The organism is Stenotrophomonas maltophilia (assembly GCF_002799245.1).
Classification (GTDB): domain Bacteria; phylum Pseudomonadota; class Gammaproteobacteria; order Xanthomonadales; family Xanthomonadaceae; genus Stenotrophomonas; species Stenotrophomonas maltophilia_S.
In genome coordinates this window covers 163,071-278,413 of the sequence record NZ_NEQV01000005.1, presented here as the reverse complement: position 1 = coordinate 278,413, position 115,343 = coordinate 163,071, and the positions used below count along the sequence as shown (strand labels likewise).

The following is a 115,343-nucleotide window of genomic DNA, read 5'->3' as shown; positions in this document are numbered from 1 at the left end:
TTTTGGGTGGCCAGAATTGGAATTCCGCGCGACACAGTGTCGCACCCGCTCACCTGTAGAGCCGAGCCCATGCTCGGCTGCTTTCCGCCAGACCGCGGTGAGCCGAGCATGGGCTCGGCTCTACAGGAGGTCCAAGGCACGGCTACCGCTTTGGTAGGTGCCAACCTTGGTTGGCACAAACAGGGAGAGGCCTTCACCCCATCTGGGGTCCAGGCGCCGGACGGATCGTGCCCACCAAGGTGGGCACCTACCAGGAGCGGGTCATCGGCCTGCCCCGGCTGTGCCGACCAACGGCCGGCACCCACCCAAAAGGTCAGCTCAGCGCTTCCGCCGCTTCCAGGGTGTTCTGCATCAGCGTGGCCACGGTCATCGGGCCCACGCCACCCGGCACCGGGGTGATCCAGCTCGCCCGCTGGGCAGCGGCCTCGAACCCGACGTCGCCCACCAGGCGGCCGTCGTCCAAGCGGTTGATGCCCACATCGATCACCACCGCGCCCGGCTTCACCCACTCGCCCGGCACGATGCCCGGGCGGCCCACCGCCACCACCAGGATGTCGGCGTTGCGCACCGCCTGTTCCAGCACGTCCTTGGGGGTGAACTTGTGGCAGCTGGTCACCGTGCAGCCGGCAATCAGCAGCTCCAGGCCCATCGGGCGGCCGACGTGGTTGCTCACGCCGACGATGGTGGCGTTGCGGCCACGCACCGGCTGATCGGTATGGCCCAGCAGGGTGGTGATGCCGCGCGGCGTGCACGGGCGCAGGCCGAACTCGCGCAGGGCCAGATGGCCGACGTTTTCCGGGTGGAAGCCGTCCACGTCCTTGCGCGGGTCGATGCGCTGGATCAGGCGGCGCGCGTCGGGGATGCCCGGCAGCGGCAGCTGGATCAGGATGCCGTTGATCTTCGGGTCGGCATTCAGCTGGTCGATCAGGTCGAGCAGCTCGGCCTCGGTGGTCCCGGCCGGCAGGTCGTAGTCATGTGCTTCGATGCCGACCTTCTCGGCGGCACGGCGCTTGTTGCGCACGTACACGGTCGAGGCCGGGTCGCCACCGACCAGCACCACGGCCAGGCCCGGGCGGCTGCCACCGGCGGCCACGCGGGCGTCGACGCGCACCTTCAGGCTGTCGAGCAGGTCCTCGGCGATGCGGCGGCCATCGAGGATGCGGGCAGGAAGCTGGGGGGCGGAATCGGTCATCGGAGGCAGGCGTGGGGCGGCGGGGACGCTATTGTCCCCGATTCAGGCCCCCTCGCCCACCGCGGGATCGAATCCTGACGGGGTCGGATCCCTTTGCCGGAGGCAAAGGGCTCTGACCCCCAACACGACCCCCAGCACGGCGTAGCGGGTCAGAGCCCTTTCCGCTGGAAAGGGATCCGGCCCGCAAACATCATTCTTCCTCTTCCGGCACATCCTGCGGATTGAGCGTCTTGCTCTCGCGCTTCGGCGCGGTGAACGGCGTCGGCGTCGGCACGCCCTGCGGGCTGTTGCCGTAGATCATCCGCGCGCCGGCATTCAGACCACCACCGGCAATCTCCAGCTCGAAGCGCTCGGCATCGCGGCGGCGGATCTCGGCGGCAATCTCCACCGCGTCGTCCTCATCCGCGCCCAGCTCCACCAGCGCGGCCTGGCCGAACAGCACCGCCGATTCAAAGGTCTCGCGGATCTGGAAATCGACACCGGCATGGATCAGCCGCAGCGAATGCTCGCGGTCGAACGAGCGCACCATCAGCTTGGCCTGCGGGAACTCGTGCGCCACCAGTTCGACGATGCGGTCAGCCGCTTCGGCCTTGTCCACGCACACCGCGATCGCACGTGCGGTGGCCGCGCCCGAGGCATGCAGCACGTCCAGGCGGGTGCCATCACCGTAGTAGATCTTGAAGCCGAAGCGCGCCGCGCTCTGGATCATCTCCACATCGTTGTCGATGATGGTCACGTCCACGTCGCGCGCCAGCAACGACTGGCTGGCGACCTGGCCGAAGCGGCCGAAGCCGATCAGCAGCACGCTGCCGGACAGGCCATCGGCCTCGTCCACGCCGTCCATGTTCACCGTCGGCTTCGGGGCGATGCGCTTGTAGACCAGCACCACCAGCGGGGTCAGCGCCATCGACAGCACCACCACGGCGGTGAAGTTGGCATTGATCTCCAGGTTGATCACACCGGCCGACGCGGCAGCAGAGAACAGCACGAAGGCGAACTCGCCGCCCTGCGCCATCAGCACGCCACGGTCCAGCGCCTGTGCGTGGTCGCTGCCCATGATGCGCGCCACCACGTAGATGCACAGCGCCTTGGCCGCCATCAACGCCAGCACCAGGCCGAGGATCAGCTGCCAGTTGCCGGCCACCACGCCCAGGTCCAGCGCCATGCCCACGCTGAGGAAGAACAGGCCCAGCAGGATGCCGCGGAACGGCTCGATGTCCGCCTCGATCTGGTGGCGGAAGGTCGACTCGCTCAGCAGCACGCCGGCCAGGAACGCGCCCATCGCCATCGACAGGCCGGACAACTGCATCAGCAGCGCCGCACCCAGCACCACCAGCAATGCGGCGGCGGTCATCACCTCGCGCGCCTTCGATTCGGCCAGCACCCGGAACAGCGGATTGAGCAGGAAGCGGCCGACCAGCACCAGGCCGACGATGGCGCCCACGCCGATCGCCACCGACAGCCAGCGCGAACCCTCGCCATCGGCGCTGCCCGCGCTCGGGCCCATCCACGCCACCAGCGCCAGCAACGGCACGATCAGCAGGTCTTCGAACAGCAGGATCGAGACGATCTTCTGCCCCGACGGCAGCGCGATGTCGCCACGCTCGGCCAGCAGCTGCATCACCACCGCGGTGGAGGTGAGCACGAAGCCGGTGGCGCCGATGAAGGCGACCTGCCACGGCAGGCCGAACAGTTTGGCGATGCTGGTCAGCACCAGCGCGCAGGTGACGATCTGCAGCGTGCCCAGCCCGAAGATTTCCTTGCGCAGGCTCCACAGGTGCGAGGGCCGCATTTCCAGGCCGATCACGAACAGGAACATCACCACGCCCAGCTCGGCGGTATGCAGGATCGCCTGCGGATCCGAGAACCAGCCCAGCCCGAACGGTCCGATCGCCAGGCCGGCGGCGAAGTAGCCCAGCACCGAGCCCAGGCCGGCCCGGCGGAACAAAGGCACCATCACCACCGCCGCGCCCAACAGGGCCACGACCTTGACCAGCTCGCTGGTCGCTGCTTCTACCGCCATGCGGTGTTTTCCCCAAGATCCAGAATCGGGTTCAACAATAGAGCAATGCCGATGACGGCAATAGCACGCATGTTGCGTCGGATTGTCTTGGAGGTGGAACGATGTCGGGAATGACCCCCGGCCTCATCCCGAAACCCGATACATCCATCCACGCATGGCGTGGATCTACTGATGCTTCGGTAGATCCACGCCATGCGTGGATGAATCCCCGGGTCGGACTTACCCACCCCGGCAGAACGCGGCGTAATCGATATACCCCGGGAACGGCACACCCGGCGCGCACACCGGGCAATGCGGGTCGGGCCGGATGCCGGTCTCGCGGAAGCGCATGCCCAGCGCATCGAAGCGCAGCAGGCGCCCCACCAGCGGCTCACCGATGCCCAGCAGCAGCTTCAGTACCTCGGTGGCCTGCAGCACCCCCGCCAGCCCCGGCAGCACCCCCAGCACGCCGGCCTCGGAACAGTTCGGCGCGAACTCCGGCGGCGGCGGCTCCGGGAACAGGCAGCGGTAGCACGGCGCCACGCCGCGCTGGCGGCCGGCGTCAAACACGCTTACCTGGCCATCAAAGCGCTCGATGGCGGCATACACCAGCGGCTTGGCGTGCTTGATGCAGGCGTCGTTGAGCAGGTAGCGCAGCGGGAAGTTGTCCGAGCCGTCCAGCACCACGTCCACGCCCTCCAGCAGCGCATCCACGTTCCCGGACGTCACCCGCTCGGGCACTGCCTCGACCTCGATCGACGGGTTCAACGCCAGCAGGCGCTCACGCGCCGAATCGACCTTGAGCTGGCCGACGCTGGCCTCGGTATGCACGATCTGCCGGTGCAGGTTGCTGCGCTCCACCCGGTCGTGGTCGGCAAAACGCAGATGCCCTACCCCGGCCGCGGCCAGGTAGAAGCCGGCCGGCGCACCCAGCCCGCCCGCGCCCAGCACCAGCACGCGCGACTGCTGCAGCCGGCGCTGGCCGGCTTCGCCCACCTGCGGCAGCAGCAGGTGCCGCGAGTAGCGATCAAAGAAATCGCGGTCGGCGGCGCTGGCCAGCGGCTGCACCAGCGGCAGCGACTGCTCGCGCCAGGCTACGGTACCGCCCGTCACGGAAGCGACGTGGGTGTAGCCGGCCTCCAGCAGGAACTGCGCGGCATCGGCCGAGCGCTTGCCGCTCTGGCAGATCAGCAGGATCTCCTGGTCGTGCCGCGGCAGATGCGCGGCCGGGTCGGCCTGCAGCTCGCCCTTGGCCACGCCGCGCGCGCCCTCGGCCATGCCGCCAGCCCGTTCGTGCGCCTCGCGCACGTCAATCAGCACGGCGCCGTGGGCAAGACGCTCGTGGGCCTGTGCGGGGGAAAGCTCTCGGATGCTCATGGCGGCATTATCGCGCACGTGGCGTCGGCCCGCCTTGACCAGAATCTGTAGAGCCGAGCCCATGCTCGGCTGACGCGCGCAACGCGTCGGTGGCAATACGCGAACAGCAGCCGAGCATGGGCTCGGCTCTACAGGTATGCGCCCGGCAACAAAAAAGGCGGCCCTCAGGCCGCCTTTTTCTGCATCACTTGCCCTTGACGTGCTTCATCAAGCGCCGCTTGGCCTTGACCTGCCGCTCGGTGAGGACATTCTTCTTGCCCTCGTACGGGTTGGTGCCCTCGCGGAAGATGAAGCTCACCGGCGTGCCGATCAGCTTGAAGCGCTTGCGGAAGAAGTTCTCCAGGTAGCGCTTGTACGACTCCTGCAGTTCCTTCAGGCGCGTGCCGTGCACGATGAAGGTCGGCGGGTTGGCGCCGGCCGGGTGCACGTAGCGCAGCTTGGAGACATGGCCGCGGATGGTCGGCGGCGGGTTGGTCTCGTAGGCCACTTCCAGCGCCTTGTTCACTTCGCTGGTGGTGAAGGTCTTGTTCGCCGATTCGTGCGCACGGTGCACCGCACGGAACAGCTCGCGCAGGCCCGAGCCATGCTTGGCCGAGATGCGCACCGATTCAGCCCACGGCACGAAGCCCAGCTTCAGCGACAGCATGGTTTCGGCCTGCTCACGCTGGTACTCGGTCAGGCCATCCCACTTGTTGATGGCGATCACCAGCGCGCGGCCGGCGTCGAGCACGGCACCGAGCACGGTGGCGTCCTGGTCGGTCACGCCTTCGGTGGCGTCGAGCATCAGCACGGCCACCTGGCACTGCTCGATCGACTGCATGGTCTTGACCACCGAGAACTTCTCGACGACCTCGTCCACGCGCGAACGACGGCGCAGGCCGGCGGTGTCGATCAGGCGGTATTCGCGGCCATCACGCTCCAGGTCCACCGCGATCGAGTCGCGGGTGGTGCCCGGCACGTCGGAGGCGATCATGCGCTCCTCGCCGAGGATGCGGTTGACCAGGGTCGACTTGCCCACGTTGGGGCGGCCGACGAAGGCGATGCGGATGCGGTTCGGATCGTTGTCCAGCTCTTCGCCGCTGCCTTCTTCCGGCAAGCGCTGGATCACTTCGTCCAGCAGGTCGTCCAGGCCCTGGCGATGCGCAGCCGAGACGGTCAGCATTTCGCCGAAGCCGTATCGGGCGAACTCCGAACGCACGGTGTCCTCGTCGGTGCCGTCGATCTTGTTGATCAGCAGCAGCGTCGGGCGCGACAGCTTGCGCAGCCAGGCCAGGATCTCGTCATCCATTGCCGACGTCCCCTCACGGGCGTCGACCACGAACAGGATCAGGTCGGCTTCGGCCGCAGCGGCGCGGGCCTGGCGGGTGGTAGCCCCTGCCAGACCCTCTTCCTCTTCCGCGATGCCGCCGGTGTCGACGACGAGGAAATGATTGTCCTCGTCCAGACGACAGACGCCGTAGTTGCGGTCGCGGGTGACGCCGGGCTGGTCATGGACCAGGGCGTCACGGGTGCGCGTAAGCGCATTGAAAATAGTCGACTTGCCGACATTCGGCCGTCCAACCAGGGCGACCAAAGGCAGCATCGCGATTACTCCAATTTTTAATTTGCCAACCGGAAGGCGGTCAGCTTGCCATCAACGTTCTGCACCAGCAGCACCCCGTCTACGACGACCGGTTGGGCCAGCAGGGCGTCACCGCCACTTTTTGCCCGTGCCGCCATCGCACCATCGGACGCCTGCAGCCAGTGCACGTATCCCTTGTAGTCGCCGACCACCACGTAGTCGCCATGCAGCGCCGGGCCGGTCAGCAGACGACGGGCCAGCGCGGTCTGCGACCACATCGCGGCGCCGCTGGCCTTGTCCAGGCCGAACACGCCGCCCTTGTTGTCGGTGACGAACACATTGCCCGACGACACCGCCACGCCACCGGCACCGCCATGGTCGCGCGCCCACAGCGGGCGACCGGTCGGGCCTTCGATGGCCATGGTCTGGTTCTTGAAGCTGCTCACGTAGAGGGTGTTGCCCTCCAGCACCGGGGCGCCGTCGACGTCAGCCATGCGCTCCAGCTCGGTGCGGCCTTCGCCGTTGCCGAGGTTCTGTTCCCACAGCGTGCGGCCATCCTGCTGGGCCAGGGCCGCAACCGCGCCCTCGTCCTTGCCGATGAACAGCACGCCCGGACCGGTCACCACCGGCGCGTTGCCACGCACGGTCAGTGCCGGCAGTTCGCTCGGGTTGAACCACTTCTGGGTGCCGTTGCCGGCATCGAAAGCGGTCACACGGCCGTCGTTGCTGCGCACGTAGACCATGCCCTGGGCAACGGCCGGCGCGGCGATGACTTCACCCGGAACCCGGGCGCGCCACTTCTCGCTGCCATCGTTGATGTCCAGGGCGATGACCTGGCCATCCAGCGTGCCGATCACCACCAGGTTCTCACCGACACCCGGGCCGCCGGACAGGCGCAGCTTGGCCTTCTTCTTTTCCTTCTTCGGCTCCCAGGTCCAGACCTTCTTGCCGGTCTGCAGGTCGATGGCGTGCACGCCACCGGTGATCGCCGCAGCGAACACATGGCCGTTGGCCACCGCCGGGCCCTGGCGCACGCCGATGCGGCGCTCGCCCTTGCCGAGGTTGACCGACCAGGCCTTGCTGACCTTCAGGGTCGGCTCGAACTTGACCAGCTCAGCCGGTTCCTGTGCCTTCTTCGCGGCCGCGTCCTTGCCAGCGAACCAGCCCTTCATGGTGCTGCAGCCGGTCAGGGCCATGCCCATCAGGAGCACGGTGGCGACGCGGGTGATCATGACCTTCTGACTCATCAAACCGACTCCGCAGGGGCGGCGACGGTGCCGCCGGCGTCCATAACCTTGGTTTCCAGCAGGCGCCGCTGCGGCGCTGCCACGTCCAGCGACTTCAGCGCCTTCTCGTACTGTGCACGGGCGTCGTCACGCTTGCCCTGCGCCATCAGCGCATCGCCCTGGATTTCCAGGCTGCTGCTGTCGGTGGCGCTGCCCAGCAGCTTGATCGCCTCGTCGCTCTTGCCGGTGGCCACCAGCAGGCGGGCCACACGCTGGTCGACCACGCGCTGCAGGTCGCCTTCGACCTTCACATTGCGCAGGGTCGCCAGTGCCTCTTCGTTCTTGCCGGCGTCGACCTGGGCCTTGGCCAGCTGCAGCGCCGCGAGGTCGCCGTAGATGCTGGACGGGCCGGCTTCGAGCGCCTTGACCGCCTTGGCGGCGTCGTCAAGCTTGTTCTGCTGCAGGCCCTGCAGGGCCTTCTGGTACTCGACATTGGCCGAGGCCAGCTTGCCGCCCTGATCCTTCTGGTACCACTGCCAGCCGGCAATGGCACCGATGGCGATGACTACGCCACCGAGGATGCTGGCGCCATTCTTCCGCAGCCAGCTGCGGACGCGTTCACTTTGTTCGTGCTCGTCGAGCAGATCGTCGATCGCCATGCGTACTCTCGCCCCGCCCATCGGGAGGGACCATTGGGATTATCGAAGGTGGTGAAACCGCGCCTCAGTGCGAAACCGGGACTACGGAGCCTTCAGAGGATACCTGAAAGCGTGCCACGTTGGCTCGCTGGTAGGGGGTCAGATCGACGATAGCGCCGTTCTGCTGAACCTGGACCGCCGAGGCGTTGCCCAGGGTCACCCGGGTCACCTGGCCCGGCGTGAAGCTGCGGGTCTCGCCGGACTTGATCAGCGCCTTTTCGACGGTGCTGCCGTCCGGGCCGCCAATATCGACCCAGCTGTCGCCGCTGAACTGCATTTCCAGCGCATTGCCGACAACCGCCGGGGCCGGCGACGGGCGCGGCACCGGGGCCAGCGAGGCCACGTACGGGGTAGCTGCCGGCTTGCTGGCCGGGGCCGGGGCCGTTTCGGCCGGCGCGACCGTCTCGCTACCGGACGCGGACGGGGTGACCGGCACGGCGGCCGGGACCACGTCCAGCGAGGCGGTGCTCGGCGACGGGGTGGCGCTGCCGTCGAAGTGGCCACGGGTGGCGAACCACACCGGCACCGCCAGCGCTGCGGTGATGCCGACGTACAGCACGCGCCGGCCAAGGTTCTCGGCAATGCGGCGCGCACGCGGGGTATGGGTATGGCTGACCAGGGTGGGCGGAACCACCGGGCCGACCTGGGCCTGTTCCAGCAGCTGGCCCACGTCCACGTCGAGCAGGCGTGCATAGCTGCGCAGCTGGCCGCGCACGAACACCGGCGCCCCCAGCTTCTGCCATTGTTCCTCTTCCAGCGACTTGACCACCTGGACCGGCATGCGCAGGCGCGAGCCGACATCTTCGAGGGTCAGTCCGGCCGCTTCACGGGCCTGGCGCAGGCGGGTGCCGCAGCCGGCCGCAGTCTCGAGAGCGCTCACAGTCTGGTCATCAATCACAATGCATCAACCCTGGAGTTAGGAGCCCGCTTCCTGCGGAAATTCCTGTCGAATCCGCTGCAGATAACGATCAGATGCCGCCCGATCGCCCAGCCTCGCTTCGATTTGAGACGCAAGTTGTAACACGGAACGCGTTGCGGGTGCAGCCGCAATCCTACGTTCGGCGAAGGCCCGGGCCTCCATGTAGCGGCCCTGGCGGAAGCTCAGCTGGGCCATCGACTCCAGCGCGACCGGGTTGGCCGGAGCCGCGACGAGCGCCGCACGCAGGTCGCGTTCGGCACGTTCGAGCTGTCCGGCGTCCAGTGCACAGCTGCCGGCATTGGCCTGCGCTTCGCCCGGGGTGGCATAGCCCGGGGCCTGCAACGCCCGGTCGAACCATACCAGCGATTCGGCCGGCTGGCCCTGCTGGCACAGCCAGGCGCCGTAGTTGTTGAGCACGTCTCCGCGCTGCGGCGCCAGCTCGGCGGCCTTGCGGAAATTCTCGCCCGCCTGGCGGGTACGGCCACGACGGTCATCGATGCCGGCCTGCAGCACCAGCGCGTCGGGCGCCTCGGGCGCCAGTTTCAGCGCTTCGCGCACCTTGCGCTCGGCGGCGTCGAGATTGCCGACCTGCATGTCGCGGGTCGCCAGGGTCAACAGGTCACGCCAGCGCACTTCGCGCCGGACGCTTTCCGGGTCACCCACCGAATAGACCGGCGCCTGGCTCGGCCCGAGCTTGGCCTTGGGATGGGATTTGCAGCCGCCGACCGCGAGAGCCAGCGTGCCTGCGAGCAGAACCAGCCAGAGGCGGTCAGGCCGCGGCATCGCTCCCCTTCCCCGCCTGCAGCGTCTTGTTGAACTCGGCCTGGCGGCGGGTACGGTCCATCACCTGCCCCTTGAGCTGGCCACAGGCGGCGTCGATGTCGTCGCCACGGGTGCGGCGGACCATGGTCAGCACGTTGCTGTCGAGCAGGATCTTCTGGAAGGCGCGGATATGCGCCTCTTCGGAGCGCTCGTAGCGGGTGCCCGGGAACGGGTTGAAGGGGATCAGGTTGACCTTGCCCGAGTCCCTGGCCTGCACCGCGTTGTCGAACTGGTGCATCAGGCGGGCCAGTTCGCGGGCATGCTCGGGCTTGTCGTTGATGCCCTTCATCAGGGTGTACTCGAAGGTGACCGATTCGCGGCGCTTGTTGGCGCGCAGGTAGCGTGCGCACGAGGCCATCAGCTCGGCGATCGGGTACTTCTTGTTCAACGGCACCAGCGTTTCGCGCAGTGCGTCATTCGGCGCATGCAGGGAAACGGCCAGCGACACGTCGCTTTCGGCGGACAGGCGATCGATCTGCGGCACCAGGCCGGAGGTCGACAGGGTCACGCGCTTGTTGGCCAGGCCATAGCCCAGGTCGTCGCGCATCACGCTCATGGCGCGCACGACGTTGTCGAAATTCATCAGCGGCTCGCCCATGCCCATCATCACCACGTTGGTGAGGCGGCGCATCTGGTGCGGCACGTTGCCCAGGTGGCGTGCGGCAACCCACACCTGGCCGATGATCTCGGCGGTGGTCAGGTTGCGGTTGAAGCCCTGGGTGGCAGTGGAGCAGAACGTGCAGTTCAGGCCGCACCCGACCTGCGAGGACACGCACAGCGTGCCACGGGTCTTGTCCGGGATGTACACGGTCTCGATGGCGTTCTTGCCATCCACGCCCATCGCCAGCAGCCACTTGTGGGTGCCGTCGGCGGAGGGCTTGTCGAACACGATGTTGGGGACAACGACCTCGGCATGGGACTGCAGCTTGGCGCGCAGGACCTTGCCGAGGTCGGTCATTTCATCGAAGTCGGTGACGTAGCGATGGTGGATCCACTTCATCACCTGATGGGCACGGAATTTCTTTTCGCCAAGAACCTCGACGAAAAACTTCTCCAGGCCCGCGCGATCGAGGTCGAGCAGGTTCTGCTTGCCAGCCGTGGGTGCCGACTTCGGCAGCGGCTGGATGGCGGGGGACTGTACGACCTCGTTCACGGCATTACTCTCAGCGCGAAACGACTTCGGTGGCGGCGAAGAAGTAGGCGATTTCAATCGCGGCATTCTCGACCGAGTCCGAGCCGTGGGCGGCGTTGGCATCGATGGATTCGGCGAAGTCGGCGCGGATGGTGCCCGCAGCGGCTTCCTTCGGGTTGGTGGCGCCCAGCAGGTCGCGGTGGGCCAGGACGGCGTTCTCGCCTTCCAGGGCCTGGATCATCACCGGGCCGGAGATCATGAACTCGACCAGCGCGTTGAAGAACGGACGCTCGCGGTGCACGGCGTAGAAGCCTTCGGCTTCACGGCGCGACAGCTGCTTGTACTTGGCGGCCACGACCTTCAGGCCGGCCTTCTCGAAGCGGGCGTAGATTTCGCCGATGACGTTCTTGGCAACGGCGTCCGGCTTGATGATCGAAAGGGTGCGCTCCAGCGCCATGGGATGTCTCCAATGGAATCGGGCCGCTGATGGCCCGAAGGGTAACATGAAAAAAACCCGCGTCGGGACGCGGGCTTAGCCTGATAAACGTAGGCGAATTGTAAAAGATAAAGATCGCGCGCGGTAGAGGGCCCAGGGTCGCCGCCCGTGGGGGGCTCTGCCCCCCGCTTCACCCGTAGAGCCGAGCCCATGCTCGGCTGCTCCTGTCCGGCCGGAAGCAGCCGAGCACGGGCTCGGCTCTACAGGGGAGAGCCCATTCACCCACCTGAGCGGATTCTGACCGGTCCGGGCGTTTTTGCTGCACTGCAAAATGCCATACGCTACCGTCTGGTCCTAGTATCAAACAATCGTTTGATTAAGGTCCGCCCGCCGATGGCCAAACCCGCCCACTTCTCGACCAAGGACCGGATCCTCGGCGCGGCCGAGGAGCTGTTCGCTCAGCACGGCTTCGCCGGTACCTCGCTGCGCCAGGTGACCAGCCAGGCCGACGTCAACATCGCCGCGGTCAACTACCACTTCGGCTCCAAGGAAAACCTGGTCAACGAAGTGTTCCGCCGCCGCATGGACGAGATGACCGGTGCGCGCCTGTCGCAGCTCGAACGCGCCCGCAGCGAACACCCCGGGCAGCTGCGCCCGGTACTGGCCGCCTTCGTCGAGCCGGCCCTGGCACTGGCCCAGGACCGCCAGAACGGCGGCGCCTTCGTGCGCGTGATCGCCCGCGCCTACGCCGAGAAGAACGACAACCTGCGCAAGTTCCTGTCCGATCACTACGGCCATGTGCTGCGTGCGTTCGGCAAGGCCATCGGCGAGTGCGTGCCCGACCTGAGCAAGGAAGAGCTGTACTGGCGCCTGGACTTCCTTGCCGGCTCGCTCACCTATGCCATGGCCGACTTCGGGCTGATCAAGCGTCCCGCCGGTGTCACCGAAGCGGCGCATCGTGCCCATGCCGCCCACGAACTGATCCATTTCGCCGAAGCCGGGTTCCGCGCCGCCGCACGCGCCAGCGCCCTGCCCGCTTCCCTTTGATTCCACCCAGTAACTGCTGACCAACAAAGGCCCTACACCATGTCCAATTCCCTGCTAGTCCGCCGCGCCGCCGTGCTGGGTGCCGGCGTCATGGGTGCCCAGATCGCCGCCCACCTCACCAACGCTGGCGTCGACACCGTGCTGTTCGACCTGCCCGCCAAGGAAGGCCCGGCCGATGGCATCGTGCTGAAGGCGATCGCCAACCTGGGCAAGCTGAGCCCGGCGCCGCTGGCCAGCAAGTCGCTGGCCGAAGCCATCACCCCGGCCAACTACGAGTCCGGCCTGGAGCAGCTGAAGGACTGCGACCTGATCATCGAGGCCATCGCCGAGCGCATGGACTGGAAGCAGGACCTGTACAAGAAGATCGCGCCGTTCGTGGCCGACCACGCGGTGCTGGCATCGAACACCTCGGGCCTGGGCATCAACAAGCTGGCCGACGTGCTGCCCGAGCAGCTGCGCCACCGCTTCTGCGGCGTGCACTTCTTCAACCCGCCGCGCTACATGCACCTGGCCGAGCTGATCCCGGCCACCACCACCGACGCTGCCGTGCTGGAAGGCCTGGAAGAGTTCCTGGTCACCACCCTGGGCAAGGGCGTGGTGTACGCCAAGGACACCCCGAACTTCATCGGCAACCGCATCGGCGTGTTCTCGATCCTGTCCACCATCCACCACACCCAGCAGTTCGGCCTGGGCTTCGATGAAGTGGACGGCCTGACCGGCCCGCTGGTCGGCCGCCCGAAGTCGGCCACCTACCGCACCTCCGACGTGGTCGGCCTGGACACCATGGCCCACGTCATCAAGACCATGGGCGACACCCTGCCGAGCGATCCGTGGCATGCGTTCTTCAAGTCGCCGAAGTGGCTGGACGCGCTGATCGCCAAGGGCGCGCTGGGCCAGAAGACCGGCGCCGGCATCTTCCGCAAGGTCGGCAAGGACATCGTGGTGCTGGACCTGGAGAAGCAGGACTATCGCCCGGCTGACCGCACCGCCGCTCCGGAAGTGGTCGAGATCCTGAAGATCAGGAACCCGGCCGAGAAGTTCGCCAAGCTGCGCGAGAGCCAGCACCCGCAGGCGCAGTTCCTGTGGGCGACGTTCCGCGATCTGTTCCACTACAGCGCCTACCACCTGGCCGACATCGCCGAGACCGCGCGCGACGTCGACCTGGCCATCCGCTGGGGCTACGGCTGGTCGCTGGGCCCGTTCGAAACCTGGCAGGCCGCCGGCTGGAAGCAGGTCGCGCAGTGGATCGCCGATGACATCGTCGCCGGCAAGAGCATGAGCAACGCCCCGCTGCCGGACTGGGTGTTCGATGGCCGCGACGGCGTGCATGCCGCCGAAGGCAGCTACAGCCCGTCGCGCAACGCCAAGCTGCCGCGCTCGTCGCTGCCGGTGTACCAGCGCCAGCGTTTCCCGGACCCGCTGCTGGGCGAGACCTTCGCGCCGGGCGAGACCGTGTTCGAGAACGACGGCCTGCGCATGTGGCACGACGGTGATGGCATCGCCGTGGTCAGCTTCAAGACCAAGATGAACACCGTGTCCGACCAGGTGCTGGACGGCCTGCAGGAATGCGTCAGCCGCGCCGAAAAGGACTTCCAGGGCCTGGTGATCTGGCAGCAGAAGGAACCCTTCTCCGCGGGTGCCGATCTGGCCGGCGCGCTGGGCCTGCTGCAGGCCGGCAAGGTCGACCAGTTCGAAGACATGGTGGCCAACTTCCAGCGCACCAGCCAGCGCATCAAGTACTCGCTGGTGCCGGTGGTGGCGGCGGTGCGCGGCCTGGCCCTGGGGGGTGGCTGCGAATTCCAGATGCACAGCGCCAAGACCGTGGCCTTCCTGGAAAGCTACATCGGCCTGGTCGAGGCCGGCGTCGGCCTGCTGCCGGCCGGTGGTGGCCTGAAGGAACTGGCGGTGCGCGCCTCGCAGGCCGCAGGCCCGGGCGGCGACGTGTTCGCCGAACTGAAGAAGACCTTCGAGACCGTGGCGATGGCCAAGGTGTCCAACTCCGCGGTCAACGCCAAGGAGCTGGGCCTGCTGCGCAGCACCGACAAGGTCGTGTTCAACAGCTACGAGGCCCTGCACATCGCCAAGGCCGAAGCACGCGCCCTGGCCGAAGCGGGCTACCGTCCGCCGCTGCCGGCACGCCGCATCCAGGTCGCCGGCGACGTGGGCATCGCCACCTTCAAGATGATGCTGGTCAACATGCTGGAAGGCCGCTTCATCAGCCCGTACGACTACGAGATCGCCGAGCGCATCGCCACCGTGCTGTGCGGTGGCAAGGTCGACCGCGGCACCCTGGTGGACGAAGAGTGGCTGCTGACCCTGGAGCGCAAGCACTTCGTCGAACTGGCCCAGCAGGAAAAGACCCAGGCCCGCATCGCGCACATGCTGAAGACCGGCAAGCCGCTGCGGAACTGATTGATGGTGGGTGCCGGCGCAGGCCGGCGCTTCCTGCTGTGGCAGCCGAGCATGGCTCGGCTCTACAAAACCTATTCGAGAGATCACTGCAATGACCAAGCAAATCCAGGACGCCTACATCGTCGCCGCCACCCGCACTCCGGTTGGCAAGGCGCCCAAGGGCATGTTCCGCAACACCCGCCCCGACGACATGCTTGCGCACGTGCTGCGCAGCGTCGTGGCCCAGGCTCCGGGCGTGGACGTCAACCGCATCGATGACGCGATCATCGGCTGCGCCATGCCGGAAGCCGAGCAGGGCATGAACGTGGCGCGCATTGGCGTGCTGCTGGCCGGCCTGCCGAACACCATCGCCGCACAGACCGTGAACCGCTTCTGCTCTTCCGGCCTGCAGGCCGTGGCGCAGGCCGCCGACGCGATCCGCCTGGGCAACGCCGACCTGATGCTGGCCGGTGGCACCGAATCGATGTCGATGGTGCCGATGATGGGCAACAAGATCGCCATGGCGCCGAGCGTGTTCGATAACGACCACGTGGCCATCGCCTACGGCATGGGCATCACCGCGGAGAAGGTCGCTGAAGAGTGGAAGGTCTCGCGCGAAGACCAGGATGCCTTCGCCCTGGCCTCGCACCAGAAGGCCATGGCCGCGATCCAGAACGGCGAGTTCAAGGACGAGATCAGCCCGTACGAAATCGTCTCGCACCTGCCGGACCTGGCCGATGGCCAGCGCATCATCACCCGCAACAGGATCGCCGACACCGACGAAGGCCCGCGCCCGGACTCGTCCGCTGAAGGCCTGGCCAAGCTGCGCCCGGTGTTCCGCAACGGCCAGTTCGGCGGCACCGTCACCGCCGGCAATTCGTCGCAGATGAGCGATGGCGCTGGCGCCGTGCTGCTGGCCTCGGAGCAGGCGATCAAGGACTACGGCCTGACCCCGCTGGCCCGCTTCGTCAGCTTCTCGGTGGCCGGCGTGCGCCCGGAAGTGATGGGCATCGGCCCGATCGCCGCGATCCCGAAGGCCCTGAAGCAGGCCGGCCTGACCCAGGACCAGCTGGACTGGATTGAACTGAACGAAGCGTTCGCTGCGCAGTCGCTGGCGGTGATCCGCGATTGCGGCCTGGACCCGAGCAAGGTCAACCCGCTGGGTGGCGCCATCGCCCTGGGCCATCCGCTGGGCGCGACCGGCGCGATCCGTACCGCCACCCTGCTGCACGGCCTGCGTCGTCGCCAGCAGAAGTACGGCATGGTGACGATGTGCATCGGCACCGGCATGGGCGCAGCGGGTATTTTCGAGGCGCTGTAAGGTTCAAGGCGTTGCCTCGTTGGGCTTCGTGGCGTGGGCCGGGTTGGCAGGGCTGCCCGGGACACGCCGTGAACCCATCCATGGGGGCTCGATGGCGCCATCCATGGCGCCAACGGTCCCAGGCAGCCCTGCCAACCCGGCCCTTCCAGCCTCCCCGCGGCGGAAGGGTGAGCAAAGACAAGGCAAGAGCCGGGGTCAGATCCCTTTGCTGCGCAAAGGGATCTGACCCCAACGCAAAAAGGCAGCCATAGGCTGCCTTTTTTGCTTTTGCCCTTGCCCTTGATTCCGCCCTTCCCGTCCGCGCCAGCGGGAAACCCGACAGGCGGGACGGGTGGGCCTTTGCAGGACCGTTGGCGCCATGGATGGCGCCATCGAGCCCCCATGGACGGGTTTACGGCGTGTCCTGCAAAGGCCCACCCGTCCCGCCCATCACGTATCAATCAAAGCGCCGCGAACGGAACGCTCGAAAAACCCTTACTCCGCCAACATCGCCGCCAGCTTCTCCCGCGCCGGCCCTGCCAGCTTCGGGTTGTCCAGCGCAAAGCGGATCGTCGCCTCCACCAGACCCAGATGCGTGCCGCAGTCGAACCGGGTGCCTTCGAAACGATAGGCATCCACTTCTTCGGTCTTCAGCAGCTGCGCGATCGCATCGGTCAGCTGGATCTCGCCACCGGCACCGCTGCCGGTCTGTTCCAGCAGGTCGAAGATCTTCGGGCTCAACACGTAGCGGCCCACCACGGCCAGGTCGCTCGGCGCGTCCTCCGGCTTCGGCTTCTCGACGATCTGCGAAATACGGCCCTTGCGGCCATCGAATGCCTCGGTGGCGACGATGCCGTAGCTGGCGGTCTTCTCGTGCGGCACGTCTTCGACCGCGATCACGCTGGCGCCACTGGCCTCGTTGAGGTCGGCCATCTGCTTCAGCGCGCCGGCACCCCGGTTCCAGATCAGGTCGTCGGGCAGCAGCACGGCAAACGGCTCGTCACCGATCACCGCCTTGGCACACAACACCGCGTGCCCGAGGCCCAGGGCCTCTGCCTGGGTCACGAAGATCGCGCGCACGCCGTTGGGCAGCACGTGGCGGATCAGCTCCAGCTGTTCCTGCTTGCCAGCGCGCTCGAGCTTCTGCTCCAGCTCGTAGGCCTTGTCGAAATAGTCGGCGACCGCGTGCTTGTAGCGGTTGGTGATGAACACCAGCGTGTCGCAGCCGGCTTCAATGGCTTCATCCACGGCGTACTGGATCAGCGGCCGATCAATGATCGGCAGCATCTCCTTCGGCACAGTCTTGGTTGCCGGCAAAAAACGCGTCCCCAAGCCTGCCACCGGAAAAACTGCTTTGCGAATTCGCTTGCTCATTGGTGCCTGTTGGCCTCACGTGCCGGAAAAGGCACGACTTTAGCGGATGAAATGTAAGCATCCTGTTCGATTGGCGAGAACTCCGGCATCGTCGCAAACAGGATTTCCTGGATGCTGGCGGTGTCGTAATCGGCAATCGCCTCACGCAGGCGCGGCACGTTGCCCAGCACCAGGTCCCGCGAGAACGTACGTACGCCGGCCTCGAGAATCTTCGGATGCGCCGTCGACCGATAGTCTTCGTCCGAATAGAACAGCGTCTCGTGCAGCTTCTCGCCCGGACGCAGGCCGGTATAGATGATCTGGATGTCCTTGTACGGCTGCTTGCCGGTCAGGCGGATCATCTGTTCGGCCAACACGCGGATCGGCACCGGCTCGCCCATGTCCAGGGTGTAGATCGCACCATGCGACGCCGATGCGGCCGCCTGCAGGATCAGCTGGCAGGCCTCGGGGATGGTCATGAAGTAGCGGCTGACTTCCGGGTCAGTGACCGTGACCGGGCCGCCGCGCAGGATCTGCTCGCGGAACAGCGGCACCACGCTGCCGGCCGACGCCAGCACATTGCCGAAGCGCACGGTGACGAAACGGGTATGCGTGGACTTCTGGTCCAGGCTCTGGCAGATCATCTCGGCGTAGCGCTTGCTCGCACCCAGCGCATTGACCGGGTCGACCGCCTTGTCGGTGGAGATGAACACGAAATGCTCCACGCGCGCTTCCAGGCATGCGCGGGCGACGTTCTCGGTCGCCAGGATGTTGTTGCGCACCGCTTCGCGCAGCTGGCGTTCCAGCACCGGTACATGCTTGTAGGCGGCCGCATGGAAAGCGGTATCGACCGGGTGCAGCGACAGCGCGTGGCGGATCACCGCCGGGTCGCCACAATCGCCCAGTACCGCCTCGATCTCGACATCGGGGAAGCTGCGCCGCAGCTCGCCTTCGATGGTCAGCAACAGCAGTTCACTGATCTCCAGCAGGATGATGCGACCAGCACCATGCCGTGCGCACTGCCGGCACAGCTCCGAGCCGATCGAACCACCGGCGCCGGTGACCATCACGGTGCGGCCACCCAGCCAGCCACGGATCAGGTTCCAGTCCGGCATGATCGGCTTGCGGCCCAGCAGGTCCTCGATCGCCACTTCCTTCAGCTGGCCCGGCAGTGACTGGCCCTGGAGGATGTCACTGAGCTTGGGCACGGTACGGAACGGCACGCCGGTGCTTTCGCAGATCGCAACGACGCGCTGCATGCCCGCCGCGTCCAGCGAGGGCATGGCGATGACCAGCAGCTTGGCGGCGGTCTCCCGGACCACCGTCGGCGCGTCATCCAGGGTGCCGAGGATCGGCAGGCCCTGCAGCTTGGCACCACGCAGGTGCGGTGCATCGTCGAGCAGGCCGACCGGCTCGAAGTCGCCGGAACGGCGCAGGTCGCGCACCAGGGTTTCGGCAGCCTGGCCGGCGCCGAGGATCAGCACGCGGCGGGCGCTGGAATCGGACTGCAGTGCCTGGTAGTCCTTCCAGGCCCGGTACAGCAGGCGCGGCGCGCCCAGCAGTGCCGACAGCGCGAACGGATAGATCACCAGCACCGACATCGGTACGCCGTCGAAGCGCTTCCACATCAGCACCAGGACGATGGCCACCATGCCGATGAAGCTGGCCTTGAAGATGTTCAGCAGGTCACTGACGCTGGCGAACCGCCACAGCCCGCGATACAGGCCCACGCGCCAGAACACCAGGCCCTGCAGCAGCAGCACCAGCGTGGTATCGACGTTCCACAGGGGTAGCGCCGGGGCGTTGGGCAGGATCGAGTAACGCCCTGCATGGAGCAACTGCCAGCATGCCCAGACCATGAAGAGGTCGTGGCAGACGATGGCTGAACGCGGCATCAGGCCGAGGATTCTGTCCCGCCAGGGTGAAGCCATAAGTCAGGTAGTTCCTTGTCGGTGGCGCATTCCATTGCGCAGGAGGAGCCAGAGGACGCTCAACGCGATGAACCACGCGATCGCCACGACAGCCTCCCACCTCGGCTGCAGATTGGAGCAGACATTGAACACTGTAATACTGAACAGGCCCAAAGCAAAGTACATCCCTGTCACCTGGGGGTGACTGGCTCCTGCCTGCACCGCGCGCTGGTAGACATGCTGGGTATGGGGTTCCATCCAGCGTTGCCCCGAAATGATGCGCGCCAGCAGTGTGAAGCCCGCGTCCACGAGGAACGGCGAAACCGGTACCAGCAGCAGGATCCAGTTGATATCGGTACGCACGCTGGCGAGCGCCAGTACCGCTGCGACCGCATACCCCAGCGCGCCACTGCCGACATCGCCCATGAAGATCCTGGCGCGGGGGAAGTTGAACGGCAGAAATCCCAGGCAGGCCAGGCCCAGGGCCACGGCAGCCAGCGAATACGGCCAGGGCAGCACCGGCGCCAGTCCCAGCATCGCCACGACGGCCTGGCTGGCGGCAATGCCATTGATGCCGTCCATGAAGTTCCAGATGTTGATCAGCGAGGCGGTGAACACCAGCACCAACGCGGCCAACAGCCAACTGCCACCATTCACCTTGACCAGGCCGGCCAGCAGCGCGGCGGCGATGAAATGCACCAGCAGGCGACGCATCGCCGGCAGGGGCTTGTGATCGTCCCACCAGCCGATGCCGGCCACCAGCACCAGCCCAAGGCTGGCCACCAGCACACTGGGCGTGCTTTCCGGCCAGGCCCACATGGCCACGCCGGCAGTCACCAGCAGGCTGATGACGATGGCGATGCCGCCACCGCGCGGAGTGGCGACGCTATGGCTGCGGCGCTCGCCGGGCTGGTCCATCAACTGCTGGCGCAGTGCATAGCCCCGCGCTGCCCAGGTCAGCAACGCACTCAGCAGGGCGAGCCCCAGCAGCGCGCCCATCACAAGCCAGGGCATGGATCAGAGCACCGCGTAGTTCAGCAGCGGCTTGACCGTTCCCCACTCCTTGCAGCTCGGGCACTGCCAGTGGTGGGTACGTGCACCGAAGCCGCAGCGGGTGCAGCGATAGGCCGGGTTGCGCACCAGCAGCTGGTCGGTGATGTGCTTGAGGTCATGCAGGGTGGCGGTGGAATCAGCGCCCTCGGCGAGGGTCAGGTCGATCAGCGCGGACTCGCCACGCACCGACGGGCGATCCTTGAGCTGGCGACCGAGGTAGGCACGGGCCGGAGCCACGCCCTCCTGCTCTTCCATCAGCCGGGTCAGCGCCAGCACCGGGGCGATGCCGCGGTAATGCTCGGTCATCTCCGACAGGAACGCGCGCGCGCCTGCCAGATCGCCGACCTTGCGATAGTTCTGCATCAGCGCCGGCAGCAGTTCCGGCAGGTATTCGGGGTCGTTGCGCGCGGCGCGCTCGAAGGCGCGCACGGCGGCCTCCGGGTTGCCCGCGTCGGTTTCCAGCCGGCCCTCGATGATGCCGGCGCGCACCGACATCGCATCGGCCTGGTAGGCGCGGGCGATCGCTGCCCTCGCCTCTTCCAGCTTGCCGGCGCCACGGAACCGCTCGGCCAGTTCGCATTCGAACTGCCCGATCAGCTTGCCCATCGGCTCGCCGGTGACGTCCTCGAAACGGGTGGCGTTGTCGATCGCCTTTTCCCAGTCGCGCTCGGCCTGGTAGATGCCGATCAGGTGCTTGAGCGCCTGCGGGGCGCGCTGATCCAGCTGCGCCAGCTCGGTGAACACGGTCTCGGCACGGTCCAGCAGGCCGGATTTCATGTAGTCCTCGCCCAGGGCCAGCAGGGCCTGCACGCGCTGCGCGTCACTCAGGTCATGGCGATTGACCAGACCCTGGTGCAAGCGGATGGCGCGGTCCACTTCGCCACGGCGGCGGAACAGATGACCCAGCGCGACCTGGGTCTCGAAGGTTTCCTTGTCCAGCTCGGCGATGTGCAGGAACAGCTCGATGGCCTTGTCCGGCTGCTCGTTGAGCAGGTAGTTCAGGCCACGGAAATAGGTGCTCGACAGGCGGCTGACCTGGCTGTCACCGTGGCGTTGACCACCACGCCGTCCGATCACCCACCCGGCCAGTGCGGCCAGCGGAACGAACAGGAAGAACCAGAACCACTCGGTGACGAAATCCATCTTCGATCAACGTCCATCAAAAGATTGGGGGGAAGCAACCGGTGCCGGCGAAGCGACAGCGGACTTGTTGGCACGGCGCAGCTGGCCGTAGAGCGGAATGACCACGCTCACCAGCACCAGCCCGGCACCGACCACGACACCGACCAGCAGCGCGGCGATCAGGGCCACGCCCACCGAGGTGTGCAGCTGGGTAAACAGCAGGTTGATCGACATCGCGGTCATGTTGACCGCACCGATGATCAATCCAAGGATCAGCACCGCCAGCAGGACCAGCAGACGAAAAACCTTCATGCGACAGCTCCAGTGGCAGGAGTCCGTAGCTTATCCGACTCGCGGCTGGATTCGCACGCGGTGGCGCGACGGAAGGCTCAGGCCGGATCGGCGTCCAGCGGCAGCACACTGCTGACCCGCTCGCGCAGTTCCTTGCCCGGCTTGAAATGGGGGACATGCTTGCCCGGCAGGGCAACCGATTCGCCGGTCTTCGGGTTGCGACCCAGGCGCGGCGGACGATAGTGCAGCGAGAAGCTGCCAAAACCACGGATTTCGATGCGATCCCCGGCGGACAGCGATCCGCCCATCATTTCCAGCAACGACTTCACCGCCAGATCGACATCATCGGCCTTCAGGTGCGCCTGGCGGCGCGCAAGGATTTCGATCAGTTCGGATTTGGTCATTACCGGCTCACATCAGGGGCATCTCAGTCTGAAACGGCCCGGGCAGAAGCCCGGGCCGTCCAGGAAACAACGAACAGCGTAAGGCCGATTACTCGGACTTGTTGCCGTTCAGCTGTGCACGCAGCAGCGCGCCCAGCTGGGTGGTGCCGCTGGAAGCCGAAGAGGACTGGTATTCCTCCAGCACTTCGCGCATTTCCGCGTCGTCCTTGGCCTTGATCGACAGCTGCAGGGTACGGCCCTTGCGGTCCATGCCCACGAACTTGGCTTCGACCTTGTCGCCGACCTTCAGGTGCTGGGTGGCGTCGTCAACGCGCTCGTTGGCGATGTCGCGTGCCGAGACGTAACCTTCGATGCCGTCAGCCAGCTCGATGATCGCGCCCTTGGCGTCGACTTCCTTCACCACGCCTTCGACCTTGGAGCCCTTCGGATTGGCAGCCATGTACTGGCCGAACGGATCCTGCTCCAGCTGCTTCACGCCCAGGGAGATGCGCTCGCGCTCCGGATCGACAGCCAGGACGACGGCGTCCAGGGTATCGCCCTTCTTGAAGTTGCGAACGACGTCTTCGCCGGTGGTGTTCCAGCTGATGTCGGACAGGTGGACCAGGCCGTCGATGCCGCCGTCCAGGCCGATGAAGATGCCGAAGTCGGTGATCGACTTGATCTGGCCCGACACCTTGTCACCCTTCTTGTGGGTGGCAGCGAAGGTTTCCCACGGATTGGCGGCAACCTGCTTCATGCCCAGCGAGATACGGCGACGCTCTTCATCGACGTCCAGCACCATCACTTCGACTTCATCACCAACCTGGACAACCTTGGACGGGTTGACGTTCTTGTTGGTCCAATCCATCTCGGAGACGTGCACCAGGCCTTCGACGCCCGGCTCGATCTCAACGAACGCACCGTAATCGGTGACGTTGGAGACCTTGCCGAAGACGCGGCTGTTGGCCGGGTAACGACGGCCGATGTTGTCCCACGGATCCTCGCCCAGCTGCTTCAGGCCCAGCGAAACGCGGTTGCGCTCGCGGTCGAACTTCAGCACGCGGACGTCCAGCTCGTCGCCGACGTTCACGACTTCCGACGGGTGACGCACGCGCTTCCACGCCATGTCGGTGATGTGCAGCAGGCCGTCGATACCGCCCAGGTCCACGAATGCGCCGTAGTCGGTCAGGTTCTTGACGACACCCTTCAGGATCGCGCCTTCCTGCAGCTTGTCCATCAGCTGCTCGCGCTCTTCCGAGTGCTCGCTTTCGACGACAGCGCGGCGCGAGACCACGACGTTGTTACGCTTGCGGTCCAGCTTGATGAGCTTGAACTCGAGCTCCTTGCCTTCCAGGTAGGCCGGATCGCGCACCGGGCGCACATCGACCAGGGAACCCGGCAGGAAGGCGCGGACATCCTTGATGTCCACGGTGAAACCACCCTTGACCTTGCCGCTGATGCGGCCGGTGATGGTTTCGTTCTTTTCCAACGCTTCTTCCAGCTCGTCCCACACCATCGCGCGCTTGGCCTTCTCGCGCGACAGGACGGTTTCGCCGAAGCCGTTCTCGATCGAGTCGAGGGCGACCTTGACGATGTCGCCTTCGGCGACGTCGATTTCGCCAGCGTCGTTACGGAACTGTTCGATCGGCACGATGCCTTCGGACTTCAGGCCAGCGTTGATCACCACGACGTCGCCGCGGACTTCAACAACGGTACCGCTGACGATGGCGCCCGGCTTCAGCTTGGCCAGGTTGGCCTGGCTGGCTTCAAACAGTTCGGCAAATGATTCGGTCATTAGATTTACTCTGTTGGACACATGGGTCGGTGGCGTCCCCTTCAGGGGAATGGCGACCGCCCGCCTGTTGGTCGACCCCGGAAACGCAGGTCGTGTGTAGTAGGAAAACCGCCACGCATCATTGCGCGACGGAGCTGGTACAGCACTGCTATGCGCGACCACCGCCGATGCTGCTGGCAGTGCTCCCGCGCGAACGGATCAGGCAGCCGGAACCGGAAGCAGATCCATCACTCGGGCAACGACATCATCGATGCCGATGCCTGTGGTGTCGATGAGGACAGCATCGTCTGCCGGCTTCAGGGGCGCCACGGTACGCTGAGCATCACGGGCGTCGCGGGCCATGATCTCGCGCAGGAGGTCATCAAAGTTAACAGAAACCCCCTTGTCTTTCAACTGCTTATGCCGGCGCTCGGCGCGCTCCTCGGCACTGGCGGTCAGGAAGACCTTGTAGGAGGCGTCCGGGAAGATCACCGTACCCATGTCGCGACCGTCGGCGACCAGGCCTGGCAGCTCCCTGAATGCGCGCTGGCGCTCCTTCAGGGCGGCCCGGACCTCGGGAATGGCGGCAATGGCCGAGGCCAGCGCACCGGTGGTCTCCAGGCGCAGCTCGTCGGTGGCATCGGTGCCATTGACCATGACCCGCATGGCATCGCCCTGCTCGACAAACTGAACGTGGGTGTCGAACGTACAACGGACCAGCGCCGAGGCGTCGGAGGTGTCGATGTCGGCCCAGCTTGCGGCCACGCCCACCGCCCGGTACAGCGCGCCCGAATCCAGGTAATGCCAGCCCATCCTGCGCGCGATGATGCGGCTGATGGTACCCTTGCCGGCCCCGGATGGGCCGTCGATGGTCAGGACGGGAGCGAGTGGATTCATGGGGGTCCCAGAGCGTGTGAAGAGGCCATTCTAGCCCCTGCCAGACGCCCCCAGCGGGATCTTTTGTGCAACCACTTGAAACCACGAGGAAAAGCCCGGTAGAATGGCGGGCTTGAACGAGCGTCAACTGCCGATTGTCTTTCGCATATCGCGGCCACGCTCCACCCGAACAACTACTGTTTACGCCGAGGTATGCCATGAAAGTCCTGTCCTCCCTGAAGTCGGCGAAGGCCCGTCACCGTGACTGCAAGGTCGTGCGTCGTCGTGGCAAGATCTTCGTCATCTGCAAGTCGAACCCGCGTTTCAAGGCGCGTCAGCGCTAAGCCTCACAGCCTCCCGGCTGCGGCTGGCCCTACGCGGGGCCGACCCGATGCAAGAAACCGCCTTCGGGCGGTTTTTTGTTTATGCGGCTTTTTCCCGCCGTTTTTGCTGTAATCGCCTTTCTTGACCACTGGGGAGTAGATCGAGATGAAGCGTTACCTGTCCGCCCTGGCCGTGATGGCCACCCTGGCCGCCGCCACGCCGGCACTCGCCGATACCCTGCTTGTCGACCGCGCCCGCGAGAAGCCGGCCGGTGCCCTGCCCGTGCGCGGCCAGAGCATGCAGCAGGTGCAGGCGCAGTTCGGCGCGCCCAACGAGCAGCTGCAGCCACGGGGCGGGCAGAAGCGGCAGTGGCCGACCATCAACCGCTGGGTGTACCCGCAGTTCACCGTCTACTTCGAGAAGCAGAAGGTGATCAACGTGGTGGCCAACCAGGCGGACCCGAACGAAATCGGCCCGAAACCGCCGATCCGTTGATCCCATCACCCGCCGTGGGCGGGCCTGTGTAGCGAGACCATGAACCAGACCCTTCGTTTTCCTGCCGAGTGGGAAGCCCAGAGCGGCGTCCTGATTGCCTGGCCCACCGCCGACACCGACTGGGCTGACCGCCTGGGCCAGGTGGAAGAGACCTACATCGCCCTGGTCGCGGCCATCACCCGCTTCCAGCCGGTGCTGATCTGCGTGGCCGACGATGATGTGGAGACCTATGCCGAGATGCGGCTGCGCTCCAACCGCATCGACATGGACAAGGTCCACTTCACCACGGCGGCCTACGACGATACCTGGCTGCGCGACTCCGGCCCGATCACCCTGCGCCGTGCCGACGGCGGCTTCCAGCTGCTGGATTTCCGCTTCACCGGGTGGGGCGGCAAGTTCGACGCCACCCTGGATGACCAGCTGGTGGGCGTGCTCGACCAGGCCGGCGTGTTCAACGATGCGCCGGTGCGCAGCATTCCGTTCGCGCTGGAAGGCGGCGGCATCGAGACCGACGGCGAAGGCACCCTGCTGACCACCTGGAAGTGCCTGCACGAGCGCCATCCGGATCGCGACCGCGCCAGCCTGAGCGCCGACCTGGCCGACTGGCTGCAGCAGGACCGCGTGCTGTGGCTGGACCACGGCTACCTGGAAGGCGACGACACCGACGCCCATATCGATACCCTCGCCCGCTTCGCCTCGGCTGACAGCATCGTCTACCAGGCCTGCGACGACGAGAGCGACTCGCACTACGCCGAACTGCAGGCGATGGGCAATGAGCTGGCCGCGCTGCGCACCCGGGATGGCCAGCCGTACCGCCTGTTCCCGCTGCCATGGGCACAGCCGGTGATCGACGAAGGCCGCCGCCTGGCCGCCTCGTACGCCAATTACCTGATCGTCAACGGCGCGGTGCTGATGCCGGCCTATGGCGATCCGGCCGATGACCTGGCCCGCGACGTGCTGGCACAGGCGCACCCGGGTCGCGAGATCGTGCAGGTGCCCTGCCGCTCGCTGATCTGGCAGAACGGCAGCCTGCACTGCATCACCATGCAGCTGCCGGCAGGGTTGTTGAAGGCGTAATGGATGACGCCGGGCCCTGCCCGGCGGCTCCTGTAGAGCCGAGCCCACGCTCGGCTGGCCGTTCGCACGTCCGGAGCAGAACGCAGCCGAGCATGGGTTCGGCTCTACAACACCGGCCATTCAGCACACGACACGCCGTCGCCGCCCATCCGCGCTAACATGCAGGTTTTCCCCCGCAGGAACGCCCCGCATGAACTCGCGCAGCCCCCTTACCGTCGCCCTGATCCAGGAGCGCAACCACGGTGATGCCGCCGCCAACCTGGCGGTGATCGAAGCACGCGTGGCCGAGGCGGCTGCACAGGGTGCCAAGCTGGTACTGCTGCAGGAACTGCATAACGGTCCGTACTTCTGCCAGCACGAATCGGTGGACGAGTTCGACCTGGCCGAGCCGATTCCGGGCCCGAGCACCGAGCGTCTTGGCGCGCTGGCGAAGAAGCATGGCGTGGTGCTGGTCGGCTCGCTGTTCGAGCGCCGCGCTGCCGGCCTGTACCACAACACCGCCGTGGTGTTCGAGAAGGACGGCACGCTGCTCGGCAAGTACCGCAAGATGCATATCCCGGATGACCCGGGCTTCTACGAGAAGTTCTACTTCACCCCGGGCGACATCGGCTTCACGCCGATCGATACCTCGGTGGGCCGCCTGGGCGTGCTGGTGTGCTGGGACCAGTGGTACCCGGAAGCGGCGCGCCTGATGGCGCTGGCCGGCGCCGAGCTGCTGCTGTACCCGACCGCGATCGGCTGGGACCCGGACGACGTGCAGGACGAGAAGACCCGCCAGCGCGATGCCTGGGTACTGAGCCACCGCGGCCATGCCGTGGCCAACGGCCTGCCGGTGCTGAGCTGCAACCGCGTCGGCCACGAGGCCTCGCCGCTGGGCGCGTCGGGCATCCAGTTCTGGGGCAACAGCCACGTGCTCGGCCCGCAGGGCGAGTTCCTGGCCGAAGCCGGCACCGAGGCCACCGTGCTGCTGTGCGACGTCGACCTGCAGCGCAGCGAGCATGTGCGCCGCATCTGGCCGTTCCTGCGTGATCGCCGCATCGATGCCTACGGCGACCTGCTCAAGCGCTACATCGACTGAGCCGGAGCCCGCGCATGGCCGTCCTCATCCGTGATGCCGGCCCTGCCGACATCGATGCGATCACCGCGATCTACGCGGTGGAAGTGACCGACTTCGTCAACACCTACGAGTACGACATCCCCGACACGTCGGAGATGCTGCGCCGCATGCGTGACATCATCGACCGTGGCTTCCCCTACCTGGTCGCCGAGATCGACGGCCAGGTGGCGGGCTATGCCTACGCCAACACCTACCGCACCCGCGTCGCTTACCAGTGGACCGTGGAGAACTCGGTCTACGTCGATGCCGCGTTCCAAGGCAAAGGCGTCGGCACCGGCCTCCTGCAGGCCCTGATCGATGCCTGCGTGGCACGCGGCTACCGGCAGATGGTGGCGGTGATCGGCGAACCGACCAACACCGCGTCGATCAAGCTGCACGAACGCTTCGGCTTCGAGCTGGTCGGCGTGTTCCGTGGCCTCGGCCGCAAGCATGGCCGCTGGCTGGATACCGTGCAGATGCAGCGCGCGCTCGGCGACGGCGCCGACACCGCACCTTCCAATGAATGAATCCATGACCGAAACCCTTCCCGATACCGGTGACGACCTGTTCGCCGGTCAGCCGGTGCGCGTCGTTGAACGCGACGGCGTGCGTTACACCCTGCTGGGCACCGCCCACGTCTCACGCGCCAGCGTCGAGGCCGTGGAAAAGGCCATCGACAGCGGCCGCTTCGATGCGGTGGCCGTCGAGCTGGACCCGCAGCGCCTGCAGGCGCTGAGCGACCCGGACACGCTGGCCAAGCTCGACCTGGTCGAGGTGATCCGCAAGGGCCGCGTCGCCCTGTTCGCCGCCAACCTGGCCCTGTCCGCCTACCAGCGCCGCCTGGCCGAACAGCTCGACATCGAGCCCGGTGCCGAGCTGAAGCGTGCGGTGGAGCTGGCGCGCGAACGCGACCTGCCCGTGCACCTGATCGACCGCGAGGTTGGCCTGACCTTCCGCCGTGCGTCGCAGCGGCTGGGTTTCTTCGGCAAGCTGAAACTGGTCGCCGGGCTTGGCGCCGGCCTGTTCTCGTCCGAGGAAGTGGGCGAGAACGAGATCGAGAAGCTCAAGCAGGGCGACATGCTGGAATCGAGCTTCGGTGAGTTCGCCAGCGAGAGCCCGGCGCTGTACGAGACCATCATCGGTGAGCGCGACCGTTACATGGCCACGCGCCTGCGCGAAGCGCACGACCCGCACCAGCGCGAAGTGCTGGCAGTGGTCGGTGCCGGTCACCTGGCCGGGCTGGCGCGCTACCTGGAAACCGACACCGAGGCGCCGGCGCCGCTGCGCGCAGAGCTGGAGGCTGTGCCGAAGAAGCGCAACATTCCGTGGTTCACGCTCGGCATCCTGGCGATCGTGGCGACCGGCATCGGCGTGGGCTTCTACCGCGGCGGCCTGGGCGTGGGCACCGAGCTGCTGGCGACCTGGGCGATGTATACCGGTGGCCTGGCGGGCCTGGGCTGCCTGCTGGCCGGCGGCCACCCGCTGAGCATCCTCACCGCAATCGCGGTGGCCCCGTTCAAGCCATTCCGCCTGAGCATCCCGACCGGTGCGTTCTCGGCGCTGGTGGAAGCGCGCCTGCGCAAGCCCGCCTACGAAGACTTCCTGAAGCTGCGTGACGATGCGCAGAGCCTGAAGGGCTGGTACCGCAATCGCGTTACCCGCGTGGTGCTGACCTTCATGCTGACCAATCTCGGCAGCATGCTCGGCCTGTGGCTGACCACCTTCAAGGTATGGGGCAAGGTGGCGGGCTGAGTCGCCACCTTGCAGCCGCTACACTGATTCTTTTCAGACGGAACTGGGAAATGGATGCATTCGACGCACTAATGCGGGATGGCTTCGTGGTGGTCCGCCAGGCCATCGCGCCAGGCCTGGTGGAGGACATCAACCAGCGCATCGGGCGCTTCAAGCAGCGGAACCCCAAGGCCGTTGCACGCAACCTCGACGAACACCAGCGCCTGTACCGGGTTGTCAACCTGCATCTGGTGGTCGACGCGATCACCCGCCTGCTTACTGACAACGCGGCCATCGACGTCTGTGATCGGTTCCTGGGTGAATCGACAACGCTCTATACCAGCTTGTACTACGAGCGTGGATCCGAGCAGCCCCTGCATCGCGACACGCCCGTGTTCTGCACCTCGCCGGGTGAACGCTACATGGGCGTATGGACGGCGCTGGATGCCGTCGACGACAGCAACGGTCCGCTACGGGTGGTGCCCGGCAGCCACCTGCTTCCTCCCATCGACCTTCAGGCAATGCGCCGTGAGGTATTCGGGGACGGGCCGGTAAGCCCGATGTCCGGCGAAGGCTGGGCCGCTTACCAGAACGCAGTGGCGCGCCAGTGCGAAGAAGCTGGACTGCAGGCGCAACCGGTGCATGTGGAGCCGGGTGATGTGATCGTGTGGCATCCACAACTGTTCCACGGCGGTGCCCCGCACCCCTCTGCCGGAACCCGTCGCAGCGTGGTCATGCACGTGACCCCGAAGTCGATGCCCGTGGGCCACATGGATGTTTTCTATGGGCAGACCCCGCCGTCCGCCAAAGCATCCTGGCGCTATTACCGTCGGGGCGAGCGCGAGATCGCCCGCTTTGGCCAGGTCGACTTCGGCCACGAGTACACCCGCCGCACCTGGTTCCTGCGCCGCGCCTGAAAAAAAAAGGGGGAGGCCGCCCCACTACGACCGGCCTCCCCCACACCACAACACGTTGGCGCCGCTTACGGTCGAGCAGGCTCGACCACTACAACCGGGCAGCGCCCGGCTCTCCCATCTCCAGGCCGCGCGCACGGCGGATCAACCGCGTCACGGCATTGCGCAGGTCGTCGAGCACCGCATAGATCGTCGGCAGGAACAGCAGGCTGACCACGGTCGAGAACGCCAGGCCGCCGGCAATCGCGCGCGCCATCGGCGAATACTCCGGCCCATTGCCGAACATCTGCGTATCGGTCAGCGAGATCGGCACCATCGCCAGGATCGCCGTGCCCATGGTCATCATGATCGGGCGCAGGCGTTCGCGTGAGCCTTCCACCAGCGCCTGGGTGCGGCCCATGCCACTGCGCCGCAGGTTGTTGATGTGCTCGATCATCACGATGCCGTTGTTCACCACCACGCCCATCAGCACCAGGATGCCAATGAAGGACATGATCCCGAACGAGGTGCCGGTGATCCAGAACAGCCAGAACACGCCGAAGATCGAGAACAGCACGCCGCTCATGATCGCCGCCGGGAACAGCAGCGACTCGAACACCGCCGCCATCACCACGTAGATCATCACCAGCGCGATCAGCAGGTTGAACACCATCTGCTGCATGGCCTCATCATCGTTGCCATAGTCGCCGCCGTCGAAGGTGAAGCCATAGCCGGCCGGGAAGTTCATCGGCTTGAGCACGGCTTCAATCGCCTTGCGCCCGTCCGGTGCAGTTATCTTCCCGGCCAGATTGGCCTTGATGGTCAACGTGGTCTGGCGGTTGGTGCGGCCGATCTGGGTCGCAGACGATCCCACGTCCACGGTGACCAGGCTCAGCAACGGGACGCTACGGCCATCGCCGGTACGCACGCTGAAACCAGCCAGGTCTTCCGGGCTGCTCTGCTCGGCGCCGGCAAAGCGCACCCACACCGGCACTTCATTGTCGCCACGCCGGAACTCGCGCATCGGCGCGCCGCGCAGGGCCAGCCCGACGAAGCTGGCCACCTGCTCGGCATTGAAGCCGAATGCCGCAGCACGCTCGCGGTCGACACGCACCTTCAGCTCACCGCCCTTCTCGCCGTTGTCAATGCGCACGTCACGCAGTTCGGCACGCTGCGCCAGCAACGGCACCACTTCCTGGCCGATCTCCTGCAGCATCGAGCTGGAGTCGCCCACCAGCTGCACCTGCACGCCCTGGTTGCTGCCACCACCGCCATCGCCGCCCTGGTTGCCGACGAAGTAGTCGGTGCGGGCCGACTTCGGCAGGCCCTTGCGCAGTTCCTCCTGCAGCGCCTTGATGTCCTTGGCGTACTTTTCATCCAGGGTGACCACCGTGGAGCTGCCTTCCTGCTCGCTGTACCAGGAGTACACCTGCTTCACGTGCAGGCGCTCGCGGTTCTGGTCGATCCAGTTCTCCACCCGCGCCACTTCCTCGGACATCTGCCGGTAGGTGTAGGCGCCCTTCCACATGTAGCCGATGAAGATGTCCTTGCCGCCCTCGCCACCGAACATGTCGATCTTGGTCAGCTTCATCGGCACCAGGCTGACCAGCACCACCAGCAGGATGCCGAGCAGGCTCCAGCCGCGGTGATGCAGCGACCAGTCCAGCAGCTGCGCGTAGCGCCGCTGCAGGCGCGCGATCAGGCCGGTCTGCGAGTGCACCAGCTTGGGCGTGGCCATGCGTGCGGACAACATCGGGATCAGGCTGACCGCGACCAGCCACGAGGCCAGCAGAGAGACCGAGATGGTGATCGCGATCTGCGCCATGAAGATGCTGATGTTGTTGGTCTCGCCGAACAGGTTCGGCACGAACACGATGCAATGGCACAGCGTACCCGCGCTGAGCGCGATGGCCACGTTGCGGGTGCCGATGATCGAGGCCAGCCGTGGCTGCCCCGGCATGCGCTCGCGCTCCTGGTAGATGCTTTCCACCACCACCACGGCATTGTCGACCAGCATGCCCACGGCGAGCAGCAGGCCCATCATGGTCAGGATGTTCAGCGTCACCCCGACGAAGTACATGAAGCCCAGGGTGATGGTGAAGCAGATCGGAATGGCCAGGGTCACCATCAGCGTTGACGGCCAATGGCGCAGGAAGAAGAACAGTACCGTCACCGACAGGATCAGGCCGACCGCACCGGCCTCGGCCAGCTCCAGAAGCGAGGACGTCACCGCCTTGCCCTGGTTGTCGATCACCTTGATCTGCACGTCACGCATCGACGGCTGCGCGCGGATCGCCTCGACTTCGGCCAGCGCAGCACGCGAGACGTCCACCAGATTGGCACTGCGCTCCTTGAAGATATCCAGGCCCACCGCCGGGTTCCCGTCCAGGCGGCGCCCGTAGTTCATCCGCGCCGGCTTCAGGCGGACATCGGCGATGTCGCCCAGACGCAGGCCCTTGGCGTTGATCACCAGGTCGCGCATTTCCTGCAGGTCGGTGATCTCGCCCACCGGCTGCACGCGCACGCGCTGGCCGTTGTCGTCGATCTGCCCGGCCGAAATCGAGAAGTTCAGCGTGCGCAGGCGCTCGCTCAGCTCGTTGATGCTCAGTCCGTGCGCGTTGAGCCGGTTCGGATCGATGGCGATCTCCACCTCGTTCGGCGGCGCGCCGGTGATGTCGACCCGGGCCACGCCGGGGATACGCTCGATGCGCCGCTTGAACTCGCGGTCAAGCATGTCATAGGCAGTGGTCAGATCGGTGGTGCTGGCCAGTCGCACCTTCAACACGGGCTGGTCACTGCTGGACCACTTGAACACGTTGTAGCGCTGCAGGTCGTCGGGCAGATCGCTGCGGATCGCGTCGATACGCTCGCGCGCGTCTGACGCGGCAATCGCAATGTCGCGGTCCCAGTCGCTGAACTCGATGTAGATCAGCGCCGCCTCGGAGGTTGCCGACGAGCGCATGCGCTTGATGCCGGTCATCGTCGCCAGCGATTCCTCGACCGGACGGATGATGGTCCGCTCCACTTCCTCCGGGGTCGAGCCGGTGTACGGAATCTGCACGAACAGGAACGGCGCGGAGATGTCCGGCAGCGCCTCCAGCGGCAGCCGGAACGAAGCGATCAGGCCGATCACCACCAGCGACACGAAGCACATGATGGTGGTGACCGGGCGGCGGATGGAGAACTCGGCAACGCTCATGCCGGTTCCTCCACGCCCGCCGTGTTGCCTTCATCGCCGCGCAGGCCTTCACCGGCATGCTTGCGGCCGCGCTCGCGGTAGTAGGCGTCGCCACGACGATCCATCAGGTCGTACACCACCGGGATCACCAGCAGGGTCAGCAGGGTCGACACCAGCAGGCCACCGATCACGGTGATCGCCATCGGCGCGCGCACTTCGGCGCCCTCGCCCATCGCCACCGCCAGCGGCAGGAAGCCGAACAGCGTGCACAGCGTGGTCATGATGATCGGCCGCAGGCGTGAGCGCGCACCTTCCACCAGTGCCTCATGCTTGGCCACGCCGGCCTCGCGCAGCTGGTTGACCTTGTCGATCAGGATGATCGCGTTCTTGGTGACCAGGCCGACCAGCAGGATCAGGCCGATGAACACCACCACGGAGATGGGCTTGCCGGTCAGCATCAGCGCCAGGATCGCACCGACCAGCGCCAGCGGGATGGTGAACAGGATCACGAACGGGTGCAGCAGCGATTCGAACTGCGAGGCCATCACCAGGTAGACCAGGAAGATCGCCAGGCCGAAGGCGAAGATCAGCGACTTCGCCGCCTGCGCCAGCTCCTCGCCCTGGCCGCCGATGTGCAGGCCCACGCCTGCGCCCAGCGGCTGCTCGGCGACCATCTGCTGAACCTCGCGCATGGCCGCGCCGAGATCGATGTCGCGCAGATTGGCCGACACCACGGCGACCCGGGTCTGGTCGGCACGATGGATCTCGCTGGGGCCGGTGGTGGCGACCACCTCGGCCACCGAGTCCAGCGTCACCGGGCGGGTGCTGCCCGGGTTGACGATCAGGCGGCGGATGCTCTCCACGCTGGCGCGGTCGCCCTCCTGGGCCCGCACCAGCACGTCGATCTTGCGATCACGGAAGCTGTAGCGGGTGGCCACGTCGCCACGCACCTTCTTCACCACGACGTCGGCGATCTGGCGGGTGGTCAGGCCCAGCGCACCGGCGCGCTCCTGGTCGAAGCGGATCTGGATTTCCGGGAACCCCTCTTCCACCGTCGACTTCACATCGGCGTAGTGCGCATTGCCGCGCAGCATCGCCGCCAGGCGCTGGCCGGCCACTTCCAGAGTGGCCATGTCCTGCCCGCGCAGTTCGATTTCCAGCGGCGTGGAGAAGCTGAACAACGCCGGCCGCGCGAAGTCGACCTGGGCCCCCGGATGCTGGCTCATGGTGCCGCGCAGGCGCTCGGTGATCGCCGCTTCCGTGCGCGCGTTGCCACCGCCTTCCATCACCACGGTCAGCTTGCCGATGTTCTCGCCGCTTTCGGTCGGGCTGGCATCCAGCCGGGTGCCGCTGCCACTGACGCCATACAGCGAGGCCACGCCCTCGCCCTTGCCGTGCGCCAGCTGCAGCTCGCGCACCAGCGCATCGGTCTGCTTCAGCGGCGTACCGGCCGGCAGCTTCACCGTCATCTCAAAGCGGTCCTGCGCCAGCTGCGGGATCAGGTCAGCGCCGAGCATCGGTACCAGCGCCATGGTCGCCACGAAGATGATGGCCGCCACGCCCAGCACCTTGCCGGGATGCGCCAGCGCGCTCGGCAGCAGCCGCAGGTAGCCACGCTCGGCACCGGCATAGGGCTTCATCGCCAGGTCGCTGGCCTTGCGCATGACCGGGCCGATCACCGCCACCACCCCACGCCACAGGCGCACCACAAGCCAGGCCAGCGCATAGAAGCTCCAGCGCACGCTGGCGACCACGCCACGGCGGCCCAGCGCAACCGGCTTCTGCCAGCGCTTCTGCGGCTGCCACGCTTCGTTCGGTGCCTCTTCCGGGAACGCCAGCGGCGGCCGCCCCTTCAGCGAGCTCAACATCGGGATCAGGGTCATCGACACCAGCAACGAGATTGCGATGGCGATCGCCACGGTCAGCGCCTGGTCGCGGAACAGCTGCCCGGCGATGCCGTCGACGAACACCAGCGGCAGGAACACGGCGATGGTGGTCAGGGTCGAGGCGACCACGGCCATGCTCACTTCGCGGGTGCCGGCAATTGCCGCCTGCAGGATGCCCAGGCCGCGCTCACGGGCCTTGGCGATGCTCTCCAGCACCACGATCGAATCATCCACCACCAGGCCGGTGGCCAATGCCAGGCCGCCCAGCGACATCACGTTCAAGCTCAGGCCGAGCTGGCCCATGAAGAAGAACGTGGCGATGATCGAGACCGGCAGCGACAGGCTGATCACGAACGTGCTCCAGCCATCGCGCAGGAACAGGAAGATGATCAGGATCGCCAGCAGGCCACCGATCACGGCATCCTTCTTGACGTCGGCGATGGCGTGCTCGATGAAGCGCGACTGGTCCTCGATGGTGGTCAGCTCGACGTCCGACGGGAACGTGCCCTTGATCTGCTCCAGGCGCTTGCGCAGCGCTTCGGCGGTGGACACGGTGTTGGCGTCGCCTTCCTTGTAGATGGCCAGCTCGACCGATTCCTTGCCGCCCAGGCGGATGATCGCTTCACGCTCCTTGTAGCCCTGGCGCACGGTGGCCACGTCCTTCAGGCGTACCGGCACGCCGTTGGCGACGACGCTGGAACCACCACCGGACGATGCGCTCTGTGCCGCCGACGCCGCCGCGATGGCCGCCGCCGAACCGGTCGACGCCGCGATGTTGAACATCTGCTGCAGCGCCGAATCGGCCGCGCTGCCATTGGCAGCCTGGGTGGTAACCAGCAGGTTGCGGATTTCCTCCAGGTCGGCGAACTGGTTGACGGTACGCACCAGGAAGCGCTGCGAGCCCTCCTCCAGGCGGCCGCCGGAAATGTTGATGTTCTCGTCCTTCAGGCGCTTGATGACGGTGTCGATCGGCAGGTTCAGCTGCGCCAGCTTCTGCTGGTCGATGTCGACCTGGATCTCGTCCTCCAGGCCACCGCCGACCTTGACTGCGGCCACGCCGGTGACCGGCTCCAGCTTCTTCTTGAGGTCTTCATCGGCATAGCGGCGCAGGCCGGTCAGCTCGCGCACCGCATCGGCATCGCTGGTCGGCGCCGCCTTGTTCGACAGCACCAGGCGCATGATCGGCTCGGTGGACGGATTGAAGCGCAGCAGCACCGGGGCCTTGGCCTCCAGCGGCAGGTTCAGCGCTTCCATCTTGTCGCGCACCTCCAGGCTGGCCTGGTCCATGTTGGTGCCCCAGGCGAACTCCAGCACCACATCGCTCTGGCCGGTACGCGAAACCGACTTCAGCTTGCGCAGGTTCTTGACCACGCCGACCGCTTCTTCGACCGGCTGGGTGATCAGGGTTTCGATTTCGGTCGGCGCCGCACCGGTGTATTCGGTGCGCACGGTCAGCGTCGGGTAGCTCAGGTCGGGCAGCAGGTTGACCTTGAGGTTGCCCAGCGCGATCAGGCCGAACAGCAGCAGCGTGACCGTGCACATGGCGATGGTCACGCGGCGGCGGGTGGCGAATTCCACCAGGCCGCCGCGCATGCCGGCGGCGGCGCCGTCGCTCGCCGGCGAGGCACCGTGGTCGTGGCCCGGGGCGGTCATTGCTTGCTCCCGGCCTTGTCTGCCGGCTTGGCGGCCGCTGCGACCGTCTTCGCCTTCGGGTCGGCAATCACCTGCACCGTGGTGCCGTCGCGCAGGGCGACCTTGCCGGCGGTGACCACCTGATCACCGGCCGCCAGGCCATCACGGATCTCCACCCACGGGCCCTCGGCGTAACCCAGCTTGACCGGAACGCGTGCGACCTTGCCTTCGCGCACGCGGAACACCGCCGGCTCACCGTCGTCGAGCAGCGCCAGGCGCGGCACCACCAGCGCATCGGCACGCTGGTCGTAATCGATGCGGATGCGCCCGAACATGCCGGGCTGCAGCGCGTGCGCGGCGCCATCGAAGGCGCTGACGACGCGAAACGTGCCACTGCCCGAGTCCACCACCGGCGCGATGCGGTCGACGGTGCCGCTGAAGCTCTGGCCCGGCAGCGCATCGGCGGCCAGCGTCACGGGCTGGCCGGCACGCAGGGTGGCCAGCTCACGCTCGGGTACGTTGAGGGTGGCTTCCAGCCGCGAATTGTCGACGATGCGGAAGATCGGCGTGTTGATCTGCACGAAGTTGCCGGTCTTGATCGAACGCGAGGCGATCACACCGGAGATCGGCGCCACCACCGTGGTGTAGGACAGCTCGAGCGTGGCCAGGCGGTACTGCGCGCGGATGTTTTCCAGGTCGTAGCGCAGCTGGTCGACATCGGCGGCGCTGACCATCTGCTGGCCGACCAGCTTCTGTGCGCGCTGGTAGTTGTTTTCCAGCTTGCGCATTTGCGCTTCGCTCTGTGCCACGGCCAGGCGAGCGCGGTCCGGGTCCAGCCGCACCAGCGGCTGGCCGGCCGTAACCCGCTGCCCTTCCTCGACCAGCACCGCCAGTGCTACGCCGGAGGTCTTGGCGACCACCTGCGATTCGGCGCGCGGCTCCAGTGCGGCGGTGCCGGTATAGCTGGCCGCGACGGCACGATGGCTGGCCACCGCCACTTCGACCGGGACCGCGTCGACCTTCTTCTCCTCCTTGGTCTCGGCAGCCTTGGCTTCGGAATTGGGCCCTGCGGCGCAACCGCCCAGCAGCAGGGAGGTGGAGATCAGCAGTGCGGCAGCGCAGATTCCGCTGCGACGGCCGGACAGGAGGATTGGGTGCGACATCGTCAGGTCCCTGGAGGATGCGTGGACAGGTGTGGTAGCAAAGTAATGCACCACTTCACGGCAACACCATATCCCAAAGGTCATGGTGTCTTCACGCCGCTGGTCGGCCCACCCCCATTTCAGCTAGATGAAACCTGAGGCTATACTCGGGTCGTTCCGTACCCCACGCCGGAACGACCAGACCCGAATCCCCGGAAACGACACCATGCGCCCGCAGCCGCTCGCCGCTTGTCTCGCTCTGGCCGTCCTCCTGCCCCTTGGGGCCGCCGCACAGCCCGCTCCTGCTCCTGCCACACCCGCCCCGGCCCCGGCTCCCGCCGCTGCGCCCGCGCCTGCCGCACCCACTGGCAACTTCGACAATGGCCGCGTCCTGGCCTACACCTGCCAGGGCTGCCACGGCATCACCGGTTACAAGAACGCCTACCCCAGTTACCGGGTGCCGAAGATCGGCGGCCAGACCCAGCAATACCTGGCCCAGGCCCTGACCGAGTACCGCCAGGGCAAGCGCCGGCATCCGACGATGCAGGCGCAGTCGATGAGTTTCAGCGAACAGGAGATCGCCGATCTCGCTGTTTACCTGTCCACCGTCAAGTAAGGCCCGCCCATGTCGAAAGCCGCGCATCCGATGCGTCACGCCATCGCCCTGTCCGTTGCCCTGCTGCTGGCGGCCTGTTCACAGTCGCAGGTGGAAAACAGCGAGAAATCCGCCGCCGACCCGGGCCATGCCAGCGGCGAACACGGTTCTTCGTCCTCCGCCGGCCTGCCGGCGGGCCGCGAGGCCGCCGGTGAAGCCCGCGCCAAGGTGAAGGGCAAGGCCACCAACCAGAGCTGCATCGACTGCCACGGGGCTGACGGCAATGCGCCGATCGACCCGACCTATCCGAAGCTGGGTGGGCAGTACGGCGACTACCTGGCGCATGCACTGCAGGCCTACCGCGCCGGCGACCGCCAGCACATGCTGATGACGCCGCAGGCCAAGGACCTGAGTGATCAGGACATCGCCGACCTGGCAGCGTATTTCGGCAGCCGGCCGAGCCAGCTGCGGGATCTGCACGGGGTCAAGTGACCACCGCGCCGTTGCTGGCGCGGAATTCGCTTGGGTGGGTGCTGATCCGCTTGGGTGGGTGCGGACCGCTGGTCCGCATGGATCCGCTTGGGTGGGTGCGGACCGTTGGTCCGCACGGATCCGCTTGGCGTGGGTGCGGACCGTTGGTCCGCACGGATCCGGATATCCACGCATGGCGTGGATCTACTACCGAGCCGAGCATGGGCTCGGCTCTACAGCAATCGGCGCACCCGGGCGCCGATCAACCTCAGCCTTCCAGCTCTTCCCAGCGCCGGCCGTTCTTCTGTAGAGCCGAGCCTGCGCTCGGCTGCTCTGGCTTCCAGGAGCCGAGCATGGGCCCGGCTCTACAGCAATCGGCGCACCCGGGCGCCGATCAACCCTCAGCCTTCCAACTCTTCCCAGCGCCGGCCGTTCTTCTGTAGAGCCGAGCCTGCGCTCGGCTGCTCTGGCTTCCAGGAGCCGAGCATGGGCTCGGCTCTACAGCAATCGGCGCACCCGGGCGCCGATCAACCTCAGCCTTCCAGCTCTTCCCAGCGCGCGTAAGCGGCATCCAGTTCGGCCTGCACCTTGGCCAGCTGCTGCGTGTGCGCGGTCACTTCGGCACTGCTGCGGGTGTAGAACGACGGGTCGTTCATCGCCGAGGTCAGCCCTTCGACGTCGCCTTCCAGCTTCTCGATGGTCTTCGGCAGCTGCTCCAGCTCACGCGCTTCCTTGTAGGCCAGCTTGCGCTTGGGTGCAGCCGGAGCAGCGGCCGTGGCAGCCGGTGCAGCGGCCGCCGGCTTGACCGCCGGGGCCGCAGCAGGCGTCGCCACACTGGCCGCATAACGCTGCCAGTCGCTGTAGCCACCGACGTACTCACCGATCACGCCATCGCCCTCCATCACCAGCGTGGAGGTCACCACGTTGTCGATGAAGTCACGATCGTGGCTGACCAGCAGCAGGGTCCCGGTGTACTCGCCCAGCAGCTCTTCCAGCAGCTCCAGGGTTTCCACATCCAGGTCGTTGGTGGGTTCGTCCATCACCAGCAGGTTGGACGGCTGCGCGAACAGCTTGGCCAGCAGCAGGCGGTTGCGCTCGCCACCGGACAGGCGGGTGATCGGCGCACGCGCACGTTCCGGGGTGAACATGAAGTCCTGCAGGTAGGCATGCACATGCTTGCGCTTGCCGTTGAACTCGAGGAAATCGCGGCCTTCGGCCACGTTTTCGATCGCGCTCCAGTCTTCGCGCAGCACCGCACGGTACTGGTCGAAATACGCGATCTGCAGGTTGGTGCCCGCATTGACCTCACCCTTGGCCGGCTGCAGTTCGCCCAGCAGCAGCTTCAGCAGCGTGGTCTTGCCACTGCCGTTGGGGCCGATCAGGCCGATGCGGTCGCCACGCAGGATGGTGGTGGTGAAGTCGCGGACCATGGTGCGCTCGCCGAAGGCGAACGAAATGTCCTTGACGTCGATGACCTTCTTGCCGGAGCTGACACCCTGCGCGGCTTCCATCTTGACGTTGCCGCTGAGATCGCGGCGCTGCGAACGTTCGGTGCGCATTGCCTTCAGGCGGCGCACGCGGCCTTCGTCGCGGGTACGCCGGGCCTTGATGCCCTGGCGGATCCAGACTTCTTCCTGTGCCAGCAGCTTGTCGAAACGGGCGTTTTCCTGCGCCTGAGCGTTGAGGCGTTCCTCGCGGCGGCGCTCGTAGTTGGCCCAGTCGCCCGGCCAGCTGGTGACCTGGCCGCGGTCGATCTCGACGATACGGGTGGCCAGCGCACGCAGGAAGCGGCGGTCGTGGGTGACGAACACCACGCTGCCGCTCCAGCCCTTCAGGAACGCTTCGAGCCAGTCGATGGCTTCGATGTCCAGGTGGTTGGTCGGTTCGTCCAGCAGCAGCACGTCCGGACTGGACACCAGCGCGCGGGCGAGCAGCACGCGGCGCTTCATGCCGCCGGACAGGCGGCCGAACTCGGCGTCGCCGTCCAGGTCGAGCTTGGTCAGGGTTTCGCTGACGCGCTGGTCCAGGCCCCAGCCGTTGGCGGCGTCGATCTTGGCCTGCACGTTGCCGAGGGCTTCGCCATCGAATACCTCGGCATGGCTGAGGTGGTGGAATTCGGCCAGCCACTGGCCCAGTTCGCCGAGGCCATCGGCGACGACGTCGAACACCGAGCCGGCCGCGCCGTGTGGCACTTCCTGCTCCAGGCGGGTGACGCGCACGCCCTGCTGCACGCGGACTTCGCCGTCATCGGGCTTGTGGTCGCCGGACAGCAGCTTGAGCAGGGTGGATTTGCCGGCGCCGTTGCGACCGATCAGGGCGATGCGTTCGCCCGGCTCGATCGACAGTTCGGCCTTTTCCAGCAACAACGGGCCGCCGACGCTGAAGTCGACGTTCTGCAGAGTAATCAGAGGCATCCGGATATTGTACGGGTTGGGCGCGTCGGCCGGGTTGCACCCGGCACCCGCAGAGGCAACGGCCGCAGCGACAGCCAAAGCGGCTTACGGTGGCAGTCGGGCCGGTATGGATGAACGCTATAGGGCCAGTCGATCTGTCGGGGTCGGATCCCGTTGCTGCGCAACGGGCTCTGACCCCTTCATGGAATCCGCGTCGTGGGGGGATGGACCCCGGTTACTGCACTTCCCCCAACAAGGCCTGCAACCCCGGCAGCCAGTGCTTGCCCGGGTGGCGTACCAGCCACAGGGTGCGCTCCAGGGAGGGGAGCGGGGTCGCAAGCACACGCAGGCGGCCCAGGGCCAGCGGCTCCTCCAGCGCATGGCGCGAAAGACAGGCCAGGCCGAGGCCGGCGATGGCGGCTTGCTTGATCGCTTCGGTGTTGCCCAGCTGCAGGGTCTGCGCGAAGCCGCGCAGGTGCGGCAGCAGCGCCTGTTCCACGGCTTCGCGGGTGCCGGAGCCGGGCTCGCGCAGCAGCCAGCGTGCGCGACGCAGTTCGTCCAGCGACCAGCGTGCGGGGGCATCGGCGGCAGCCACGATCACCAGCGGGTCCTGCTGCCAGGCGGTCACCTGCAGGCCGCGCTCGTGGCATGGGCCTTCGATCAGGCCGGCATCCACATCCAGGCGCTGCACGGCGGCGACCACGCCGGCACTGTTGTCGATGCGCAGGTCGACTTCGGCCTGTGGCGCCTGCCGCAGCAGTTCGGCGATGCGCGGCGGCAGCAGGTAGTTGCCGATGGTGGTACTGGCTGCCAGCACCAACCGCAGCGGTGCGCCCTGCGACGGGTCGCCGCCGGCGGCCAGCTGCCGCTCCAGATCAGCGGCGTTGACCAGCAGGGTGCGGGCCGGCTCGAGCAGCGCGCGGCCATGCCCGTTCAGGGCCAGGCGGCGGCCAATGCGGTCGAACAGCGGGGTACCGAAGTGCGCTTCCAGCTCCTGCAGGGCGGCGCTGCTGGCCGATTGCGAGAGCGCGATGGCCTGCCCGGCGGCGGTGGTGCTGCCGTGATCGGCGATGGCGACGAAGACCTGCAGCTGGCGCAGGGTGAGGCGCATGACCATTACCCACTGTATAGGTAGATTTCACCCATATTATTCGTTTTACGGGTCAGCAACAAAGGCGCACGCTTGCCCCATCTCTCCCGTCCCACTCCTGCCATGAACGCCCCCGCTCTCTCCTCCTGGTCCCTGCCCGCCCTGCGCCAGCGCTGGCAGCCACGCCTGCCCGGCCTGCTGCTGGTGGGCCTGATCGCGGCGGCGTCGCTGTACCTGGCCGAGCTTCCCTGGCTTCAGGCGCACGGCTTGAGCGCGCTGACCGTGGCCATCGTCGCCGGCATCGTGGTCGGCAACACCCTCTACCCGCGTCTGGCGCCGAGCAGCGCGGCCGGTGTCGGCTTCTCCAAGCACTGGCTGCTGCGCGCCGGCATCGTGCTGTACGGCCTGCGCCTGACCTTCCAGGACATCGGCCATGTCGGCGTCAGCGGCGTACTGATGGACGTGCTGGTGGTGGCCAGCACCTTCGGCCTGGCCTGCTGGCTGGGTGTGCGCGTGTTCAGGATGGAACGCGAAGCGGCAATGCTGATCGGTGCCGGCAGCGCGATCTGCGGCGCGGCGGCGGTGATGGCCGCCGAACCGGTGGTGCGTGGCCGCGCGGCACAGGTCACGGTGGCTGTGTCGACGGTGGTGGTGTTCGGCACGCTGGCGATGTTCCTGTACCCGGCGCTGTATGCGCTGGTGCAGTCGCACGGCTGGCTGGCGATGGACGCGCGGCAGTACGGCCTGTTCACCGGCGCGACGGTGCATGAAGTGGCGCAGGTGGTGGCGGCCGGCCGCGCGGTCAACCAAGCGGCAGCTGACACCGCCGTGATCACCAAGATGGTGCGGGTGATGCTGCTGGCGCCGTTCCTGGTCGCGCTGTCGCTGTGGCTGGCGCGCGGCGGCAAGGCCAGCGCCGACGGCAGCAAGGCACGCATCGTGGTGCCGTGGTTCGCTTTCGGGTTCGTAGCGGTGGCCGGTTTCAACTCGCTGCATCTGCTGCCGGCCGGCCTGCAGGCGGGGCTGGTGCAGCTGGATACCGTGCTGCTGGCGATGGCGATGGCCGCACTGGGCCTGACCACCCACGTCTCGGCGCTGCGCCAGGCGGGCCTGAAGCCACTGCTGCTGGCGCTGATCCTGTTCGCCTGGCTGCTGTTCGGTGGCCTGGCGATTCATCAGGGCGTGCTGGCGGTGATGGGCTGAGCAAGAGCGTGCCGACCAACGGTCGGCACCCACCATCCAATTGGGGGTCGGATCCCTTTCCTGCGGAAAGGGATCCGACCCCACCCCATTGGACGGGAGCTGCCGCGCAGACAGGTACAATGCGCCATGACTGACTTCTCGACCCTGCCGCTGAGCCCGGCCCTGCAGCCCGGCCTGGATGCCCTCGGCTACACCACCCTCACTCCCGTGCAGGCACAGAGCCTGCCGGCCATCCTGGATGGCCGCGATGTGATCGCACAGGCGCCGACCGGCAGCGGCAAGACCGCCGCCTTCGGCCTGGGCCTGCTGCAGGCCATCGACCCCAGCCTGATCCGCGTACAGGCGCTGGTGCTGTGCCCGACCCGCGAACTGGCCGATCAGGTCGGCAAGCAGATCCGCAAGCTGGCCACCGGCATTCCCAACCTGAAGCTGTTGCTGCTGGTTGGCGGCGTGCCGCTGGGCCCGCAGCTGGCTTCGCTGGAAGGCCACGACCCGCACGTGGTGGTCGGTACGCCCGGCCGCGTGCAGGAACTGGCACGCAAGCGCGCGCTGAATCTTGGCGCGGTGCGCACGCTGGTGCTGGACGAGGCCGACCGCATGCTCGACATGGGCTTCGAGGAGCCGATCCGCGAGATCGCCGGCCGCACCCACAAGGATCGCCAGAGCCTGCTGTTCTCCGCCACCTTCCCCGACAGCATCCGCGCGATGGCGCGTGATCTGCTGCGCGACGCCGTGGAAGTGACCGTGGAAGGCGCCGACCAGGCACCGGCCATCCGTCATGTGTTCTGCGAGGTGGAACCGGCACATCGCCAGAAGGCGCTGGCCGGCCTGCTGCTGAAGTACACGCCGGAATCGGCGGTGGTGTTCTGCAACACCCGCAAGGACGTGGACGAAGTGGCCAACTCGCTGCAGCAGTTCGGCTTCTCCGCACTCGCCCTGCATGGCGACATGGAGCAGCGCGACCGCGAGGAAGTGCTGCTGTTGCTGGCCAACCGCAGCTGCAACGTGCTGGTGGCCAGCGACGTGGCTGCTCGCGGCCTGGACGTGGAAGAGCTGGCGGCGGTGATCAACTACGAGCTGCCGACCGACGTGGAAAGCTATCAGCACCGCGTCGGCCGTACCGGCCGCGCCGGTGCCAGCGGCCTGGCGATCAGCCTGGTGGCCGGCCGCGAGAAGACCCGCGCCGAAGCCATCGAAGCACAGCGCGGCGAACCGCTGGACTGGCAGAAGACGCCGCTGGCGACCTCGCGCCCGGCCGAACTGCCGCAGGCCGCGATGCGCACCCTGCGGATCGACGGCGGCAAGACCGACAAGCTGCGCGCAGGCGACATCCTTGGCGCACTGACCGGTGATGCCGGCCTGTCTGCCAAGTTCATCGGCAAGATCGCGATCTTCCCGACCCGCTCCTACGTAGCGATTGCGCGTGAGCAGGCCAACAAGGCCGTGGCCAAACTGGAAGCCGGCAAGATCAAGGGCCGTCGTTTCCGCGTGCGGATGATGTGATTGAAACAGCGTTGCCAGCCGAAGGCTGGCAACGACCTGACCTGGTAGCGGCCGGCCTTGGCTGGCCCGTCCGCGGCGCCAGTCGCGAAAAGCGGTGCCAACCAAGGTTGGCAACTACCAATGCGCGGCGACTCGAGCTGGCCGGTGCCAACCAAGGTTGGCAACTACCGGTGCGCGGCGATTCGATCTGGTAGATGCCAACCTTGGTTGGCACCCACCGATGCGCTCGCACACTGGATCAGAACACCAGTTCGGTGTGCAGCGGCAGGTCCGCTTCCCATCGGGCGCGGCCGCCAAGGCCGTCAAGCTCGACCAGCACGCCGGCACCAACCACTTCAACGCCCAGGCGGCGCACCAGCGACAACGCAGCCACCAGCGTGCCGCCGGTGGCCAGCACGTCATCGATGATCGCTACGCGGGCACCGGCCGGCAGCGCATCGGCATGCACTTCGATGCAGTCGCTGCGGTATTCCAGCGTGTATTCCTCGCGCAGCACCTGGCCCGGCAGCTTGCCCGGCTTGCGCACCGGCACGAAGCCGACGCCCAGCTCCAGTGCCATCGCGGCGCCGAGGATGAAACCACGCGATTCGATGCCAACCACCGCGTCCAGCTTCTGGTCGCGCCAGCGGTCGGCCATCGCGGTGATCGCGCCGCGGAAGTCCTCGCCATGGGCGAGCAGCGGCATGATGTCCTTGAACAGGATGCCGGGCTTGGGGAAGTCGGCGATGTCGCGCAGGCGGGAGGCCCACTGCGGAGCGACGATGGCGTCGGTCATGTCACGTTGGCTATCTGATGGCGGCATAGGGTACCTGTTCCGGGCGCCGCCTGCCTGTTGGGGGTGTTGGGCCGGGCTGCGCCCGGCACCTGCAGAGGCTTCAAGCAACGGCAACGGCAGAAGCGGGTTTCCTGTGGGATGGCGGGGTGGGTCCGGTGGCGGGAGACGCCGTAAACCCCGCTCCGCGGTCCGGCCCAGCCGCTGGCGGCTGTGCGTTCGGGCGCTTGCGAAGCAGTACTTCGCAAGCAAAGCGCCCTCACCCATGGGGGCTTGGCCGCGGCATCCATGCCGCGGACACTCCCGCCATCGGACCCACCCCGCCTTCGACAGTTTCCTGCGATCTGTCGGGCATTGCTTTCTGTAGATCCACGCCATGCGTGGATGAATCTTCATCGAAATCGACTATTCCGAAAGTTGAACGGAGAGCATCCACGCATGGCGTGGATCCACCGTGTCGACCAAGGTCGACACCTACCCACAGCAGTGGGGATCTGTCGGAGGCGGGGCGCAGCCCTGCAGAAGCCCGCCCTCAGGAACTGCAGGACAGCATCGAGCAGCCGGCGCGGTCGTCGGCCCAGGCCGGGCGCTTGCCGGCAAAGTGCTCGAGCCCCGGGCGTTCGGTGTACGGGTCGCGCAGCACCTCCTGCAGTGCATGAACACCGCCCGGATCACCCTGCTCCGCGCGGTCGATCGCCTCCTGGGCCAGCCAGTTGCGCAGCACGTACAGCGGGTTGGCCGCTGTCATCTTCGCCAGGCGTTCGCTGGCCGACAACGGATCGCTGCGCAGGCGTGCAGCGTACTCCTGCAGCCACTGCCGCAACGGCGCCTGCACCGCCTGCCTGCGCGCCTCGTCGTAGTACACCGCGTCCAGCAGCGCTGCATCCGCTGCCGCCGGATCGATCCGCATCAGTGCGCGCCAGGCCAGGGTCATGTCCATGGCCCCTTCCTGCATCAGCTGCTGCCAGCGCTGGTAGAGCTGCAGGTCGTCATCGTCGGCCGCGGCCAGCCCCAGCTTGGCGGCGGCATCGCGGCGCGTGCAGGCCACGAAGGTGGACTGGTAGGCCGCCAGTCCCGCCTGCAGCGGTGCAACATCGCCGAACAACGGCGACAACGCCTGGGCCAACCGGCTCAGATTCCAGTACGCCACCTGCGGCTGGGTACCGAAGCGGTAGCGACGACCCTGCGCGTCGGTGGTGTTCGGCGTCCAGTCCGGATCGAAATCCTCGACCCAGCCATAGGGACCGTAATCCAGCGTCAGCCCCAGCACGGACAGGTTGTCGGTGTTCATCACACCGTGCACGAAGCCGACACGCATCCAGTGCGCGATCATCTCGGCAGTGCGCACCGCGATCTGCGCGAACCAGTCGCCGTACAGTGCCTCACCCTGCCCCTCCAACCCAGGGAAATCACGGGCGATGCAGGCATCCACCAGCTGCTGCAACAGGACGGTTTCACCCCGCGAGGCCGGCAGCTCGAACGAACCGAAGCGCAGGAACGACGGCGAGACCCGGCACACGATGGCGCCAGGCTCGGCACGCGGGTGGCCGTCATAGAACATGTCGCGCACCACGTCTTCACCGGTGCCGACCAATGACAACGCGCGCGTGGTCGGTACGCCAAGATGATGCATCGCCTCGCTGCACAGGAATTCGCGGATCGACGACCGCAGCACGGCCCGTCCATCGGCACCACGCGAGTACGGCGTCGGCCCGGCCCCCTTCAGCTGCAGCTCCCAGTGCTGGCCATCCGGCGCAACCAGCTCGCCCAGCGAAATCGCACGACCGTCGCCGAGCTGGCCGGCCCAGTGACCAAACTGGTGGCCACCGTAGTTGGCTGCCCAGGGTTGCATGCCGGCGTACAGCGCATTGCCGCCGAACACCTGCGCGAAGCCCTCGCTCCCGACCTCGGCAGCATCGAAGCCGAGCATCGTGGCAACCTCGGGCGACCAGGCCAGCAAGGTGGGCGCCACCACCGGCGTCGGCATCACCGGCGACCAGGCCGCACCCAGCACTTCGCGGCGACGTGGGCCGGATTCGGGGTCGCCGGGCAGGATGTTCAGCAGGCGGTTGTCGAAACGGGGGGTGTTGGTATCCATGCTGCTGAAGATGGGGGCGACGGCCGCCCTCCTCAATTGCCGCTGAGTGCCTGCAGGTGGCCGCCATGGGCCTCGGCACGCTGATAGGCCGGGCGTTCACCGATACGCTTGAGGAAGCCACGCAGTGCCGGCTTGTCGTCGAGGCCACCACCGCGGGCGGCAGCGGCCTGGATCGGGAAGCTCATCTGGATGTCGGCCGCGCTGAAACGCTCGCCGGCAAACCACGGGCTTTCGGCCAGGCGGCGCTCCATCCAGTCCAGGTGCAGGCGCCGTTGCGGCCCAACGAAGCCCCGCTCGGCCTTGTCGGCAATGCTGCGCGCAATCGGGCGTGCAAAGAACGGCATCGGCGCATTGCGGATTCGGCCCATCACCAGGGTCAGCAGCAGCGGCGGCATCGCCGAACCCTCGGCATAGTGCAGCCAGTAGCGGTAAGCGATGCGTTCGGCCCCGTCGGCCGGCATCGGTGACGGCGACAGCTGGCGCTGCGTGTCGTAACGATCAGCGAGGTAGTCGAGGATCGCGCCGGACTCGGCCAGTACCAGCTCACCATCCTGCAGCACCGGCGACTTGCCGAGCGGATGCACCTTGCGCAGTTCCGGCGGTGCCAGCAGCGTCTTCGGATCGCGCGGATAGCGGCGCAGTTCGTAGTCCAGCCCCAGCTCCTCCAGCATCCACAGCACGCGCAGCGAACGGGAGTTTTCCAGGTGGTGAACGATGCGCATGGGTGGGCTCCTGTAGGAACGCGCATCCTACCGCGCCATTCCGCACAGGGGTGTCTGCTACGCTTCCTGCTCTCTGCGAGGTCCTCCAGATTGCCCGCGCCACTTGCCCAACTGCCTCCACTGGAGTTCATGCTGCACTTCCTGGAACCCGCTGAGGACGGGCCCTGGAACGAGTACATCTGTGAACTGATCGCAATGCGCGCGGTCAGCGCGTTCGGCCCGGCCGACTGGCTGCGGTTGCGGCACATGGCCCCGCAGATGCCGCTCTACTGGCAGCTGCGCTGCACCGAGGTATTGAGCATGTGCGGGCTCGCCCAGGCCGAACCCTTGCTGCTGGATCAACTGGATTCAGCGGATGACGAAACACGCATCCAGGCCGCGTGCGCGCTTCAGAACATGAGCGTGCGGGTGGGTTCACAGCACACCCCGGCCCTGCGCGAGACACTGGCCCGCACGCCGGTATCCCGTCCCTGTGAGCGTGCCGACATCACCCTGCTGCTCGAGAACGCACGGGCCGCGGCCGAGTGACACCCCGATCAGGTTGCCGCCGATCTCCCTCGACCAGGCAATAAAAAACGCCGGAAGCTTTCGCTTCCGGCGTTCTGGCTACCCAAAGGTAGCAGACGGATTAGACCGCCTGCACCTGGTCAGCCTGCATACCCTTCTGACCCTGGACGGCGATGAAGGTAACCTTCTGGCCTTCCTGCAGGGTCTTGAAGCCGGTGCCCTGGATCGCGCGGAAGTGCACGAACAGGTCCGGGCCGCTTTCCGGGGTGATGAAGCCGAAGCCCTTGGCGTCGTTGAACCACTTGACGGTGCCGGTCTGACGTTCAGACATTTTACTAACTCCTGAAACACATGTTGAAAAAAATCGCAGCCACCGGGTATCGGGGCCGAGACTGAGTTGCAGGCGTTGGTAAAGCGGATCGATGAGTGGATCGTGAGATCAACTGCACCAGGCCACGATTCACGGTGACCCTAGCAAACACAGTGGGTCGCACGATACGCGGGTTTTCCGCAAAAAGCGATAGTCCCGACGTTCATGGGAACTGGTCACCCGCTAGGCGTGACAAGGGTTGGCAGCCTTTCGCGGCTAACTCCGAGTCCCCATTCAGGTTTTTCCTACCCTACACTGGGCAAATGACTGAAGCTGAAACCCGCGCTGAACACGCCTCCCCCCGTATATGGGTGGACGCTGACGCCTGTCCCACCGTCATTCGCGACATCCTGTTCCGCGCAGCTGAACGGGTCGGGATCGAACTGACCCTGGTCGCCAACCAGTGGATCCGCACCCCGCCCTCGCGCTGGCTGCGCTCGATCCAGGTGCCGCAGGGGCTGGACGTGGCCGACAGCGCCATCGTCGAGCGGGTCGCCGCCGGTGACCTGGTGGTCACCCAGGACATCCCGCTAGCCGCGCTGGTGCTGGACAAGAAGGCCGTCGCGCTGAACCCGCGCGGCCAGCTGTACACGCCGAACAACATGGCCGAGCGGCTGTCGATGCGCAATTTCATGGAGGAGCTCCGCGGCGCCGGGGTGCAGACCGGCGGACCGCCGCCCCTGGGACCCCGCGACCGGCAGCTGTTCGCTGCCGAGCTGGACCGCTGGCTGGCGCGATGCCCGGCCCGCTGACCGCCTAGCCGCCCTCGGCCGGGAGGCTCAGGCTGCGGCCGCTGCTGAACGTCCGTCGCTCGCCGCTCAACGGGTCGTCGAAGGCCAGGGTCCGCGCCAGCAGCTGCAGCGGCGCCTCGGCTGCGTTCGACGGACGTTGCCGGAGCTGCGGGTACAGGTCGTCACCCACGATCGGCGCCCCCAGCATGGCCATGTGTACACGCAGCTGGTGCTTGCGGCCGGTTTCCGGCAGCAGCCGGTAGCGCCAGATCGGCCCTTCGGCCTCGATCAGCTCGATCCGGCTGCGCGCATTGGGCTCGCCGGGCACTTCGGCCACACGGAAGAACGGCTCGCCCGGCACCAACCGGCTGTCCCGCTGCAATGGAAATGCCAGCCCGGGCAGCGCCGGTGCCAGGGCTTCATAGGTCTTCCCGATAAGCCGCTCACGGAACAGGCGCTGGTACGCATCACGCGACGCGCGTTGGGCCGAGAACAGCACCAGCCCGGCGGTCAGCCGATCCAGCCGATGCAGCGGCACCAGATCGGCATTGCCGGTGCGGGCAATCAGCCGCGCCAGCAGCGTCTCGCGTACATGCCCGCCCGCCGGTGTCACCGGCAGGAAGTGCGGCTTGTCGACCACCAGCAGGTGCGCATCCCGATGGACGATGGTCTCGGCGAAGGGAATCACCGCTTCGTCGGCCACCTCGCGGAAGTACTGGATTTCCAGCCCGACCCGCCAGGGCATCTCCGGCGCAAGCGCCCTGCCCTGCGCATCCAGCACGCGGCCACGCGCGAAGCGATCCTGCCATTGCGCGCGGGCGATGCGCGGGAAACGTGCGCACAGGCCATCCAGCAGGGTGGCCCAGGGGCCGGGCGGCAGCTGCAGCCGGCTGGGCAGGGTCATGGCGTTCACTCCGGCCACGGGAAAGACCGCAAGAGTGCCACCGTTGACGGAATGCAGACAGCCCGGCCACGGACACCCCCGGAGCAAACCTCTATCATGGTCCTCTTTAGTCCACGGACCCCCCATGGCTCTTACCGCCACCATCCGCAAGGCCGAACTGCAGATCAGCGACATGGATCGCGGCTACTACGCGACCCACAACCTGACCCTGGCCCAGCATCCGTCCGAGACCGACGAGCGCCTGATGGTGCGCCTGCTCGCCTTCGCGCTCAACGCTGGCGACCGCCTGGAGTTCGGCCGCGGCCTGAGCACCGATGACGAGCCCGATCTTTGGGAACACGACTACACCGGCGACATCCTGCAGTGGATCGACCTGGGCCATCCTGACGAATCGCGCGTCCGCAAGGCCTGCAATCGCAGCCGCCAGGTGCAGGTGGTCAACTACGGCGGCAACGCCTCGGAGATCTGGTGGAGCAAGCAGGGCAAGGGCCTGGCGCGCTTCGACAATCTCTCGGTGGTCGACCTCGACGGTGCCTTCGTTGAACAGTGGGGCCAGCAGATCCAGCGTGCCATGCGCTGGAGCGTGCTGATCCAGGACGGCGAAGTGCAGCTGCTCAACGACCAGATCCAGCTCGACGTGATCCCGAACTGGCGCAAGCGCGCCAAGGCATGAGCACGATCCGCTGCGACGTGGTGGTCATCGGTGCCGGCGCGGCCGGGTTGATGACCGCGATCACGGCCGGCCAGCGCGGCCGCCAGGTGCAGGTGATCGACCATGCCAACAAGGTCGGCAAGAAGATCCTGATGTCCGGCGGCGGCCGCTGCAACTTCACCAACACCGGCACCACGCCGGCCAACTTCCTGTCGGCCAACCCGCACTTCTGCAAGTCGGCACTGGCCCGCTACACGCCCTGGCACTTCATCGAGCTGGTGCACAAGCACGGCATCGCCTATCACGAAAAGGAACTGGGGCAGCTGTTCTGCGATGTCTCGTCCAAGCAGATCGTGAAACTGCTGGTGGACGAATGCCAGGCGGCGGGGGTGCAGATCCGTACCGACTGCAGCGTGCAGCGCATCGAGCACGGCAGCGATGGCTTCCGCGTGCACACCACGCAGGGCCTGTTCCATTGCGCCTCGCTGGTGGTCGCCACTGGCGGCCTGTCGATTCCCAGCATGGGTGCTACCGGCTTCGGTTATGAAGTGGCCCGCCAGTTCGGCCACCAGGTACTGCCGACCCGCGCAGGCCTGGTGCCGCTGACCCTCAGCGGCAAGCACCAGGAGCGGTTGGCCGACCTCAGCGGCGTGGCGCTGCCGATCGAGGCGCGCTGCAACGGCAGGAGCTTCCAGAACTTCATGCTGCTGACCCACCGTGGCGTGAGCGGCCCGGCCATCCTGCAGATCTCTTCGTTCTGGCAGCCCGGCGACGCGCTGGAGCTGGACCTGCTGCCCGGCCAGGACGCCGGCGAGTGGCTGCGCCAGATGAAACGTGAGCGGCCCGCCGCCGAGCTGCGCACCGTGCTGGGCGAGGTGCTGCCAAAGCGGCTGGCACAGCGCCTGTGCGAACACTGGCTGCCCGACCGCCCCGTGCGCCAGCTGGACGAGCCGGTGCTGCGCCAGGCCGCGCAGCTGCTGGGCGCGTTCCCGCTGGTGGCCAGCGGCACCGAAGGCTACCGTACTGCCGAGGTCACCCTGGGCGGCGTGGATACCGCCGAGGTCTCCTCTTCGACGATGGAATCCAAGCGCGTACCCGGCCTGCATTTCGTCGGCGAGGTGCTGGATGTGACCGGCTGGCTTGGCGGCTACAACTTCCAATGGGCCTGGGCCAGCGGCCACGCGGCGGGCGGCGTGGTGTGAACCACTTCGCCGTTCGATGCGCGCAAGGGGTGCGCACATGGACGGTTCGCCGCGCATCGTGTATCTAGATTCGCAGATTGGGGAGCAGTGCATGCAGAACGCGAACGACATCACCATCCGCCTGCTGATCGTCGATGACAGCGGCGAGAATGCCGAAGCCATCGTCAGCACCCTGCGCAACAGCGGCATCGCGGTACGCCCGTGGCGCCCGCAGGACGCAGCCGAGCTGGCCCAGGTCCTGACCAGCCAGGCCATCGACCTGGTGCTGGCCTCGCCTTCGCAGGGCATTCCGCTGCAGCTGGCGGCCCAGCACATCGCCGCCAGCGGCAAGGACATCCCGCTGGTGCTGCTGGCCGAGCGCATCGACGAGGACGAACTGGTGCAGGCCAGCAGCCATGGCATCCGCGCCCTCGCCCTGCGCCAGCGCCCCGAGCATCTGCTCGCCGTGGTCCGCGACCAGTGGGTGGACCTGCAGGCGCGTCGCGGCCTGCGACGCATCGAGGCGCAGATGCGCGAGACCGAGCGCCGTTGCGACGCGCTGATCGCCTCCTCGCGCGACCCCATCGCCTACGTGCATGAAGGCATGCACATCCGCGCCAACGACGCCTACCTGGAGATGTTCGGCTACGAGCACTTCGACGACATCGAAGGCATTTCGCTGCTGGACATGGTCGCCGCCCAGCACGTGGAGGGCTTCAAGCAGCTGCTGAAGGGCCTCAGCCGTGGCGAGGCACCGCCGCCGCAGTACCAGCTGGACGCGCGCCACGAGGACGGCAGTGCGTTCCCGGCGACGATGGAATTTGCTGCGGCCACCTACGAGGGCGAGTCCTGCCTGCAGGTGGTGCTCCGCCGCCGCATGGAATTCGACCCGGAGCTGGCGCGCGAGGTCGAGGACCTTCGCCAGCGCGACCAGGTCACCGGCCTGCTCAATCGCCCGACCTTCATGCTGCAGCTGGAAAGCGCGGTGGCCCAGGCCGGGCGCAGCGAGGGCCAGTTCGGCCTGCTGCTGATCGAACCGGACCACTACGCGCGCCTGCTGCCGGACATCGGCCTGGCCTCGGCCGACACCCTGATCGGCGCCCTCGCGGGCCTGCTGGCCGAGGTGGTCGGCGAGGACGCACAACTGGCCCGCTTCGGTGAACACAATTTCGCCGTGCTGCAGGCCGGGCCCTACGCGCAGACCGTGGCGCTGGCCGAGCGCATCCGCGAAGCCTACGCCGCACACGTCTTCAGCATCGGCGCACGCTCGGCCACGGTGACGGTCAGCGTCGGTGGCGTGCAGGTCGGCGAGAAGATCGCCAGCATCGGCCAGGTGCTGGCGCGCGCCAGCGAATGCACCCAGGCTGCGGCCGAGCTGGGCAACACCTGCCGCATCTTCGACCCGGCCGCCGCCGACCGCGTCGAAGAAGAGCGCGTGCTGCGCTGGGTTGCCCGCATCCGCGAGGCGCTGGCCGGCGACGGCTTCCAGCTGCACTACCAGCCGGTACTGAACCTGCAGGGCGAGCCGCTGGAACTGTACGAGGCCTACCTGCGCCTGGAGAACAATGGCGAGCTGCTGAGCCCGACTGCGTTCCTGGGTATCGCCGAGGAACACGGCCTGCTGGCCGACATCAACCGCTGGGTGGTCTCGCAGGCCATTGCGGTGCTCGGCCAGCGCGCACGCGAAGGCAACGCCACCCAGGTGCTGGTGAAGGTGACGCCGGAATCGTTCGACGACCCGCAGATGATTGCCACCCTGCGCCGCGAACTGCAGGCGCAGGGCGTGCCCGGCGAACGGCTGTGGCTGCATGCGCCGGAAGCGAAGGTGTTCACCCACCTGCGCAGTGCGCAGCAGTTCCTTGCCGAAGTGGCGCCACTGGGCTGCCGCATCGGCCTGGAGCAGTTCGGTTCGGGGCTGGATTCGTTCCAGCTGCTGGCCCACTTCCAGCCGCAGTTCCTCAAGCTGGACCGGGGCTTCACCAGCGACCTGGCAGCCACCCGCGAGAACATCGACCGCATCAGCCAGATCACCGCGCGTGCACAGGAAGCGGGCATCCGCACCATTGCCGAGTTCGTCAGCGATGCCAACTCGATGACGCTGCTGTTCAGTGCCGGCGTGGATTACGTGCAGGGCGACTTCGTCGGCCCTGCTCAGCCGGAAATGAGCTTCGAGTTCGGCTGATGCCTACCTGTAGAGCCGAGCCATGCTCGGCTACGGCACCCAAGCGAAGAACAGCCGAGCATGGCTCGGCTCTACAGGAACAAGAAGGCCGGCTTTCGCCGGCCTTTTCGTTGATCAGGTCATGTCGACCAGAGGGTCGATCTTCACGTCCGGATTGACGTCGGCCTCATAGTCGACGCCCTCCACGCCGAAGCCGAACAGGCGCAGGAAGTCGGCCTTGTAGCCAGCCAGGTCGCTGATCTCGTACAGGTTTTCGTTGGTGACCTGCGGCCACAGCGCGACCACCTTGCCCTGCACGTCCGCGGCCATTTCCTTGTAGTCGGCCCGCAGGCGGCCTTCCTCATCGACCAGCGCGACGGTATGTCCATCGCCATCGACCAGATCGTGGCGCAGGCGATCGACCGCCACGCCATCGGCCTTGCCGCCGTAGAGGATGTCGTACAGCACGTCGAGCTGTTCGATGCAGCCTTCGTGGGTACCCTTTTCCTTCATCACCTTGAACAGCAGCGACAGGTACAGCGGCATGGTCGGAATGGCCGAGCTGGCCTGGGTCACCACCGCCTTCAGCACCGACACGCGTGCATCGCCGCCGATTTTTGCCAGCTTCTCGCGCAGGCCCAGCACCTTGGTGTCCAGGTCCTTCTTGGCGGCGCCGATCGAACCGTTCCAGTAGATCGCCTGGGTGATCTCTTCACCCACGTAGGTGAAGGCAGTGGTGGTGCAGCCATTGGCCAGCACGCCGGCATCGGCCAGCGCATCGATCCACATCTGCCAGTCCTCGCCGCCCATCACCGCGACGGTGCCGGCGATTTCTTCCGGGGTGGCCGGCTGCAGATGGGTCTCGGTCAGCACTTCCTTGTCGGTATCCAGGCCACGCAGCGTGATCGGCTCGCCGATCGGCTTCAGCGTGGAGCTGATGATCTCGCCCGTCTTCGGGTGCTTGCGGCGCGGCGCAGCCAGGCTGTAAACGACCTGGTCGACCTGGCCGAGATCGGCCTTGATCATTTCGATGGTCTTTGCCTTCACTTCATCGGAGAAGGCATCGCCGTTGATGCTCTTGGCGTACAGGCCGGCTTGGTCGGCGTACTTGTGGAACGCGGCCGAGTTGTACCAGCCCGCGGTACCCGGCTTGGTTTCGCTGCCCGGGCGTTCGAAGAAGATGCCGAGGGTGGCAGCGCCACTGCCAAAGGCAGCGGTGATGCGTGCGGCCAGGCCGTAGCCGGTGGAGGCACCGATCACCAGCACGCGCTTGGGGCCGTTCTGGATTGGCGGACGCGCACGGATGTAGTCGATCTGCTGCTTGACCGCGGCCTCGCAGCCGGTCGGGTGGGTGGTGACGCAGATGAAGCCGCGGACGCGCGGTTTGATGACCATGGATACCTCGGGTTGGCAGATGCGGCGCACGGGGCGCTCAGCAGGAATACGGGCGCGCGCCTGCGCGCGCGAACCGCAGGATCGTAGTGCGCGGGGGCCGATTGCACAACCGACGCTGCCGTAGGGTGGTGTTTGTTCTGCAGGGTTGCACCCTGCACCTGCCGAATCAACGTCAACGTAAAAAGCGGGCTTCCTGAGGATTGGCGGGGTGGGTCCGGTTGCGGGGGACGCCGTGAATCCCGCTCCGCGGTCCGGCCCAGCCGCTGGCGGCTGTGCGTTCGGGCGCTTGCGAAGCCGTGCTTCGCAAGCAAAGCGCTCTCACCCCCGGAGGCTCGGTCGCGCCATCCATGGCGCTCACGCCCCCGCAACCGGACCCACCCCGCCTTCGACAGATTTCCGCGATCTGTCGGAATGACGCTTGGGGCGGATCCGTTCTCCTTCGGAAAACGGATCCGCCCCCTTTTTTGTGTATCGATATCTGACAGATTTCATCCACGCATGGCGTGGATCTACTGGCCGCCGGCCAACTGTCGAGGGCGGGGCTACAAGCCCTGCCAACAAAAAACCCCGCTTGCGCGGGGTTCTCTGTGTGCTGCATACAGCGGGCGATTACGGGCGACGGGCCAGCGCCTCGACGTCCTTCGCCTTCGGCAGCAGGTCCTGCTTGCTGACGCGCAGGAAGCCGATCGTCAGCATCGGCACCGCCACCAGGATCGAGGACAACACCACGATCACCGCACCGATCATGTGCGTCTCGGCCAGGCCTTCCATCGAGCTGCCGCCGTACAGGTACAGGGCAAGTGCCGACAGGAAGAACATCACCGCAGTGATCACCGTACGCGACAGCGTCTGGTTGATCGAACGGTTCAGCACTTCCATCGAGTCCACGCGCAGGCTGCGGAAGTTCTCGCGGACGCGGTCGAACACCACGATGATGTCGTTGATCGCAAAGCCCATCACCGACAGCAGGCCGGCCAGCACGGTCAGGTCGAACTCACGGCCCAGCAGGGACACGTAAGCCACCGTCACGATCAGGTCGAACATGGCCACGATGCTGGCGGTGACGGCGAACTTCCATTCGAAGCGCACCGCGATGTAGATCAGGAAGCCGGCCAGCATGAAGATGGTGGCATACAGGCCGTTCATCGCCAGGTCCTTGCCGATCTGCGGGCCTACGAACTCGTTGCGGAGCACGGTGGCCTGGTTGTCGGCTGTGGACAACGCCTTCACCACGGCAGCAGCCGTGGCCTTGTCCTCATGGGCGGCGTCGCCGGTACCCGGAGCGTGCTCGCCATGCGGAGCCAGGCGGATCAGCAGGTCGGTGTTGCCACCGACGCTCTGCACCTGCGCGCCCTCGAAGCCACTCTGCTCGAGCTTGGTGCGGACCTGCTCGACGTCCACTGCCTTGTCGAAGCGGGCTTCGATCAGGGTGCCGCCGGTGAAGTCCAGGGCGTAGTTGAAGCCCTTGAAACCGATGATGGCGACAGACGCCAGGAACACGATGATCGTGACCACCATGGCGACATGGCGCCAGCGCATGAAGTCGATCTTGGTGTCGTTCGGGAGGATGTGCAGCGGAAACAGTTTCATGTGCGTGTCGTCCCGTCAGATGGCCACGTTCTGGAGCTTCTTGCGACGGCCGTAGATCAGCGTCGCCAGCGCACGCGATACGGTGATCGCGGTGAACATGGAGGCGAAAATACCGATGATCATGGTCAGTGCGAAGCCCTTCAGCGGACCGGTACCGAATGCGAACAGCGCCACACCGACGATCAGGCCGGTCAGGTTGGCGTCGAGGATGGTGCCCGAGGCACGCTCGTAACCGGTCACGATCGCGGTCTTGCCCGGCACGCCGGCACGCAGTTCTTCACGGATACGCTCGTTGATCAGCACGTTGGCGTCCACCGACAGGCCGACCGACAACGCCAGGCCGGCGAAGCCCGGCAGGGTCATGGTCGCGCCGAACAGCGACATCACCGCCACCACGATCAGCAGGTTGAACAGCATTGCCGCCGAGGTGATCACACCAAACATGCGGTAGTAGACGCTGAAGAACACCAGGGTGAACAGGAACGCGAACACCACCGCGCGCATGCCGTTCTTGACGTTCTCGGCGCCCAGGCTCGGGCCGACCACGCGCTCTTCGACGAAGTCCATCGGCGCAGCCAGCGAGCCGGATTTCAGCAGCTTGGCCAGGTCCTCGGCTTCCTTCTTCTGCAGGCCGGTGGTCTGGAAGTTCTTGCCGAACACGCCGTTGATGTTGGCCACCGAGATCACTTCCTCGTTGACCTTGAAGCCACGCACTTCCTGGCCGTCGACGACGGTCACGGTCGGCACGCGCTCGGTGTAGACCACCGCCATCGGCTTGTTCACGTTGGCGCTGGTGAAGTCGAACATGCGCTGGCCACCGACGTTGTTCAGCGTCACGCTGACCGCCGGGGAGCCACTGTTGGAATCGGTCACCGCCTGCGCGCCGACCATCTGGTCACCGGTGACGATCACGCGCTTGTTCAGCAGGATCGGACCACCACCGTCACGGCGCTGGTAGACCTTCGCTTCCGGCGGGATGCGGCCGGAATTGATGGCGTCCTGCGCATTGCCTTCGACCACCGCGCGGTATTCCAGGGTGGCGGTGGCGCCGATCATGCGCTTGGCTTCGGCGGTGTCCTGCACGCCCGGCAGCTGCACGACCACGCGGTCGGCACCCTGGCGCTGGATGATCGGCTCGGCCACGCCGAGCTGGTTCACGCGGTTGCGCAGGGTGTTGATGTTCTGCTCGATGGCGCCATTGGAGATCTGCGCGATCTCGGTATCCGGCACAGTCACTGTGATGCGGTTGCCGCTGACGTCATAGCCGAGGGTCGGCTGTGCCTTGACCAGGGCGGTGCGGGCACGCTGCGCGGCGTCATCGCCGGCAGACGGGCTCAGGTTGGCCACGATGCTGTTGTCAGCGCGGCGTTCCACCGACTGGTAGGCGATGCGCGCGTCACGCAGGGTGCTGCGCACGTCTTCGGTGTAGGCGTCCAGGCGCTTGTCGAGGGCGGCCTTCTGGTCGACCTGCAGCACGAAGTGCACGCCACCCTGCAGGTCCAGGCCCAGCACCATCGGGCGGCCGCCAAGCCTGGCAAGCCAGTCCGGCACGGTCGAGGCCAGGTTCAGGGCCACGGTGTACTTCTCGCCGACGGTGTCACGCAGGGCGTCGCTGGCAGCGGACTGCGACTTCAGGTCCGGCAGGCGGACGATCAGGCTGTCCCCTTCCTTCTCGACACCGATGGTGGTGACACCGGCCGTCTTCAGGTCGGCCAGCACACGGTCGCGCAGCGCATCGTCGATCTGCCCGCCACGGTTGGCGGTGATCTGGAGGGCCGGGTCCTTCTGGTAGATGTTGGGCAGCGCGTACAGCGCACTGAGCGCCAGTACGATCAGGATGACGACGTACTTCCAGCGTGGAAATTCGAGCATTGCTTGGGTCCCGCGCGGCGCCATCCCCGGCGCCGCGGTTGTGCTTCGGAAAGGGAGTGGCTTACTTGGCCGAATCCAGGGTGCCGGTCGGCAGCACGCTGCCAACAGCGCCCTTCTGCACGCGGATGCGCACGTTCTCGGCCACTTCGATGGTGATGAAGTTGTCGCCGATGTCGGTGACCTTGCCGGCGATGCCGCCGTTGGTCAGCACTTCGTCGCCACGCTTGATCTTCTCCAGCATGGACTTGTGCTCCTTCTGCCGCTTCATCTGCGGGCGGATCATCAGGAAGTACATGATGGCGATCAGGATGATCGGGAACAGCAGCGTGGTCAGGCCCATGCCCTGCGGTTGGCCGCCGGCGGCCTGGGCGTGGGCGGCGGGAATCAGGAAGGCAAGCAGGTTCATCGTTGGTCCTTTGGTTGGGCGGCGCTTCGGCACCATCAGATGCCACGGTCGCGACCGCGGATCTGGGTCAGCCTTGAAGTATGCCACGGCCCCGGGCGTTCGTCCTTGGGCCGTTTGGCAGGGGCGTTCGGGTTACAGCGGCGGGGCTACCGCCCCGCGTGCCGCGTAGAAAGACTCACGGAAGGCCAGGAAGGTTCCCGCCTCGATCGCCGCGCGGATGTCGGCCATGAGCTTCTCGTAGTAGAACAGGTTGTGCAGCGTGCCCAGCATCGGTGCCAGCATCTCGTTGCAGCGGTCCAGGTGGCGCAGGTAGGAACGGGTGTAGCCGCCGGTGCAGGCCACGCAGCCGCAGCCCGGCTCGATCGGGTCCATGTCGCGCGCGTACTGGGAGTTGCGGATGCGAACGGTGCCGAACGAGGTGAAATAGTGGCCGTTGCGGGCGTTGCGGGTGGGCATCACGCAGTCGAACATGTCCACGCCACGGGCCACGCCCTCGACCAGGTCCTCCGGCCGGCCCACGCCCATCAGGTAGCGCGGGCGGTCGCCCGGCAGCTCCGGGTCCAGGTGGTCCAGCATGGCGTTGCGCTCGTGTTCCGGCTCGCCCACGGCCAGGCCGCCGATGGCGTAGCCGTCGAAGCCGATCGCCTGCAGGGCATCGGCCGAGCGGCTGCGCAGGTCGGTGTGCACGCCGCCCTGGACGATGCCGAACAGGGCCGCGTCGTTGCCCAGCTCGTCATGCGCGTTGCGGCTGCGCTGTGCCCAGCGCAGGCTCAGCTCCATGGAGCGGCGGGCAACGTCCTCGGTGGCCGGGTACGGGGTGCACTCGTCGAAGATCATCACGATGTCCGAATCGAGCACCTTCTGGATCTTCATGCTCTCCTCGGGACCGAGGAAGACGCGTGCGCCGTCGGTCGGCGAAGCGAAGGTCACGCCCTGCTCGGTGATCTTGCGGCGGTGAGCCAGCGAGAACACCTGGAAGCCGCCGGAGTCGGTCAGGATCGGGCCATCCCAGCGGCAGAAGCCGTGCAGGCCGCCGTGGTCGGCGATGATGTCCAGGCCCGGGCGCAGGTACAGGTGGAAGGTGTTGCCGAGGATGATCTCGGCGCCCAGCGCACGCACCTGGTCCGGCAGGATGCCCTTGACCGAGCCATAGGTCCCGACCGGCATGAAGGCCGGCGTTTCCACCGTGCCACGCGGGAAGGTCAGGCGGCCACGGCGGGCACGGCCGTCGCGGGTCTGGAGCTGGAACTGCAGTCGGGACATGGAGCGGTCATTCAGGCAAATAGTCGCCTATTGTCTCCCAAAAACGGGGCAGCCGCCCATTCATGCCTGAATGGACTGGCTGTGCGGACCGGCCGTGCGCACCGGCCGTGCGCACCAACGGTGCGCACCCACCGCAGGTCTGGTGCCCACCCACCTCAGGCTTGGTGCGCACCCACCTCAGTCCTGGTGCCCACCCACCTCAGGGCTGGCGCCCAGCCCCGCCCTATCCCGCCTGCGGGAACAGCAGCATCGCATCGCCGTAGCTGAAGAAGCGGTAGCGCTGCTCGATCGCGTGCTGGTAGGCCTCGAACACGCGGTCCTTGCCGGCAAACGCGGAAATCATCATCAACAGCGTGCTTTCCGGCAGGTGGAAGTTGGTCACCATCGCGTCGACGCTGCGGATGCGGTAGCCCGGGGTGATGAAGATCTGGGTTTCACCGGCGAATGGCAGCAGCTCGCCATCGCGCATCGCGCTTTCCAGCGCGCGCACCACGGTGGTGCCGACACCGATCACCCGGCCGCCGGCGGCGCGCGTGCGCCGCACCTGCTGCACCAGCTCGGCGCCGACGTTCAGCCATTCGCGGTGCATCACGTGGTCCTTCAGGTCATCGGCACGCACCGGCTGGAAGGTGCCCGCCCCCACATGCAGGGTCACGTGGCCGAAGTCCACGCCCTTTTCCTTCAGCGCCGCCAGCAACGGTTCGTCGAAATGCAGGCCGGCGGTCGGTGCCGCCACGGCGCCCACTTCACGCGCGAACACGGTCTGGTAGCGCTCGCGATCGTCCACGCCCGGCTCGCGCTGGATGTACGGCGGCAGCGGCAGGCGGCCGGCGTGCAGCAGCCACTGCTCCAGCGACTCGGGCACATGGAACTGCAGCACGTAGAACTCGCCATCACGGCCCAGCACCTCGGCTTCACCACCGGCATCCAGCGCGATGCGGCTGCCGGCCTTGGGCGACTTGCTGGCACCGACCTGGGCACGGGCCTGCTGGCCACCGAGCAGGCGCTCGATCAGGATCTCGACGCGGCCACCGCTGGCCTTCTGCCCGAACAGGCGCGCCGGAATCACCCGGGTATCGTTGAACACCAGCAGGTCGCCCGGCTGCAGCAGTGACGGCAGGTCACGCACCTGCAGGTCGGTGAAGGCCGCAGGTGCCGGCGGCACCAGCATCAGGCGACTGGCGGAACGCTCGGCCAAGGGAGCCTGCGCGATCAGTTCGGCCGGCAGTTCGTAGTGGAAATCGGACTTCTTCAAGGCAGTGGGCGGCAACAGGTCGACAATGGCGCGCATTGTACGTCCAGCGTCTGCGAGCCGGCATGCTTCGCGGCGAACGTCGCGCAAAATGCTGCTATGCAGCAGGTTTCTGCGGGGTTATCGCGCAAAAAAACAAGTGCTAGCATCGAGTCGGAAGTCCGCTGCACGAGCCTGCCCCAAGCGCGCGTGATGACGCGCGTTTTGCTTTTGAAGGCCCGTGCGACCCATCGTTTCAGGAGATCTGCAATGAGCTTCATCGAACGCCTCGCCCCCCTGCGCAACCAGCCCGGTACCCGCCTCACCACCGGCCTGGACGACGCCACCCTGACCGCCCTGTCCGCCCGCCACCCGCAGCTGGTCGCCGCGGTGGATGCCGCCGCCGAGGAGTTCGCGCGCGTGCAGGCCGACCTGGGGCCGCTGCTGGCACAGGACGAACAGGCGCAGATCGACGCGATGCAGGACGGCTTCGTCAATTTCTATGCCGATGATGCAGTGACTCCGTACGTGGCGCTGGCTGCGCGCGGCCCCTGGGTGGTCACCCTGAAGGGCGCGGTGCTGTACGACGCCGGCGGCTACGGCATGCTCGGCTTCGGGCACACCCCGGATGCCGTGCTGGACGCCATGGCGCGCCCGCAGGTGATGGCCAACATCATGACCCCCAGCCTGTCGCAGCAGCGCTTCGTCACCGCCCTGCGCGCCGAGATCGGCCACCGCCGTGGCGGCTGTCCGTTCGCCCGTTTCATGTGCCTGAACTCCGGTTCCGAGGCGGTTGGCCTGGCCGCGCGTATCGCCGACGTCAACGCCAAGCTGCAGACCGACCCGGGCGCGCGCCATGCGGGCGCAGCGATCAAGCGCGTGGTCGTCAAGGGCAGCTTCCATGGTCGTACCGACCGCCCGGCGCTGTACTCCGATTCCAGCCGCAAGAGCTACATGCAGCATCTGGCCAGCTACCGCGGCGAGGACTCGGTGATCACCGTGGCGCCTTACGACGAAGCCGGCCTGCGCAAGGTGTTCGAGGACGCCGCACGCAACCAGTGGTTCATCGAGGCGGTGTTCCTGGAACCGGTGATGGGCGAAGGCGACCCGGGCCGTTCGGTGCCGCCGGCGTTCTATGCCGTGGCCCGTGAACTGACCCGTGCGCACGGCAGCCTGCTGCTGCTGGACTCGATCCAGGCCGGCCTGCGTGCGCATGGCGTGCTGTCGGTGGTCGATTACCCGGGCTTCGAAGGCCTGGACCCGCCGGACATGGAGACCTACTCCAAGGCACTCAACGCCGCGCAGTACCCGCTGTCGGTCCTGGCGGTGACCGAGCATGCCGCGCAGCTGTACCGCAAGGGCATCTACGGCAACACCATGACCAGCAACCCGCGTGCGCTGGATGTGGCCTGCGCGACCCTGGCGCAGCTGACCCCGCAGGTGCGTGCCAACATCGCCGAGCGCGGCGCCGAGGCCGTGCGCAAGCTGGAACAGCTCAAGAACGAACTGGGCGGCCTGATCACCAAGGTGCAGGGCACCGGCTTGCTGTTCTCGTGCGAGCTGGCCCCGCAGTTCAAGTGCTACGGCGCCAACTCCACCGAGGAATGGCTGCGCCAGCACGGCATCAACGTGATCCATGGTGGCGAGAACTCGCTGCGCTTCACCCCGCACTTCGGCATGGACAGCGACGAGCTGGACCTGCTGGTGGGCATGGTCGGCCGCGCCTTGCGTGAAGGCCCGCGCCGCGAGCAGGCCGCTGCGGCCTAAGCCACCGCTCCGGTAGCGCCGAGCCCATGCTCGGCGGGGGCCTTTGCCGCGATCTGAACGCAGAGCAGCCGAGCATGGCCCGGCTCTACAGACAGCCATCGCGAAGGTCCATAATCAATCGGCACCCCGTCCCTGACCGCCCTGCGGTCGGCGATGGGGCGTTTTCGTTTCCGGCCAAGAGACAGGAAGATCCATGAAGTCGATCTGTGTGTACTGTGGTTCCAATGCTGGCAGCAAGCCGGCCTACACCGAACGCGCCATTGCCCTGGGTGACCGCATTGCCCGCGACGGCCTGCGCCTGGTGTATGGCGGCGGCAACGTCGGCCTGATGGGAACCGTGGCCAATGCCGTGCTCGCCGCTGGCGGCGAGGTGACCGGCGTGATCCCGCGCCAGCTGGCCGACTGGGAAGTGGCCCACCGCGGCCTGACCGAGCTGGAGATCGTCGGTTCGATGCATGAGCGCAAGTCGCGCATGTTCGACCTCGCCGATGGCTTCGTCGCCCTGCCCGGTGGCTTCGGCACCATGGAAGAGATCTTCGAGATGCTGACCTGGCGCCAGCTGGGCATCGGCAACAAGCCGTGCGCGTTCCTCGATGTTGAAGGTTTCTACGCCCCGCTGATCGGCATGATCGATCGCATGGTGGAAGAGCGCTTCCTGCATCCGGACCAGCGCCAGGACCTGTGGTACGGCTCGGACATCGAGGAAATGCTGGTGTGGATGCAGAACTACCAGCCGGCCCAGGCTTCGAAGTGGATCGACGAGAAGCGCCGCTCCGCGCTGCGCTGAAGTGATCTGGCGCGGTGGCTCAGGCCACCGCGCGCTCCCGCGGTGCCGGGCGGCCCAGCAGGTACCCCTGGCCGTAGTCGCAACCGAGTTCGCGCAGCGTCTGCCGCTGCGCCTCGGTCTCGATGCCTTCGCCGATGGTTTCGATGCCCAGGGTGCGGGCCAGCGACAGCACGCCTTCGACCAGCGCGCGCGTGCTCTGCACTTCCGGCCCATGCAGGCCGGCGATGAAACTCTGGTCGATCTTCAACGTACTGATCGGGAAACGGTGCAGGTAGGACAGCGCTGAGAAGCCGGTACCGAAATCGTCCAGCTGCACCTGGATGCCGCGCTCGCGCAGGCCCTGCAGGATGCGCAGCGTGTGCGGACCATCGTCCAGCAGCGCGACCTCGGTGATCTCCAGGCGCAGCCGGCGCGGATCGGCGCCACATGCATCGAGCAGACCGAACAGGCGGCCGCTGAACTCGGCCGAACGGAAATGTCTCGGTGAAACGTTCACCGAGACGTAGCTCTGCCCGCCTTCGGCCAGGCCCGCGATGACCTGCTCGTAGATCAGCCAGTCGACCTGTTCGATCAGGCCGCTTTCCTCACCCAGCTCCAGGAACGCCCCGGGCAGCAGCAGGCCACGACGCTCATGCTGCCAGCGCAGCAATGCCTCATGCCCCACCACCTCGCCATCGGACAGGCGCACGATCGGCTGGTAGAACGGAACGAAATCACGGTTGTTGATCGCACGGCGCAGGTCGGCTTCCAGATCGAGGCTGCGCATGGCCTGCTCACGCATGTCCTCGTCGAAGATCGCGCAGCGGTCATGGCCCTGTGCCTTGGCCCGGTACATCGCCGCGTCGGCGTCACGCAGCAGCTCCTCGCCGGTGCGGTAGCGCGGGTTCCACAACGCGATGCCCAGGCTGCCGGACGGGAACAGCTCGCGCCCGGCGATCCACATCGATTCCTGCAGTGCCAGCAGCAGGCGCTGGCCGAAATCCAGCGCCTGTGCCAGGCCCTGCGGGCATTGCAGCAGCACCGCGAATTCATCACCGCCCAGCCGCGCCACCACGTCCTCGGTGCCGGCCATCGATACGATGCGTTTGGCGACCTCCACCAGCATGCGGTCACCGGCGGCGTGGCCGATGCTGTCGTTGACCAGCTTGAAGCGGTCCAGATCGAGGAACAGCACGGCGAACACCGGCCCACCCTCACGCTTGGCCAGCGCCAGCGAATCCTGCAGGCGATCAAGCAGGTGCAGGCGGTTGGGCAGGCCGGTCAGTGCATCGTGCATGGCCTGATGGGTCAGGCGCTGCTCGGCACGCAGGCGCTCGCCGATCTGCCCCAGCAGCTTTTCGTTGACCTCGGCCAGCTCGCGGGTGCGTTCCTCCACGCGCTTTTCCAGTTCGGCATGCGCCGAACGCAACCGCTGCTGGTCGCGCTGGCGCGCCAGCCCGGTTCCGATGTTCTGCGCAACGAAGGTCAGCAGCCGCTGATCGTGCACGCTGAACGTACTGTTCTCGCTGTAGCTCTGCACCACGATCGCGCCGACTACCTCGTCGTCGCGCAACAGCGGCACGCCCAGCCAGCAATGCGAACGCGCGCCGGATTCACGCACCTCGCCGCTGGCCAGCAGCGCATCGATCTGGGTACGTGAAGCCAACAGTGGCCGCCGGTTGCGCACCACGTATTCGGTCAGCCCGCGGCTGAACGGCCGCGGCGCACGGCTCGCGTTGTGCTCGTCCACCGAATAGACGAAGTCCAGGCCGTTGCCGGTTCCGTTCACCAGCGCGATATAGAAGTTGCGCGCATCGAGCAGGCGACCGACCACGCCATGCACCTGCCCGTAGAACTGGGCCAGGCTGTCGGCCGACATCGCCATCTCGGCGATGTTGTACAGCGCGGTCTGCAGCTGCTCGGCGCGGCGGCGCTCGGCCACTTCATCCTGCAGGCTGCGGTTTGCACGCTGCAGCTCCAGCGTGCGCCGTTCCACCTGCTGCTCCAGCCGGACCTGCGCCTGGCGTCGATCCATTGCGGTCTGCACATGCTGGGCGACAAAGCCCAGCAGCGCCCGCTCGGCCTCGCCGTAGCGAGCCGCCAGCTCATAGCTCTGCACGACGATGGCGCCGCATACCCGGCCATCGCGCAAGATCGGCACGCCCAGCCAGTCCAGGCTTTCAGGGCCACGCTGCGGGTCGTGCTCCTGCTCGACCACGCGCGCCAGCAATTCGCGTGAGGGGCCGCTGAGCGGCTTGCCGTGGCGCAGCAGCGCCACGGTCAGGCTGCGCGGCATCTCGTCGGCATCATGGCTCTGCGACGGATCGGCCACGAAATCGTCGACCTGGTCGGCGAAGTACAGGAAGCGGATCTGGTCGCGGACATCGTCGTATTCGACGATGTAGCAGTTTTCCGCGTACATCAGCGTGCCGAGCACACCGTGTACGTGACGCAGCATCTCCGACATCTCCAGGTCGGCGCCGGCCAGATCGGCGATCTGGAACAGTGCCTGCTGCAGCCGTTCAGCTTCTTCCAGCGCCTTGATCTGCCCGGCCTGGCGGCCACGCTGCAGTGCCAGTTCCATGGCCTGCCGGGCCAGCCCCCACCACGCCGCCGAAGGCACCGCACCTTCCACCGACAGGCGCAGGCGGGCGCCGTCATATTCCCAGTCATGGCAACCGTCGCCGATGCCCGGCGCCGTGAACGTGCCTGCCGCCACGACGGCCGGCCAGCCACCCTGGCCGCGCCCGAGCTGCGGGTCGTCCCAGCCAACGCGGACCACGGCCGAATCCGGCAGCAGCGCATGCAATGCGCGCACCAGCGCCGTGCTCAGCACGGCCTCGTGTAGTGGTTCTTCAGCCGGTTCAACGTGCGTGGACAAATGACAATCTCTTGGCGCCGTCTGTGCGTCGCCTCCCCTGAGCCGCCGAGCATAGCGCGCCACCCGGGGGGCAATGGAAGCCCGTAAACCCCGAATCGTGCGCCCGTACGTTTTTCCTGCTGTCCGTAGCCGCTTCAACGCCATGAACCTTGCCCTGCCCGCCCCCGCCATCGGCTATGCGCCACCGCCCGCAGGCCTTACCCTGTACGCCGTGGAAGCCAGCGCACTGCCAACCGATGAAGCCTTGATGCTGGCCTGGGCCGGTGGCGACCTGCGCGCGTTCGAAAGCCTGTATGCGCGCCATCGCAAGCGCCTGTTCGGCTTCCTGCTGCGGCAACTGCGCGACACCGCCCTGGCCGAGGAGATCTTCCAGGATGTCTGGCAGCGGGTGATCAGCGCCCGGGCCGGCTGGCAACCTGAAGCGGCATTCAGCACCTGGCTGTTCCGCATCGCCCACAACCGGCTGAACGACCATTGGCGCGCCGCCCGCCATCGCCCTGCCGCACCGGCCGACGCCGACCTGCGCCTGGCCGCGATCGAGGATGGGCAGACCCCGGAAGCCGAGCTTTCCGAATTCGAACAACGTCGCCGCATCCAGCTGGCGATGGAACAACTGCCGCCCGAGCAGCGCGAAGTGCTGCAGCTGCGGCTGGATCAGGAACTGAGCCTGGAGGAGATCGGCCAGATCACCGGCGTAGGCCGGGAAACCGTGAAATCGCGGCTGCGCTATGCGATGGACAAGCTGCGTGCGGGATTGAACGCATGAACCGAGACGAACCGCTGACGCCGGAAGAACGCGAGCTGGCACGCCTGCTCGGCCGCCGCGCCGAACACGCCCCGTCGGCTGCGCTGGACGCCGCCATCCTGGCCGCGGCGCGCACCGCCGTGGACGCACCGGAGGCCACGGCTGCAGCCTCGCCGGATGCGCCACGCACACAGCGCACGCGCCCGCGCTGGCCGGCCATATTCGGCATCGCCGCCTCGATGGTGTTCGCCATCGGCATTGCCTGGCAGCTGCGCCCGGAACCGCCGCCGGTTCCGGCAGGCGAGGCCCAGTGGGTGGCAGCTCCGGCGGCGGCCGATGCTGCGGCCACGGCACAGATGGCGGAAAGCAGCGCCGCCGATGGAAGCCATGCGGCAGGCAGTGCCGTTGCGGCCGCAGAACCGGCCTCCACGCCGGCAGCCCCCATGGCCGCCCCGGTTGCTGCGCCGGCACCCGCCGCCGCCCCGGCCATCGCGCGCGCGCCGGCACCGGCCCCGGCCGAAACCGCCGATGCTCCTCCCGCGGCAGCACGATCGAAGACTGCAGAGGTCGCCGCCGACACCTCCTTTGCCGCGCAGCCTCCCGCAGCGGCAGCAGTTCCGGCGCCCGCGCCGGCACCGCCCGCGCCTCCTGCACCGGTCTCCTACTCGGCACCTGCACCGGCATTGGCGCCCGCCCCGGCAAAGGCAGTGAATGCGCGCAGCGCCGAGGCGCCAGTGGCCAATGCTGCCGATGCCGAACCGGCGCAGGCGCTGGATCGGATAGAGATCACCTCGATGAAACGCCAGGCCCCGAGCCGCTCCGCCCCCGGCGTCATGCGCCGTGGCGCCGATGCGGGGCTCAGTGCGGATGCCGTGCAGGCCGAGGTGGACGCCGATGCACACCTGCCCCGCCGCCAGTGGCTGCAGAAGATCCGTGCGCGCCTCGACGCAGGCCAGCGCGACCTGGCCCGTGCCAGCCTGGAGCGCTATGTGCAGCAGTATCCGGAAGCACGCCTGCCGCGCGATCTGCGTCCGCTGCTGGACGACTGAAGCGGACAGTGACCTCCGGCAACCCCGTAGAATGGCGGGAATGCTCGATACCCTCGCCCAGCCCGTCAGTCACACGCTGGAAGTCAAACACAGCCGCTTCATTGCCCATGCCGCACCGATCGACGGCGCCACGGCGGCGGCGGCGTTCCTGCAACAGGTGGCGGTAGCCGACGCGACCCACAACTGCTGGGCCTACCGGCACGGCCAGGACTACCGCTCCAGTGACGATGGCGAGCCCGCCGGTACAGCCGGGCGGCCGATCCTGGCCGCGATCGATGGCCAGGGCTTCGACCGGGTGATGGTGGTGGTGACCCGCTGGTTCGGCGGTATCAAGCTGGGCGCCGGCGGACTGGTACGCGCCTACGGTGGTGCTGCCGCAGAGTGCCTGCGTACCGCTCCGCGCCTGCCGCTGGTGGCGATGGCCCGCCTGCAGCTGCGGGCCGGCTTCGAGGACCTGGGCACCCTGCACGCCACCCTGCCCGCCTTCGGCGCCGGGAAGCTCGATGAACAGTTTGATGCCAACGGCGTGTGCCTGCGGGCCGAATTGCCGGCCGATCAGGTCGATGCATTGAAAATCCGCCTTCGCGACGCCACCCGTGACCGTATCCGCATAGAAGACGACAACCAGGATGACTGACAAGGACGACGCCCCCGCCTCGACCCCGCCGCTGCGCCGCCTCGGCAGCCTGCGGACGTTGTGGCCGTTCGTGCGCCGCCATAGCGGGCTGTTCACTGCCTGGCTGCTGGCCCTGGCGGTGTCTTCGGCCGCCACGCTGAGCCTGCCCCCGGCCGTGAAGCAGATGATCGACCATGGCTTCACCAGCGGTGGCCAGATCAACCGTGCCTTCGCCCTGCTGATGCTGGTGGCGGTGGTGCTGGCACTGGCGACGGCCGCACGGTTCTTCTTCGTGTCGCTGCTGGGCGAAAAGGTCGTCGCCGACCTGCGCAGCCGCCTGTATGCACACCTGATCCAGCTCGGTGCCGGGTTCCATGACCGCAGCCGCAGCGGCGAACTGGTCTCTCGCCTGACCGCTGACAGCGAGCTGCTGCGCAGCGTGGTCGGCTCGACCATGTCAGTGGCCCTGCGCAGCAGCGTCACCGTGGTCGGCAGCCTGGCGATGCTGTTCGTCACCAGCCCGCGGCTGGCCGCGTGGTCGCTGCTCGGCATCCCGCTGGCGGTGCTTCCGATCATCATCGGCGCGCGCAAGCTGCGCACGGTTGCACGCAGCAGCCAGGACCGCATCGCCGACGCCAACAGCCTGGCCAGCGAGACGCTGGGCGCCGTGCGCACGGTGCAGGCGCATGCACGCGAGCCGTATGAGCGCGGACGCTTCGACAAGGCACTGGGCGATGCCATCGGTGCCGCGCGCCGCCGCATCGGCGCGCAATCGCTGGTTACTGCCAGCGCCATCCTGCTGGTGTTTGGCGCCATCGTCGGCGTGCTGTGGCTGGGCGCGCACGATGTCATCGACGGGCGCCTCAGTGCCGGCACGCTGGGCCAGTTCGTGCTGTACGCGCTGATCGGCGGCGGCTCGGTGGGCGCGTTGGCCGAAGTCTGGAACGAGCTGCAGCGTGCGGCCGGTGGCATGGGCCGCATCGGCGAGCTGCTGCAGGAAGACATCGAGATCCGTGCGCCGGCGCAGCCGCACGCACTGCCGCAACCACTACGCGGCGAAATCCAGTTCGACGACGTGGTGTTCCACTATCCGCAGCGCCCGGACCAGGCCGCGCTGGACCACTTCAACCTGCATGTCCGCCCCGGTGAGACCGTGGCCCTGGTCGGCCCGTCGGGCGCCGGCAAGAGCACGGTGCTGTCGATGCTGTTGCGCTTCCACGATCCGGCCAGCGGCCGCATCTGCGTGGATGGCATCGACGTGCGCCAGGTCGACCCGGCCGAACTGCGCGCGCAGCTGGCACTGGTACCGCAGCAACCGACGCTGTTCGCGGCCAGTGCGCGCGACAACATCCGCTACGGCCGGCTGCAGGCCAGCGACGCCGAGGTCGAGAATGCCGCCCGCGCAGCCGAGGCCGATGGTTTCCTGCGTGCGTTGCCGCAGGGCTACGACAGTGAGCTGGGCGAGCGCGGCGCACGCCTTTCCGGTGGCCAGCAGCAGCGAGTGGCGATTGCCCGCGCACTGCTGAAGGATGCGCCGATCCTGCTGCTGGACGAAGCGACCAGCGCGCTGGACGCGCAGAGCGAGCATGGCGTGCAGCAGGCGCTGGAGCGGCTGATGGCCGGCCGCACCACGCTGGTCATCGCCCATCGCCTGGCCACCGTGCTGAAGGCCGACCGCATCGTGGTGATGGACCAGGGCCGCATCGTGGCCGAGGGCACCCATGCGCAGCTGTTGGCCGAAGGCGGACTGTACGCTGAACTGGCACGACTGCAGTTCATCGATTGATGACGGCCGGCTAACATCGGCCGGACCAAGCTGGCCTCGCATCAGCCGCATCCGCTGAAGGAGGTACACGATGTCGTTCCGTCAGTTCCCTGCAGTCGACAGCCAAGGCGAAAGCCACATCATCATCGAGTTCAAGCCCGAGGCGAATGGCAGCGGGCACCACTCCGAAGCCACGCCACGCTATGAGCTCGACGACGGTCGCCTGCTGGTGCGCAATGGTCGCGAGTTCACCACCAGCGGCGGTGAGCTGAGGCTGACGATCTAGCCCACCGACGCGCTCCTGGCGGGTGCGTGTGCACGGACCTGCCGCTGCGCTCGCCGGGTATGGCGGCGGGGAGCCGTTGGGCATGGCTCGACGCTACAGAAAGGTGTGGCCAATTTTTGACCAACCATCTTGACAGCCTTTGCTGCCAAGGGCTGCACGCGGTTATCCACATGTTTGCTCAGAATCCATCCACACCGCCTGTGGATGAATGTGGTCAGCCGAGCACCCGCCCGATGCCGCTGGCGTCAACTTCAGCGGCCGCCCGGGTGATCGCCGCCGGATCGCTGCCGGCGATGAATCCGATGCGGAAATGCACTTCACCGCCGGGCGTGCGCGAGGAATGGATCGAAGCCAGGCTGATGCGATGCTGCTCGAACACGTTCAGCAGCTCACGCAGCGAGCCGGGCCGGTCTTCCGGCAGATGCACCGACAATGCATTGCGCTCGGTCAGGTCGGCCAGCAGATAACCCACGCGTTCGAACGTGTAGTTGCCGTCAGCCAGCGCCTGCTCGCCGAAGGCACTGCGATTGTCCGACAGCAGCCGCTCACGGAATGCAGCGCGTGCACCGTCGTCGCCCTGCCCCACCTGCGCCTGCAGGGCCTGCAGCTGGCCGACCAGGCGCTCCAGCATCGGCGCCACGTACGGGTTGCCGAACTGGATGTCTTCGTAGATCGCCGGGTTGAGCGACAGGATGCGCGAGATGATCGCCGTATCCAGCTCAAACGACGCTGAGCGATACGGCATCATCGCGGCCAGATCACCCAGCTGCGCCTGGTACTGGCGCAGCACGCCGGCCTGGGCCAGGTGAGTGGCATGCACCATCGCCTGCACCAGCGCCATCATCTGGTCGTGGTGCTGCGGGGTGGCCCGCACGCACTCGGCCTGCAGCGCCGTGCACAGCGTATCGACCCACGGCTGCCAGTGCTGCAGCCGCGCTTCGCAGACGACCATCACCCGGCCCTTCAGGGTCGGTGCCTTCGGCGGCGCGGTCATGGGATGCAGGCCGACCACTTCAGCCTGCGAGGCCAGCATGGCCTGCACCGGCGCCTCCTTCACCGAGGTCACATCCAGCCACAGCCTGCCCTGCTCGCGGCCCGCCGACTGCCGCACGTACTCGGCGATCAATGCCGGGGTATGCCGGATCGGCGCCGAGAACACCAGCACGTCGGCCTGCGCCAGCAGTTGTTCCGGCGTGTGCGAGCCCGGGTCCGCCGGATCATGGCCAATCACCTGCAGCTGCATGTGCTGCTGGAAGAAGCGGGTCAGCCAGCGCCCATAGGCGCCAGCGCTGCCGATGATGCCGACCGTGCGCGGCGTGCGTGGGTCCAGGCTGCTCATGCCACGCGTTCAGCGCGGAAGCGCGTTCCTTCGGCCAGCGCTGCCGGCGCGGCGGCGATCACGTCGAACTCCTCGAAGCCGTTGCCCAGGGTCGCCTCCAGCGCCGCATGGGTGCCGGCAATCGCGCGCGAAATCGCCTGCTGCATCGACTCGCCGCGCAGCAGGAACGACACCACCAGCGACATCAGCACATCACCTGTACCTGCCACGTCCACCGGCAGCAGAGGCGAGGTCCAGCGCCAGGTTTCCTCGCGGCCAACGGCCAGGGTCACCAGTTCACCGGGATTGCCGCCCACGCTGTGCGCGATCACCCAGTGCGGGCCACGGTCCAGCAGCGTGCGCGCGGCGGCGATGGCATCGGCCTCGGCCAGCGCAGGCATGCCGGTCAGGCGGTTCAGTTCAAAGGCGTTCGGTGTCACCAGCCAGGCATGCGGCAGCAGGCGCTCGGCGAAGATCGCTTCCAGGCCCGGTTCCACGTAGGGGCCCGTGTGGGTGTCACCGATCACCGGGTCCAGGCAGTAGCGCAGCTGCGGGCAGGCCGGCAGGATCCCGTCCAGCCAGTCGGCGAAGGCGGCACCGTTGGCCGTGCTGCCGAAGTAGCCGGACACCAGCATCTTCGCCCGTTGCGGCAGGCCACGTTCGCGGGTGCCGAGCAGCAGGTCGGCAAACCAGTCGACGGACAGCACGCGGCCACGCGTGGTGTCGTAGAACGGTGCATTGCTGAGCAGCACGGTCGGGACTTCCGCCACGCGCACACCGAGTGCACGCATTGGCGGTACAGCGGCGCTGTTGCCGGCGTGGCCGTAGACGAGTTGCGACTGGACCGAGATGACATCGATCGGCGACGGGCCATCCGGCCGCTGGCGGCGGCCGTGGACCAGGTGGTTATCAAGGGATTCGCTCATGGCCGCATTCTACGCCCGGCGAGGGGTTCGGCAGGGCTTGCAGCCCTGCACCTGCTCAATGCAACGGCAACGGCAACGGCAACGGCAAAAGCCAAAGCGGTATTCCATGAGTTGGCGGGGCGGTGTGGGTGGTCAGGACACGCCGTAAACCCATCCATGGGGGCTCGATGGCGCCATCCATGGCGCCAACGGTCCTGCCCACCCACACCGCCCCACCTTCGACAGGTTCACGCGGCTGTTGGTAACTGCGGCTGTTGTTCCGCGCGGCTGTTGGTAGGTGTCGACCTTGGTCGACACATCTGTCAGATATCGATACACAAAATGGGGTCAGATCCGTTTTCCGGAGGAAAACGGATCTGACCCCAAGAGCATTTCCGACACCGTCGAAGGCGGGGTGGGTCCGGTTGCAGGGGCGCGAGCGCCATGGATGGCGCGACCGAGCCTACAAGGACGTATTCACGGCGTCCCCGCAACCGGACCCACCCCGCCAACCCACGGATAGCCAGCTTCCGCTGTTGCTTCAGCTCTGGCTTATAGCAGGTGCAGGGCTGCAAGCCCTGCAAACCCACCCTCCCTCAGTGCGCAGGCCGCGACGGCGGCAGCCACGCCGCCACGATGCCCAGCAGCGGCAGGAACGCGGTCAGGTGGTAGACGTATTCGATGCTGGTCTTGTCCGCCAGCAGGCCGAGCACGGCCGCACCCAGCCCGCCCATGCCAAACGCAAACCCGAAGAACAGGCCGGAGACCATGCCGATGCGGTGCGGCATCATCTCCTGCGCGTACACCACGATCGCCGAGAACGCCGACGACAACACGAAACCGATCAGCACCGCCAGCACCGTGGTCCAGAACAGATCGGCATGCGGCAGCATCAATGCAAACGGCGCCACACCGAGGATCGAGGTCCAGATGATGGGCTTGCGGCCGATGCGGTCGCCCAGCGGGCCGCCGAGGAAGCCGCCAGCGGCGGACGCCACCAGGAACGCGAACAGGTGCAGCTGCGCCTGCGCCACCGGAATGCCGAAATGGTGGATCAGGTAGAAGGTGAAGTAGCTGCCGATGCTGGCCATGTAGAAGTACTTGCTGAAGATCAGCACCAGCAGGATCGCCAGCACCTTGGCCACGGTGCGCGGCGGGTGCCGCGGCGCCATCGCAGCCGTGCTGGCGGGGCGTGGCGTGCCCAGATGCAACGCGTACCAGCGGCCGACATAGGTCAGCAGGCCGATGCCGATCAGTGCGGCGCCGGCAAACCACGATGCGGCATGCTGGCCATACGGCACGATCACCGCAGCCGCGATCAGCGGGCCCAGCGCGGTACCGAAGTTGCCCCCCACCTGGAACACCGACTGCGCGAAACCATGGCGGCCGCCGGAGGCCAGCCGCGCGATGCGCGAGGCCTCCGGATGGAAGATCGCCGAGCCGATGCCGACCATTGCCGCAGCCATCAGCACCACCGCATAGTTCGGTGCGAAGCCGAGCAGCAGCATGCCGCACAAGGTCGAGGCCATGCCGATCGGCAGCGAATACGGCGCCGGGCGACGGTCGGTGGCCATGCCGATCAACGGCTGGAAGATGGAAGCGGTGAGCTGATAGGTCAGCGTGATCAGGCCGATCTGGGTGAAGCTGAGGTTGAAGCCCCCCTTGATCACCGGATAGATGGCCAGGATCAGCGATTGCATCATGTCGTTGACGACATGCGAAGTGGAGATGGCGGCCAGCACGCCGGGGGCTACCGGGCGCGAGGTCGTTGCGGGAGAAGCCAGGGTCGACATGGACGCAGTCAGGTTGGGGGCGAGCCACGCATGCTACGGTGACCTCCCCCTCCCTTCTGCCGCGTTCGGGTCATGGCCTATCGCAAAAAGGACACCCCCTGCCCGATCCGCGAGACTGCGCCGTGGAACGAGGTTCCGGTGCACCGCCCGGTGACCTGCCGCGCCCGCCATTACCCGCCCGGCACCCACATCGCCCCCCACCGGCATCGCCGTCACCAGCTGGTCTTCGCCATGTCCGGACTGATGGTGGTACGCGCCGAGGGGGGCCTCTGGGTGGTGCCCTCCACCCGCGCGATATGGGTCCCGGCCGGCATGGCGCATGCGGTGGACTGCATCGCCGAAGTGCACATGCGCAGCCTGTACGTGGAACCGGACTTCGCACCGCAACTGCCGGACGAGGCGTTCGCGGTACAGGTAGCGCCGCTGCTGCGCGAGCTGCTGCTGGCCGCCAGCCTGATCGAGACCGCGCATGTCGATGACAGCCGCGATGGCCGCGTGGTGCGCCTGCTGCTGGACGAGCTGCACCGCATGGACGTGCTGCCGCTGCACCTGCCCGCTCCCACCGACCCGCGCCTGCAGCGGATCTGCCACCACCTCCAGAAGCACCCCGGCGACGACGCCACGCTGCAGGACTGGGCGCAGGCGCTGCAGGTGGACGTGAAAACCATCCAGCGCCATTTCGCCAGCGAACTGGGCATGACCTTCGGACAGTGGCGGCAGCAGGCGCGGCTTCTGGCCGCCCTGGAGCGGCTGGCGGTCGGCGACAAGGTCATCGATGTGGCGCTGGCGATGGGTTACGACAGCCCCAGCGCGTTCACCAGCATGTTCAAACGGCAGCTGGGACAGACGCCGGCGGCGTTCTTCCGGTGATGCGTTGAACCGCATCCACGCATGGCGTGGATCTGCCGCAGCGCGGCATCGTCGGTAGTGCCGGGCCGCGCCCGGCGCCATGCAACAGGCGCCCACATACGAAAACGCCGGGCGATGCCCGGCGTTTTCGTTGAACGGCTTCCGCCGCCGGATCAGGACGTCATCCGGTCCCAGAAGCCCTTCACGCCATCAATGAAGGTGGCCGACTTCGGCGAATGCTTGCGCGCTTCCTCGCCGACGAAGGTGGCTTCGAACTGCTCCAGCAGCTTGCGCTGCTCGTTGGTGAGGTTGACCGGGGTCTCCACCACCACGCGGCAGTACAGGTCGCCTTCGCTGCGGCTGCGCACCGAACGCACGCCCTTGCCGCGCAGGCGGAACAGCTTGCCGGTCTGGGTCTCGGCCGGGATGCGGATCTCCGCCTCGCCGCCAAGGGTGGCCACGCGCACGGTGTCGCCCAGTGCCGCCTGCGAGATGCGGATCGGCACTTCGCAGTGCAGGTCGTCGCCATCGCGCTGGAAGATGTGGTGCTCGCGCACCCGCACTTCCACATACAGGTCACCCGGTGGCGTACCGGCCGGGCCGGCTTCACCTTCGCCCTGCAGGCGGATGCGGTCGCCGGTATCGACGCCCGCCGGCACCTTCACCGACAACACCTTGTCTTCCTCGACACGGCCGTTGCCGTGGCAGGTCTTGCAGGGCTTGGCGATGATCTGGCCGCGGCCGCCGCAGTTGTGGCAGGCCTGCTGCATGGCGAAGATGCCACGCTGGATGCGCACCTGGCCGCGGCCATGGCACACGTTGCAGGTCTCGACCTTGCCGTCTTCGGAGCCACTGCCATCGCAGTCGCCGCACTCGGCCAGCGTCGGGATCTCGATCCGGCGCTCGACGCCCCGGACCGCTTCTTCCAGGTCCAGCTCCATCACGTAGCCGATATCGGCACCGCGACGGGCCTGGCGCGGACCACCGCCGCCACCGCCAAAAATGTTGCCGAAGATATCGCCGAAGATATCGTTCATGTCCGGGCCACCCGGACCGCCGCCGCCCATGCCGTGCTCGAACGCGGCGTGGCCGTGGCTGTCGTACATGCGGCGCTTGTTGCCGTCGGACAGCACTTCGTAGGCTTCCTTGCACTCCTTGAAGGAGGCTTCGGCCGCCGCATCACCCGGGTTGCGGTCCGGGTGGAACTTCATCGCGCAGCGACGATAGGCCTTCTTCAGCTCTTCATCGGTGGCGGTGCGGGCAACGCCCAGCACTTCGTAGTAATCGCGCTTGCTCATATCGTGAATCTGGTTCCGGAAAGTCGGGATTCGTCAAAGCGGAAGAGCGGAACCAGGTCCGCTCTTGCGTCGGGCGCCCCGACACGCCGGTGGCGGCCAGGACCCTGATGCGACAACGGGACGCTGATGGCCAGCGTCCCGCGTCGGTCCGGATCAGGACTTCTTGTCGTCCTTGACTTCGGTGAACTCGGCATCGACCACGTCGTCGTTGCCCTTGCCGGCGTTGCCGGCGTCGGCACCCGGGGCACCGCCCTGGTCGGCCGAAGCGGCGGCGAACAGCGACTGGCCAGCTTCTTCCAGCACCTTCGACTTGGCTTCGATCTGCGCCTTGTCGTCACCCTTCATCGCGGTTTCCAGGTCGGCCAGTGCCGCCTCGACCTTGCCGATGACATCGCCGCCGACCTTGCTGCCGTGCTCGGTGATGGCGCTGCGGGTGCCGTGGATCAGGGCGTCGGCCTGGTTGCGGGCCTGCACCAGCTCCTGGAACTTCTTGTCTTCTTCGCGGTTGGCTTCCGCGTCGGCGACCATGCGCGCGATCTCTTCCTCGGACAGGCCCGAACCGGCCTTGATCTCGACCTTCTGTTCCTTGTTGGTCTTCTTGTCCTTGGCCGACACATGCAGGATGCCGTTGGCGTCGATGTCGAAGGACACTTCCACCTGCGGCAGGCCACGCGGGGCCGGCTCGATGCCGGACAGGTCGAACTTGGCCAGCGACTTGTTGAAGCGGGCCTGTTCGCGCTCACCCTGCAGCACGTGCACGGTCACGGCCGACTGGTTGTCTTCGGCGGTGGAGAACACCTGCGACGCCTTGGTCGGGATGGTGGTGTTCTTCTCGATGATCTTGGTGAACACGCCGCCCATGGTCTCGATGCCCAGCGACAGCGGGGTCACGTCCAGCAGCAGCACGTCCTTGACGTCGCCGCCCAGCACGCCGCCCTGGATCGCCGCACCCAGTGCCACGGCTTCGTCCGGGTTGACGTCCTTGCGCGGTTCCTTGCCGAAGAACTCGGTCACCGCCTGCTGCACCTTCGGCATGCGGGTCTGGCCACCGACCAGGATCACTTCGCTGATGTCGCTCGAACGCAGGCCGGCATCGTTCAGGGCGACGCGGCACGGCTCGATCGACTTCTTGATCAGGTCTTCCACCAGCGCTTCCAGCTTGGCGCGGGTCAGCTTGATGTTCAGGTGCTTCGGGCCCGACGCGTCAGCGGTGACGTACGGCAGGTTCACTTCGGTCTGCTGGGCGCTGGACAGCTCGATCTTGGCGCGCTCGGCGGCGTCCTTCAGGCGCTGCAGGGCCAGCGGATCCTTGCGCAGGTCGATGCCCTGGTCCTTGTTGAATTCTTCAACCAGGTACTCGATGACGCGGTTGTCGAAGTCTTCGCCGCCCAGGAAGGTGTCGCCGTTGGTGGCCAGCACTTCGAACTGCTTCTCGCCGTCGACATTGGCGATCTCGATCACCGAGACGTCGAAGGTGCCGCCGCCCAGGTCGTACACCACGATCTTGCGATCCTTGTTGTCGCCCTTGTCCAGGCCATAGGCCAGCGCGGCCGCGGTCGGCTCGTTGATGATGCGCTTGACGTCCAGACCGGCGATGCGGCCGGCGTCCTTGGTCGCCTGGCGCTGGCTGTCGTTGAAGTAGGCCGGCACGGTGATGACCGCTTCGGTGACCTTCTCACCGAGGAAGTCCTCGGCGGTCTTCTTCATCTTCTCCAGCACCTTGGCCGAGATTTCCTGCGGGGCCATCTTCTTGCCATCGCTGGTCGACACCCAGGCATCGCCATTGTCATGGGCCAGGATGCCGTACGGGACGTGGGCGATGTCCTTCTGCACTTCGGCGTCGGTGAACTTGCGGCCGATCAGGCGCTTCACCGCGTAGAAGGTGTTCTTGGGGTTGGTGACGGCCTGGCGCTTGGCCGAGGCGCCCACCAGGACTTCGCCGTCCTTGGTGTAGGCGACGATCGACGGGGTGGTGCGATCGCCTTCCGAATTCTCGATGACGCGGGCCTTGCCGCCGTCCATGATCGCCACGCACGAGTTGGTGGTGCCGAGGTCGATACCAATGATCTTGCCCATGGGGGAGACTCCTGAGGATGCTTGTTGGGGTCAGTCCGGCCGTTCGGCCGGTGGATGAATACGATGTGGGGGAGGCTCGTGGAACATTCAAGCCATCTCCCGAACGCTGTGTTCAGCGCCTGGAAAACCTTGCCAGGCATGGCCTGGCACTACCGGGGCCGGGCATCGCCCGGCCCGGTCAATCAGTCGGCGGCCACCACCACCAGCGCCGGCCGCAGCAGGCGCTCGTTGAGCAGGTAGCCCTTCTGGAACACGGTCACCACGGTGCCGGGAGCGGCGCCCGGGGCCGGCACCTGGCTGATGGCCTGGTGGTGTTCCGGGTTGAACGGCTGGCCGGTCGGGTCCAGCAGGACCAGGCCATTGTCGGCAGCAACCTTCAGCAGCTGCTTGTAGGTCAGCTCCAGGCCCTCGCGCAGCGGATGCGGGTCGTCGCCGGCCGCCTTCAGGCCGGCATCCAGGCTGTCGAATACCGGCAGCAGCTCGCCCAGCAGCTTCTCGTTGGCGAACTTGCGGGCCTGGTCGATGTCACGGGCCACGCGCTTGCGCTGGTTCTCCAGGTCGGCGCGCTCACGCAGCGCATCGGCCCTGACCTGTTCAACTTCGGCGCGCAGGCGTTCCACTTCGTCGTTGACGCCAGTGGCGGCAGCCGCATCGGCGGCACTCTGCTGGGATTCGATATCTGGATGTTCGTGGTTCATGTCTGGGTCCCTGGCGGTCAATCTCCGCCTCCACCCACCCTAGTATGGGCGGGATACTGCGTTTCAAGCGTCGGATGTTCCGGGAGTGCGCCTGGCCGGTGAAAAGGCCGCGCCAAGCACATCGGCGGTGGCCTGGACCAGCGGGATCACGCGGTCGTAGGCCATCCGCTTGGGGCCGATCACGCCCAGCACGCCCAGCACCTGGCCATTGGCGGTATACGGGGCGGTGACCAGCGAGACGCCCTGCAGCGGCATCATTCCGGTCTCCTCGCCGATGAAGATGCGCACGCCCGGGGCCTGGATGGTCCGTTCCAGCAGCTGCAGGATCTCGCGCTTGCTGGAAAACAGCTCGAACAGTTCACGCAGGCGCTCCAGGTCGGACAGGTCCTGCACCCCCATCAACCGGGTCTGGCCCGCCACCAGCATGTCGTCGGCCGCCGGCTGCAGGGCCTGCTCGGCCAGCTCGATGCTGTGCGCCAGCAGCTGCTCCAGCTCGGAGCGTGCGTCGCGCAGTTCCAGCAGCAGGCGGGTGCGGATCTCGGCCATCGGCAGGCCGGCGAAATGCGCATTGAGGTAGTTGGCGACCTGCTCCAGCTGGCCCGGCGCGAACTCCTGGCGGGTCTCGATGACGCGGTTCTGCACCTCGTTGTCGGCAAACACCAGGATCGCCAGCACCCGCCGCCCGTCCAGCGCCACGAAATCGATCTGGCGGAACGCAAACTGCTCGCGCCGCGGCGCGCTGACCACGCCGACGAAGTGGCTCATCGCCGACAGCAGCTCCGAAGCGCTGCCGAGCAGGGCCTGGGTACTCCCGCCTCCGGCCAGCTCCTGGCGCAACCGGGCCAGTTCGCCCTCACCCGGCGGCTGCATCTGCAACAGGCTGTCAACGAACACCCGGTAGCCGTGCGCGGTCGGAACGCGCCCGGCCGAGGTATGCGGCGAGGCGAGCAGTCCCAGGTCCTCCAGGTCGCCAAGGATGTTGCGGATGGTGGCCGGGCTGACCTCCAGGCCGGCCACGCGCGCCAGCGTCTGCGAGCCGACCGGCTCGCCGTCCTGGATGTAACGCGCGATCAGCGTGCGCAGCAGATGGCGCGCACGCGGGGCAAGCTGGTCGGGAGAACCGTGCATGGAATCAACCTGTGAGACACGGACACTAGATAATGGCGGCGCCTCGCCTTGGCAAGTCATTGGACCTCCTGCGCCCGCGTGCTAGCTTTGCGCGGCTGCTGACACCCCCTTACCCATGCTCAGACATCTTTCGATCAAGGATTTCGCCGTCGTCCGCGCCACCGAACTGGAGTTCGGGCCAGGCATGACCGTGGTTTCAGGCGAGACCGGCGCCGGCAAGTCGCTGATGGTCGACGCGCTGGGCTTCCTGTCCGGCCTGCGCGCCGACAGCGGCGTGGTCCGCCACGGTGCCGCGCGCGCCGAGCTTTCGGCCGAGTTCGCGCTGGACCAGCTGCAGGCCGCGCGCCAGTGGCTGGCCGACAACGAGCTGGACGACGAGGAACAATGCCAGCTGCGTCGCGTGATCCGCGCCGACGGTGGCTCGCGGGCCTGGATCAATGGCCGCCCGGTGACCCTGGCACAGCTGGGCGACCTGGCCTCGCTGCTGGTGGAAATCCACGGCCAGCACGAGCAGCAGGCCCTGCTGGCGCGCCCGTCGCAGCTGGCCCTGCTCGACGCCTACGCCGGCAACGAGGACGAGCGCCGCCAGGTGCGTCGCGCCGCCGCGGCCTGGCAGGCGCTGGTCGATGAGTCGCTGGCGCTGTCACAACAGGGTGACGTCACTGACCGGATCGGCTTCCTGGAACACCAGCTGCGCGAACTGGACCGCGAAGACCTGGAGCCGGAGTCGATCGTTGCACTCGGTGCCAGCCATCGCCGCCAGGCCCACGCCAGCGCCCTGCTGAGCGCCTGCCAGGCGGCCAGCAACCAGCTCAACGGTGACGACGGCAGTTCCGCGCTGGACCTGCTGCAGCAGGTGCGTCACGAGCTGTCGCGCCTGATCGAGCACGACCCGCGCCTGGGCGAGGTGGACGGCCTGATCGAGAACGCCTCGATCCAGCTGCACGAGGCCCTGTCGCTGCTGGATCGGGTGCATGACGACCTCGACGCCGACCCGGAACAGTTCGAGGAGAACGAGCGCCGTCTCGGTCGCCTGCACGACCTGGCCCGCAAGCACCGCGTGCCGATGGACGAACTGGGCGCGCAGCGCGAGCGCATGCATGCCGAAGTGGAGCAGCTGCGTGGCGCCGATGAACGCCTGCAGCGCCTGGCCGGCGAGATCGACAAGGCCGCCGCCGCCTGGCGGGTACAGGCCGAAGTGCTGACCGCCAGCCGTCGCAGCGCCGCTGCCGAACTGTCGGCCACCACCACCGGCATCATCGCCGAGCTGGGCATGGGTGGCGGCCAGTTCCTGATCGAGCTGGAGCCGCAGGACACTGGCAAACCCGATCCGCAGGGTGCCGAACGCGTGGAGTTCCTGGTGGCGGCCAACGCCGGCCAGCCGCCACGTGCACTGCGCAAGGTGGCCTCGGGCGGTGAACTGTCACGCATCTCGCTGGCCATCGAAGTGGCCGCACTGGACCTGGATGCGGTGCCGACCATGGTGTTCGACGAAGTCGACTCCGGCATCGGCGGCGCGGTGGCCGACATCGTCGGCCAGAAGCTGCGCGCGCTCGGCGAGAAGCGCCAGGTACTGTGCGTGACCCACCTGCCGCAGGTCGCCTCCAAGGGCCATGCCCATTACCGGGTCAGCAAGGCCCCGGTGGAAGGCATGACCCAGAGCGCCGTGGAAAAGCTGGACAGCAAGGCACGCGAGGAAGAGCTGGCACGCATGCTTGGCGGCGTGGAAGTGAGCAAGGAAGCGCGCGCCGCCGCGCGCAAGCTGCTGCAGGCCTGAGGCCCGTGGAGCCGAGCATGGGCTCGGCTCTACACGTCGGTTTCTCATGTTGAGCCGAGCCCATGCTCGGCTTCCGCGCGGTAGTGCCGGCCGCTGGCCGGCAGCGCGCCACAGGTGGATGAAGATCATGAGGTTGCCGGCCAGCGGCCGGCACTACCCCAGCGGCCGCGCCAGATCCACCTTTTCCACCAGGAAATCGAGAAACGCACGCACCCGCAGCGGCAGGTATCCGCCCTGCCCCAGGAACACCGCGTGCACCTCTTCCAGGTCACCCGGGTTGGCCTCTTCGAGCACCGGCAGCAGGCGCCCGGCGGCGATGTCCTCCTGCACCTGGTAGGTCGCCAGCCGCGCCATGCCCAGGCCACCCAGCACCAGCTGACGCAGTGCGTTGCCATTGCTGGCGCGGGCGTTGCCACTGGGCAGCAGCATCCGTTCGCGCCCCTCCTGCAGCAGCGGCCAGCCCTGCATCGCGCGCGCATGGCCGATGTCCAGCCGATTGTGCGACTGCAGTTCCTCGGCGCTGCGCGGCAGCCCATGCCGCTGCGCGTAGGCCGGCGCGGCCACGATCATCATCCGCGTCGCGCCCAGACGTCGCGCCACCAGGCTGGAGCTCTTCAGCGGCCCGGCCCGCACCGCCACGTCGGTACGCTGCTCAAGCAGGTCGATCACCTCGTCGTTGAGGGTCAGGTCCACGCCCACCTGCGGGTTGCGGTCGAGGAACGCCGGCAGCAGCGGCAACAGGAAATGCTGGCCGAACGGCACGTTGGAATTGACCCGCAGCCGCCCGCGCGGTTCGGCGTGGGCACTGGCGCAGCGCTCGGCCTCCTCCAGGTCGGCCAGCACGCGCAGGCCACGTTCGTAGAACGCGCAACCTTCCGGGGTCAGCTGCAACTGGCGGGTGGAGCGTTGCAACAGGCGCGTGCCCAGCCGCTGCTCCAGCCGGGCCACCAGCTTGCTCACCGCCGAGGGCGTCATGTCCAGCGTGCGGGCCGCGGCGGAAAAGCCGCCGGTCTCGATCACCCGTACGAATACTTCCAGTTCGCCGGATCGGTTGATGTCGGGTCGCGCCATGGCGATGAATCCAGTTCACAGATGATTATCCATGCGCAGTCTAGTTCACAGGTGGTGGCGGAATCACCATGGCCGTCCCTCCACCCGGGACCCTCCGATGAACCGCCTGAGCCAGCTCACCACCACCGCCCTGCTTGCCCTGTCCGGCGCGGCCAGTGCCGCATCCGCCCCGCACTGGGTCGCCAGCTGGCAGGCCAGCCCGCAACCGGTCTGGGACGCGGACTTCCTGTTCCCGACCCGGGTACCGGCCACGCTGCAAGACCAGACCTTCCGCCAGACGGCGCGCATCAGCCTGGGCGGGCCTCGGCTGCGGGTGCGGCTGAGCAACGCCTACGGCACCCGGCCGCTGCGGATCGGGGCCGCCAGCGTAGCCGCTCGCGCCGGTGCCGCCCCGCAGCCGCTCAGCTTCGACGGCCGGCCCGGCGTGTTGATCGGCCCAGGCCAGGAACGGCTGAGCGATCCGCTGCCACTGGCCACGGAAGACCGGCAGGCGTTGCAGGTCAGCGTGTTCGTGCCGGGGCCGGCAACCGTCCAGACCTTCCATTGGGAAGGCCGCCAGACCAGCTGGATCGCGCCCGGCGACCAGAGCCGGGCCCAGGCCCTGAGCGCAGCCAGCAGCACCACCGCCCGCCTGTTCCTGGCCGGCATCGAGGTCGAGGCCGACGCCAGCGCGCGCAGCGTGGTGGTGATCGGCGATTCGATCACCGACGGTGCCACTGCCAGCCTCGACCAGGACCAGCGCTGGACTGACCACCTGGCCGCGCGCCTGGCACCGCGCGGTGTCGCCGTGGTCAACGCAGGCATCTCCGGCGGCCGACTGCTGCGCGACGGCATGGGCAGGTCTGTCCTTGCCCGGTTCCAGCGCGACGCGCTGGAGCAGCCCGGCGTGGCCAGCGTGATCGTGCTGATCGGTATCAACGACATCAGCTGGCCCGGCACCGCGTTCGCCCGGGGCCAGGCCCGGCCCACGCTGAGCGAGCTGCAGGCGGGGTATCGCGCCCTCGCAGAACGGGCCCGCCGCCGAGGTGTGCGGATCGTGGGCGCCACCCTGCCGCCGTTCGCCGGCGCCCTGCCCGGCACGCCGCTGGACGACTACTACACTCCGGGCAAGGACGCCCTGCGCCAGAAGCTCAATGCCTGGCTGCGGGCGGACAGCCCGTTCGATGCAGTGATCGACCTCGACGCGGCACTGCGCGACCCGGCCGATCCGTCACGGATGGCCGCCACCTACGATTCCGGTGATCACCTGCACCCGGGCGATGCGGGCCACCGGGCCATGGCCGAGGCGGTGGACCTGGATGCGCTGCTTGGAGGTCAGGGGTCAGATCCCTTTCCCGTGGGAAAAGGGATCTGACCCCAATGAGGTCGGCGGGGTCGGATCCCTTTGCGCCAGCAAAGGGATCTGACCCCAGCATCAGGCCCATCAACGAAAAACCCCGGGCAAGGCCCGGGGTTTCGTGGCATCCAGCTGGCCGCAACGGCTTACTTGCGCTTCTTGCGCACGTACAGCACCAGCGAGTGCTCTTCCAGTTCGTAGCCGTGGTCGGCTGCGATCTTGCGCTGCAGCTCCTCGATCTCGTGGCTTTCAAACTCGATGATCTTGCCGCTGTCGACGTCGACCATGTGGTCGTGGTGGCCGCCGCGGTCCAGCTCGTAGACGGCCTGGCCGCCTTCGAAATTGTGCTTGAGCACGAGGCCGGCGGCCTCGAACTGGGTCAGCACCCGGTACACCGTGGCCAGGCCGATCTCGTCGCCATGCTCCAGCAGCTGGCGGTAGATGTCTTCGGCGGTCATGTGGTGCTGGGCATTGCGCTGCTCGAGCAGCGCCAGGATCCGCATCCGCGGATGGGTCACCTTCAGGCCGACTTTACGCAGGTCGTGGGTTTCCATAGGTCTCCGTTCATTGGCGATTTAGCGCCAGCTGCCTCGGATTGGGTCGCGGTGGCACGCCGGGAGTGTATCATCGGTTTGATTTCCCCAACCGCCAGTCCCGATGCGCAATCTCCTGTTGGTCGCCGCCGTCGCCTTGTCCACCACCGGGTGCGGCATCATCTACAAGCAACCCATCTATCAGGGCAACCTGATCCGGGAAGATGCCGTGGCCAAGCTGCAGGTCGGGCAGAGCAAGCAGCAGGTCACCGCGCTGCTGGGCACCCCGTCCATTCCCGACCCGTTCCACGCCCAGCGCTGGGACTACACCTCCAGCCAGCGCGTGAACCGCCTGGGCCGTACCGAGGTGAAGAACTTCGTCGTGTTCTTCGAGAATGACGCCGTGACCCGCTGGGAAGGCGATTACTTCCCGGGCAACGACAAGGCCCTGGCCCAGCAGACCGTGCGCCAGTTCGGCCGCAACCTGCCGAAGGACAAGAAGAAGAAGGGCCGCTGAGCCCCCTGCCCGTCCGCAAGGACGGGTTGCCGGGATCAACCGCCGAGCGCGCGACGCCGGCGGTTGTCCTTGGGATCGGCCAGCAGCGGGCGCAGCAGTTCGATGCGGTCACCCTCCAGCAGCACCTGCTGTGGGCGCGCCAGCACGCCATGCACGGCGGCCGCCGGGCAGTCGGCACTGCCTTCCAATGCAGCAGCGGCGATGGCGTCGGCCACGGTCGCCCCCTCTTCCAGCTGCACGCGGCGCGACAGCACCCGCTGCGGCCAGGCCAGTACCACCTCGACCTCGATCATCGATCAGGCCTCGTCGGCGACGCGGACGAAATCGTTGACCATGCGATCGGCCAGTCCCTGGAAGCCGATCGCCAGGGCCGGGCCGAGCAGGCGCGAGCTGGGTTCGAACTCCAGGGTCAGGGTCACCTTGCAGGCATCCTCGGCCAGCGCATGGAATTCCCAGCGGCCGTGCAGTTGCTTGAACGGGCCATCGCGTAGCTGCATATCAATGCAGTGCGGGCGCTGCAGGGTGTTTTCAGTCTGGAACCAGGTACTGAACGAGCCCAGGCCCAGGTCCAGGCGCGCCACCAGGCGGTCCTCGCCCTGCTCCAGGATCTGGGCAGCCGAGCACCAGCGGAAACGGCGCGGATAGGCCTGGACATCGTTGACCAGGTCGAACATGCGCGCGGCCGAATGTTCGACCAGGGCGCTGCGGCGGATAGTAGGCATGAATACAGGACGTTTCGGCAATCGACCGGGCGGGCCCGAATCGGAGACAATACGGAAATGAGCAAGAACAGCGGCAAGGATAAAGCAAAGAGCGCGACGGCCACCAAGACCATCGCGCTGAACAAGCGTGCCCGCCACGAGTACCACATCGAAGAGCGCTTCGAAGCCGGCCTGGCCCTGCAGGGCTGGGAGGTGAAGTCGATCCGCGCGGGCCGCGGCAACATCATCGACGCCTACGCCTATGTGAAGCATGGCGAAATCTACCTGATCGGCGCACAGATCACGCCGTTGATCCAGGCCTCCACCCATGTGGTGGCCGAGGACCGCCGCGAGCGCAAGCTGCTGCTGCACCGGAACGAGATCGACAAGCTGATCGGCAAGGTCGAGCGCGATGGCTACACGATCGTGCCCACCGCGATGTACTGGAGCAAGAACAAGATCAAGCTCGAGATCGCTTTGGCCAAGGGCAAGCAGACCCACGACAAGCGCGATGCCGCCAAGGACCGCGACTGGGCGATCGAGAAGCAGCGGGTGATGCGTCGCGGCAACCGCGACGCGTAAGGCTGTAGCGCCGAGCCATGCTCGGCTCGCTGGCTTTCTGTAGAGCCGAGCCATGCTCGGCTGCCCTGGCCTTCTGTAGAGCCGAGCCATGCTCGGCTCCCTGGCTTTCTGTAGAGCCGAGCCATGCTCGGCTGCCCTGGCCTTCTGTAGAGCCGAGCCATGCTCGGCTTCGGCGAAGAAGCAGTCGAGCATGGCTCGACTCTACAAAAGGCGGATCACCCCGCCAGCACGCCCTGCCCGCGCATGCGTGGTGCCAAGGCCGCGTGCATCACGGCCAGATGCATCACCACCGCCAGTTCCGGCGCATGACGATCATCGCCCGCGCGCCACTGCTGCGCCAGCTGGGCCGCATCGGCTGGCAACAGGGCCAGCAGCTGGGCGTCATCCAGCGAATCGGCCGCACCCTGCAACTGGCGCGCCAACTGTCGCGACTGCCAGACATGAACGCCTATGCTGAGACTGGCCAGTGACATCAGCACCACGGCCAGGCCGTGCTCGAACCACTGCGACAGGACCTCGGGCCCCCACAGCAGGGCCGCCATCACGGCCAGTGCCGGCAGGCGCCAGCCCAGCCAGTGGGTACGGCCGCGCTGCGGCCAATGCACCACCACCGCACTGGCCACCAGTGCCGCCGCCGCCGTGGCCGGCAACTCGGTCAGCCAGGTGGCCGCCAGCAGCACGCCCAGCACGGCCCAGACCCAGCCGGGGGGCAAGGCCCGCCGCTGGAAGTCGGCCCCGACGGGTCCGACCAGCTGTCGCAGGCTGCGTTGTTGGCTTGCCTCGGTCACCCACAGTCTCCGTGTCTGTCCTGGCTCGGATGGTCGTCTTCAGTGTGTCGCAAATTCGTGCCAATGAAGTTACCAATCCGCTATGACCCATGCAGTGCAACGTATTGAAGATTGACAACGCTGCGCACGCATCGCCAACCCCAGCGCCAGGACTGGGCGCCGGATCATCTCAGGCGGGAAGCGGGAGGCTGCGCCATGATGGGCGGCTCCAGGCAATCTTCATGCACGGGGCCCGCCGGCACGCCGCAGACATGTTCTCCGACAAACCGGCGGTACTCCCGGCTGCCATCCCCAGGCTGATCCAGCCCGGGAACCTTCAGCAGGGCCAGCCCCCGCGCCTGGGCAATCAGCTCCGCAGCCTTCACCATCGCCGTGGACCTGCCACCGAAGAAGGCGATGCGCGATTCGCGCGAGTGCTCGGAGAACGTGTTGATCAGGTCCACCAGCGACCGCCCCAGCCCGGTGACATTCACCACCAGCAGGCTGTAGTGCCGCCATTCCACCAATGTCGCCGCACTGCAGGCGTCACTGACCATTTCAACGCAGACCCGCGCATCGATCGACAGGCGCGACTCCATCGCAAGCCGCTCCATCGTTCGATCACCCACCAGCAGGACCCTGATCGAGGCCATCACTTGCTCCTTCCCTATGCGTGCCCCCAGCCAAAAGCGGGGCTCCGGTGAAGGAGAAAATGGTAGGCACGCGCATGCCGGCACCCAATAAGACAACCCCGAAAACGCCGGTGGTTGCAGGTAATCCAGGCCTTGCAGCAGGGTGCCGCACACCAGAATCGTAATGGTCTCATGCGGGCCAGCGTGCTCACCGCCTTATTCTCGCCACCTCACAGGCGCGGCGTTCCTGCAGTGTCCGGAACCGCAACATGGAATGGATCGGGAGGCGGAGGCATGGCGTTTCATGGCGACCTGGACGGCATCGACCTGGAAGACATCATTGCGCTGGTTGGCGATCGGTCGGGCGTGCTTTCGCTCGGCCCGGTCCAGGGAAAGACCCTGAACCTGCATGTGGCCGCGGGATTGGTCGCCTCGTTCTCCATCGAGCAGAAAATCGAGGGCAGGCACCGGATCCTCAAGCTGGCCCGGTGGTTCTCCAGGCATCGCTGCAGTTTCAGTTTCGAACAGAAGCCGATCTACGCGACACAGGCCCTGCATCTGGACCTGCTGCAGCTGTTTCCGCGCCGACAGCCGACCGTTTCAGCGACAGACCCGGCGACGGGCCCGCTATCCGATCCGGACACGGTGTTCATGCTGATCAAGGCCAAGAAGGCCGCGCTTCCACTGGAGCTTCAGCGTTTCCTGGACCGGGTCGCGCCGATGCTGGAAAAGGGTGCCAGTGCGCACGACATCGCACGCCGCACGCAGATGCCGCTGCAGAATGTGCAGCTCGCACTGCACGGCCTGAAACAGGCCAGAAAAGCGTGGCCGGCGTTCGTCGGCGCAACGCCACCGGCGCGCCCCGCCGGACATGGCGTGCTCTCGTGGCTGCTGCGCCCCCGTGCTGCGCGCGCTGCATCGGGGTGAACGGTTGCAGGGTTCGGGCTCCCAGACCAACGCCACTGCCAGGACCGTGGTGGTGGCGGACGAACATGCCGTATTCGTGCTCGGCATGGTGAGCTCGCTGCGGATGCTTCCGCAGGTTGCGGTGACCGGCCAGACCACCCGACGCGCGGTATTGCTGGAACTGGTGGAACAGCAGCAGCCCGACATGGTCATCACCGGTTACACGCTGCAGGTGGAGGGCGGCACGCCACCCAGCCGCGCACCGATCGCAGACATCGGCCGGTTGTCGCCGAGCACCCGCATCATCGTTATTACTTCGCAGCCGAGCGACGCGCTGCACCGGCGCATTCTGCGTGCGGGCGCCCACCTTGTGCAGGACAAGACCTGCCCCATCAACACCCTGATCCGGGGCGTGATCGACACGCTCAAGGGCGGCGCTGCCACGGCTGGCGGCAACCAGCGTCCGGTGATCGTCGGCACCAGCGCCTTGTCCGCCTGCGAACAACAGGTCCTTCGACTTTATCTTTCCGGCATGAACGTCACCGCCATCGCGACGCGGTTGCAGCGGAGCAAGAAGACCATCAGCGCGCAGAAGATCAGCGCCATGAAAAAGCTCGGGGTGTCGAGCAACCAGGAGCTGGTCCTTCTGGCGACGAGCTTTCCCCTGCCCGAATGGCCGGAGGGTGGTGGGTTCTGAGCTGGGCCTCGCCATCCATCGGATGTGGACTCAGCGCTGCGAAGGAGCATTCAGCCGCTCCCACACGCCAGACGCGGCTGCTCAGGGAGATGCCGTACCGATGGCTCGGATGTTCCGCTCACTGCTGCGGTGGGCGGCGGCGCTACATTGGCAGTCGCCACCATAAGCGCTTCCAGCAACTTCATTCCCCCAGTTCCTGCACCCTTTCAACCAGAGAAGTCCCAGCGAGAATCGTTGTCACAGAATTCATCCGATGTCGCGCATGCCTGCCCTGCTTGGCATATGGTAAAGGCAGTGTTCTCCACCTCAAGTGCTCTAGTACTGGGGCCCAGGAGGCCACTGGTTTCCAGCGCACATTGCTCCACTGATACACCAGATCGACCAGAGGAAAAGTATGGACACTGCAGAAGCAACGAAGTCTTCGAATCCGTTTGGGAAAGCCTTGATCGCCCTCGCCATTCTTATTGCGGCCACGCCTGGCTTGGCAATCGCCAATCAGATTGCCAGTGATAAATCTGCGATTCACGAACGACAGCTTGAATCTTCAGATGGAAAGAAATGGATTGTTCGAACCATCCCATCGTCTGATTTCAACGGAGGACAGGTGATGGTCGAGCAACGCTTGTTCAGAGATGGAAAGGGCGGACTTGTCTATCGCTTTGACGACCAGAGCCAAGCAACCAAGACTTATCACCAGGCGCTGTGTGAAGCGAAAGATTCTGTTCCATCACGGGGCGCAACCACAATTTCCGGGGAGGCGGTGTGGAGTTGGTCCTGCACAAGCAGCAAGGCTGGCGCGCCTTCTTCCAGCAGCACTCCGATCTCCGCGAGGAGTTCGGACTACCTGTTCGCTGTTGCTCCAGACGGAAACTATCCCGTAGGAAGCAATTTCACTTCCTCTGGTGCCATTGCTTTCAAGAGCGTAGTTGCGGGAGACATGAAGGCAACGCTCTCCATCGATGATGGAAGGTGCACGACGTCAGTGTCTGAACCATACAGTAACCCCTTCGAAGGCTCGCACGTGGCGCAGCTGGCGTGTCTGATCAGTGATGCCCGGACCGTGAACACATCGATGGAAGGGTGCATACCACAACGATGCGCTACGGGCAGAGGCTCCCTCAATCCTCTGTAATCTTCCCTGGCCACGTCCAGAATCGCTTTGCGTTGCCCATGCGCTCTGTGCGCTGCGGGGAACGGGCCTGCCGTAGCGATGCCGCACCGCTCACACTGGAGAGGCGCGGCGCTGCAGAGACTGGACGATCACCGCCAAGAAGCACGGCCGCTGGATCCCTTCAGTGGTCCCCGATGCCACCGCGAAGGCCTCAGCGGTCTGGAACCCGCTCACTGCCCCCTGCCTCGCAGCCTGCTGCTGGACGGCAGCGACGACTGAACGGTTCCGGCACCCGCTCTGGCCGCGCGTGACTGTTCAGGAAGATTGCCGTACCATCCACATCGTTAGGCGGGTTCTTGGTCAACATCTGGTCAACCAGGGGCCCACAAGCCTTGCAATACTTGAAGAAACCGGGGGTGCATTGTCCCCGTGACGCCATCGGCGCCGGTTTCCAAAACGCAGAAATAGTGAAGCCCATCAATGCCTTAGCTTGATGGGCTTTTTCGTTCATAACTGCCGCATGGTCAGGATTGGGCATGGATTGGCAGCAAGTTGCCAGCTTTTCTGCCAGCTTTTGATGCTGGCAGGGGTCAGTGCGTTCCTGCGGATTCTAGACGGCGCACTTCCTCGCCCAGGGCTGATTGCAACACTTCGAACAGATCAGCGGCCTCATCATAGAGCGCATCGGCAGTTGCCTTGTCCTTGGTAAGGACCCCTTTCCCCATCGCTTTTCTGAGCGCCTTGAGATGTGCTGCAACATCTCTCGAGTGAAGGCGCGCCTCAATGGGCAGGACAGATTGCAGAGCCAGTCGATACTCTTCGCTCACATCCCCAACCAGATCCACTCCCCACTTTTGAGTGGAGCGGTAGTTGGCCAAGTCTGCCAGATAGTGCTTTGCGTAGGCGCGCACCAGATTAAATGTGAGCGGCTGGAGAGCCAGAAGATTGGCAAGCTCCCTCTCTCTCAGGCGTTCGGACTGTTCCTCGCGATATGCCTCTTTTCGCAGTTCCCGATCTGCCTCAGTCTTTCGCAGGTCTTCCTGTTTTTTACCTTTGGCCCTGTATGCGTCCTCGGCCATCTTCAGCAAGAAGCCCAGAATCAGCGTGATGATTGGAAGCACGATCGGTGCCGCGCTCTGAAACCAGCCCGAATCTGCCTTGTCAGCACACCGCCCAATAGTCAGCATCAACTGCTCAATTTTCATCACACGCTCCCTGTCTGGGAGCACATCTTGCCTGAACGATTTGACGATTCGCGCAATTCTGCAAATCGGCGACGCAGGAGGGTCTATCCCATCCAGCCGAAGGGTGGATCGGTGTTCGCCTTGGCCAGCCTGTTTGCCCGCACGGCAACCCGCCAGGCGGTGATCTTGGCGACGTCTTCCCGCAATCGAGCTTGGTGCCTGGTGACCCAGAGCTCGGCGCCGGCGCGGCCCTGGTCGTAGCTGCTGCAGTGCCGCCACGGACCGCTGCCAGGACCATGCCGATGTCGATCGAGAGTTGCCACCCAGGTGCCATCGTCCACACGTTGGGACATGGACACGATCCAGACGCCCTCGCAGGCGATCACGGTGAGCGGATCGCCCGGCTTGCTGGCAGAGCGCGTAGTCCAGTAGAAGGAATCGGGAAGCGGCATGGCCGGCAGGATACGAATGGCGGTCGCAGTGGCTGCGATTGTGAGCACTCTATTGCCACGCCACCGTCGCTCCCCTCCTATGCAGCGAGCTGGTGCTCGTAGAAGGGGTGCCGCTTGTCGTCGAAGATCCGGTACAGCGCGGCCAGGTCGGCCGGATCCGGATTGAGCCAGGCGTCGACGTGCTCAGGCTTGATGTTGATGATCGTCCGATCATGGCCAGCCGCGGCGACTTCAGGCTCGGGATCGTCGGTGATCGCGGCAAAGGACAACAGGTCCGGCTCTTTCCCTGCGGGGTCCGTCCAGTGCGACCACAGGCAGGCCACCAGCATCGGTTCGCCGGTGCGCGGGGTGAACTGCACCACCTGGTTCTTGCCGTCTGGACCTTCCACGTTCTCGTAGAACGTCTCCACGACCATCAGCCCGTGGGTTTGGCCGAATGCCGGCGCCCAGAATTTCTCCAGGCTATCTCGGCGTGCGTTGTAGGTGCCCGGGAAGCGCTGGTCGTAGTTGGCCGGCTTCCCGGCCAGGCGGCACTGATAGCGCATGGGCTTGATGACCAGCTTGCCGCCCACGGAAATGATCACCGGGGCGTAGACCCCAGGGAAGATCCGGCTGTCGCGGTCCTTCGGTTCGGAGCGCTTGAGGTCGGCCAGCTTGGCCAGCGCGCGTTCGATCTTGTTGCCGGCGATCCGCACGTCCTCCCGCGCCTTCTTCGTCTCCTTCACCTGCAGCGCGCGCTCCGCGTCCGCCAGGCGTTTCCGGTTCGCGAACAGCTCCTGCTCCAGGATGGCCGCCTCGGCGCGGTTCCACTGTTCGATCTCGGCCCAAACCGCAAGCTCGGCCGGACTTGCGCCGGCGCGGAACGCGTCATCCATCGCCTTCGGCGTCTTCGGCCGCTTCTTCCCCGGGTCATGGGCGTAGAGAGCTGCGAACTCCTGAAGGGAGATCGTGGCGCCAGTCATGCGGACCAGCTTCTGATAGGCGGCGGTGATCTGGGCGGAGTAGCACATGGCCGGATTACAGCACGCCGGCCTTACGGCGCCGTGAGCGCCCGGCACAGCAGAAGGGGCCGCCGTGGCGGCCCCATGGCCCTTAGAGGTCCGGCAGGCCCAGGCGCCTCCGCAGCGCCGCCACGAGCACGATCGAGGTCCGCACCAGCGCGTGCTGGTCGCGGGTCAGCTGGTCGTACATCTCCAGCAACTCCGGGGGGATCTGCCCCACCCGGCCTGCCTTGAAGGCCTCCATCGAGACCACCTGAGCCTTATGGCGCTCATCTTCCATGCCCTTCTCCAGCGTCTGGCGGCGAGAGTGCCGCCCCCGCGATGCCTTGGGCCCCACCTCCAAGCCTGTTGCAGGGGAAAGAAAACCAGCACCACTGTCCATGGGCTGGCCGTTCTCCTGCTTTCCTTCTCCAATGGCCACCAGCTGCGAGTCCTTCTTGTCCATCGGTTACTGACCCCTGTATCGGTAACGCCGGCACCAGCGCCGGCGTCTTCACATTGCTTTCATCCGGTAAGGCCCGATGGGGTTACAGCGTTCCAGCAATTACTCCGTCACGGCTTTGTTCAGTCGCGCGGCCAGCTTGGGATTGAGCACGATGCCGGCCTCAGCCCTGGCGCTGTAGCGGGCACGGTTCTTGATGGACTGCTGCAGACCGCTCGAGGTGATCGCCAGCTCCGAATTGGCCTTGTTGAAGGCGCCGATCTTGCTGAGCACCGAAGCCCGGTCGCTGGCGTCGCCGTTGCGCAGGGCCATGGCGAAGGCGTTCACCAGCGACTTGCGGCGGTCGAGGATGTGCTGCTCGTAGTTCTTCAGCGCGCGGGTGGTCTCGTACTGCCTGGACACCTTCTCCGGGGCGAAGCCGTTGGCCTGCAGCAGGATCTCCCAGGGCGACAGGTCCGCGACGACCGGATCGCCGCGCAGGGTGTTGACGCCCTGGGTGGCGTAACGGCCAGCCTTGATCATGTCCTTGAGCCCCTTGGGCAGCATGGTCTCCACGCCGCGCATGATGTGGCCCTCGTCGACCTGCTGCTTGCCAACCAGCACGTTCTTCAGGACCCCGCCCATTGGCCCTGCGGCCTGCTCGAGCAGGTTGTTGAACATGCCGCGGCCGTCGAGCTCGCGATCGGCGTCGCGGATCCACAGGCTGTCCAGGCCGACACGGCCGGAAATGTTGGCCCCGGTCAGCTTGTCGGCCGGCCCGTGCAGCAGCAGATCCGCCCCGCCCTGCCCCAGCATGCCGGTGAGGAAAGCGCGCAGCTCGGTCTCTGCATCCCACGGCTCGTCGTCATCCCCGAAGGTGGCCTGGATGCCATTGAGCGCCCCCATGATCATGCCCATCATCGGCAGGCCCATGGCGCCGGAGAACAGTGCGCTCATGCCCAGCAGGCCGGTCAGGTTGCGACGTGCCACCCGGCGCACCTCGGGGTCCTGCCCCTTGGTGGCCTGCCACACCATCCGCCCGAGCGCCCAGGTCATGTTCAAGCTGTACTGCCGGAACATCAGCAGCACCTTGGCGGTACCGCTCTGCATGAAGCGGGCGCGGTTGGCGTTGCTGTAGTCGAAGTGGGTGTCGAAGATGGCGTCCCGGGCGAACTTCACCGCCTCGTCGAATGACTTGCCGTCGGCACGGGCCAGGCGGTAGGCGGCCATGCCGGTCGCCTCGCGGTTGACCACCTCGGTCTTGTGGAAGCCCCAGCCGATGATCTCCATGGCCTTGCTCCAGGCTGGGTTGTAGCCCGTCATGCCACCTTCGGCGATGCCGGCGAGATTGTGGGCCTGCGTCTTCTCGATGGCACCGGAGGCTTCAAGCGCCTGGTAGGCGCGGAGCTCGTCGGGGTCGGTCAGCGTCCTCTGGATGTTGCCCACGGTGCGCACAGCGTCGCGGCTGGCGGCCAGCAGGTAGTTCATGGCCTTGACCCCGCCGTGCCGTGCGGCCAGGTAGGGGTAGCTGACCAGGGCGGTCTGGGTCACGTTCACCAGCGCCGCCGCCGGCGTGGCGCCCAGGTAGTAGGTAAAGCCGAACGACGAGATCAGGTTGGTCAGCGCCGAGTCGGTCGGATTCATGATCCATTCGTGCCGCTTGCCAAGCTCTTCCAGGAGGGCGTCGCCCGCCACGATCTTTCGCGTGTCGACGCTGGGGGTTGCCTGAATCTTCTTCTGCGCGTCCTTCAGGTCGGTCAGCACCCCCTGCAGCTTGTGGGCGTATCGCAGTCGGGCGAGCTGGTGCGACCCGTGCTGCATGTTGTAGGCGAAGGCACGCACGGCATCAGGGTCGAAGCCAGGCACCGACTTGCGGTGGATCTGGTGCTTGCGCATCGACAGCTCCGGCATGGTCTGCAGATACAGCTGGTACACCTGGTCCTGGACCGCGTCGGATACATGCGCCGTCCGCAGCTGGTCGATCACGTCGGCAACGAAGGAACCGCTCGGTGCGTCCGTCGCCTTGCCCTTCGTCTTCATACCTCGGGCGGTAATAGCCCACTCCCTGCGCTCCAGGTCCTTTACAGCTCGATCCAGCTCGTTCTGCGATTCGAACATCAGGAAGGTGTTGGTCCCGTCCTTCTCCGCCGCAACGAAGAACTTGCCGAAGCGCTGCAGGGGGAAGTAGACGCCCTGCAGGCGTGCGGATTCGAACTGTTCGCGAACCTTGTGCACCAACATGCGGCGACTGCTATCGCTTAGGGCCGTTCCTCCCACCATGTCGCCGCCCTTCAGGTCCTCAATGCGTTGGACCAAGGCCTCCTCCACCGCGTCGGACCTGGCTCGATAGGCATCACGGAACTGGCTGTAGAACCTCCGCGCTTCGGGTGACAGCTGTGACCACTGCTCAACCAACGGAGCGTACTGCCGTTGCCGCCGTGGCTCTGCCTTCAGCATGGCCTTCAGCGCCTTGACCTCGTTCATGATGTTCGCCTTGGTGTCGCCGCTGCGCTCCCGCATCTGCTGCTGTTTCACCTTGATGGCGTGCAACACGTTCTTACGGTTGACCACCTGCAGGCCCTTCTCGCCGGGCATCCGGAACTGCAGGGGCTGGTACTCGCGCGACGGATCTACACCGTCCATGGTGGCCTGGTGCATGAGGTCGAACAGACGCCGGCTTTCCGCCTTGTTCTTGCTTGCCCACTGGCGCGCCGCCTCGGCGATCGTGTCGGCCTCCGCCTGCAGCTTGTTCCGATCGGCCTGCATTTCGGCCAGGTAGTCCGAATAGCGATCGATGGTCGGGAAATAGTCGCGTCCCAGCTCCGTCAGGTGCCGGGTGGCCAGCGCACCGAGCCAGGTGGGCCGCAACGTGTCTTTCACCTTGCTCAGGCTGAGGTCTTTCAGCTTCTGCCGGGCACGCGCCAGTACGTCGTCGCCCTGGATGCCCTGCTGGATCGCATCAATGTCCGCGAGCGCGTCTGCCGGCGGCATGCTGAAGAGACGGCCGCGCGCGGCCCGAGTCACCTCGGCGCCGTTGGGCAGCACCACGCTCCAGGTACGCGGCCCACTCTCAACCGGATCGGCCAGCACCTGGCCACCGGTGCGCTCGGCCTCAGCGCGCGCGGCACCAAGGGTCAGGAAGTCGGCCGGCCGGCCGCGCTCGTCGGCGAGGTACCACTGATCGTCGCGGCGGAGAAATCGACCACCGTTCTGCTCGAGGAAGGCCTCGCCGCGGCCGTCGATCTGCGGCTGTGCGAACGAGTAGGACCGCACCATTTCCCGCTGCGCCTGGGCCGACATGCCGGCACGCAGGAAGCTGTCAGCCTGGCTCAACAGGTCCCGAACCTCGGTCTCGGACCACTTCAGCGACGGCATGACGCGGCGCAGGAAGCGGCGGACCGCGGCGGCGACGCGGCTGGTGAAGCTGTTGCGGATCCCCCGCTCCGCCATGACGGCGATCGCTTCCTTGGCGAAGGTCTCGCGATCGACGGTGCCGTAGCGCTTGGTCACATCCGCCAGCACCGCCTTCATCGCAGCGGTGCCGGTGCCGTCGGCGGCCAGCTTGTCGATCGCGTCAACGATCTGGGTCCAGTCCTTGGCACCGACAACGGACTCAACGCCGTAGTGCCCGATTGCCTCGTGGGCCAGCACCTGCGCGAAGCGCTGCTCGGTGGCGATGTTGCCGGCGTTGATCCAGACCGTGGGCCGACCGTCGTACATACCCTCGGCGCGGCGATAGCCCGGATCCACCTTGGCGCTGGCAGGGAAATCCTCAGCCGAGCGCACCACGACCACGCTGGGCGCGTTTTCGCCCCAATGCTGGGTCAGGTCGGTTTTGAGCTGCAGCGCGCGGTCGAAGTCCAGGCCGCCGCTGGCGGCAGGAGCTGCGGATCGGTTTACCCGCCCGCCGGGCCCAGGTGCTTCAGCTCCGGATCCTTGGCCAGCTGCTCCTTCGCCCACTGGCCGGAGGCCCGGTACTCGGCCTGCAGCGACTCGATCTCGGAGGGCGTCAGCATCGAGACGTCCCTTGTCGAGGGTGAGGATGGAGCGCGCTTCGGATTCGGTGAGGCCTTCGAAGCCGTAGCCGAACTGGTCGCGCCACCAAGGTTCGATTGATCCGAAACGTTCACGGACGTCGGCCAGGCTCTGGGAGTTGAGGGCGATTTTCCGCGAATAGTCCTTGCCGGTCAAAGCCGTGGCCAGCACCACCTTGCCGCCGTTGTCCTCGATGTGGGTCTTCAGCTGGGCCAGGGTACCTCCCTGGGTCAGCGTGTCATCGATCAGGACGTAGTCGCGGCCCTTCTCCACCTTGCCGGTGAACGGGGGCTGGTTGGCCAGCCGGTGCAGGGCATCCCCGGCACTACGATTGACCTTGGCGGCCTGGACGATGTCTTCGGACACCTGCAGTCCCAGGCGCTGGGCCAGCACCTCGGCGGCCATGCGCGGGATGCGGTTGTTACCTGTGGCTTCCTGGGACTGCACGGCCACCACCAGGGGCTTGCTGCCCTCCGGCAGCGCAGCACGCACGTCCTGGACAAACTCCGGGGTGATGACGTCGCGCGCCACGCGCAGCGCCGCGGTGTCGTCGCCGGCTTTGGCTGCAGCGTAATCCGCGTGCGCGCTCAGGCGGCCGGGACGGTGAGCCGTCACGACGTCGGGGAAGTCGGCCTCCCAGCCACGGCGGGAGAAGAGCCGGACACCACCGGTCGGGCTCTCTTCGTGCTTGACCTCAGCGAAGAAGCGGTCGAAGGCGGCATTCATTGCCTGGCGCTCGGCGCCGCCGGGGAACGGCCGAGCGAGCTCGGTACCGACCGGCACCGCGAAGCGCGGGTCCGAACCGAAGGACATGAAAGCGCTGGCCCGGCCGGCATCCTGCAGGCGGTCCTCGACGTAGGAACTGAAGGCACGTGCCAGGAGCTCGTGCGGCGCGGTCCAGTAGTTGCCCACGCGGCCATCGTCCAGCTTTCGGGCCTCGGTCATGAACGAGGTCGGCACGTTCTTGGTCTTCGCCTCGCCGGCGTCTGCCGACTGCCACAGCTCCACCCGGCGCTGATACATGCCCATCGCATCGCGCAATCGATCCAGCGAGCCGGTGCGCTCGGAGTTGAAGCCGGTACGGTTGGTAACGGCTTTCAAGACACCGTCGAGCGCGTCCAGTTCTTCGTTGGTGAACCGGACGCCGCCGCCCTTGGTCGGCTTGGCATCGGTGATGAACGTCTCACCGTTGAGCAACCGATCTGCCGCTGCGTCGAACGCAGCCAGCTCCGGCTGCGTGGCCGGCCGCTTCCGCGATCCCCACGCCCGCTCCTTCTCGATGTGGGCCCGCAGGTCGCCCAGTTGCTTCTGCACCTGGTCACGGGCTTTGCCCAGGAAAGATTCGGCGCGCGCCGTGTCTTCGACATACTGCTCGGCACGGGTTCGCATGGTGTCCATCAGCTCCTGGAACGCCGCACGCAGCTCCGGACGCACGTTCCCCCGGAATCGGCTGGCATTGCTCAGGTAGTCGTCAACACCCGACGCCTTCATGACCTTGTCGCCGCGACTGTTGGTGATCTGTTCCGACCCCCGGCCGTCCTGCCGGCCGAGGTAGTGGTCCAGGGCGTGCATCCACTCGTGGGCCAGCGACCCGGCACCCTTGAGCTTGGTCAGGTTGATCACCGCATAGTCCCGCTCGTAGTGCGCGCGGGCACCGCTGAGGCCGTGGCCACGTGCACCGAACGCCAGGCCGATCTGGCCGTCCAGGCTCATCGCGCGCGGGGGCAGGTTCAGCAGCTCGGACAGGTCGACCAGCGCGTCGAAGGCGTGATTCATCACCTCCTGGCGCTCGTCCTGGTTGTTCCACTTGCCGAACTCAACGCCTCGGAATCCGAAGGTGTCCATGAACTGCTGGCCCTGGACATCGCCCTCGCGCCGCGCCTCACCAATGCGCATGACCTTGTCCGGCCGCGGCAGAGCGTCCTCCCCCACGGTGGTCTTGGTGTCGATCAGTGCTGGCGCGTTCTCGGCCATGTACTGCAGCGCCGCCGCGCGGGTGTCGAACCCGTCCTTGAGATAGACGCGCTTGCGGTCGGTGACGTCGCGCGCGATCGCCCAGTTGCCGGGCTCACGCTCCACGGCGCGGTGATTGCGAGCCAGCTCGACCATCGGGATTGCCGCGTCGGCCTCGGCCTGGCTGGCAAAGGTCTGCCGGCTGGCCAGCGGGTTACCCAAGCGACCCTTTTTCGCCTTGAACAGGCGCCAGGTTCCCGGGTTGCGCGTGTCTTCCATCGCGACGTACTTCTTTGACCAGGCTGCACCGGTGTTCTGGTCACCGTCGGGGTCTGCCCGACGCTGCGGCCGCGAACCAGTCGGCTTGGCCAGGTCCTTGCGCGCACCGCCCAGCTTCTCACCCAGGTCTTCGATCACCGCCGGACCAGCGGCCCCCTTCTGCGGCAGCGCAGGCACAGCGTCGGCCGCTGCGGTGCTGTCCTGTGCGGGGGCGGCAGCCTTGCGCGCCTTCGCGATCGGCTTGCCGAGCACTTGCTCGAGGTCGTTCGGCGACGGGGTGGTGCTGTGCCAGCGCGGCTTCTCGCCAGACAGTGGGTTGCCGGCGGAATCGACCTGCTGAACTTTCACCTGCCAGCGCTGATCCTTCTCCGGCGGTCGAAACTCGATCACTCGATCCCGGGTGTTGCCATAGGCTTTCACGACGCGCCCGGGCGTGAAGTAGGCGCCGAGCGTGCCAATGTCGCCGCGGTCGTACTGCGGAGAACCACCGATGCGTCGCACCTTGGGCGTATAGGCCGGGGGCTGGTCGGTCGTTGCCGGCGCTGCAGCTGCTGCAGCTGCAGGTTCACTTTCGATCTTGGCCAACCCACCACCGGTTTCCGACGGCGCACCGACGCTTTCGGCTGCTGTGCTTACGCCCTGCCCCGTTCCACCTGCGGGCGCAGCGGCCTGCGGCGTCGGCGCGGGCTCCGCTTCCGCCTGCTGGGCCCGGGTGACGCGGCGCGTGGTCTTCTTCGGATCGCGCACCCAGGCCTTGAACTGCTCCTGTGACATTTCCTTGATGCCGCCCAAGCCCGTCCAGCCCTTCGAGTAGTTGGCCAGGTAGGTCTCTCGGGCTTCCTGCTCCGACGCGGTGCCCATGATGACCTTGTGCTCATCGAAGGAGCCGTCCTTGTTGACCTGGTCGACCACGTACACCGGCAGCGCCGGATCCTCAGCGCGGTCGGTCATGAAGACGTCGACGTGGTCCTTGTCCTTGCCGACGGTGCCCTTGAAGTAGCCGTAGTGGTTCTTCAGCGCGGGCCAGCGCGGATCCCGCTGGCTGCCGGCGGGGTTCTCGATGCTGATGTCGTGTCCGTTGATGCGGACGTGACCCTTCTTGTAGTTGCCGGCTTCCTTCTGTGCATCCGTGGGCGCAGGCAGATCGTTCTGCGGGTTCGTCGCCGCCTCAGCAGCCGCGGTAGCCACCTTCGGCACCTCGGCCTGCGCGGGCACGTTGGTCTGGCCAGCGCTCGCCTCGGCCACGGACTGCTCCGGAGCGGTCCCGGCCACACTGGCTGTCTCCGTCGCGCCGGCTGCACGCGGCTCGGCGACCGGTGCGCGAGACGAACCGGTGTCCAACTGCGCAGCCGCATCACCGGGCGCGCGCTGCAATTCGCTGGCCAGTGGCTCCGGGGCGGATCGATTGGTTGGCGCGGCACCATCCAGCTGGAGATCTGCAGCCGGTGCAGCCTCCCTCAGCGACTGCTGCGCCGGCGATGCCGCGCCGGCGACTTCACTCGCTGCCAGGTTACCGGCATCGGCGGGCGGCTCAGTGAGGCCACGCCGACGCTCGCCCTTTACCTCGTCCAGCAGCGGGCGCACACGGGCGCTGGGCAGGCCGTACTGATCACGCATGGAGCGCAGCAGGGTCGGCGTATTGATTCCGCCATGCGTCTCGACCTGGTACTGCAGGCCGCTGTGCAGCAGCTGCTTGATGTCCGTCGTGGTCGGCTCTCGAAGCGCTTCACCGGTCTGGGCATCGACCCACGGCGGCGCGACCGCAGGCGCCGGAGGCGCCGCGGCGGCCGGAACTTCCGGTGTTACCAGGGCCGCCTGGCCTTCCTGGGCTTGCGGGGCGACAGGTTCTGCCTGCGCTGCCGCAGCTGTTGCGGTATCCGCAGGCTCACTGGGCCGCCGGGCCTGGGAAACCAGGTTGGCGATGCCGGCGATCGAGTCGGGGGCTGCGTCAGGGAACGGTACCGTCGGCTGCGGCCGCGCAGCGACGCGAGTCCCGTCAAAGGGAGCGGACATGCCGCGGCCCTGCGGAAAGCGCATCTCAGGTTCGGCCATGACCTCCGGGCGGACCCTGCCAGGCGTGATAGTGCCGTCCGGTGCAGCAGTCATCACTTCCGGCGGCGGAAGCGCCAGCATCTGGGGGATCGGCGGCGGCGGCAGCGGAGGTGGCGTCGGCGTCGGCCGGCGTGCCAGGCGTTCCCGCTCCGCATCAGCTGCCACTGCGGCCTGGTTGTTACCGCGGCTGGCGATCGCGCCGCCGGCGGCCATGCCGCCACCGAGCAGGCCGCCGATCGCCGCACCGGTACCAGCCGCTTCAGGGACACCTTCCCACGCTGCCTGGGTCGGGTCGACCTGGCGCTGGCCTAGGTTGCCGGCCAGCTGCGAGCCGCCCTCCTGGATGCCTTCTTCCACAGTCTCGCGCGCGGCGCCGGCCAGCATCGCTTTTGGCTTGCGCGCCAGGCCCCGGGTGAAGACGTCGGCTTCAAACGGCGCCGCAATGCGGCCGGCGATCGCCGCGATCGGTGCGGTGATCGCCTGCGCTTCCATCGATGCGCCGCGCGCGATGGTTTCCTTGACCGTCTGCGGGTCACCGCCGGCGGCGACCATGCGCTTGTATTCCGGATTGGCATCCCAGACCGACTGCGGCTGCGCCATCGCCTGCTGGTAGGTCTGCTGGCCCGCCGATCCGGTCTCCATGATCGTCGTCATGCCGGTGGCAGCGGCAGTCGCCGCGCGATGACCAGCGGCGGTTGCTGCCGTTTCAGCGGCCTCGGTACCGAGACCCTTGGCCAACGCACCCGCCAAGGCCCGTTCGCCCGCCCGCGCAGCCGCAAGGCGCGTGCCGGCGCCCATCGCGGCAACGTTTGGCACCTGCTCGGCCAGGAAATTGCCGATCAGTCGCGGCGAGGACAGCACCTTGCCGGCACTGGCGAAGAAGCCCTTGGTGTCCTGCAGGTCCTGTTTTTCCTGCTTGAGCGCATCAGACTGGCTCTCGCCGAGGTAGTCGGTGGCCATCTGCGTTGCCTTCGACAAGCCCGCGCTATCCGAACCAGCCCGGCGCCCGCCGAAGACTTCGGATGGCGTGCCTGGTACCAGCGCGGCGGTCTCGGATGCGCCTTTGACCCCCAGCCTGTCCAGCGCGCGCAGGCCCTGCCGCACGATGTTGGTCGGCTCCATGGAGTTCCGCTGCTCCACGGCGCCACCGATGATGTTGGCGGCGCCGGAAGCAATGCCGAGCCCGGTGTCCTTGATCGCCTCACCCCAGGATCGCTCCGGGCGCTTGGCCACCTTCTGGAACGGATCGCCCTGCACGGGGGACAGCGTCGGTCGGCGTGCAACCTTGTCGGTGCCTGTGGGAGCTGGTGCTGCGGCTGCGCCGGCGCCAAAGGGATTCCCATCGACCTTTTCGAACGTTGCCATCAGAGATTCACCTTCGAGTAGCTTCCGTCGTTGTTCTGCACGTACCAGTTCCCGTCTGGCGCCTTACGCGCTCCCTCCACGGGCGGGGCCTCTTGCGGGCGCAGCCCCGCATACAGTGGATCCGCATCAAGCTGGGCCAGGGCGGCCGTCTTCGCGGCTTCGTCCATCGTGACGTTCCCGGAAATGGCGTTGAATCGATCGGTGTAGGACTTCAGGCGGTCGGCATCGGTGAGCTCCCCGGTCTGACGCGGCGCCTGCGCGGCGCGCACGTTCTGGCCGTCGGCGCCTGTTACCGCCCGCCAACTACCGTCGCCACCTACAACACCCATGCTGCCGTCGGCCGCCACCGAGATCTCCGGCCGGCGAGCAATGCGGGCGGTTTCCAGCGATGCCTGCCGGTTGGCGGCGTTGTCTTGCATCTGTGCGTTGAACTGACCGGCCTGCAGCGCGCGGTTGGCGTCGCCCTGTGCCGCGACCGCGTTGACCTGGCCAGCGGCAAGATCGGCCTCATCCTGGGTGCGGAGCGCAGATGCGCGCTCGGCCTGGCGCGCGCCGGCCTCGCCCAGGATTGCCTGTGCTACTGCGGCGCGGCCACTCGGGCTGCCTTTCAGGCTGGCGCTGCCCATTGCTCGGGTGAGCTTGTCCACCGTGGTGTCGGCGGGGTTCTCAATGATCCCGCCCTGGCGACCACGCTGCACGATCTGCGGCGTTGGCCGCGGAGCCACCAGCGTCGGCGCTGCAGGTGCAGCCGCAAGGGGGAACACCATGGGTGCCAGCGTGCCACCGGCCGGCGCGGCCGCAGCACCGCCGCTGGCTGCGATGGTTGCGGCGGAACCGGTGAACACCGAATTGCCGTTGGCATCCACGGTGCGAGTAATGCCCGCTGGCAACGTGGCAGTGCGGCCATCCTGTGTCGTGTAGGTGCTCGGCGCAGCTGCTGCGGGGGCGGTGGACGCCCGGGGCGCTGCGGCACCTGCAGCGCCCGCCAGGGGCGCCGTGGAACTCACGCTGGAACTGACCCCGGTGAAGTCTGCCCCGATCGACGGCCGCCCAGCCAGGCGCGAACCAGCGAGGCCTGCAGTCGAGTCAACGCTCGAGCTCACAGCGCCGAACGTCGGTTTCGGCTTCGCGGCACCGCCGAGCCTCGCCGGTGCGATGCGGCTGAGCGCGCTGGCGGCGCCACCAATCGGATTGAGCTGGCTGGGCGCCCTCAACGGCTGGCCCTGTTGTGGCGACGGCGCCGCGCCGACGGCTGCGCGGCCTGCATCACGCACGAAGCCGGCCGCTTCGCGTCCTGGCGCCGTCACCGCGTCGGCGACGGTACCCGCCGCGCGCAGGCCTGCGCCGGCGGCCTGCCGCGCCATCGTGGCGGTTCCTGCGACACCGCTGCGCAGCGCCGAGCCGAAGGCCGTGCCGGGGCTCGGCCGGGCGGCAATGCGGGGCTGCCCGGGTGCGACGCCGGCAGGGTTCAGTTCGTCTCGATCGTTGATGGCCATGCGATTCCCCTATTGAAGTTGAGGCGGATCAGGCGTCCGCGATCTCGCCCTGGAAGCTGTAGTTCTGCGAGCAGGAGTTGGATTTGCTGCGGCCGCTGGAAACGCTGGCCCCGTAGTTGACGGCGCTCATCGTGCTGGCGGCGAGCTGGCTGGAGATCTGCGCCTTTGCCCGCTGGATCTCCGCCGACTGCGCCAGCAGGCCGAGCATTTGCTGGATGCGCATCTGGGCCTGCTGCAGCTGTACGTCGACGTCGGCGCGTTCCCGCGCCAGTCCGAGTTCGAAACTGCGATCGGCCGCGGCCGAGGCCGCCTGCTCCACGCCGGCGTCGGCGCTGTAGATCCGCGCCTTCGCGTCGAACGCCTGGCCGACAGCAGCCAGTCGAGCGCGCTCTCCGCTCAGCGTCGCGTCCCAACGAGTGATGCCGGCACGCCACACGTCCAGGTCAACCCCGTGCTGCGCCATGCGCAGGCGCTCGGCCTCGAATTGCATGTTGTTGCTGGCCGCCCAGGCATCGACACGCTTGGCATTGGCATCGACCAGCGTGCGATACAGATCCGCCCGTTTGCCCTCGCCCTCCACACTGGCCGTGTAGCCCTGCCACTCGGCGACGTGGGCACGCCAGCGCGCCTCATAGGCGTCGACCTGCGCGCGGTACTTGTCGATGCCGAAGCGGTTGATGTCCGCCTGCACCTTCACCGCCTCGACGCGGGTGCGGTAGAAGTCGGCCAGGGTGGTTACACCGCGCAGCTGCGACTCGTAGAGGCGCACCCGCTGCTCATTGATCTCACCCCGTGCCCGCTCCCCTTCGATCTGGGCCCGGAATACCTCGACCTTGGCCAGCTCCGCCTGGATGCGATCGCGCAGCACCTGGGCGTCGGTCTGGTAGGCCTGCAGGCGAGCGTTGAAGACCGAGATCCTGGCATTCAGCACGGCGATGACGGTTTCGCGCTGGAACGTCGCCGCCTGCAGCATCAGCTTCTGCTCGTCGGTGTGCAGCTGCGCCAGTGTCCCTTCCAGCGCCGCGCCCTGAGCAATGGCCATGCGCTGGTTGGCCAGCGATTCTTCGAACTGCTTGATCGCCGCATCACGAGAGGCCTCGGCCACGGCACCCTGCCCGGTTTGCCGGACCTCCAGGATCCTCCCGGCCAGCATGCCCTGGGGCTCGGCAAAGCCACGGGCGGCGAACTCCGAAACCGCCTGGTCGACGTTCCGCTGGGTGTCCAGCTCGATGCGGCTGCGGGCGCGTTGGAAGATCGCGTCCTCGATGATCCTTGGCAGGGCCTGGCTACCGACGATCATCGGCTTCAGCGTGGCGGTGAGCGTGTCCACCAGCGTGCTGACATATGGAGTGGCCTCGAACTGCCAGGTTTCGTTGAACGGCGGCTCGATGAAGATTGGCTTCTCCGCCTCGAACTCCGGCAAGGCAATGTTCGGCACGTCGGGCAGGTTCAGTGCCTCGAACGTCGGCACCTGCGGCAAGACATAGGTCGGCTCCGCCGGCAGCACAATCGGCGCCGGATCCACAGGAAGCGTGGGCTCGACCACGTTCGGCGTGGTCGGCTTCGCTCCGAACGCGAGCGTCGGTGGTTGAGCGTCGAGCTCGGGCGCTTCGCTGATCGAGATCGGAGCCGCTACGAAGCCGGGCGCGCTGGGCAGCGGTACGTCAGGAGCGCGGAATTCCAGCGCCCCTTCATCCAGGTCGGGGCGGCGCGGCCGCTGGAACGTGGCCTGCGGATCGGCAAAGCGAAAGTCGACGTTGAAGTCGATCGGATCCAGCCGAACGCTGTTGAGGCCCTGCAGGTTGGACACGGCCATGTTGTACGTGGTCGAGCCGAGCTCCATGAACTTGTCATGCGCGCTTCCGACCAGCGTGATAGCGGCATCCGCCGACAGGTCAGGACACCAGGTAGTTGCCATTCATGCTTCTCCGGTCAGCTCCACAGGACGTAGATCGATACGTCCCAACGATTTGCACCTTGTGTCGCCACGGCGGCTGCCCCGTCGGGGCCGTTGTAGCTGGTCTGTTCGCCCATGTAGTAGGCGGCATATCGGTCGCTGTCGATGCGATACCGCATCTCGAGTGTGCGATCGTCGACATCGCCCTCGATCTTCAGCAGGAAGTCAGTGCCTACGGCGAATCCAGGAAGCTCGGATGTCTCTTCGCCGTTCACCATTCCGTTGTTGAAGGTGAGGATCCAGTCGCTGGGTTGAGGGTCTTCGCCGCAGTCCTGAACAAGGTTGAATGGCTCGCGCCAGAAACAAGGTCCTGCCATGGTCATCCCCTGGTACGACGATCAAGATAGATCGGCCTGAAGTCGATGGCTGCGAGCTCGAAGTCGGCGCCGTCCACGTTCTCGATCACGAAGTCGAAGTCGACGGCCTTGATCCCCTTCCCCAGCTTCCAGCGGGTTTCTCGCTCGCTCGATGCCGGTCGCTCCAGGATCCGGTAGATGGCCGCTTCCTTCTGGCCGCTCTGCTCGTTGACCGTGATCACATGCAGCAGCAGCGCGCCCGTGGCGGTGTAGCCGACAAACGCCTCGGGCAGCCGCTTCAGGCGGCGCGTGCCCAATGCGGAAAGGCCCAGCCGCAGCCGCGCAGCAATCGGCGTGCCGTCGTCGTCATCACCATCAAGCCGGTGCAGGCCGTCCGCAGCCGCGGCGTAGTAGCGACCGCCGATCTTGGCGAAGCTGTTGAATGGGTACTGGGTGTAACGACTCAGCGCGCGGCTTTCGGTGTTCATGACCCATGCGACGTATTCGCCGGTGTCCAGCGCCAGGCGGGTCACGAATCCCAGCCCGTCCTTCAGCAGCTGGGCCAGCTCGGCCGTCGCGCTGCCGGCGGCGCCGACGAGCAGCTGCTCATCCACCATCACCACGCCGGTACCGGCTTCGAATGCCGCGGCATCAGCCAGCATGCCGTCCACCACGCGCTCTGCCGCGCGCTGCAAGCTCGCCACCAGGTCCGAGCCCAGCAGTCCATCGGTGACCGTCTCGGTGCGCAGTGCTTCGGTGAGGGCGCCGAACCACAGGCCGCCGACCAGGGCGTTCAACGCATCGGCGTAGGACGTGGCCACCCCCAGCATCAGCAGGCGGTCGATGACGCGCTCCAACCTGATCGAGTCAGCGCGAATGTCCGAGGTGAAGGCAACCCCCTCTTCGACCAGCAGCATGAACACCACCGCTGCCGCGTCTTCCAGGCTCAGCGTGTCCTCCGTCCTGCAGCTGGCCAGCAGCGCGCTGCGCCGGGCCTCGTCGATGGAGAGCACTTCGTTCAGCACGTGCGTTGGCAGGCTGCTTCGGTTCTCGCCGATAGCCAGCGATGAACGCGGCGACGCAAACCAGCGTCCGCCGAACGCAGAGATCATGCGCGGTCGGGCAGACAGGCCTGCATAGGCAAGCGGCGTGGTGACCTGTCGACCGCTGCCATACAGCGCCAGGCGCGCGCCGCACGCTCCACGGCCGGGGGCAGTCTGGAAGCCTGCAGCGCGCACGTTGATCGCCGCGGCACCGCCGCCGATGTCTCGGCCGTAGCCCTGCCCGGATGTGACCAGGTTCAATGCGGCGGCACCGTTGGCGGGTACCACCGGGTCTACCCCGCCGCCGAAGTAGATCTGCCCCTGTCCAGACGAGCCCAGGCGCAGCACGGCACTGCCGGCGGCGCCCAGCCCTGAGCCAACCCCCACGGCCCTCAGTGACAACGTGACCTGGCCACGCCCCTCGATCTCCGCATGCTGCAGCGGCAGGAACTCGATGGTCATTCGATGAAGTCTCCGGTCGCGTAGATCGCACAACCCACGACCACGACCCCGTGGCTGGCTTGCTGCGACGTGTAGAAGCGCTGTCCGCTGTGCAGGTAGTGGACGGTGCCGCCGATGCGCCTTACCTCCCAGAGGTCCTGGGGGTCATAGAACCGGATCGGCGACACGCGACGGCCGCGTTCCAGCACGCAGGCTTGCAGGCGGCCACCCTCGCTTTGATGGAAGTACAGCCCATGTCGGACCCGGGCCGGGTCAGACAGCTCCGCCTCGTCCAAGATGGCGAGCCCGACCACCACACCAACGGCGCGACTCATCGTCAGCCGCATCGCGACATCACCGTCGAGCTCGTCCGCGCTATCCGCACCGGCGTCCCATGCGAAGACCGAGAGGTATTCCCTGCGCGGAGGAACAGCCGGCACGGCAGGCTCCGCCTTCTGCTCCGGATACGTCGTACAGGTGACGGGGCCAGGCGGCGAGGTCTGAACGAACACACTCCTGCAGAGCATGTAGCGCACGTAGGTGACCCCGTTCTGCTCTTCGTAGCCGAGGATGGTGGCGCCTTTCGGCAACTGCACAGCGCCGTTGCTCGGCGCCGGCATCCGGCCTTCGCTGCACTCCTGCCGCCAGTAGCCCTGAGCAGGCGAGGCGCCGCAGACGGTATAGGAAGCCCGGTACGGCACCGCAGGTTTCGCGGGCTGGGGCGGGACGTACCTGGACACTGGCGGCTTGGACAACATGTCAGCTGGCCTGGTCGGCAACCACGTTGAAGATGCTCACGCCGGTGCTGTTGCTGCCGTTGGCCGTCATCACGTCGCTGCTGAACAGCACGGCCGCATTGGAGGCAGGCCCGCCCGCAGTGCCCTGCAGGCGAACGCCGGTGGTGGAACCACGGCCATCGTCGGCTGCAGCGCAGAAGCGGTAGAACGAGGGGGAAAGGCTCGTGGCACCGGCATTGGCACCCTCAAACTGGATCAGGCCTTCCCACTCTTCGCTCGGTGCCTTGGGCAGGACATTGCCGACGGGAGCGGAGAAGGTCAGGCCGCCGCCGCTGACCGAGAGTTTCGCCAGCTGCGTGTGACTGCCCACCATATCCAGGGCAGCGTCGGCCGAGGCCGGTACCGGCCCAGCGAACACGTAAAGGAAGCCGCCGTCGAGGGCATTCTTGACCTGCCCCAGCAGGGCCTGCGCGAGCGGGATGGAGATCGTCATGGTGCTGTTCCTTCGTCAGAGTGGGGGGATCGCAAACCACCATTCACCGATCTCGATGCTGGTGTCGGTGGCCATGGCCAGGGTGGGCAGGCGCATCTGGAAGTCGCCCGGGCTGTCGTCGTCTAGACCGATCGCGCCATCGATGCGGGGAGATTCGAAGGAGACCGCGCCGGCGTCGGGCGCGTTGCCGACCAGGCGGAACCAGCCCGCGGTTCCCGCGGCGAGCCCGCGAAGTACCCACCGCTGGGCGGCGTCCTTGTAGACGTAGCGGCCGTTGCGCACGAAGCTCAGGCCATTGGCGGAAACGCCTGGCTGCCAGACGCCGCCGTCAACGGTGATTCTCGCCAGCAACGCACCGGTGGCCGGCATGTCTGCAGTTTCCGGCTGGGGCCCGGTGCGGATCTCGATGCAACCGGCGCGGAAGATCCCCTCGAATGCCGACGGGCCAAGGATCGACGCCTCGAACCCCGTAGAAGTGTTCACGGCCATGAAGGCTCCTAGATGGGCTTGGGTAGGACGGTCAGCGGGTAGAAGCGCCTGTCCTCGGCGGTAACGCCGAGCAACGCCCCCAGGTCATGACCCGTCAGGTAGTTCAGTGCACCGGTGTAGGCGCCAGGTATCGAGACGCAGTAGCGCCCCTTGTTGTAGTTCCAGCCCCCGGCCCAATCGAAGCCGAGGAAGTCCCTCACGCCCTGTCGGTCCATCATCAGCGGCACCAGCAGCGAGGAACCGCTGAACGCAATCAGGCCCTCGCGGGGGTGCTTGTTCCAGATCACGCCGGTCTGGTTCGGTGTGCGTGGCCCCCAGCCAGATCCGCTGGCGCCAACCCAGTAGCTGCCGAACACGAGACCGTCGGTGACGGCGCCAGGCGCACGCGTGTCCAGGCCCGGAAACGGTGCTCCGGTGCCCGAGCTCGGATCCCATGCCACAGGCTCGGGTTCGCCATACACCATTCGGCCTGCCATGTAGGCGAATGGCTGGATCGTGTGGGCACCGTTGAAACCCTGGATCCGCCATCCCGAGAACAGGTTGTGGCGCACGTCCATGTACGCCAACAGGTGATAGTCCTGGCGGTCATTGCCGACCGCGAAGTCCCGATCGATCAAGGTGATCTCGCCGCCGTCGAACTCCAGCACCACCGACACGCGCACCAATCCCTGGTAGTTGTTGGCCTCCACAGCAAACCGCCCCTCGCTCCGCCGCAGCGCCAGATAGGCATCTTTCCGCTCCATGCCGGCGAAGTCCGACACGACCAGGCCGCGCGTGGGCGCGACCAAGGCGAAGTTCCCACCACTTCCGGCGTAGTTGCCCTGCAGGTAGGCGGCCTGGACTGCGTTGTGGGTGATGCCGCTGTCGGAGATCTCCACCTCCTGGGTCATGGTGTTGATCAACGCAGCGACCGCCGTCTGCTCACTGTTGACGGTGCGTATCGCCCGGGTGCCATCACCGTTGAAGAACCACGGCATGGCCGAATCGGTGAACGTGTTCCCCGAAGTGCTGCCCTCCGGATTGATCTGCCCGGGCGTCATGCCCAGCAGGCGGTGGCTGCCGGGCTCGACGACCCAGTCGCCCTTCTGCGGCGTCCCCTCGTTGCGATGCAACCTGAAGGCCACGAAGGCCGACTGCGCGGTGGTGGGCTGCCCCTGGGTGTAGTTCGTGAATGCCACCAGCAGCTCCTGGGCTCCGGCTGACGTCTTGCGCACGCAGGCGGAGTTGACGCGCCACGATAGGTATTCGGGCGGATCCTGCTGCAGTTCCTGGGCGTACGAGATCCGGTCGAACAGCGCCTGGCCCTGCTGCAGCACCCAGCGCGCGCCGATGTCGAGCAAGGCAACGTCGTGCACGTACCTCGAGCAGAAGCCATAGAACGACAGCGCCAGGTCCTCGCCGTCCTTCCAGTCGATGTTCCCGAAGAAGTACAGCCCATCGGGATACAGGTCCGGCCGGTTGTAGCTTTCGTAGCGGGCGCTCTGGATCTGATCGACCACATCCCATCTCCGCCAGTAGCGGGTCACCACCCGGCTGCCGGCGAACTCCAGCCACCCGGTCGGATCGTTGCCTGTCGGATCCACCTGCGTGCCACGCTGCGCCGGATCGCCCGTGGGCACGTCCCATCGCGGCCAGATGATGAAGCCGCCG

General features: G+C 66.8%; 95 protein-coding genes (1 of these 95 only partly in view). 34 read left to right on the top strand and 61 right to left on the bottom strand.

Annotated features, from left to right (window positions below; all coding sequences use genetic code 11):
• Positions 1-313: 313 nt before the first annotated feature.
• From folD to ndk, 10 genes are all read right to left on the bottom strand, one after another.
• Positions 314-1,192: a bifunctional methylenetetrahydrofolate dehydrogenase/methenyltetrahydrofolate cyclohydrolase FolD gene (gene folD / locus B9Y64_RS16205; RefSeq protein WP_014036908.1), complete on the bottom strand. Its 879-nt coding sequence runs from the start codon at positions 1,190-1,192 to the stop codon at positions 314-316.
• A gap of 190 nt (positions 1,193-1,382) precedes the next feature.
• A complete protein-coding gene (locus tag B9Y64_RS16200) occupies positions 1,383-3,215 on the bottom strand; it encodes a monovalent cation:proton antiporter-2 (CPA2) family protein (protein ID WP_100441580.1) in 1,833 nt (610 codons plus the stop codon).
• A gap of 219 nt (positions 3,216-3,434) precedes the next feature.
• Positions 3,435-4,571 carry a molybdopterin-synthase adenylyltransferase MoeB gene (gene moeB / locus B9Y64_RS16195; protein ID WP_100441579.1) on the bottom strand — a complete coding sequence of 379 codons (1,137 nt, stop codon included), beginning with the start codon at positions 4,569-4,571 and terminating at the stop codon, positions 3,435-3,437.
• 184 nt (positions 4,572-4,755) lie between these two features.
• The gene (gene der / locus B9Y64_RS16190; protein ID WP_014036905.1) at positions 4,756-6,153 is read right to left on the bottom strand and encodes a ribosome biogenesis GTPase Der; all 1,398 of its coding nucleotides are present in this window, start codon (positions 6,151-6,153) and stop codon (positions 4,756-4,758) included.
• Positions 6,154-6,170: 17 nt separating this feature from the next.
• Positions 6,171-7,379: an outer membrane protein assembly factor BamB gene (gene bamB / locus B9Y64_RS16185; protein WP_100441578.1), complete on the bottom strand. Its 1,209-nt coding sequence runs from the start codon at positions 7,377-7,379 to the stop codon at positions 6,171-6,173.
• Positions 7,379-8,017: a YfgM family protein gene (locus B9Y64_RS16180; RefSeq protein WP_100441577.1), complete on the bottom strand. Its 639-nt coding sequence runs from the start codon at positions 8,015-8,017 to the stop codon at positions 7,379-7,381. Before B9Y64_RS16180 ends, bamB begins: the two co-directional genes overlap by 1 nt.
• Positions 8,018-8,081: 64 nt before the next feature.
• Positions 8,082-8,954, bottom strand: a complete 873-nt coding sequence (locus B9Y64_RS16175) for a RodZ domain-containing protein (RefSeq protein ID WP_100441576.1) — start codon at positions 8,952-8,954, stop codon at positions 8,082-8,084.
• 18 nt (positions 8,955-8,972) lie between these two features.
• Entirely contained in the window at positions 8,973-9,758 is a 786-nt protein-coding gene (pilW, locus tag B9Y64_RS16170; protein ID WP_100441575.1) for a type IV pilus biogenesis/stability protein PilW, read from the bottom strand.
• A complete protein-coding gene (rlmN, locus tag B9Y64_RS16165) occupies positions 9,745-10,950 on the bottom strand; it encodes a 23S rRNA (adenine(2503)-C(2))-methyltransferase RlmN (protein ID WP_100441574.1) in 1,206 nt (401 codons plus the stop codon). Before rlmN ends, pilW begins: the two co-directional genes overlap by 14 nt.
• A 10-nt stretch (positions 10,951-10,960) precedes the next feature.
• Positions 10,961-11,386, bottom strand: coding sequence for a nucleoside-diphosphate kinase (gene ndk / locus B9Y64_RS16160; protein ID WP_008265389.1), 426 nt, complete (start codon positions 11,384-11,386; stop codon positions 10,961-10,963).
• A gap of 372 nt (positions 11,387-11,758) precedes the next feature.
• On the opposite strand from ndk, the gene B9Y64_RS16155 reads away from it, so the two are divergent.
• From B9Y64_RS16155 to B9Y64_RS16145, 3 genes are all read left to right on the top strand, one after another.
• The gene (locus B9Y64_RS16155) at positions 11,759-12,412 is read left to right on the top strand and encodes a TetR/AcrR family transcriptional regulator (RefSeq protein ID WP_014646856.1); all 654 of its coding nucleotides are present in this window, start codon (positions 11,759-11,761) and stop codon (positions 12,410-12,412) included.
• A 39-nt stretch (positions 12,413-12,451) separates the two neighbouring features.
• Positions 12,452-14,824: a 3-hydroxyacyl-CoA dehydrogenase/enoyl-CoA hydratase family protein gene (locus B9Y64_RS16150; RefSeq protein ID WP_100441573.1), complete on the top strand. Its 2,373-nt coding sequence runs from the start codon at positions 12,452-12,454 to the stop codon at positions 14,822-14,824.
• Positions 14,825-14,915: 91 nt separating this feature from the next.
• Complete coding sequence (locus tag B9Y64_RS16145) at positions 14,916-16,124, top strand: acetyl-CoA C-acyltransferase (protein ID WP_100441572.1); 1,209 nt, start codon at positions 14,916-14,918, stop codon at positions 16,122-16,124.
• Between the two features lie 474 nt (positions 16,125-16,598).
• Here the strand turns inward: B9Y64_RS16145 and galU are convergent, their stop codons facing one another.
• The 8 genes from galU to cmk all read right to left on the bottom strand — a co-directional run bounded on the left by galU (position 16,599) and on the right by cmk (position 24,886).
• Positions 16,599-17,477, bottom strand: a complete 879-nt coding sequence (gene galU, locus B9Y64_RS16140; protein ID WP_100441571.1) for a UTP--glucose-1-phosphate uridylyltransferase GalU — start codon at positions 17,475-17,477, stop codon at positions 16,599-16,601.
• Complete coding sequence (locus tag B9Y64_RS16135) at positions 17,474-19,387, bottom strand: polysaccharide biosynthesis protein (RefSeq protein WP_100441570.1); 1,914 nt, start codon at positions 19,385-19,387, stop codon at positions 17,474-17,476. The genes galU and B9Y64_RS16135 overlap by 4 nt, the downstream gene beginning before the upstream one ends.
• Before the next feature lie 3 nt (positions 19,388-19,390).
• Positions 19,391-20,380, bottom strand: a complete 990-nt coding sequence (locus tag B9Y64_RS16130; protein WP_100441569.1) for an MraY family glycosyltransferase — start codon at positions 20,378-20,380, stop codon at positions 19,391-19,393.
• Positions 20,381-20,383: 3 nt separating this feature from the next.
• Positions 20,384-21,562: a lipopolysaccharide assembly protein LapB gene (lapB, locus tag B9Y64_RS16125; RefSeq protein WP_005416232.1), complete on the bottom strand. Its 1,179-nt coding sequence runs from the start codon at positions 21,560-21,562 to the stop codon at positions 20,384-20,386.
• Positions 21,563-21,568: 6 nt separating this feature from the next.
• The gene (locus B9Y64_RS16120; RefSeq protein WP_014036895.1) at positions 21,569-21,853 is read right to left on the bottom strand and encodes a lipopolysaccharide assembly protein LapA domain-containing protein; all 285 of its coding nucleotides are present in this window, start codon (positions 21,851-21,853) and stop codon (positions 21,569-21,571) included.
• Between the two features lie 77 nt (positions 21,854-21,930).
• On the bottom strand, positions 21,931-22,236 hold the full coding sequence (locus B9Y64_RS16115) for an integration host factor subunit beta (RefSeq protein ID WP_005409286.1): 306 nt from the start codon (positions 22,234-22,236) through the stop codon (positions 21,931-21,933).
• A gap of 88 nt (positions 22,237-22,324) precedes the next feature.
• On the bottom strand, positions 22,325-24,010 hold the full coding sequence (gene rpsA, locus B9Y64_RS16110) for a 30S ribosomal protein S1 (RefSeq protein WP_005416230.1): 1,686 nt from the start codon (positions 24,008-24,010) through the stop codon (positions 22,325-22,327).
• Between the two features lie 198 nt (positions 24,011-24,208).
• Positions 24,209-24,886, bottom strand: coding sequence for a (d)CMP kinase (gene cmk, locus B9Y64_RS16105; RefSeq protein ID WP_014036894.1), 678 nt, complete (start codon positions 24,884-24,886; stop codon positions 24,209-24,211).
• Positions 24,887-25,083: 197 nt separating this feature from the next.
• Here cmk and ykgO point away from each other — a divergent pair, with 197 nt between their 5' ends.
• The 7 genes from ykgO (at position 25,084) to B9Y64_RS16070 (ending at position 30,505) form a co-directional block, all read left to right on the top strand.
• Complete coding sequence (ykgO, locus tag B9Y64_RS16100) at positions 25,084-25,209, top strand: type B 50S ribosomal protein L36 (RefSeq protein ID WP_005409283.1); 126 nt, start codon at positions 25,084-25,086, stop codon at positions 25,207-25,209.
• 175 nt (positions 25,210-25,384) lie between these two features.
• Entirely contained in the window at positions 25,385-25,684 is a 300-nt protein-coding gene (locus B9Y64_RS16095; protein ID WP_406752860.1) for a hypothetical protein, read from the top strand.
• A 39-nt stretch (positions 25,685-25,723) separates the two neighbouring features.
• Positions 25,724-26,761, top strand: coding sequence for an agmatine deiminase family protein (locus B9Y64_RS16090; protein ID WP_100441567.1), 1,038 nt, complete (start codon positions 25,724-25,726; stop codon positions 26,759-26,761).
• Between the two features lie 190 nt (positions 26,762-26,951).
• On the top strand, positions 26,952-27,839 hold the full coding sequence (locus B9Y64_RS16085) for a carbon-nitrogen hydrolase (protein ID WP_008267821.1): 888 nt from the start codon (positions 26,952-26,954) through the stop codon (positions 27,837-27,839).
• A 14-nt stretch (positions 27,840-27,853) separates the two neighbouring features.
• Complete coding sequence (locus B9Y64_RS16080; protein WP_100441566.1) at positions 27,854-28,384, top strand: GNAT family N-acetyltransferase; 531 nt, start codon at positions 27,854-27,856, stop codon at positions 28,382-28,384.
• Positions 28,385-28,388: 4 nt separating this feature from the next.
• A complete protein-coding gene (locus B9Y64_RS16075; protein WP_100441565.1) occupies positions 28,389-29,609 on the top strand; it encodes a TraB/GumN family protein in 1,221 nt (406 codons plus the stop codon).
• A 50-nt stretch (positions 29,610-29,659) separates the two neighbouring features.
• On the top strand, positions 29,660-30,505 hold the full coding sequence (locus B9Y64_RS16070) for a phytanoyl-CoA dioxygenase family protein (protein WP_100441564.1): 846 nt from the start codon (positions 29,660-29,662) through the stop codon (positions 30,503-30,505).
• An 88-nt stretch (positions 30,506-30,593) separates the two neighbouring features.
• Here B9Y64_RS16070 and B9Y64_RS16065 read toward each other — a convergent pair whose 3' ends face one another.
• Genes B9Y64_RS16065 through B9Y64_RS16055 form a run of 3 tightly spaced genes read right to left on the bottom strand, consistent with a single transcriptional unit; the run spans position 30,594 to position 38,340 of the window.
• Positions 30,594-33,680 (bottom strand): efflux RND transporter permease subunit, encoded by a 3,087-nt coding sequence (locus tag B9Y64_RS16065; RefSeq protein WP_100441563.1) that lies wholly within the window; start codon positions 33,678-33,680, stop codon positions 30,594-30,596.
• Positions 33,677-37,198: an efflux RND transporter permease subunit gene (locus tag B9Y64_RS16060; protein ID WP_100441562.1), complete on the bottom strand. Its 3,522-nt coding sequence runs from the start codon at positions 37,196-37,198 to the stop codon at positions 33,677-33,679. Before B9Y64_RS16060 ends, B9Y64_RS16065 begins: the two co-directional genes overlap by 4 nt.
• Positions 37,195-38,340, bottom strand: coding sequence for an efflux RND transporter periplasmic adaptor subunit (locus B9Y64_RS16055; protein WP_162292380.1), 1,146 nt, complete (start codon positions 38,338-38,340; stop codon positions 37,195-37,197). The genes B9Y64_RS16060 and B9Y64_RS16055 overlap by 4 nt, the downstream gene beginning before the upstream one ends.
• Positions 38,341-38,545: 205 nt before the next feature.
• On the opposite strand from B9Y64_RS16055, the gene B9Y64_RS16050 reads away from it, so the two are divergent.
• Both B9Y64_RS16050 and B9Y64_RS16045 read left to right on the top strand, forming a co-directional pair.
• Positions 38,546-38,935: a c-type cytochrome gene (locus B9Y64_RS16050; protein ID WP_049447846.1), complete on the top strand. Its 390-nt coding sequence runs from the start codon at positions 38,546-38,548 to the stop codon at positions 38,933-38,935.
• 9 nt (positions 38,936-38,944) lie between these two features.
• Positions 38,945-39,406 (top strand): c-type cytochrome, encoded by a 462-nt coding sequence (locus B9Y64_RS16045; RefSeq protein WP_019661289.1) that lies wholly within the window; start codon positions 38,945-38,947, stop codon positions 39,404-39,406.
• A gap of 512 nt (positions 39,407-39,918) precedes the next feature.
• Here the strand turns inward: B9Y64_RS16045 and B9Y64_RS16040 are convergent.
• Together B9Y64_RS16040 and B9Y64_RS16035 are read right to left on the bottom strand one after the other, a co-directional pair.
• Positions 39,919-41,799, bottom strand: coding sequence for an ATP-binding cassette domain-containing protein (locus tag B9Y64_RS16040; RefSeq protein ID WP_100441561.1), 1,881 nt, complete (start codon positions 41,797-41,799; stop codon positions 39,919-39,921).
• Between the two features lie 214 nt (positions 41,800-42,013).
• Entirely contained in the window at positions 42,014-42,889 is an 876-nt protein-coding gene (locus tag B9Y64_RS16035) for a LysR family transcriptional regulator (RefSeq protein ID WP_100441755.1), read from the bottom strand.
• Positions 42,890-42,991: 102 nt separating this feature from the next.
• Here B9Y64_RS16035 and B9Y64_RS16030 point away from each other — a divergent pair, with 102 nt between their 5' ends.
• Positions 42,992-44,071 (top strand): YeiH family protein, encoded by a 1,080-nt coding sequence (locus B9Y64_RS16030; RefSeq protein ID WP_100441560.1) that lies wholly within the window; start codon positions 42,992-42,994, stop codon positions 44,069-44,071.
• Positions 44,072-44,197: 126 nt separating this feature from the next.
• Complete coding sequence (gene dbpA, locus B9Y64_RS16025) at positions 44,198-45,574, top strand: ATP-dependent RNA helicase DbpA (RefSeq protein WP_100441559.1); 1,377 nt, start codon at positions 44,198-44,200, stop codon at positions 45,572-45,574.
• Between the two features lie 238 nt (positions 45,575-45,812).
• On the opposite strand, the gene B9Y64_RS16020 is transcribed toward dbpA, so the two are convergent.
• From B9Y64_RS16020 to B9Y64_RS16010, 3 genes are all read right to left on the bottom strand, one after another.
• Positions 45,813-46,349 (bottom strand): adenine phosphoribosyltransferase, encoded by a 537-nt coding sequence (locus tag B9Y64_RS16020; RefSeq protein WP_100441558.1) that lies wholly within the window; start codon positions 46,347-46,349, stop codon positions 45,813-45,815.
• Between the two features lie 529 nt (positions 46,350-46,878).
• A complete protein-coding gene (locus B9Y64_RS16015) occupies positions 46,879-48,444 on the bottom strand; it encodes a protein adenylyltransferase SelO (RefSeq protein ID WP_100441557.1) in 1,566 nt (521 codons plus the stop codon).
• Between the two features lie 32 nt (positions 48,445-48,476).
• Positions 48,477-49,166, bottom strand: a complete 690-nt coding sequence (locus B9Y64_RS16010; protein ID WP_100441556.1) for a glutathione S-transferase family protein — start codon at positions 49,164-49,166, stop codon at positions 48,477-48,479.
• A gap of 129 nt (positions 49,167-49,295) precedes the next feature.
• Here B9Y64_RS16010 and B9Y64_RS16005 point away from each other — a divergent pair, with 129 nt between their 5' ends.
• On the top strand, positions 49,296-49,694 hold the full coding sequence (locus B9Y64_RS16005) for a hypothetical protein (RefSeq protein WP_100441555.1): 399 nt from the start codon (positions 49,296-49,298) through the stop codon (positions 49,692-49,694).
• 100 nt (positions 49,695-49,794) lie between these two features.
• On the opposite strand, the gene B9Y64_RS16000 is transcribed toward B9Y64_RS16005, so the two are convergent.
• A complete protein-coding gene (locus B9Y64_RS16000; RefSeq protein ID WP_005416210.1) occupies positions 49,795-50,004 on the bottom strand; it encodes a cold-shock protein in 210 nt (69 codons plus the stop codon).
• A gap of 302 nt (positions 50,005-50,306) precedes the next feature.
• Between B9Y64_RS16000 and B9Y64_RS15995 the strand changes: the two genes are divergently transcribed.
• A complete protein-coding gene (locus B9Y64_RS15995) occupies positions 50,307-50,795 on the top strand; it encodes a YaiI/YqxD family protein (protein ID WP_100441554.1) in 489 nt (162 codons plus the stop codon).
• Positions 50,796-50,799: 4 nt separating this feature from the next.
• On the opposite strand, the gene B9Y64_RS15990 is transcribed toward B9Y64_RS15995, so the two are convergent.
• Complete coding sequence (locus B9Y64_RS15990) at positions 50,800-51,678, bottom strand: pseudouridine synthase (protein WP_100441553.1); 879 nt, start codon at positions 51,676-51,678, stop codon at positions 50,800-50,802.
• Between the two features lie 124 nt (positions 51,679-51,802).
• Between B9Y64_RS15990 and B9Y64_RS15985 the strand changes: the two genes are divergently transcribed.
• The 3 genes from B9Y64_RS15985 to B9Y64_RS15975 all read left to right on the top strand — a co-directional run bounded on the left by B9Y64_RS15985 (position 51,803) and on the right by B9Y64_RS15975 (position 55,693).
• Positions 51,803-52,351: a YaeQ family protein gene (locus B9Y64_RS15985; protein ID WP_100441552.1), complete on the top strand. Its 549-nt coding sequence runs from the start codon at positions 51,803-51,805 to the stop codon at positions 52,349-52,351.
• On the top strand, positions 52,348-53,532 hold the full coding sequence (locus B9Y64_RS15980; protein WP_100441551.1) for an NAD(P)/FAD-dependent oxidoreductase: 1,185 nt from the start codon (positions 52,348-52,350) through the stop codon (positions 53,530-53,532). The genes B9Y64_RS15985 and B9Y64_RS15980 overlap by 4 nt, the downstream gene beginning before the upstream one ends.
• Positions 53,533-53,623: 91 nt before the next feature.
• Positions 53,624-55,693 carry an EAL domain-containing response regulator gene (locus tag B9Y64_RS15975; protein WP_100441754.1) on the top strand — a complete coding sequence of 690 codons (2,070 nt, stop codon included), beginning with the start codon at positions 53,624-53,626 and terminating at the stop codon, positions 55,691-55,693.
• A 114-nt stretch (positions 55,694-55,807) separates the two neighbouring features.
• On the opposite strand, the gene fabV is transcribed toward B9Y64_RS15975, so the two are convergent.
• From fabV to queA, 6 genes are all read right to left on the bottom strand, one after another.
• Entirely contained in the window at positions 55,808-57,067 is a 1,260-nt protein-coding gene (gene fabV, locus B9Y64_RS15970; protein ID WP_100441550.1) for an enoyl-ACP reductase FabV, read from the bottom strand.
• A 609-nt stretch (positions 57,068-57,676) separates the two neighbouring features.
• Positions 57,677-58,657: a protein translocase subunit SecF gene (gene secF / locus B9Y64_RS15965; RefSeq protein WP_100441549.1), complete on the bottom strand. Its 981-nt coding sequence runs from the start codon at positions 58,655-58,657 to the stop codon at positions 57,677-57,679.
• Positions 58,658-58,672: 15 nt separating this feature from the next.
• Positions 58,673-60,529 (bottom strand): protein translocase subunit SecD, encoded by a 1,857-nt coding sequence (secD, locus tag B9Y64_RS15960; protein ID WP_162292379.1) that lies wholly within the window; start codon positions 60,527-60,529, stop codon positions 58,673-58,675.
• A gap of 61 nt (positions 60,530-60,590) precedes the next feature.
• Positions 60,591-60,935, bottom strand: a complete 345-nt coding sequence (gene yajC, locus B9Y64_RS15955; RefSeq protein WP_014036867.1) for a preprotein translocase subunit YajC — start codon at positions 60,933-60,935, stop codon at positions 60,591-60,593.
• Between the two features lie 132 nt (positions 60,936-61,067).
• On the bottom strand, positions 61,068-62,198 hold the full coding sequence (gene tgt, locus B9Y64_RS15950; RefSeq protein ID WP_014646826.1) for a tRNA guanosine(34) transglycosylase Tgt: 1,131 nt from the start codon (positions 62,196-62,198) through the stop codon (positions 61,068-61,070).
• Positions 62,199-62,421: 223 nt separating this feature from the next.
• Positions 62,422-63,489: a tRNA preQ1(34) S-adenosylmethionine ribosyltransferase-isomerase QueA gene (gene queA / locus B9Y64_RS15945; RefSeq protein ID WP_100441547.1), complete on the bottom strand. Its 1,068-nt coding sequence runs from the start codon at positions 63,487-63,489 to the stop codon at positions 62,422-62,424.
• A gap of 210 nt (positions 63,490-63,699) precedes the next feature.
• On the opposite strand from queA, the gene B9Y64_RS15940 reads away from it, so the two are divergent.
• Both B9Y64_RS15940 and B9Y64_RS15935 read left to right on the top strand, forming a co-directional pair.
• On the top strand, positions 63,700-65,196 hold the full coding sequence (locus B9Y64_RS15940; protein WP_100441546.1) for an aminotransferase class III-fold pyridoxal phosphate-dependent enzyme: 1,497 nt from the start codon (positions 63,700-63,702) through the stop codon (positions 65,194-65,196).
• A 193-nt stretch (positions 65,197-65,389) separates the two neighbouring features.
• Positions 65,390-65,983: a TIGR00730 family Rossman fold protein gene (locus tag B9Y64_RS15935; RefSeq protein ID WP_005416197.1), complete on the top strand. Its 594-nt coding sequence runs from the start codon at positions 65,390-65,392 to the stop codon at positions 65,981-65,983.
• 19 nt (positions 65,984-66,002) lie between these two features.
• Here the strand turns inward: B9Y64_RS15935 and B9Y64_RS15930 are convergent, their stop codons facing one another.
• The gene (locus tag B9Y64_RS15930; protein WP_100441545.1) at positions 66,003-68,843 is read right to left on the bottom strand and encodes a bifunctional diguanylate cyclase/phosphodiesterase; all 2,841 of its coding nucleotides are present in this window, start codon (positions 68,841-68,843) and stop codon (positions 66,003-66,005) included.
• A 247-nt stretch (positions 68,844-69,090) separates the two neighbouring features.
• On the opposite strand from B9Y64_RS15930, the gene B9Y64_RS15925 reads away from it, so the two are divergent.
• The 5 genes from B9Y64_RS15925 (at position 69,091) to B9Y64_RS15905 (ending at position 73,304) form a co-directional block, all read left to right on the top strand.
• Complete coding sequence (locus B9Y64_RS15925) at positions 69,091-69,609, top strand: RNA polymerase sigma factor (RefSeq protein WP_238378638.1); 519 nt, start codon at positions 69,091-69,093, stop codon at positions 69,607-69,609.
• Positions 69,606-70,637 carry a hypothetical protein gene (locus B9Y64_RS15920; RefSeq protein WP_100441543.1) on the top strand — a complete coding sequence of 344 codons (1,032 nt, stop codon included), beginning with the start codon at positions 69,606-69,608 and terminating at the stop codon, positions 70,635-70,637. Before B9Y64_RS15925 ends, B9Y64_RS15920 begins: the two co-directional genes overlap by 4 nt.
• 40 nt (positions 70,638-70,677) lie before the next feature.
• Positions 70,678-71,274, top strand: a complete 597-nt coding sequence (locus B9Y64_RS15915; protein ID WP_100441753.1) for an IMPACT family protein — start codon at positions 70,678-70,680, stop codon at positions 71,272-71,274.
• Positions 71,267-73,039: an ABC transporter transmembrane domain-containing protein gene (locus B9Y64_RS15910; RefSeq protein WP_100441542.1), complete on the top strand. Its 1,773-nt coding sequence runs from the start codon at positions 71,267-71,269 to the stop codon at positions 73,037-73,039. The genes B9Y64_RS15915 and B9Y64_RS15910 overlap by 8 nt, the downstream gene beginning before the upstream one ends.
• A gap of 70 nt (positions 73,040-73,109) precedes the next feature.
• Complete coding sequence (locus B9Y64_RS15905; RefSeq protein ID WP_100441541.1) at positions 73,110-73,304, top strand: hypothetical protein; 195 nt, start codon at positions 73,110-73,112, stop codon at positions 73,302-73,304.
• Positions 73,305-73,518: 214 nt separating this feature from the next.
• On the opposite strand, the gene B9Y64_RS15900 is transcribed toward B9Y64_RS15905, so the two are convergent.
• The 3 genes from B9Y64_RS15900 to B9Y64_RS15890 form a co-directional block, all read right to left on the bottom strand.
• Positions 73,519-74,643 (bottom strand): prephenate dehydrogenase, encoded by a 1,125-nt coding sequence (locus B9Y64_RS15900; RefSeq protein WP_100441540.1) that lies wholly within the window; start codon positions 74,641-74,643, stop codon positions 73,519-73,521.
• A complete protein-coding gene (gene pdxY, locus B9Y64_RS15895) occupies positions 74,640-75,548 on the bottom strand; it encodes a pyridoxal kinase (protein WP_100441539.1) in 909 nt (302 codons plus the stop codon). Before pdxY ends, B9Y64_RS15900 begins: the two co-directional genes overlap by 4 nt.
• 575 nt (positions 75,549-76,123) lie before the next feature.
• Positions 76,124-77,320 (bottom strand): MFS transporter, encoded by a 1,197-nt coding sequence (locus B9Y64_RS15890; RefSeq protein WP_100441538.1) that lies wholly within the window; start codon positions 77,318-77,320, stop codon positions 76,124-76,126.
• Between the two features lie 72 nt (positions 77,321-77,392).
• On the opposite strand from B9Y64_RS15890, the gene B9Y64_RS15885 reads away from it, so the two are divergent.
• Entirely contained in the window at positions 77,393-78,190 is a 798-nt protein-coding gene (locus B9Y64_RS15885) for an AraC family transcriptional regulator (protein ID WP_100441537.1), read from the top strand.
• A 152-nt stretch (positions 78,191-78,342) separates the two neighbouring features.
• Here the strand turns inward: B9Y64_RS15885 and dnaJ are convergent, their stop codons facing one another.
• The 4 genes from dnaJ to hrcA form a co-directional block, all read right to left on the bottom strand.
• The gene (gene dnaJ / locus B9Y64_RS15880; protein ID WP_100441536.1) at positions 78,343-79,467 is read right to left on the bottom strand and encodes a molecular chaperone DnaJ; all 1,125 of its coding nucleotides are present in this window, start codon (positions 79,465-79,467) and stop codon (positions 78,343-78,345) included.
• Between the two features lie 153 nt (positions 79,468-79,620).
• Positions 79,621-81,543, bottom strand: coding sequence for a molecular chaperone DnaK (gene dnaK, locus B9Y64_RS15875; protein WP_100441535.1), 1,923 nt, complete (start codon positions 81,541-81,543; stop codon positions 79,621-79,623).
• A gap of 182 nt (positions 81,544-81,725) precedes the next feature.
• A complete protein-coding gene (gene grpE, locus B9Y64_RS15870) occupies positions 81,726-82,241 on the bottom strand; it encodes a nucleotide exchange factor GrpE (RefSeq protein WP_100441534.1) in 516 nt (171 codons plus the stop codon).
• Between the two features lie 63 nt (positions 82,242-82,304).
• Positions 82,305-83,369, bottom strand: coding sequence for a heat-inducible transcriptional repressor HrcA (hrcA, locus tag B9Y64_RS15865; protein WP_100441533.1), 1,065 nt, complete (start codon positions 83,367-83,369; stop codon positions 82,305-82,307).
• Between the two features lie 115 nt (positions 83,370-83,484).
• Here hrcA and recN point away from each other — a divergent pair, with 115 nt between their 5' ends.
• Positions 83,485-85,146 (top strand): DNA repair protein RecN, encoded by a 1,662-nt coding sequence (gene recN / locus B9Y64_RS15860; RefSeq protein ID WP_100441532.1) that lies wholly within the window; start codon positions 83,485-83,487, stop codon positions 85,144-85,146.
• Between the two features lie 153 nt (positions 85,147-85,299).
• Here recN and B9Y64_RS15855 read toward each other — a convergent pair whose 3' ends face one another.
• Positions 85,300-86,217, bottom strand: a complete 918-nt coding sequence (locus tag B9Y64_RS15855) for a LysR family transcriptional regulator (RefSeq protein WP_100441531.1) — start codon at positions 86,215-86,217, stop codon at positions 85,300-85,302.
• A 97-nt stretch (positions 86,218-86,314) separates the two neighbouring features.
• Between B9Y64_RS15855 and B9Y64_RS15850 the strand changes: the two genes are divergently transcribed.
• Positions 86,315-87,571, top strand: a complete 1,257-nt coding sequence (locus B9Y64_RS15850; protein WP_100441530.1) for an SGNH/GDSL hydrolase family protein — start codon at positions 86,315-86,317, stop codon at positions 87,569-87,571.
• 128 nt (positions 87,572-87,699) lie between these two features.
• Here the strand turns inward: B9Y64_RS15850 and fur are convergent, their stop codons facing one another.
• Complete coding sequence (fur, locus tag B9Y64_RS15845) at positions 87,700-88,107, bottom strand: ferric iron uptake transcriptional regulator (protein ID WP_005409235.1); 408 nt, start codon at positions 88,105-88,107, stop codon at positions 87,700-87,702.
• A 103-nt stretch (positions 88,108-88,210) separates the two neighbouring features.
• On the opposite strand from fur, the gene B9Y64_RS15840 reads away from it, so the two are divergent.
• Positions 88,211-88,603: an outer membrane protein assembly factor BamE gene (locus tag B9Y64_RS15840; RefSeq protein ID WP_014036847.1), complete on the top strand. Its 393-nt coding sequence runs from the start codon at positions 88,211-88,213 to the stop codon at positions 88,601-88,603.
• Between the two features lie 35 nt (positions 88,604-88,638).
• Here B9Y64_RS15840 and B9Y64_RS15835 read toward each other — a convergent pair whose 3' ends face one another.
• Both B9Y64_RS15835 and B9Y64_RS15830 read right to left on the bottom strand, forming a co-directional pair.
• Positions 88,639-88,896: an RnfH family protein gene (locus B9Y64_RS15835; RefSeq protein ID WP_100441529.1), complete on the bottom strand. Its 258-nt coding sequence runs from the start codon at positions 88,894-88,896 to the stop codon at positions 88,639-88,641.
• A gap of 3 nt (positions 88,897-88,899) precedes the next feature.
• Positions 88,900-89,325 (bottom strand): type II toxin-antitoxin system RatA family toxin, encoded by a 426-nt coding sequence (locus B9Y64_RS15830; RefSeq protein ID WP_100441528.1) that lies wholly within the window; start codon positions 89,323-89,325, stop codon positions 88,900-88,902.
• Positions 89,326-89,382: 57 nt separating this feature from the next.
• Between B9Y64_RS15830 and smpB the strand changes: the two genes are divergently transcribed.
• Positions 89,383-89,886, top strand: a complete 504-nt coding sequence (smpB, locus tag B9Y64_RS15825; RefSeq protein ID WP_100441527.1) for an SsrA-binding protein SmpB — start codon at positions 89,383-89,385, stop codon at positions 89,884-89,886.
• A 215-nt stretch (positions 89,887-90,101) separates the two neighbouring features.
• Here the strand turns inward: smpB and B9Y64_RS15820 are convergent, their stop codons facing one another.
• Positions 90,102-90,674 (bottom strand): hypothetical protein, encoded by a 573-nt coding sequence (locus B9Y64_RS15820; protein WP_100441526.1) that lies wholly within the window; start codon positions 90,672-90,674, stop codon positions 90,102-90,104.
• Positions 90,675-90,838: 164 nt separating this feature from the next.
• Entirely contained in the window at positions 90,839-91,309 is a 471-nt protein-coding gene (locus tag B9Y64_RS15815) for a hypothetical protein (RefSeq protein WP_157804533.1), read from the bottom strand.
• A gap of 270 nt (positions 91,310-91,579) precedes the next feature.
• Between B9Y64_RS15815 and B9Y64_RS15810 the strand changes: the two genes are divergently transcribed.
• From B9Y64_RS15810 to B9Y64_RS22010, 3 genes are all read left to right on the top strand, one after another.
• A complete protein-coding gene (locus B9Y64_RS15810; RefSeq protein ID WP_100441524.1) occupies positions 91,580-92,212 on the top strand; it encodes a DUF4388 domain-containing protein in 633 nt (210 codons plus the stop codon).
• Positions 92,187-92,888: a response regulator transcription factor gene (locus tag B9Y64_RS15805; RefSeq protein ID WP_162292378.1), complete on the top strand. Its 702-nt coding sequence runs from the start codon at positions 92,187-92,189 to the stop codon at positions 92,886-92,888. The genes B9Y64_RS15810 and B9Y64_RS15805 overlap by 26 nt, the downstream gene beginning before the upstream one ends.
• 394 nt (positions 92,889-93,282) lie before the next feature.
• Entirely contained in the window at positions 93,283-94,020 is a 738-nt protein-coding gene (locus tag B9Y64_RS22010) for a hypothetical protein (RefSeq protein ID WP_157804532.1), read from the top strand.
• 569 nt (positions 94,021-94,589) lie between these two features.
• On the opposite strand, the gene B9Y64_RS15800 is transcribed toward B9Y64_RS22010, so the two are convergent.
• The 13 genes from B9Y64_RS15800 to B9Y64_RS15735 form a co-directional block, all read right to left on the bottom strand.
• Entirely contained in the window at positions 94,590-95,204 is a 615-nt protein-coding gene (locus tag B9Y64_RS15800; RefSeq protein WP_100441522.1) for a hypothetical protein, read from the bottom strand.
• Between the two features lie 83 nt (positions 95,205-95,287).
• Positions 95,288-95,635, bottom strand: coding sequence for a hypothetical protein (locus B9Y64_RS15795; RefSeq protein WP_238379918.1), 348 nt, complete (start codon positions 95,633-95,635; stop codon positions 95,288-95,290).
• A gap of 77 nt (positions 95,636-95,712) precedes the next feature.
• Positions 95,713-96,645 (bottom strand): SOS response-associated peptidase family protein, encoded by a 933-nt coding sequence (locus B9Y64_RS15790; RefSeq protein ID WP_100441520.1) that lies wholly within the window; start codon positions 96,643-96,645, stop codon positions 95,713-95,715.
• 82 nt (positions 96,646-96,727) lie between these two features.
• Positions 96,728-97,081 (bottom strand): hypothetical protein, encoded by a 354-nt coding sequence (locus tag B9Y64_RS15785; RefSeq protein ID WP_049407711.1) that lies wholly within the window; start codon positions 97,079-97,081, stop codon positions 96,728-96,730.
• A 99-nt stretch (positions 97,082-97,180) separates the two neighbouring features.
• Positions 97,181-106,741 carry a PLxRFG domain-containing protein gene (locus B9Y64_RS22290; RefSeq protein ID WP_238379917.1) on the bottom strand — a complete coding sequence of 3,187 codons (9,561 nt, stop codon included), beginning with the start codon at positions 106,739-106,741 and terminating at the stop codon, positions 97,181-97,183.
• Positions 106,741-108,237, bottom strand: a complete 1,497-nt coding sequence (locus tag B9Y64_RS15770) for a hypothetical protein (RefSeq protein ID WP_100441519.1) — start codon at positions 108,235-108,237, stop codon at positions 106,741-106,743. Before B9Y64_RS15770 ends, B9Y64_RS22290 begins: the two co-directional genes overlap by 1 nt.
• Positions 108,238-108,265: 28 nt before the next feature.
• Positions 108,266-110,080 (bottom strand): hypothetical protein, encoded by a 1,815-nt coding sequence (locus B9Y64_RS15765; protein WP_238379916.1) that lies wholly within the window; start codon positions 110,078-110,080, stop codon positions 108,266-108,268.
• Between the two features lie 89 nt (positions 110,081-110,169).
• Complete coding sequence (locus B9Y64_RS15760; protein WP_157804531.1) at positions 110,170-110,517, bottom strand: hypothetical protein; 348 nt, start codon at positions 110,515-110,517, stop codon at positions 110,170-110,172.
• Positions 110,514-111,995 carry a hypothetical protein gene (locus tag B9Y64_RS15755; RefSeq protein WP_100441516.1) on the bottom strand — a complete coding sequence of 494 codons (1,482 nt, stop codon included), beginning with the start codon at positions 111,993-111,995 and terminating at the stop codon, positions 110,514-110,516. Before B9Y64_RS15755 ends, B9Y64_RS15760 begins: the two co-directional genes overlap by 4 nt.
• Positions 111,992-112,732 (bottom strand): hypothetical protein, encoded by a 741-nt coding sequence (locus B9Y64_RS15750; protein ID WP_100441515.1) that lies wholly within the window; start codon positions 112,730-112,732, stop codon positions 111,992-111,994. The genes B9Y64_RS15755 and B9Y64_RS15750 overlap by 4 nt, the downstream gene beginning before the upstream one ends.
• A gap of 1 nt (position 112,733) precedes the next feature.
• Positions 112,734-113,204, bottom strand: coding sequence for a hypothetical protein (locus B9Y64_RS15745; protein ID WP_100441514.1), 471 nt, complete (start codon positions 113,202-113,204; stop codon positions 112,734-112,736).
• A 15-nt stretch (positions 113,205-113,219) separates the two neighbouring features.
• Complete coding sequence (locus B9Y64_RS15740) at positions 113,220-113,693, bottom strand: hypothetical protein (RefSeq protein ID WP_088475838.1); 474 nt, start codon at positions 113,691-113,693, stop codon at positions 113,220-113,222.
• An 8-nt stretch (positions 113,694-113,701) separates the two neighbouring features.
• On the bottom strand, positions 113,702-115,343 hold the 3' portion of the coding sequence (locus B9Y64_RS15735; protein ID WP_238379915.1) for a hypothetical protein. 224 nt of this gene lie beyond the right edge of the window; only the last 1,642 of its 1,866 coding nucleotides appear in the window; the start codon falls outside the window, past its right edge — the gene reads right to left on this strand; the stop codon is at positions 113,702-113,704.

Coding starts and splice junctions, on each gene's coding strand:
- folD (WP_014036908.1), bottom strand. CDS start 1,192: ATGACCGATTCCGCCCCCCAGCTTCCTGCCCGCATCCTCGATGGCCGC.
- B9Y64_RS16200 (WP_100441580.1), bottom strand. CDS start 3,215: ATGGCGGTAGAAGCAGCGACCAGCGAGCTGGTCAAGGTCGTGGCCCTG.
- moeB (WP_100441579.1), bottom strand. CDS start 4,571: ATGAGCATCCGAGAGCTTTCCCCCGCACAGGCCCACGAGCGTCTTGCC.
- der (WP_014036905.1), bottom strand. CDS start 6,153: ATGCTGCCTTTGGTCGCCCTGGTTGGACGGCCGAATGTCGGCAAGTCG.
- bamB (WP_100441578.1), bottom strand. CDS start 7,379: ATGAGTCAGAAGGTCATGATCACCCGCGTCGCCACCGTGCTCCTGATG.
- B9Y64_RS16180 (WP_100441577.1), bottom strand. CDS start 8,017: ATGGCGATCGACGATCTGCTCGACGAGCACGAACAAAGTGAACGCGTC.
- pilW (WP_100441575.1), bottom strand. CDS start 9,758: ATGCCGCGGCCTGACCGCCTCTGGCTGGTTCTGCTCGCAGGCACGCTG.
- ndk (WP_008265389.1), bottom strand. CDS start 11,386: ATGGCGCTGGAGCGCACCCTTTCGATCATCAAGCCGGACGCCGTTGCC.
- B9Y64_RS16155 (WP_014646856.1), top strand. CDS start 11,759: ATGGCCAAACCCGCCCACTTCTCGACCAAGGACCGGATCCTCGGCGCG.
- B9Y64_RS16150 (WP_100441573.1), top strand. CDS start 12,452: ATGTCCAATTCCCTGCTAGTCCGCCGCGCCGCCGTGCTGGGTGCCGGC.
- B9Y64_RS16145 (WP_100441572.1), top strand. CDS start 14,916: ATGACCAAGCAAATCCAGGACGCCTACATCGTCGCCGCCACCCGCACT.
- galU (WP_100441571.1), bottom strand. CDS start 17,477: ATGAGCAAGCGAATTCGCAAAGCAGTTTTTCCGGTGGCAGGCTTGGGG.
- B9Y64_RS16135 (WP_100441570.1), bottom strand. CDS start 19,387: ATGGCTTCACCCTGGCGGGACAGAATCCTCGGCCTGATGCCGCGTTCA.
- B9Y64_RS16130 (WP_100441569.1), bottom strand. CDS start 20,380: ATGCCCTGGCTTGTGATGGGCGCGCTGCTGGGGCTCGCCCTGCTGAGT.
- lapB (WP_005416232.1), bottom strand. CDS start 21,562: ATGGATTTCGTCACCGAGTGGTTCTGGTTCTTCCTGTTCGTTCCGCTG.
- B9Y64_RS16120 (WP_014036895.1), bottom strand. CDS start 21,853: ATGAAGGTTTTTCGTCTGCTGGTCCTGCTGGCGGTGCTGATCCTTGGA.
- B9Y64_RS16115 (WP_005409286.1), bottom strand. CDS start 22,236: ATGACCAAATCCGAACTGATCGAAATCCTTGCGCGCCGCCAGGCGCAC.
- rpsA (WP_005416230.1), bottom strand. CDS start 24,010: ATGACCGAATCATTTGCCGAACTGTTTGAAGCCAGCCAGGCCAACCTG.
- cmk (WP_014036894.1), bottom strand. CDS start 24,886: ATGAATCCACTCGCTCCCGTCCTGACCATCGACGGCCCATCCGGGGCC.
- ykgO (WP_005409283.1), top strand. CDS start 25,084: ATGAAAGTCCTGTCCTCCCTGAAGTCGGCGAAGGCCCGTCACCGTGAC.
- B9Y64_RS16095 (WP_406752860.1), top strand. CDS start 25,385: ATGGCCACCCTGGCCGCCGCCACGCCGGCACTCGCCGATACCCTGCTT.
- B9Y64_RS16090 (WP_100441567.1), top strand. CDS start 25,724: ATGAACCAGACCCTTCGTTTTCCTGCCGAGTGGGAAGCCCAGAGCGGC.
- B9Y64_RS16085 (WP_008267821.1), top strand. CDS start 26,952: ATGAACTCGCGCAGCCCCCTTACCGTCGCCCTGATCCAGGAGCGCAAC.
- B9Y64_RS16080 (WP_100441566.1), top strand. CDS start 27,854: ATGGCCGTCCTCATCCGTGATGCCGGCCCTGCCGACATCGATGCGATC.
- B9Y64_RS16075 (WP_100441565.1), top strand. CDS start 28,389: ATGACCGAAACCCTTCCCGATACCGGTGACGACCTGTTCGCCGGTCAG.
- B9Y64_RS16070 (WP_100441564.1), top strand. CDS start 29,660: ATGGATGCATTCGACGCACTAATGCGGGATGGCTTCGTGGTGGTCCGC.
- B9Y64_RS16065 (WP_100441563.1), bottom strand. CDS start 33,680: ATGAGCGTTGCCGAGTTCTCCATCCGCCGCCCGGTCACCACCATCATG.
- B9Y64_RS16060 (WP_100441562.1), bottom strand. CDS start 37,198: ATGACCGCCCCGGGCCACGACCACGGTGCCTCGCCGGCGAGCGACGGC.
- B9Y64_RS16055 (WP_162292380.1), bottom strand. CDS start 38,340: ATGTCGCACCCAATCCTCCTGTCCGGCCGTCGCAGCGGAATCTGCGCT.
- B9Y64_RS16050 (WP_049447846.1), top strand. CDS start 38,546: ATGCGCCCGCAGCCGCTCGCCGCTTGTCTCGCTCTGGCCGTCCTCCTG.
- B9Y64_RS16045 (WP_019661289.1), top strand. CDS start 38,945: ATGTCGAAAGCCGCGCATCCGATGCGTCACGCCATCGCCCTGTCCGTT.
- B9Y64_RS16040 (WP_100441561.1), bottom strand. CDS start 41,799: ATGCCTCTGATTACTCTGCAGAACGTCGACTTCAGCGTCGGCGGCCCG.
- B9Y64_RS16035 (WP_100441755.1), bottom strand. CDS start 42,889: ATGCGCCTCACCCTGCGCCAGCTGCAGGTCTTCGTCGCCATCGCCGAT.
- B9Y64_RS16030 (WP_100441560.1), top strand. CDS start 42,992: ATGAACGCCCCCGCTCTCTCCTCCTGGTCCCTGCCCGCCCTGCGCCAG.
- dbpA (WP_100441559.1), top strand. CDS start 44,198: ATGACTGACTTCTCGACCCTGCCGCTGAGCCCGGCCCTGCAGCCCGGC.
- B9Y64_RS16020 (WP_100441558.1), bottom strand. CDS start 46,349: ATGACCGACGCCATCGTCGCTCCGCAGTGGGCCTCCCGCCTGCGCGAC.
- B9Y64_RS16015 (WP_100441557.1), bottom strand. CDS start 48,444: ATGGATACCAACACCCCCCGTTTCGACAACCGCCTGCTGAACATCCTG.
- B9Y64_RS16010 (WP_100441556.1), bottom strand. CDS start 49,166: ATGCGCATCGTTCACCACCTGGAAAACTCCCGTTCGCTGCGCGTGCTG.
- B9Y64_RS16005 (WP_100441555.1), top strand. CDS start 49,296: ATGCTGCACTTCCTGGAACCCGCTGAGGACGGGCCCTGGAACGAGTAC.
- B9Y64_RS16000 (WP_005416210.1), bottom strand. CDS start 50,004: ATGTCTGAACGTCAGACCGGCACCGTCAAGTGGTTCAACGACGCCAAG.
- B9Y64_RS15995 (WP_100441554.1), top strand. CDS start 50,307: ATGACTGAAGCTGAAACCCGCGCTGAACACGCCTCCCCCCGTATATGG.
- B9Y64_RS15990 (WP_100441553.1), bottom strand. CDS start 51,678: ATGACCCTGCCCAGCCGGCTGCAGCTGCCGCCCGGCCCCTGGGCCACC.
- B9Y64_RS15985 (WP_100441552.1), top strand. CDS start 51,803: ATGGCTCTTACCGCCACCATCCGCAAGGCCGAACTGCAGATCAGCGAC.
- B9Y64_RS15980 (WP_100441551.1), top strand. CDS start 52,348: ATGAGCACGATCCGCTGCGACGTGGTGGTCATCGGTGCCGGCGCGGCC.
- B9Y64_RS15975 (WP_100441754.1), top strand. CDS start 53,624: ATGCAGAACGCGAACGACATCACCATCCGCCTGCTGATCGTCGATGAC.
- fabV (WP_100441550.1), bottom strand. CDS start 57,067: ATGGTCATCAAACCGCGCGTCCGCGGCTTCATCTGCGTCACCACCCAC.
- secF (WP_100441549.1), bottom strand. CDS start 58,657: ATGAAACTGTTTCCGCTGCACATCCTCCCGAACGACACCAAGATCGAC.
- secD (WP_162292379.1), bottom strand. CDS start 60,529: ATGCTCGAATTTCCACGCTGGAAGTACGTCGTCATCCTGATCGTACTG.
- yajC (WP_014036867.1), bottom strand. CDS start 60,935: ATGAACCTGCTTGCCTTCCTGATTCCCGCCGCCCACGCCCAGGCCGCC.
- tgt (WP_014646826.1), bottom strand. CDS start 62,198: ATGTCCCGACTGCAGTTCCAGCTCCAGACCCGCGACGGCCGTGCCCGC.
- queA (WP_100441547.1), bottom strand. CDS start 63,489: ATGCGCGCCATTGTCGACCTGTTGCCGCCCACTGCCTTGAAGAAGTCC.
- B9Y64_RS15940 (WP_100441546.1), top strand. CDS start 63,700: ATGAGCTTCATCGAACGCCTCGCCCCCCTGCGCAACCAGCCCGGTACC.
- B9Y64_RS15935 (WP_005416197.1), top strand. CDS start 65,390: ATGAAGTCGATCTGTGTGTACTGTGGTTCCAATGCTGGCAGCAAGCCG.
- B9Y64_RS15925 (WP_238378638.1), top strand. CDS start 69,091: ATGCTGGCCTGGGCCGGTGGCGACCTGCGCGCGTTCGAAAGCCTGTAT.
- B9Y64_RS15920 (WP_100441543.1), top strand. CDS start 69,606: ATGAACCGAGACGAACCGCTGACGCCGGAAGAACGCGAGCTGGCACGC.
- B9Y64_RS15915 (WP_100441753.1), top strand. CDS start 70,678: ATGCTCGATACCCTCGCCCAGCCCGTCAGTCACACGCTGGAAGTCAAA.
- B9Y64_RS15910 (WP_100441542.1), top strand. CDS start 71,267: ATGACTGACAAGGACGACGCCCCCGCCTCGACCCCGCCGCTGCGCCGC.
- B9Y64_RS15905 (WP_100441541.1), top strand. CDS start 73,110: ATGTCGTTCCGTCAGTTCCCTGCAGTCGACAGCCAAGGCGAAAGCCAC.
- B9Y64_RS15900 (WP_100441540.1), bottom strand. CDS start 74,643: ATGAGCAGCCTGGACCCACGCACGCCGCGCACGGTCGGCATCATCGGC.
- pdxY (WP_100441539.1), bottom strand. CDS start 75,548: ATGAGCGAATCCCTTGATAACCACCTGGTCCACGGCCGCCGCCAGCGG.
- B9Y64_RS15890 (WP_100441538.1), bottom strand. CDS start 77,320: ATGTCGACCCTGGCTTCTCCCGCAACGACCTCGCGCCCGGTAGCCCCC.
- B9Y64_RS15885 (WP_100441537.1), top strand. CDS start 77,393: ATGGCCTATCGCAAAAAGGACACCCCCTGCCCGATCCGCGAGACTGCG.
- dnaJ (WP_100441536.1), bottom strand. CDS start 79,467: ATGAGCAAGCGCGATTACTACGAAGTGCTGGGCGTTGCCCGCACCGCC.
- dnaK (WP_100441535.1), bottom strand. CDS start 81,543: ATGGGCAAGATCATTGGTATCGACCTCGGCACCACCAACTCGTGCGTG.
- grpE (WP_100441534.1), bottom strand. CDS start 82,241: ATGAACCACGAACATCCAGATATCGAATCCCAGCAGAGTGCCGCCGAT.
- hrcA (WP_100441533.1), bottom strand. CDS start 83,369: ATGCACGGTTCTCCCGACCAGCTTGCCCCGCGTGCGCGCCATCTGCTG.
- recN (WP_100441532.1), top strand. CDS start 83,485: ATGCTCAGACATCTTTCGATCAAGGATTTCGCCGTCGTCCGCGCCACC.
- B9Y64_RS15855 (WP_100441531.1), bottom strand. CDS start 86,217: ATGGCGCGACCCGACATCAACCGATCCGGCGAACTGGAAGTATTCGTA.
- B9Y64_RS15850 (WP_100441530.1), top strand. CDS start 86,315: ATGAACCGCCTGAGCCAGCTCACCACCACCGCCCTGCTTGCCCTGTCC.
- fur (WP_005409235.1), bottom strand. CDS start 88,107: ATGGAAACCCACGACCTGCGTAAAGTCGGCCTGAAGGTGACCCATCCG.
- B9Y64_RS15840 (WP_014036847.1), top strand. CDS start 88,211: ATGCGCAATCTCCTGTTGGTCGCCGCCGTCGCCTTGTCCACCACCGGG.
- B9Y64_RS15835 (WP_100441529.1), bottom strand. CDS start 88,896: ATGATCGAGGTCGAGGTGGTACTGGCCTGGCCGCAGCGGGTGCTGTCG.
- B9Y64_RS15830 (WP_100441528.1), bottom strand. CDS start 89,325: ATGCCTACTATCCGCCGCAGCGCCCTGGTCGAACATTCGGCCGCGCGC.
- smpB (WP_100441527.1), top strand. CDS start 89,383: ATGAGCAAGAACAGCGGCAAGGATAAAGCAAAGAGCGCGACGGCCACC.
- B9Y64_RS15810 (WP_100441524.1), top strand. CDS start 91,580: ATGGCGTTTCATGGCGACCTGGACGGCATCGACCTGGAAGACATCATT.
- B9Y64_RS22010 (WP_157804532.1), top strand. CDS start 93,283: ATGGACACTGCAGAAGCAACGAAGTCTTCGAATCCGTTTGGGAAAGCC.
- B9Y64_RS15800 (WP_100441522.1), bottom strand. CDS start 95,204: ATGAAAATTGAGCAGTTGATGCTGACTATTGGGCGGTGTGCTGACAAG.
- B9Y64_RS15795 (WP_238379918.1), bottom strand. CDS start 95,635: ATGCCGCTTCCCGATTCCTTCTACTGGACTACGCGCTCTGCCAGCAAG.
- B9Y64_RS15790 (WP_100441520.1), bottom strand. CDS start 96,645: ATGTGCTACTCCGCCCAGATCACCGCCGCCTATCAGAAGCTGGTCCGC.
- B9Y64_RS15785 (WP_049407711.1), bottom strand. CDS start 97,081: ATGGACAAGAAGGACTCGCAGCTGGTGGCCATTGGAGAAGGAAAGCAG.
- B9Y64_RS22290 (WP_238379917.1), bottom strand. CDS start 106,741: ATGGCAACGTTCGAAAAGGTCGATGGGAATCCCTTTGGCGCCGGCGCA.
- B9Y64_RS15770 (WP_100441519.1), bottom strand. CDS start 108,237: ATGGCCATCAACGATCGAGACGAACTGAACCCTGCCGGCGTCGCACCC.
- B9Y64_RS15765 (WP_238379916.1), bottom strand. CDS start 110,080: ATGGAGCTCGGCTCGACCACGTACAACATGGCCGTGTCCAACCTGCAG.
- B9Y64_RS15760 (WP_157804531.1), bottom strand. CDS start 110,517: ATGACCATGGCAGGACCTTGTTTCTGGCGCGAGCCATTCAACCTTGTT.
- B9Y64_RS15755 (WP_100441516.1), bottom strand. CDS start 111,995: ATGACCATCGAGTTCCTGCCGCTGCAGCATGCGGAGATCGAGGGGCGT.
- B9Y64_RS15750 (WP_100441515.1), bottom strand. CDS start 112,732: ATGTTGTCCAAGCCGCCAGTGTCCAGGTACGTCCCGCCCCAGCCCGCG.
- B9Y64_RS15745 (WP_100441514.1), bottom strand. CDS start 113,204: ATGACGATCTCCATCCCGCTCGCGCAGGCCCTGCTGGGGCAGGTCAAG.
- B9Y64_RS15740 (WP_088475838.1), bottom strand. CDS start 113,693: ATGGCCGTGAACACTTCTACGGGGTTCGAGGCGTCGATCCTTGGCCCG.